Source organism: Streptomyces afghaniensis (assembly GCF_044327915.1).
GTDB lineage: Bacteria > Actinomycetota > Actinomycetes > Streptomycetales > Streptomycetaceae > Streptomyces > Streptomyces afghaniensis.
Genome location: NZ_JBIRGJ010000002.1, coordinates 629,645 through 743,464 on the forward strand (window position 1 = coordinate 629,645; position 113,820 = coordinate 743,464).

Annotated in this window: 95 protein-coding genes, 1 tRNA gene and 2 pseudogenes (2 of these 98 only partly in view); 54 read left to right on the forward strand and 44 right to left on the reverse strand. The window is 71.3% G+C overall.

Translation table 11 applies throughout. The features are described 5' to 3' along the window. Positions 1-241 carry the final stretch of a carboxylate--amine ligase gene (locus ACH4G3_RS09045; protein ID WP_397623846.1) on the forward strand. The gene continues 1,013 nt to the left of window position 1, outside the view, so 241 of the gene's 1,254 nt are visible here — the last part of the coding sequence; its start codon lies beyond the left edge, outside the window; the stop codon is at positions 239-241. After that, positions 241-1,509 (forward strand): NAD(P)-binding domain-containing protein, encoded by a 1,269-nt coding sequence (locus ACH4G3_RS09050; protein ID WP_397623847.1) that lies wholly within the window; start codon positions 241-243, stop codon positions 1,507-1,509. The genes ACH4G3_RS09045 and ACH4G3_RS09050 overlap by 1 nt, the downstream gene beginning before the upstream one ends. 383 nt (positions 1,510-1,892) lie before the next feature. On the opposite strand, the gene ACH4G3_RS09055 is transcribed toward ACH4G3_RS09050, so the two are convergent. The 10 genes and pseudogenes from ACH4G3_RS09055 to iolC all read right to left on the reverse strand — a co-directional run bounded on the left by ACH4G3_RS09055 (position 1,893) and on the right by iolC (position 13,874). Continuing rightward, positions 1,893-2,612: a chaplin gene (locus tag ACH4G3_RS09055; RefSeq protein WP_397623848.1), complete on the reverse strand. Its 720-nt coding sequence runs from the start codon at positions 2,610-2,612 to the stop codon at positions 1,893-1,895. Positions 2,613-2,768: 156 nt separating this feature from the next. Then, complete coding sequence (locus ACH4G3_RS09060; RefSeq protein WP_397623849.1) at positions 2,769-2,894, reverse strand: hypothetical protein; 126 nt, start codon at positions 2,892-2,894, stop codon at positions 2,769-2,771. Between the two features lie 120 nt (positions 2,895-3,014). After that, positions 3,015-4,538, reverse strand: a complete 1,524-nt coding sequence (locus ACH4G3_RS09065) for a vWA domain-containing protein (RefSeq protein WP_397623850.1) — start codon at positions 4,536-4,538, stop codon at positions 3,015-3,017. A 148-nt stretch (positions 4,539-4,686) separates the two neighbouring features. Beyond that, entirely contained in the window at positions 4,687-5,559 is an 873-nt protein-coding gene (locus ACH4G3_RS09070; protein ID WP_397623851.1) for an ABC transporter permease, read from the reverse strand. Beyond that, a complete protein-coding gene (locus ACH4G3_RS09075; RefSeq protein WP_397623852.1) occupies positions 5,556-8,210 on the reverse strand; it encodes a CocE/NonD family hydrolase in 2,655 nt (884 codons plus the stop codon). The genes ACH4G3_RS09070 and ACH4G3_RS09075 overlap by 4 nt, the downstream gene beginning before the upstream one ends. 113 nt (positions 8,211-8,323) lie before the next feature. Next, the gene (mmsA, locus tag ACH4G3_RS09080) at positions 8,324-9,826 is read right to left on the reverse strand and encodes a CoA-acylating methylmalonate-semialdehyde dehydrogenase (protein ID WP_397623853.1); all 1,503 of its coding nucleotides are present in this window, start codon (positions 9,824-9,826) and stop codon (positions 8,324-8,326) included. Positions 9,827-9,840: 14 nt separating this feature from the next. Beyond that, entirely contained in the window at positions 9,841-11,724 is a 1,884-nt protein-coding gene (iolD, locus tag ACH4G3_RS09085; RefSeq protein ID WP_397623854.1) for a 3D-(3,5/4)-trihydroxycyclohexane-1,2-dione acylhydrolase (decyclizing), read from the reverse strand. A 119-nt stretch (positions 11,725-11,843) separates the two neighbouring features. Continuing rightward, a pseudogene (locus ACH4G3_RS09090) lies at positions 11,844-11,951 on the reverse strand (5-deoxy-glucuronate isomerase); the annotation flags it as partial. 85 nt (positions 11,952-12,036) lie between these two features. Beyond that, positions 12,037-12,927, reverse strand: coding sequence for a Cgl0159 family (beta/alpha)8-fold protein (locus ACH4G3_RS09095; protein ID WP_397623855.1), 891 nt, complete (start codon positions 12,925-12,927; stop codon positions 12,037-12,039). Then, on the reverse strand, positions 12,924-13,874 hold the full coding sequence (gene iolC, locus ACH4G3_RS09100) for a 5-dehydro-2-deoxygluconokinase (protein ID WP_397623856.1): 951 nt from the start codon (positions 13,872-13,874) through the stop codon (positions 12,924-12,926). Before iolC ends, ACH4G3_RS09095 begins: the two co-directional genes overlap by 4 nt. A 406-nt stretch (positions 13,875-14,280) precedes the next feature. Between iolC and ACH4G3_RS09105 the strand changes: the two genes are divergently transcribed. Beyond that, positions 14,281-14,481 carry a helix-turn-helix transcriptional regulator gene (locus ACH4G3_RS09105; RefSeq protein WP_397623857.1) on the forward strand — a complete coding sequence of 67 codons (201 nt, stop codon included), beginning with the start codon at positions 14,281-14,283 and terminating at the stop codon, positions 14,479-14,481. Positions 14,482-14,536: 55 nt separating this feature from the next. On the opposite strand, the gene ACH4G3_RS09110 is transcribed toward ACH4G3_RS09105, so the two are convergent. Continuing rightward, positions 14,537-15,580, reverse strand: coding sequence for a zinc-dependent alcohol dehydrogenase family protein (locus ACH4G3_RS09110; RefSeq protein ID WP_397623858.1), 1,044 nt, complete (start codon positions 15,578-15,580; stop codon positions 14,537-14,539). Between the two features lie 268 nt (positions 15,581-15,848). On the opposite strand from ACH4G3_RS09110, the gene ACH4G3_RS09115 reads away from it, so the two are divergent. Together ACH4G3_RS09115 and ACH4G3_RS09120 are read left to right on the forward strand one after the other, a co-directional pair. Further along, positions 15,849-16,088: a heavy-metal-associated domain-containing protein gene (locus ACH4G3_RS09115; RefSeq protein ID WP_397623859.1), complete on the forward strand. Its 240-nt coding sequence runs from the start codon at positions 15,849-15,851 to the stop codon at positions 16,086-16,088. A 478-nt stretch (positions 16,089-16,566) separates the two neighbouring features. After that, entirely contained in the window at positions 16,567-18,822 is a 2,256-nt protein-coding gene (locus ACH4G3_RS09120; RefSeq protein ID WP_397623860.1) for a heavy metal translocating P-type ATPase, read from the forward strand. A gap of 683 nt (positions 18,823-19,505) precedes the next feature. Here ACH4G3_RS09120 and ACH4G3_RS09125 read toward each other — a convergent pair. Together ACH4G3_RS09125 and recD2 are read right to left on the reverse strand one after the other, a co-directional pair. Continuing rightward, the gene (locus ACH4G3_RS09125) at positions 19,506-20,795 is read right to left on the reverse strand and encodes a citrate synthase (RefSeq protein WP_059415773.1); all 1,290 of its coding nucleotides are present in this window, start codon (positions 20,793-20,795) and stop codon (positions 19,506-19,508) included. A 178-nt stretch (positions 20,796-20,973) separates the two neighbouring features. Then, positions 20,974-23,253 carry an SF1B family DNA helicase RecD2 gene (gene recD2 / locus ACH4G3_RS09130; RefSeq protein ID WP_397623861.1) on the reverse strand — a complete coding sequence of 760 codons (2,280 nt, stop codon included), beginning with the start codon at positions 23,251-23,253 and terminating at the stop codon, positions 20,974-20,976. Positions 23,254-23,372: 119 nt separating this feature from the next. Here recD2 and ACH4G3_RS09135 point away from each other — a divergent pair, with 119 nt between their 5' ends. From ACH4G3_RS09135 to uppS, 3 genes are read left to right on the forward strand one after another with little or no spacing between them, the layout of a single operon-like run. Beyond that, on the forward strand, positions 23,373-23,975 hold the full coding sequence (locus ACH4G3_RS09135) for a DUF6230 family protein (RefSeq protein ID WP_397623862.1): 603 nt from the start codon (positions 23,373-23,375) through the stop codon (positions 23,973-23,975). Continuing rightward, on the forward strand, positions 23,972-24,373 hold the full coding sequence (locus ACH4G3_RS09140; protein ID WP_397623863.1) for a DUF6114 domain-containing protein: 402 nt from the start codon (positions 23,972-23,974) through the stop codon (positions 24,371-24,373). Before ACH4G3_RS09135 ends, ACH4G3_RS09140 begins: the two co-directional genes overlap by 4 nt. Position 24,374: 1 nt before the next feature. After that, positions 24,375-26,258: a polyprenyl diphosphate synthase gene (gene uppS / locus ACH4G3_RS09145; RefSeq protein WP_397623864.1), complete on the forward strand. Its 1,884-nt coding sequence runs from the start codon at positions 24,375-24,377 to the stop codon at positions 26,256-26,258. A gap of 60 nt (positions 26,259-26,318) precedes the next feature. On the opposite strand, the gene ACH4G3_RS09150 is transcribed toward uppS, so the two are convergent. Next, on the reverse strand, positions 26,319-26,579 hold the full coding sequence (locus tag ACH4G3_RS09150; RefSeq protein ID WP_397623865.1) for a hypothetical protein: 261 nt from the start codon (positions 26,577-26,579) through the stop codon (positions 26,319-26,321). Between the two features lie 37 nt (positions 26,580-26,616). Next, positions 26,617-27,210: a CGNR zinc finger domain-containing protein gene (locus ACH4G3_RS09155; RefSeq protein WP_397623866.1), complete on the reverse strand. Its 594-nt coding sequence runs from the start codon at positions 27,208-27,210 to the stop codon at positions 26,617-26,619. A gap of 88 nt (positions 27,211-27,298) precedes the next feature. Here ACH4G3_RS09155 and ACH4G3_RS09160 point away from each other — a divergent pair, with 88 nt between their 5' ends. After that, positions 27,299-28,087 (forward strand): MBL fold metallo-hydrolase, encoded by a 789-nt coding sequence (locus ACH4G3_RS09160; RefSeq protein WP_397623867.1) that lies wholly within the window; start codon positions 27,299-27,301, stop codon positions 28,085-28,087. 7 nt (positions 28,088-28,094) lie between these two features. On the opposite strand, the gene ACH4G3_RS09165 is transcribed toward ACH4G3_RS09160, so the two are convergent. Together ACH4G3_RS09165 and ACH4G3_RS09170 are read right to left on the reverse strand one after the other, a co-directional pair. Further along, positions 28,095-28,742, reverse strand: coding sequence for a dihydrofolate reductase family protein (locus tag ACH4G3_RS09165; protein ID WP_397623868.1), 648 nt, complete (start codon positions 28,740-28,742; stop codon positions 28,095-28,097). A 79-nt stretch (positions 28,743-28,821) separates the two neighbouring features. Next, entirely contained in the window at positions 28,822-29,187 is a 366-nt protein-coding gene (locus tag ACH4G3_RS09170; protein WP_397623869.1) for a cupin domain-containing protein, read from the reverse strand. 222 nt (positions 29,188-29,409) lie between these two features. Here ACH4G3_RS09170 and ACH4G3_RS09175 point away from each other — a divergent pair, with 222 nt between their 5' ends. The 5 genes from ACH4G3_RS09175 to rbsD all read left to right on the forward strand — a co-directional run bounded on the left by ACH4G3_RS09175 (position 29,410) and on the right by rbsD (position 35,254). Further along, positions 29,410-30,429, forward strand: a complete 1,020-nt coding sequence (locus ACH4G3_RS09175) for a LacI family DNA-binding transcriptional regulator (RefSeq protein WP_397623870.1) — start codon at positions 29,410-29,412, stop codon at positions 30,427-30,429. After that, a complete protein-coding gene (locus tag ACH4G3_RS09180) occupies positions 30,426-31,952 on the forward strand; it encodes a sugar ABC transporter ATP-binding protein (RefSeq protein WP_397623871.1) in 1,527 nt (508 codons plus the stop codon). The genes ACH4G3_RS09175 and ACH4G3_RS09180 overlap by 4 nt, the downstream gene beginning before the upstream one ends. Continuing rightward, the gene (locus ACH4G3_RS09185) at positions 31,942-33,891 is read left to right on the forward strand and encodes an ABC transporter permease/substrate-binding protein (protein WP_397623872.1); all 1,950 of its coding nucleotides are present in this window, start codon (positions 31,942-31,944) and stop codon (positions 33,889-33,891) included. The genes ACH4G3_RS09180 and ACH4G3_RS09185 overlap by 11 nt, the downstream gene beginning before the upstream one ends. Positions 33,892-33,965: 74 nt before the next feature. Next, complete coding sequence (locus ACH4G3_RS09190) at positions 33,966-34,868, forward strand: ribokinase (RefSeq protein ID WP_397623873.1); 903 nt, start codon at positions 33,966-33,968, stop codon at positions 34,866-34,868. Beyond that, positions 34,865-35,254, forward strand: a complete 390-nt coding sequence (gene rbsD / locus ACH4G3_RS09195) for a D-ribose pyranase (RefSeq protein WP_397623874.1) — start codon at positions 34,865-34,867, stop codon at positions 35,252-35,254. Before ACH4G3_RS09190 ends, rbsD begins: the two co-directional genes overlap by 4 nt. Positions 35,255-35,470: 216 nt before the next feature. Here the strand turns inward: rbsD and ACH4G3_RS09200 are convergent, their stop codons facing one another. Both ACH4G3_RS09200 and ACH4G3_RS09205 read right to left on the reverse strand, forming a co-directional pair. Continuing rightward, positions 35,471-35,974, reverse strand: a complete 504-nt coding sequence (locus tag ACH4G3_RS09200; protein WP_397623875.1) for a GNAT family N-acetyltransferase — start codon at positions 35,972-35,974, stop codon at positions 35,471-35,473. A 57-nt stretch (positions 35,975-36,031) separates the two neighbouring features. Next, on the reverse strand, positions 36,032-36,748 hold the full coding sequence (locus tag ACH4G3_RS09205) for a GNAT family N-acetyltransferase (protein ID WP_397623876.1): 717 nt from the start codon (positions 36,746-36,748) through the stop codon (positions 36,032-36,034). Between the two features lie 85 nt (positions 36,749-36,833). Between ACH4G3_RS09205 and ACH4G3_RS09210 the strand changes: the two genes are divergently transcribed. Both ACH4G3_RS09210 and ACH4G3_RS09215 read left to right on the forward strand, forming a co-directional pair. Then, positions 36,834-38,030, forward strand: a complete 1,197-nt coding sequence (locus ACH4G3_RS09210; RefSeq protein ID WP_397623877.1) for an AAA family ATPase — start codon at positions 36,834-36,836, stop codon at positions 38,028-38,030. 15 nt (positions 38,031-38,045) lie between these two features. Continuing rightward, positions 38,046-39,662 (forward strand): VWA domain-containing protein, encoded by a 1,617-nt coding sequence (locus ACH4G3_RS09215; RefSeq protein WP_397623878.1) that lies wholly within the window; start codon positions 38,046-38,048, stop codon positions 39,660-39,662. A 520-nt stretch (positions 39,663-40,182) separates the two neighbouring features. Here the strand turns inward: ACH4G3_RS09215 and ACH4G3_RS09220 are convergent. Together ACH4G3_RS09220 and ACH4G3_RS09225 are read right to left on the reverse strand one after the other, a co-directional pair. Next, positions 40,183-40,986 carry a sugar phosphate isomerase/epimerase family protein gene (locus tag ACH4G3_RS09220; protein ID WP_397623879.1) on the reverse strand — a complete coding sequence of 268 codons (804 nt, stop codon included), beginning with the start codon at positions 40,984-40,986 and terminating at the stop codon, positions 40,183-40,185. Positions 40,987-41,030: 44 nt separating this feature from the next. Beyond that, positions 41,031-41,963: a bifunctional helix-turn-helix transcriptional regulator/GNAT family N-acetyltransferase gene (locus ACH4G3_RS09225; RefSeq protein ID WP_397624099.1), complete on the reverse strand. Its 933-nt coding sequence runs from the start codon at positions 41,961-41,963 to the stop codon at positions 41,031-41,033. Between the two features lie 212 nt (positions 41,964-42,175). On the opposite strand from ACH4G3_RS09225, the gene ACH4G3_RS09230 reads away from it, so the two are divergent. After that, complete coding sequence (locus ACH4G3_RS09230) at positions 42,176-42,748, forward strand: dihydrofolate reductase family protein (RefSeq protein WP_397623880.1); 573 nt, start codon at positions 42,176-42,178, stop codon at positions 42,746-42,748. Between the two features lie 13 nt (positions 42,749-42,761). Here ACH4G3_RS09230 and ACH4G3_RS09235 read toward each other — a convergent pair. Beyond that, positions 42,762-42,938, reverse strand: a pseudogene (locus ACH4G3_RS09235) (IS5/IS1182 family transposase); the annotation flags it as partial. Positions 42,939-43,032: 94 nt separating this feature from the next. Then, complete coding sequence (locus ACH4G3_RS09240; protein ID WP_397623881.1) at positions 43,033-44,082, reverse strand: LacI family DNA-binding transcriptional regulator; 1,050 nt, start codon at positions 44,080-44,082, stop codon at positions 43,033-43,035. Positions 44,083-44,396: 314 nt separating this feature from the next. Between ACH4G3_RS09240 and ACH4G3_RS09245 the strand changes: the two genes are divergently transcribed. The 3 genes from ACH4G3_RS09245 to ACH4G3_RS09255 are packed head-to-tail and all read left to right on the forward strand — an operon-like array spanning position 44,397 to position 47,547. After that, positions 44,397-45,548 carry a Gfo/Idh/MocA family protein gene (locus ACH4G3_RS09245; RefSeq protein WP_397623882.1) on the forward strand — a complete coding sequence of 384 codons (1,152 nt, stop codon included), beginning with the start codon at positions 44,397-44,399 and terminating at the stop codon, positions 45,546-45,548. Beyond that, entirely contained in the window at positions 45,545-46,714 is a 1,170-nt protein-coding gene (locus ACH4G3_RS09250; protein ID WP_397623883.1) for a dihydrodipicolinate synthase family protein, read from the forward strand. The genes ACH4G3_RS09245 and ACH4G3_RS09250 overlap by 4 nt, the downstream gene beginning before the upstream one ends. 35 nt (positions 46,715-46,749) lie before the next feature. Next, positions 46,750-47,547, forward strand: coding sequence for a sugar phosphate isomerase/epimerase family protein (locus ACH4G3_RS09255; protein ID WP_397624100.1), 798 nt, complete (start codon positions 46,750-46,752; stop codon positions 47,545-47,547). A 50-nt stretch (positions 47,548-47,597) separates the two neighbouring features. Here the strand turns inward: ACH4G3_RS09255 and ACH4G3_RS09260 are convergent, their stop codons facing one another. Beyond that, positions 47,598-48,227 carry a GNAT family N-acetyltransferase gene (locus ACH4G3_RS09260; RefSeq protein WP_397623884.1) on the reverse strand — a complete coding sequence of 210 codons (630 nt, stop codon included), beginning with the start codon at positions 48,225-48,227 and terminating at the stop codon, positions 47,598-47,600. Positions 48,228-48,657: 430 nt separating this feature from the next. Between ACH4G3_RS09260 and ACH4G3_RS09265 the strand changes: the two genes are divergently transcribed. Together ACH4G3_RS09265 and ACH4G3_RS09270 are read left to right on the forward strand one after the other, a co-directional pair. Next, positions 48,658-50,493: a glycoside hydrolase family 3 protein gene (locus ACH4G3_RS09265; protein WP_397623885.1), complete on the forward strand. Its 1,836-nt coding sequence runs from the start codon at positions 48,658-48,660 to the stop codon at positions 50,491-50,493. 112 nt (positions 50,494-50,605) lie between these two features. Beyond that, positions 50,606-51,262: a hypothetical protein gene (locus tag ACH4G3_RS09270; protein WP_397623886.1), complete on the forward strand. Its 657-nt coding sequence runs from the start codon at positions 50,606-50,608 to the stop codon at positions 51,260-51,262. Positions 51,263-51,290: 28 nt separating this feature from the next. On the opposite strand, the gene ACH4G3_RS09275 is transcribed toward ACH4G3_RS09270, so the two are convergent. The 3 genes from ACH4G3_RS09275 to ACH4G3_RS09285 form a co-directional block, all read right to left on the reverse strand. After that, positions 51,291-52,733, reverse strand: coding sequence for a S28 family serine protease (locus ACH4G3_RS09275; RefSeq protein WP_397623887.1), 1,443 nt, complete (start codon positions 52,731-52,733; stop codon positions 51,291-51,293). Positions 52,734-52,829: 96 nt separating this feature from the next. After that, the gene (locus ACH4G3_RS09280) at positions 52,830-53,222 is read right to left on the reverse strand and encodes a hypothetical protein (RefSeq protein WP_397623888.1); all 393 of its coding nucleotides are present in this window, start codon (positions 53,220-53,222) and stop codon (positions 52,830-52,832) included. A gap of 110 nt (positions 53,223-53,332) precedes the next feature. Beyond that, the gene (locus tag ACH4G3_RS09285; protein ID WP_397623889.1) at positions 53,333-57,052 is read right to left on the reverse strand and encodes an ABC transporter ATP-binding protein; all 3,720 of its coding nucleotides are present in this window, start codon (positions 57,050-57,052) and stop codon (positions 53,333-53,335) included. A 175-nt stretch (positions 57,053-57,227) separates the two neighbouring features. On the opposite strand from ACH4G3_RS09285, the gene ACH4G3_RS09290 reads away from it, so the two are divergent. Further along, positions 57,228-58,385, forward strand: coding sequence for an acyl-CoA dehydrogenase family protein (locus ACH4G3_RS09290; protein WP_274816526.1), 1,158 nt, complete (start codon positions 57,228-57,230; stop codon positions 58,383-58,385). 45 nt (positions 58,386-58,430) lie between these two features. Continuing rightward, positions 58,431-59,312, forward strand: a complete 882-nt coding sequence (locus ACH4G3_RS09295; protein WP_397623890.1) for an acyl-CoA thioesterase — start codon at positions 58,431-58,433, stop codon at positions 59,310-59,312. Here the strand turns inward: ACH4G3_RS09295 and ACH4G3_RS09300 are convergent. Together ACH4G3_RS09300 and ACH4G3_RS09305 are read right to left on the reverse strand one after the other, a co-directional pair. Beyond that, entirely contained in the window at positions 59,305-60,093 is a 789-nt protein-coding gene (locus ACH4G3_RS09300; RefSeq protein ID WP_397623891.1) for a phosphatase, read from the reverse strand. The genes ACH4G3_RS09295 and ACH4G3_RS09300 overlap by 8 nt on opposite strands. A gap of 93 nt (positions 60,094-60,186) precedes the next feature. Continuing rightward, positions 60,187-61,692 (reverse strand): PucR family transcriptional regulator, encoded by a 1,506-nt coding sequence (locus ACH4G3_RS09305; protein WP_397623892.1) that lies wholly within the window; start codon positions 61,690-61,692, stop codon positions 60,187-60,189. Positions 61,693-61,819: 127 nt separating this feature from the next. Here ACH4G3_RS09305 and ACH4G3_RS09310 point away from each other — a divergent pair, with 127 nt between their 5' ends. The 3 genes from ACH4G3_RS09310 to ACH4G3_RS09320 all read left to right on the forward strand — a co-directional run bounded on the left by ACH4G3_RS09310 (position 61,820) and on the right by ACH4G3_RS09320 (position 66,034). Further along, positions 61,820-63,292, forward strand: coding sequence for a sodium:solute symporter family protein (locus tag ACH4G3_RS09310; protein WP_397623893.1), 1,473 nt, complete (start codon positions 61,820-61,822; stop codon positions 63,290-63,292). Positions 63,293-63,368: 76 nt separating this feature from the next. Continuing rightward, complete coding sequence (gene speB / locus ACH4G3_RS09315; RefSeq protein WP_020273332.1) at positions 63,369-64,352, forward strand: agmatinase; 984 nt, start codon at positions 63,369-63,371, stop codon at positions 64,350-64,352. After that, complete coding sequence (locus ACH4G3_RS09320; RefSeq protein WP_397623894.1) at positions 64,349-66,034, forward strand: thiamine pyrophosphate-binding protein; 1,686 nt, start codon at positions 64,349-64,351, stop codon at positions 66,032-66,034. The genes speB and ACH4G3_RS09320 overlap by 4 nt, the downstream gene beginning before the upstream one ends. Positions 66,035-66,064: 30 nt before the next feature. On the opposite strand, the gene ACH4G3_RS09325 is transcribed toward ACH4G3_RS09320, so the two are convergent. Further along, positions 66,065-66,673 carry a hypothetical protein gene (locus ACH4G3_RS09325; RefSeq protein ID WP_397623895.1) on the reverse strand — a complete coding sequence of 203 codons (609 nt, stop codon included), beginning with the start codon at positions 66,671-66,673 and terminating at the stop codon, positions 66,065-66,067. 293 nt (positions 66,674-66,966) lie between these two features. Between ACH4G3_RS09325 and ACH4G3_RS09330 the strand changes: the two genes are divergently transcribed. Both ACH4G3_RS09330 and ACH4G3_RS09335 read left to right on the forward strand, forming a co-directional pair. Then, positions 66,967-67,818 (forward strand): serine hydrolase, encoded by an 852-nt coding sequence (locus ACH4G3_RS09330; RefSeq protein WP_397623896.1) that lies wholly within the window; start codon positions 66,967-66,969, stop codon positions 67,816-67,818. A 53-nt stretch (positions 67,819-67,871) separates the two neighbouring features. After that, positions 67,872-68,936: an esterase-like activity of phytase family protein gene (locus ACH4G3_RS09335; RefSeq protein ID WP_397623897.1), complete on the forward strand. Its 1,065-nt coding sequence runs from the start codon at positions 67,872-67,874 to the stop codon at positions 68,934-68,936. A 509-nt stretch (positions 68,937-69,445) separates the two neighbouring features. On the opposite strand, the gene ACH4G3_RS09340 is transcribed toward ACH4G3_RS09335, so the two are convergent. Further along, complete coding sequence (locus tag ACH4G3_RS09340) at positions 69,446-70,042, reverse strand: SACE_7040 family transcriptional regulator (RefSeq protein ID WP_306966836.1); 597 nt, start codon at positions 70,040-70,042, stop codon at positions 69,446-69,448. An 86-nt stretch (positions 70,043-70,128) separates the two neighbouring features. Here ACH4G3_RS09340 and ACH4G3_RS09345 point away from each other — a divergent pair, with 86 nt between their 5' ends. The 11 genes from ACH4G3_RS09345 (at position 70,129) to ACH4G3_RS09395 (ending at position 85,384) form a co-directional block, all read left to right on the forward strand. Next, complete coding sequence (locus ACH4G3_RS09345; RefSeq protein WP_397623898.1) at positions 70,129-71,745, forward strand: carboxyl transferase domain-containing protein; 1,617 nt, start codon at positions 70,129-70,131, stop codon at positions 71,743-71,745. Between the two features lie 14 nt (positions 71,746-71,759). Continuing rightward, complete coding sequence (locus tag ACH4G3_RS09350) at positions 71,760-73,676, forward strand: acetyl/propionyl/methylcrotonyl-CoA carboxylase subunit alpha (protein WP_397623899.1); 1,917 nt, start codon at positions 71,760-71,762, stop codon at positions 73,674-73,676. Next, entirely contained in the window at positions 73,673-74,623 is a 951-nt protein-coding gene (locus ACH4G3_RS09355; RefSeq protein ID WP_397623900.1) for a hydroxymethylglutaryl-CoA lyase, read from the forward strand. Before ACH4G3_RS09350 ends, ACH4G3_RS09355 begins: the two co-directional genes overlap by 4 nt. Positions 74,624-74,628: 5 nt before the next feature. Then, on the forward strand, positions 74,629-75,789 hold the full coding sequence (locus tag ACH4G3_RS09360) for an acyl-CoA dehydrogenase family protein (protein ID WP_397623901.1): 1,161 nt from the start codon (positions 74,629-74,631) through the stop codon (positions 75,787-75,789). 196 nt (positions 75,790-75,985) lie between these two features. After that, positions 75,986-77,983 (forward strand): glycosyltransferase family 2 protein, encoded by a 1,998-nt coding sequence (locus tag ACH4G3_RS09365; RefSeq protein WP_397623902.1) that lies wholly within the window; start codon positions 75,986-75,988, stop codon positions 77,981-77,983. Between the two features lie 214 nt (positions 77,984-78,197). Continuing rightward, positions 78,198-79,241 (forward strand): ABC transporter substrate-binding protein, encoded by a 1,044-nt coding sequence (locus ACH4G3_RS09370; protein WP_397623903.1) that lies wholly within the window; start codon positions 78,198-78,200, stop codon positions 79,239-79,241. 121 nt (positions 79,242-79,362) lie between these two features. Continuing rightward, the gene (locus tag ACH4G3_RS09375) at positions 79,363-80,217 is read left to right on the forward strand and encodes a siderophore-interacting protein (RefSeq protein ID WP_397623904.1); all 855 of its coding nucleotides are present in this window, start codon (positions 79,363-79,365) and stop codon (positions 80,215-80,217) included. 149 nt (positions 80,218-80,366) lie between these two features. Next, the gene (gene desA / locus ACH4G3_RS09380; RefSeq protein WP_397623905.1) at positions 80,367-81,809 is read left to right on the forward strand and encodes a lysine decarboxylase DesA; all 1,443 of its coding nucleotides are present in this window, start codon (positions 80,367-80,369) and stop codon (positions 81,807-81,809) included. After that, complete coding sequence (locus ACH4G3_RS09385; RefSeq protein ID WP_397623906.1) at positions 81,793-83,070, forward strand: lysine N(6)-hydroxylase/L-ornithine N(5)-oxygenase family protein; 1,278 nt, start codon at positions 81,793-81,795, stop codon at positions 83,068-83,070. Before desA ends, ACH4G3_RS09385 begins: the two co-directional genes overlap by 17 nt. Continuing rightward, complete coding sequence (locus ACH4G3_RS09390) at positions 83,067-83,618, forward strand: GNAT family N-acetyltransferase (protein WP_397623907.1); 552 nt, start codon at positions 83,067-83,069, stop codon at positions 83,616-83,618. Before ACH4G3_RS09385 ends, ACH4G3_RS09390 begins: the two co-directional genes overlap by 4 nt. Next, a complete protein-coding gene (locus ACH4G3_RS09395; protein ID WP_397623908.1) occupies positions 83,615-85,384 on the forward strand; it encodes an IucA/IucC family protein in 1,770 nt (589 codons plus the stop codon). The genes ACH4G3_RS09390 and ACH4G3_RS09395 overlap by 4 nt, the downstream gene beginning before the upstream one ends. 143 nt (positions 85,385-85,527) lie before the next feature. Here the strand turns inward: ACH4G3_RS09395 and ACH4G3_RS09400 are convergent, their stop codons facing one another. After that, complete coding sequence (locus ACH4G3_RS09400) at positions 85,528-87,060, reverse strand: beta-N-acetylhexosaminidase (RefSeq protein WP_397624101.1); 1,533 nt, start codon at positions 87,058-87,060, stop codon at positions 85,528-85,530. A 149-nt stretch (positions 87,061-87,209) separates the two neighbouring features. Here ACH4G3_RS09400 and ACH4G3_RS09405 point away from each other — a divergent pair, with 149 nt between their 5' ends. Then, on the forward strand, positions 87,210-88,091 hold the full coding sequence (locus ACH4G3_RS09405; protein WP_397623909.1) for a DUF4429 domain-containing protein: 882 nt from the start codon (positions 87,210-87,212) through the stop codon (positions 88,089-88,091). A 12-nt stretch (positions 88,092-88,103) separates the two neighbouring features. On the opposite strand, the gene ACH4G3_RS09410 is transcribed toward ACH4G3_RS09405, so the two are convergent. Beyond that, entirely contained in the window at positions 88,104-89,663 is a 1,560-nt protein-coding gene (locus ACH4G3_RS09410) for a purple acid phosphatase family protein (RefSeq protein ID WP_397624102.1), read from the reverse strand. Positions 89,664-89,828: 165 nt separating this feature from the next. On the opposite strand from ACH4G3_RS09410, the gene ACH4G3_RS09415 reads away from it, so the two are divergent. Next, positions 89,829-90,086 carry a hypothetical protein gene (locus tag ACH4G3_RS09415; RefSeq protein WP_031114246.1) on the forward strand — a complete coding sequence of 86 codons (258 nt, stop codon included), beginning with the start codon at positions 89,829-89,831 and terminating at the stop codon, positions 90,084-90,086. Between the two features lie 12 nt (positions 90,087-90,098). Continuing rightward, complete coding sequence (gene glmS / locus ACH4G3_RS09420; protein WP_397623910.1) at positions 90,099-91,916, forward strand: glutamine--fructose-6-phosphate transaminase (isomerizing); 1,818 nt, start codon at positions 90,099-90,101, stop codon at positions 91,914-91,916. Between the two features lie 100 nt (positions 91,917-92,016). Here glmS and ACH4G3_RS09425 read toward each other — a convergent pair whose 3' ends face one another. Both ACH4G3_RS09425 and ACH4G3_RS09430 read right to left on the reverse strand, forming a co-directional pair. After that, a complete protein-coding gene (locus tag ACH4G3_RS09425) occupies positions 92,017-92,583 on the reverse strand; it encodes a GPR1/FUN34/YaaH family transporter (RefSeq protein WP_397623911.1) in 567 nt (188 codons plus the stop codon). A gap of 123 nt (positions 92,584-92,706) precedes the next feature. Beyond that, positions 92,707-93,234, reverse strand: a complete 528-nt coding sequence (locus ACH4G3_RS09430) for a universal stress protein (protein WP_020277234.1) — start codon at positions 93,232-93,234, stop codon at positions 92,707-92,709. A gap of 306 nt (positions 93,235-93,540) precedes the next feature. Here ACH4G3_RS09430 and ACH4G3_RS09435 point away from each other — a divergent pair, with 306 nt between their 5' ends. From ACH4G3_RS09435 to ACH4G3_RS09455, 5 genes are all read left to right on the forward strand, one after another. After that, positions 93,541-93,873 (forward strand): hypothetical protein, encoded by a 333-nt coding sequence (locus ACH4G3_RS09435; RefSeq protein WP_243380590.1) that lies wholly within the window; start codon positions 93,541-93,543, stop codon positions 93,871-93,873. A gap of 377 nt (positions 93,874-94,250) precedes the next feature. Next, positions 94,251-95,534 (forward strand): helix-turn-helix domain-containing protein, encoded by a 1,284-nt coding sequence (locus tag ACH4G3_RS09440; protein WP_397623912.1) that lies wholly within the window; start codon positions 94,251-94,253, stop codon positions 95,532-95,534. Positions 95,535-95,695: 161 nt separating this feature from the next. Further along, positions 95,696-96,298, forward strand: coding sequence for an oligoribonuclease (gene orn / locus ACH4G3_RS09445; RefSeq protein WP_397623914.1), 603 nt, complete (start codon positions 95,696-95,698; stop codon positions 96,296-96,298). Between the two features lie 115 nt (positions 96,299-96,413). Then, positions 96,414-96,486 (forward strand) — tRNA-His (locus ACH4G3_RS09450). A gap of 98 nt (positions 96,487-96,584) precedes the next feature. Continuing rightward, on the forward strand, positions 96,585-97,775 hold the full coding sequence (locus ACH4G3_RS09455; RefSeq protein ID WP_397623915.1) for an MFS transporter: 1,191 nt from the start codon (positions 96,585-96,587) through the stop codon (positions 97,773-97,775). 182 nt (positions 97,776-97,957) lie between these two features. On the opposite strand, the gene ACH4G3_RS09460 is transcribed toward ACH4G3_RS09455, so the two are convergent. Next, on the reverse strand, positions 97,958-99,013 hold the full coding sequence (locus tag ACH4G3_RS09460) for a LacI family DNA-binding transcriptional regulator (protein WP_397623916.1): 1,056 nt from the start codon (positions 99,011-99,013) through the stop codon (positions 97,958-97,960). A gap of 397 nt (positions 99,014-99,410) precedes the next feature. Here ACH4G3_RS09460 and ACH4G3_RS09465 point away from each other — a divergent pair, with 397 nt between their 5' ends. From ACH4G3_RS09465 to ACH4G3_RS09480, 4 genes are all read left to right on the forward strand, one after another. Beyond that, positions 99,411-100,739, forward strand: coding sequence for an extracellular solute-binding protein (locus ACH4G3_RS09465; protein ID WP_397623917.1), 1,329 nt, complete (start codon positions 99,411-99,413; stop codon positions 100,737-100,739). Positions 100,740-100,744: 5 nt separating this feature from the next. Further along, a complete protein-coding gene (locus ACH4G3_RS09470) occupies positions 100,745-101,755 on the forward strand; it encodes a carbohydrate ABC transporter permease (protein WP_397623918.1) in 1,011 nt (336 codons plus the stop codon). A 12-nt stretch (positions 101,756-101,767) separates the two neighbouring features. Next, positions 101,768-102,688, forward strand: a complete 921-nt coding sequence (locus ACH4G3_RS09475; RefSeq protein WP_397623919.1) for a carbohydrate ABC transporter permease — start codon at positions 101,768-101,770, stop codon at positions 102,686-102,688. A gap of 104 nt (positions 102,689-102,792) precedes the next feature. Continuing rightward, a complete protein-coding gene (locus ACH4G3_RS09480) occupies positions 102,793-104,229 on the forward strand; it encodes a GH1 family beta-glucosidase (RefSeq protein WP_397623920.1) in 1,437 nt (478 codons plus the stop codon). Positions 104,230-104,290: 61 nt separating this feature from the next. Here the strand turns inward: ACH4G3_RS09480 and ACH4G3_RS09485 are convergent, their stop codons facing one another. The 6 genes from ACH4G3_RS09485 to ACH4G3_RS09510 all read right to left on the reverse strand — a co-directional run bounded on the left by ACH4G3_RS09485 (position 104,291) and on the right by ACH4G3_RS09510 (position 111,122). Beyond that, positions 104,291-105,607: a glycoside hydrolase family 36 protein gene (locus ACH4G3_RS09485; RefSeq protein WP_397623921.1), complete on the reverse strand. Its 1,317-nt coding sequence runs from the start codon at positions 105,605-105,607 to the stop codon at positions 104,291-104,293. A 21-nt stretch (positions 105,608-105,628) separates the two neighbouring features. After that, the gene (locus tag ACH4G3_RS09490; protein ID WP_397623922.1) at positions 105,629-106,516 is read right to left on the reverse strand and encodes a carbohydrate ABC transporter permease; all 888 of its coding nucleotides are present in this window, start codon (positions 106,514-106,516) and stop codon (positions 105,629-105,631) included. Next, positions 106,513-107,487, reverse strand: a complete 975-nt coding sequence (locus ACH4G3_RS09495; protein ID WP_397623923.1) for a carbohydrate ABC transporter permease — start codon at positions 107,485-107,487, stop codon at positions 106,513-106,515. The genes ACH4G3_RS09490 and ACH4G3_RS09495 overlap by 4 nt, the downstream gene beginning before the upstream one ends. After that, entirely contained in the window at positions 107,484-108,797 is a 1,314-nt protein-coding gene (locus ACH4G3_RS09500) for an ABC transporter substrate-binding protein (protein ID WP_397623924.1), read from the reverse strand. Before ACH4G3_RS09500 ends, ACH4G3_RS09495 begins: the two co-directional genes overlap by 4 nt. Before the next feature lie 220 nt (positions 108,798-109,017). Beyond that, positions 109,018-110,421 carry a sensor histidine kinase gene (locus ACH4G3_RS09505; RefSeq protein ID WP_397623925.1) on the reverse strand — a complete coding sequence of 468 codons (1,404 nt, stop codon included), beginning with the start codon at positions 110,419-110,421 and terminating at the stop codon, positions 109,018-109,020. Then, positions 110,418-111,122 carry a response regulator transcription factor gene (locus ACH4G3_RS09510; protein WP_356500986.1) on the reverse strand — a complete coding sequence of 235 codons (705 nt, stop codon included), beginning with the start codon at positions 111,120-111,122 and terminating at the stop codon, positions 110,418-110,420. The genes ACH4G3_RS09505 and ACH4G3_RS09510 overlap by 4 nt, the downstream gene beginning before the upstream one ends. Positions 111,123-111,253: 131 nt before the next feature. Between ACH4G3_RS09510 and ACH4G3_RS09515 the strand changes: the two genes are divergently transcribed. After that, positions 111,254-111,760, forward strand: a complete 507-nt coding sequence (locus ACH4G3_RS09515; protein WP_397623926.1) for a superantigen-like protein SSL4 — start codon at positions 111,254-111,256, stop codon at positions 111,758-111,760. Positions 111,761-111,804: 44 nt separating this feature from the next. On the opposite strand, the gene ACH4G3_RS09520 is transcribed toward ACH4G3_RS09515, so the two are convergent. Together ACH4G3_RS09520 and ACH4G3_RS09525 are read right to left on the reverse strand one after the other, a co-directional pair. After that, positions 111,805-112,674 (reverse strand): spermidine synthase, encoded by an 870-nt coding sequence (locus ACH4G3_RS09520; protein WP_397623927.1) that lies wholly within the window; start codon positions 112,672-112,674, stop codon positions 111,805-111,807. A gap of 75 nt (positions 112,675-112,749) precedes the next feature. After that, the gene (locus tag ACH4G3_RS09525) at positions 112,750-113,145 is read right to left on the reverse strand and encodes a hypothetical protein (RefSeq protein ID WP_397623928.1); all 396 of its coding nucleotides are present in this window, start codon (positions 113,143-113,145) and stop codon (positions 112,750-112,752) included. A 297-nt stretch (positions 113,146-113,442) separates the two neighbouring features. Here ACH4G3_RS09525 and ACH4G3_RS09530 point away from each other — a divergent pair, with 297 nt between their 5' ends. Continuing rightward, a protein-coding gene (locus tag ACH4G3_RS09530; RefSeq protein ID WP_397623929.1) for an NsdA family TPR-like regulatory protein crosses the window boundary here: on the forward strand, positions 113,443-113,820 show its 5' end (the start). 1,074 nt of this gene lie beyond the right edge of the window; 378 of the gene's 1,452 nt are visible here — the first part of the coding sequence; its start codon is at positions 113,443-113,445; the stop codon falls past the right edge of the window.

Here is a 113,820-nt window from a genome sequence, read left to right on the forward strand (position 1 = left end):
GTTCGTGGTGGAGAACTACGCGCCGCTGGCGGCGCTGCGTGCGGCGCCGGGCGGGCGTGAACTGGCCTGGTACGCCGCGGACGACCGCGCGCCCGGACGGGTCATGTGGGCCCAGTGGTGCCGGCACGTGTCCCGCCGGCTGCGTGAGCGGCTGGGCACGACGACGACCGCCCCGGCGCCCCCGCTGATCCCCCGGGCGGCCTCGCCCTCCCTGACCGACAACGAGAAAGCGAGCAGTTGATGGTGTACGACCTTCTGGTGGTGGGCGCAGGCCCGTACGGCCTGTCTATCGCGTCCCACGCCGCGGCCGCCGGGCTGAACCTGCGCGTGTTCGGCCGGCCCATGGCCTCCTGGCGGGACAACATGCCCCGCGGCATGTTCCTGAAGTCGGAACCGTGGGCGTCCAACCTCTCCGACCCGGCCGGGCGGTGGCGGCTGGACGTCTACTGCGCGGAGCACGGCCTGACGGCACGTCACGCGAAGCCGATTCCCGTCGAGGCGTTCGCGGAGTACGGCCTGTGGTTCGCCCGCCACGCCGTGCCGGAGGTGGACGAGCGCATGGTGACCCGTGTGTCGGCCGGGCCCGGCGGCTTCACGGCGGTCACCGAGGACGGGGAGGAGGTGCACGCGCGGACGGTCGCCCTGGCGGTCGGTGTGATGCCCTTCGTCGAGGTACCGCAGGCACTGCGCGGACTGCACCCCGCGCTGGTGACGCACAGCAGCCACCACAGTGACCTCGACCGCTTCCGCGGCAAGGACGTCACGGTGATCGGCGGCGGTCAGGCGGCCCTGGAGACGGCGGCGCTGCTCGCCGAACAGGGCACGCGGGTGCGGGTGCTGGCGCGGGCGGAACAGCTGGCGTGGAACGATGTGCCGCCGCCCTGGGAGCGCCCCTGGTGGCAGTCGGCCCGCTCCCCCCACAGCGGGCTCGGCCCCGGATGGCGGAACTGGTTCTACGCGGAGCGTCCGGGCCTCTTCCGGCGGCTGCCGGAGCCGACCCGGGCTCGCATCGCGACCACGGCGCTGGGGCCGGCGGGCGCGTGGTGGGTGCGGGACCGGGTGGAGGGCGTGGTGGAGCTGCTGCCGGGCCATGAGGTCACCGCGGCCTGTGCGGTGCCGGGCGGGGTACGGCTGGACACGGTGAGCCGCGCGGGTGCCCTGCGCAGCCTGGAGACCGAACACGTCATCGCCGCGACCGGGTTCCGGGCGCGTTGCGACCGGCTCGGACTGCTCTCCCCCGAGTTGCGCGGAACGCTCGCGGCGCTGCCGGACGGCTCCCCGGAGGTCGGGCGCAGCTTCGAGTCCTCCTACCGCGGCCTGTTCCTCGCGGGCCTGGTGACGGCCTCGGGCTTCGGCCCGGCCATGCGCTTCGTGCAGGGCGCGTCCTTCACGGCGTCGACCCTCGTCCGAGGTGTGCGCCGCCGGCTCGGGGCGACACCGGTGGGCGGCACCGTCCCCGCACCGGTGGACGGCAGCCGGAGCGAGTCGCCGTCGCCGGTACGGCGCTGACGGGGAACCGCGCGGGTGACACGGGGGCCGCTGACGGCGACGGAGCCGTCAGCGGCCCGCCCTTGTGCCGGGGGCGGCGGCAGCGGCTGCGGCTGCGGTGTGACGCGACGGCCGACACCCCCCGGATCATGTCGACGGGGGGTGCGGGTGATGCGTGTCCCGGGAGGCCAGGGGCCTCGCACCGGGACCGGGAAAGTGACGGGGCGGCCACGGCACCGGCTCGCCCCGGGGAGTGGCGGGCGGTCGTGGCGGAGATGCGTTGCCAGTCCGGTCCGTGCGGCGTGTGGTCCCCGGACCGGCTGTGGCCTGCCTCTGGTGGTGGCGGGCGCCGGTCCGGGGTGGGTGCGGGTGCCGGGCGGATCGCGTCCGGCACCCGGTGCCGGCTAGCGGGACCAGGTGGTGCGACCGCGGCGGTACAGCATCACCCCGCCGGCCATCAGGGCGGCACTGGCGACCGAGGCGGCCACCAGGGCCTCACTTCCGGTCTCGGCCAGCTGGGGCAGCGGGCCGCTCTCCTTTTCCGGAGTGGACGGCGTCTCGCTGTCCTTCTCGGGCGCCGGCGGGGAGTCCGGCGTCTCCTCGTCGTGCGGGGTGGGACGGTCCTTGGCCGGCGGGACCGTGCGGTCCTCGTCACTCGGCTTCGAGGTGTCGTCCTCGCCGCCGTAGCCGCCGTGGCCGCCGGACGAGTCGTTGTGGCAGGAGTTCTCGGACGCCTCGTTGAACAGCCCGAGTCCGGCGACGTTGTTGCCGCACGCGTTCACCGGCACGTCGACCGGCACCTGCACGACGTTGCCGGATCCCACGCCGGGGGAGCCCTTCGCGACCCCCTTGGCGTCCGCGCCGGAGCCCTTCCCCTTGTGCGAGCCGTTGCGGCAGACGTTGCCGAACGACTCGTTGAGCGCCGCGAGCACCTCGACGGTGTTGCCGCACAGGTTGATCGGCACGTCGACCGGTACCTGGACGTTGTTCCCGGACAACACACCGGGAGAGTCCTTCGCCACTCCCGACGCGTCGGAGTCAGCGAGGGCGGGGCTGCCATACAGGGACAGAATCCCCGTGGCGGCGGCCGCCGCGAACGCTCCCTTGCTCAGGGTCTGTCGCATTGCAGTTGTCCTCCTGCTTGAAGAATTGGGGCAGCCGGCCGCGGAACGGAGATCCACATCCAAGGTCGGCGGTGTGGCGGCGCGGAAAGTCGCAGCGCTGAACAGGAATGAGGCGTAGGGGGTGCTCGCTCGCGCCGAAGGGGCCGCGGAGTCGGTTCAGCGTTCCTCGCCCTGGCCCATCGCGACGGCCGGTCCGCCGGCAAACGCCGGGGTGGCGGCCGTCGTCGGCATGTCGATGGCGGAAGCGGCGGCGGCCGCGACGTTCATAGCCTCCTTGAGCACTGCGCGTTCCTTTCTCGTAGCGCCGCATGCTCTACTGCCTCATCAACCCGGTGCAGGAGAATTGGTTCCGCAGGTTCACCCGGTTGGCCCGCGTCGCATTTCGGAAGACCGCACCCGTGTTCAATCCCGGCGGCGGTCGGCCTGTCCGATGGCCTCGGCGAGTTCGCGCACCGCCCCGTCCTCCGTGGCTCGGGCCAGCGCGCGAGCACGGTCGGCGAGTTCGGCGAAGGGGACCGGGGCTCCGGGGACGCGGCGGTAGCGGTCGTCGCCGGAGCGGAGGGCGTCGGCGAAGTAGGCCGCCACCGCGGTGACCTGGAAGCGGCTGGGAGCGGCACGCAGGGAGTCGTGGAGGGCATCGGTCTCGAGGTCGCCGGACTCCTCGTGGGGGTCGCGGGTGTCCGGGTCGAGCCAGCGGACGGTGGCGGTGGCCAGGTGGCCTTCGGCGCCCGGCGCGGTGCGGACGGCGTAGAGGGCGGTGACGGTGTGGCCGGGTCCGACCTCGCCGCCGTCGACGCGGTCGTCGCGGAAGTCCTCGTCGGCGACCCGGCGGTTGTCGTAGCCGACCAGGCGGAACTCCTCGACGGTCTCGGGGTCGAAGGCGACCTGGGCCTTGGCGTCGCGGGCGGTGAGGTCGATGTTGCGCGGGAGTTGCTCGCAGAAGACCTTGCGGGCCTCCTCGGTGCCGGACACGTACACGGTGTGGCCGTCGCCCTTGTCGGCGAGGCGTTCCATCAGGGCGTCGCCGTAGTCACTGCCGACGCCGACGCCGAAGAGGGTGATGCCGTGCTCGCGGCGTTCGCCGGAGATGCGCTCCAGGATCGTGTCGGCGTCGGTGTCGCCGGTGTTGGCGAGGGCGTCGGAGACCAGGACGACCCGGTTGGTCGCCCCCTCGCGCAGGCCCTCGACGGCCGTCTCGTAACCGGTCTCGACGCCCGCGCCGAGGTTGGTGGAGTCCCGGGTGTCCAGCTCGGAGACGACGTCGTGGATCTCGTCGCGGTTGCCGTCGAGGCGGGTCATGGGCAGGACGGTCTCGGCCTCGTCGCTGAAGGTGACGATCGCGACGGAGTCGTCGTCGCGCAGCCGGTCCGTCATGACCGAGAGGGACTCCTGGGCGAGGTCCAGGCGGCCGGGTTCGGCCATGGAGCCCGAGACGTCGATGACGAAGGTGAGGGCGGCGGGCGGGCGTTCGCCGGTGCGTTCCGTGGTGCGGGTGGCCAGGCCCACGCGGACCAGGGACCAGTCCTCGTCGTCGGTGCGGGCGCCGTCGACGGTGACCGAAAAGCCGTCGCCGCCGGGGCGTTCGTAGTCCTGGCGGAAGCTGTTGACGAACTCCTCGGGGCGGACCGTCGACGGGTCGGGGAGCCGGCCGTCGGCCAGGGTGCGGCGGGCGTAGTCGTAGGAGGCGGTGTCGACGTCGAGGGCGAAGGTGGAGAGGTGGTCGGGGGCGGCCTCGCGGTCCTCCTGCTCGCTCGTGCTGTCCTCGTCCCCGTGGGCGGGCGCGGGCAGACCCGAGGTGTCGCGGTCGGCGGCACTGCTGCCCTCGCTGCTGCCGGCTCCCCCACTGCACGCGGTGAGCAGCAGCCCGCCCGCCGCTGTGAGCGCCAGCAGCAGCCTGCGTGTCCGGTACCGCTCGTACGGCTTCATCGTCCGTGCCCCCTTGGTCCGTTGGCGTCGCCTTCTTGCGACTGTGACGGCGCAGGGGGCCGGAACGTGCGGTACGGAGGGTTGCGGAAGCGTCTCGAAGCGGCCACGGGGACCGGCCTTCGAGACCGGTGGGTGATCCTCCGTTGACCTAGGAGACGACGTCCTTGCGGGCGAAACCGCGGAAGGCCAGGGCGAACAGCACGAGCGCGTACGTTACGGAAATCGACGTGCCCTGGATCATGTCCGTCCACTGCAACTGCGGCTGGACGGCGTCGAGCCAGGCGTACTGCCAGTGCGCGGGCAGGAAGTGCCGCCAGTCGCCGAGGGCCGTCACCTCGTCGAGGACGCTGCCGATGATGGTCAGGAACACCGCGCCGCCGACCGCGCCGAGCGGTGCGTCCGTCCGGGTCGACAGCCAGAACGCGAGGGCGGCGGTGACCAGTTGGGACACCATGATGTACACGACGACGATCAGCAGGCGCTGGGCCGCGGTGCCGGTGGGCAGGGTGCCGCCGGTGGGCAGCTGGAGCGGGCCCCAGCCGTAGGCGGCCGTGCCGACGACGAGGGCGACGATCGGGAGCAGGACCAGCGCGGCCAGGCTCAGGCTGAGTCCGACGGCGATCTTGGACCACAGCAGCCGGGCCCGGGGCACGGGCGCCGCGAGCAGATAGCGCAGGGACGACCAGCTCGCCTCCGAGGCGACCGTGTCGCCGCAGAACAGGGCGACGGGGATGACGAGGAGGAAGCCTGCGCCGGAGAAGAGGTTGACGGCGGCGAAGTTGGCCCCGGACGCCGTCGCCGTGTCCATGAGGTTCACGCGGGTGTTGTTGCCGCCCGGGTCGCCGCCGACCTGGAAGGCGATGAGCAGGACGATCGGCAGGGCGAACAGGACACCGCCCATGACCATCGTGCGGCGCCGCTTCAGCTGCCGGACCAGCTCGACGCGGAAGGGCAGGGTGCGGCCCGCGCGGTAGCCGTCGGCGACCTCGACGGGCGCGGCCCGGTCGGCGAGCTTGCTCATGCTTCGGCTCCGATCAGGGTGAGGAAGGCGTCCTCCAGGCGGCGGTGCGGGCCGACCGACCGCACGGGCACGTCCAGCCGTACGAGTTCGGCGACCAGGCGCTGCGGGGTGCCGTCGGCGTCGAGCTGGACCAGGAGGCCCTCGTCGACGGGCACGGCCGAGGCGACGCCGGGCAGGGCGGCGACCTTCTCGACGACGGGCTCGTCCACGGGCGTGGCCGTGCCCACCAGGAGGGTGTCGCCCGAGCCGACGATGTCCTCGACCGGTCCCGCCTGGACGAGCTGCCCGTGGTCCATCACGACCAGGTGCGTGCAGGTCTGCTCCACCTCCGCGAGGAGATGGCTGGAGACGATGACCGTGCGCCCTGCCGCGGCGTAGCGGATCATCACCTCGCGCATCTCGCGGATCTGGGGCGGGTCGAGGCCGTTGGTCGGTTCGTCGAGGATGAGCAGGTCCGGCATGCCGAGCATGGCCTGGGCGATGGCGAGGCGCTGGCGCATGCCCTGGGAGTAGGTGCGCACCGCGCGGGCGAGCGCGTCGCCCAGGCCCGCGATCTCCAGGGCCTCCTCCAGGTGCGCGTCCTCGGCCGGGCGGCCGGTCGCGCGCCAGTACAGCTCCAGGTTCTCGCGGCCGGACAGGTGCGGCAGGAAGCCCGCGCCCTCGACGAACGCGCCGACCCGGGACAGGACCGGGGCGCCCGCACTGATGGCGTGGCCGAAGACGCGGATCTCGCCGCCGTCCGGCTTGATGAGGCCCATCAGCATGCGCAGGGTCGTGGTCTTACCGGCGCCGTTGGGGCCGAGCAGGCCGAGGACCTGGCCCTTCTCCACGCGGAACGACAGGTCCTTGACGGCGTACCGGTCGGCGGACTTGGCGTACCGCTTGGTCAGGTCCGTGATCTGGAGGGGCACTTCGGCGAGCTCGGGGTCCGGCGGGGCGGGTGCGGCCGTGCGGCGGCGTCCCGTGATGACCAGCGCCAGGGCGATCGCGGCGCCGGCGGCCGGCATCCACCACACCCAGGCGGGCAGCGGGCCCTGTGCGCTGCTCTCGCCGAGCGCCGAGGGGACCTTGAGGTCGCCCTTGAGGGAGACGGTGTACGTGGCCGGGGTCGCCGGGGAGGCGTAGCCGAGGTCCGTCGAGGCGAGGACCAGGCGCAGCCGGTGGCCGTCGTCGACCTCGTGGTCGATCGCCGGGAGGGTGATGGTGACGTCCTTGCCCGCCTTGGCACCCTCGACCCTGATGGGCGTGACCAGCTGGGAGGGCAGCACCGGCTGGGTGCGGCCGGGGCCGACGTCGTAGACCTTGGCGAAGAGCACGGCGTCGTCGCTGGTGGACTTCACGTGGACCGTGGCCGTCGGGGAGCCGGTGATCTGGACGTCGTCGCGGAAGGGGGCCGACTCGAACGCGGCGAACTGGCCGGGGAAGTCGAGGGAGATGCCCACGCCGAGCGAGGACAGCTGGCTGAGGCCGCCCGCGCCGCCGAGGCCGGGCAGGGCGGAGACGCCGGGCGGGCTGGCGCCGGGCGGGTTGGCGAAGCTCTGCTCGCGGCCGGCCAGGGCGATGGAGCGCTGCTTGCTCTCCAGGCCGGGGTAGCGGTCGGAGGTCACGCCGGTCAGACGGGGTTCGCCGTCGCCGGAGCCGAGGCCGAGGGTGCGGGTGACGCGGAAGGCGGGGCCGGTGTCGACGCCCTTGTCGTCCTTCAGGTAGCGGTCGAACCAGCTCTGCACGCGCCCCTGGACGCGGCTCGTCTCCATGTCGCCGCCGTCGTGGCCGCCGGCGATCCAGTCGACGTCGACGGGGGCGCCGCCCGCGCGGATCGCCTTCGCGGCCTGGTCGGCCTGGCCGAGCGGGAAGAGGGAGTCCGACTGTCCCTGTATCAGCAGCGTCGGCACCTTGATGCGGTTCCCGACCGCGGAGGGCGAACGCTCGTCGAGCATCTTGCGGGCCTCGGCATCCGGTTTGCCCGATTCTGCGACTCGCTCGTACATCCGGCACAGCGCGGGCTCGAACCGCTCGCAGCCACCGCCGGAGTTGACGAAGATGCCGGCCCACAGCTTCTTGAACACGCCGTTCGGGAAGAGCGCGTCGGCGAGGTTCCAGTACGTGATGGCCGGGGCGATGGCGTCCACCCGGTCGTCGTGTCCCGCCGTGAGCAGGGCGATCGCACCGCCGTAGGAGCCGCCGGCCATGCCCACGCGGGGGTCGCCGGGCTTGTCGAGTTCGACCTGGGGCTGCTTCGCGAGCCAGTCGATGAGCTTCGAGACGTCGGCTACCTCGCCCTTGGGGTCGTTCAGCCCGATTTTTCCGTTGGACTTGCCGAAACCGCGCGCCGACCAGGTCAGGACCGCGTAACCGTCCCTGGCGAGATCCTCGGCCTGCTGCCGTACGTCGTTCTTGCTGCCGCCGAAGCCGTGCCCGAGCAGGACGGCGGGGCGGCGGCGGTCTCCTCCGGAGGTGAAGAACGAGGTGTCGACGCGCACGCCGTCCTGGGTGTTCAGGAGCCGGTCGGTGCGGTGGACCGGGGGCGCCTCGTCGCCGGCGACGGCCGTCCACGTTCCCGCGCCCGCGAGCACGACGACGGCGGCCCCGGCGGCGAGGAGCCTCCGGGGCCTCCGAAGCAGCCCGTTCAGTCCGGGCAGTCGAAGATCCATGCGTCAACGGTACGGGGTCAACCTGTCGATGGGTTGTCGACCAGAGACCGAAGTGCAAGGCCTTCCAGGGGTGTACACGCAGTTCTCGGCGTACTGCGGGTGGTGTAGAAGCCTCAGTGGTTGCGGGGGAAGCCCAGGTCCACGCCCGCCGGGGCGTCGGCCGGGTCGGGCCAGCGGGTGGTGACGACCTTGCCCCGGGTGTAGAAGTGCGTGCCGTCGTTGCCGTAGATGTGGTGGTCGCCGAAGAGGGAGTCCTTCCAGCCGCCGAAGGAGTGGTAGCCCACGGGGACCGGGATCGGGACGTTCACGCCGACCATGCCGGCCTCGACCTCCAGCTGGAAGCGGCGCGCCGCGCCGCCGTCCCGGGTGAAGATCGCGGTGCCGTTGCCGAACGGCGAGGCGTTGATCAGGTCCAGGGCCTCCTCGTAGGTCTCCGTGCGCAGCACGCACAGGACCGGACCGAAGATCTCGTCCTGGTAGGCCTTCGCGCTCGTCGGCACCTTGTCGAGGAGCGAGATGCCGATCCAGTGGCCGTTCTCGAAGCCCTCCACGGTGTAGCCGGTGCCGTCGAGGACCACCTCGGCACCCTCGGCCGCCGCGCCCTCGACGTAGGAGGCCACCTTGTCGCGGTGGACCTTGGTGATCAGCGGGCCCATCTCGGAGGCGGGGTCGTTGCCGGGGCCGATCTTGATCTTCTCGGCGCGCTCGCGGATCTTCTGCACCAGTTCGTCGCCGGTCGAGCCGACCGCGACGACCGCGGAGATGGCCATGCAGCGCTCGCCCGCCGAGCCGTAGGCGGCGGACACGGCGGCGTCGGCCGCCGCGTCGAGGTCGGCGTCCGGGAGGACCAGCATGTGGTTCTTCGCGCCGCCGAGCGCCTGGACGCGCTTGCCGTTGGCGGACGCGGTGGTGTGGATGTAACGGGCGATCGGGGTCGAGCCGACGAAGGAGACGGCCTTGACGTCCGGGTGCTCCAGCAGGCGGTCCACGGCCACCTTGTCACCGTGGACGACGTTGAAGACGCCGTCGGGCAGGCCCGCCTCGGCGAGCAGCTCGGCGATCCTGATCGACGCCGACGGGTCCTTCTCGGACGGCTTCAGCACGAAGGTGTTGCCGCACGCGATGGCGAGGGGGAACATCCACATCGGCACCATCGCCGGGAAGTTGAACGGCGTGATGCCCGCGACCACGCCGAGCGGCTGGCGGATGGACGACACGTCCACGCGGCTCGCCACCTGCGTGGACAGCTCGCCCTTCAGCTGCACGCTGATGCCGCAGGCCAGGTCGACGATCTCCAGGCCGCGCGCCACCTCGCCGAGGGCGTCGGAGTGCACCTTGCCGTGCTCGGCGGTGATCAGCTCGGCGATCTCGTCGCGGTGCGCGTCGAGCAGCGCCCGGAACTTGAAGAGGATCGAGGTGCGCTGGGCCAGGGAGGACAGGCCCCAGGTCGCGAAGGCCTCCTTGGCGGCGGCGACCGCCGCGTCCACCTCGTCGACCGAGGCGAACGCGACCTTCGTCGTCACCTCGCCGGTCGCCGGATCGGTCACCGGCCCGTGCGTGCCCGAGGCGCCTTCGACGGTCTTGCCGCCGATCCAGTGGTTGACGATCTTCGTCATGGCCGGGAACTCCTTCACAGATGGCGGCGTCGGGTGGAGACGTGCCGTTCGTACAGCTCACGTGCCTTGACCGCGGACGGCCGTGTCGCGGTCTCGGCCACGGGTACATCCCACCAGGCCTGCGCGGGAGGCGCGCCCGACACTGTGTCTGCCGTTTGGGTCTCCACGTAGACACATGTGGGAGTGTCGGCGGCCCGGGCCTCGGCGAGCGCCGCCTCGAGGTCCCGCACGGTCTTCGCGCGCAGCACGCGCATGCCCAGGCTGGCCGCGTTGGCGGCGAGGTCCACCGGCAGCGGCGGCCCCGTGTACGTGCCGTCCTCGGACGGGAAGCGGTAGGCGGTGCCGAACCGCTCGCCGCCCACCGACTCGGACAGTCCGCCGATGGACGCGTAGCCGTGGTTCTGGATGATCAGGACCTTGATCGCGATGCCCTCCTGCACGGCCGTCACGATCTCCGTCGGCATCATCAGATACGTGCCGTCGCCGACCAGTGCCCACACGGGACGGTCGGGGGCGGCCATCTTCACGCCGATGGCGGCCGGGATCTCGTAGCCCATGCAGGAGTAGCCGTACTCCAGGTGGTACTGGTCGTACGAGCGGGTCCGCCACAGTTTGTGCAGGTCGCCGGGGAGGGAACCGGCGGCGTTGATGAGGATGTCCGACTCGTCGACGAGGGCGTCCAGGACGCCGAGGACCTGCGGCTGGGTCGGACGGGTGTCCGGCTCGTCCACCTCGTAGCAGGCGTCGACGCGCTGCTCCCAGCGCTCCTTGTCCTCGGTGTACTCGGTGGCGTACAGCGGCGCGACCCGGTGGCCGTGCATCTCCAGCCGCTCGGTCAGCTCCTCCAGGCCGGTGCGGGCGTCCGCGATCAGGGGCAGCCCGGCGAGCTTGTGGCCGTCGAAGGAGGCGATGTTGAGGTTGAGGAACCGGACGTTCTCGCCGGTGAAGAGGGTGCCGGAGGCGGTGGTGAAGTCGGTGTAGCGGGTGCCGACGCCGATCACCAGGTCGGCGGTGCGGGCGAGTTCGTCCGCGGTGGCCGTGCCGGTGTGGCCGATGCCGCCGACGTCCTGGGGGTGGTCGTGGCGCAGGGAGCCCTTGCCGGCCTGGGTGGAGGCGACCGGGATGCCGGTGGTCTCGGCGAACTCGGCGAGGGCCTCCTCGGCGCGGCTGTGGTGGACGCCGCCGCCCGCGACGACCAGGGGCCTCTTCGCCGCGCGGATGACCCGTACCGCCTCGGCGAGCTCCGCCGGGTCGGCGCCGGGCCGCCGTACGGTCCAGACGCGCTCCGCGAAGAACTCGTCGGGCCAGTCGTACGCCTCGGCCTGCACGTCCTGGGGCAGCGCGAGGGTGACGGCGCCGGTCTCGACGGGGTCGGTGAGCACGCGCATCGCGTTCAGCGCCGACGGGATCAGGGTCTCCGGGCGCGTGATCCGGTCGAAGTACCTCGACACCGGGCGCAGGCAGTCGTTGACCGACACGTCGCCCGCGTACGGCACCTCGAGCTGCTGGAGGACCGGGTCGGCGGGGCGGGTCGCGAACACGTCGCCGGGCAGGAGCAGCACCGGCAGGTGGTTGATGGTCGCCAGGGCGGCGCCGGTGACGAGGTTGGTGGCGCCCGGGCCGATGGAGGTCGTGACCGCGTGCGTGGACAGGCGGCCCGACTGGCGCGCGTAACCGACCGCGGCGTGCACCATGGCCTGTTCGTTGCGGCCCTGGTGGTACGGCATCGCGTCGGTGTGCTCCAGGAGCGCCTGGCCGATGCCGGCGACGTTGCCGTGGCCGAAGATGCCCCAGGTGGCGCCGATGAGCCGCTGCCGTACGCCGTCGCGTTCGGTGTACTGGGCGGACAGGAAGCGTACGAGCGCCTGAGCGACCGTCAGCCTCGTCGTCGAGGTCATCGGTTTTCCCCTCCCTATGGATGGTCACGGGTACGCAGTGGCCGCCGCGGGTGTTCACCACCGGGCATGAACACGCAGGCCTCCGGCACGGCACGACGAGGCCGCGTGCGCCTCGTGTGGGGGACCTCCGGCGCGGGGCCGTAGCGGGCGGGGAGTTGTCGCTCGCACTTCGCTCCTGCCAAAGCAAAGCGGCCTCCCGCGCCGGAGGCGATCTGGGCCCGGGCGTCGGGGACGCCCGGGAGGGGCGGCACGATCCGCACGCGGGTCGTGGTGCCCTGGGGGATGTACGGCTCACTGCTCATGAAGCGGCCCTCACAGCAGTCCTACGGCGGTGTCCACGGCGGCGGCCACGTCGCCGTCCGCCGGGTACAGCAGCGAACGGCCGACCACCAGCCCGCGCACGGTGGGCAGTTGGAGAGCGCCGCGCCACTTCTCGTACGCCCCGGCTTGCTCCTCGGCGGAGCCCCCCACCTCACCGCCCAGCAGTACGGCGGGCAGCGTGGAGGCGGCCATGACCTCGGCCATGTCGTCGGGGTTGTCGGTGACCGGCACCTTCAGCCAGGTGTAGGCGGAGCTGCCGCCCAGTCCCGAGGCGATGGCGATCGACCGGGTGACGGCCTCGGCGGACAGGTCGTTGCGCAGCCGGCCCGTCTCGTCGCGGCGGGAGATGAACGGCTCGACGAAGACGGGGAGCCGGCGGGCCGCCATGTCGTCGATGGCGCGGGCGGTGGACTCCAGGGTGGTGAGGGAGCCCGGGTCGTCGTAGTCGATGCGCAGGAGCAGCTTGCCCGCGTCGAAGCCGAGGCGCTCGATGTCCTCGGGGCGGTGGCCGGTGAAGCGGTCGTCGAGTTCGAAGCGCGCGCCCTGGAGGCCGCCGCGGTTCATCGAGCCCAGGACGACCTTGCCGTCGAGGGCGCCGAGCAGGAGCAGGTCGTCGAGGATGTCGGCGGTGGCGAGGACGCCGTCCACGCCCGGGCGGGACAGGGCGAGGCAGAGGCGTTCGAGGAGGTCGGCGCGGTCGGCCATGGCCATGCTGCGGCCGCCGACGCCGAGGGCGCCGCGGGCCGGGTGGTCGGCGGCGACGATCATCAGCCGGCCGTTGTCGTTCAGCAGGGGCCGGCGGGGGCGGCGGGCGGCGGCCTCGGCGATCGCCTCCGGGCGGTGGCTGCGGAGGCGGACGAGTTCGGAGACGTCGACGGTCACTTGACGGCCCCCGCGGTGACGGCCGCCTCGATCTCGTCCGCAGTGGGCATCGCGGAGGAGCACTCCAGGCGGGAGGCGACGATGGCGCCGGCGGCGTTGGCGTGCCGCATGGTCTTCTCCAGGTCCCAGCCGGCCAGGAGGCCGTGGACGAGACAGCCGCCGAAGGCGTCGCCGGCTCCGAGGCCGTTGAGGACGTTCACGGGCAGCGGCGGGACCTCGGCGGTGACGCCGTCGCGGTGGACGGCGAGGACGCCCTTCGGGCCCTGTTTGACGACGGCCAGTTCGACACCGGCGTCCAGGAGGGCCCGGGCGGCGGCGTGGGGCTCGCGCACGCCGGTGGCGACCTCCACCTCGTCGAGGTTGCCGACGGCGACGGTGGTGTGGCGCAGGGCCTCCTCGTAGAAGGGGCGGGCCGCGTCGGGGTCGGTCCAGAACATCGGGCGCCAGTCGAGGTCGAAGACCGTCGTGCCGGACTTGGCGCGGTGGGCGAGCGCCGCGAGGGTCGCCGTACGGCTCGGTTCCTCGCTCAGGCCCGTGCCCGTGACCCAGAAGACGCGGGCGTCCCGGATGGCGTCCAGGTCGAGCTCGTGGGCGTCGATCTCCAGGTCGGGGGCCTTGGGCTGCCGGTAGAAGTACAGCGGGAAGTCGTCCGGCGGGAAGACCTCGCAGAAGGTGACCGGGGTGGGCAGGCCGGTGACCGGGGTGACCCAGCGGTCGTCCACGCCGAAGCCCCGCAGGGCTTCGTGCAGGTAGGTGCCGAAGGGGTCGTCGCCGGTGCGGGTGATCACCGCGGTGTGCCGTCCCAGGCGGGCCGCGGCGACCGCGACGTTCGTGGCCGAGCCGCCGAGGAACTTGCCGAAGGACGTGACCTGCGGCAGCGGAACACCCGTCTGGAGCGGATACAGATCCACTCCGATGCGCCCCATGGTGATCAGGTCGTACGCCATCGGCTTCCCCTTGGTGTCGGCTCTCCCCGGCTTTGTAGTCCCCTTCCCGAAGCCCTGTCAATGTTTTGTCCGGACATTCGGACCAGATCATGACAGCGCTTTCCGGTCCGTGTGCAGGTGTCCGCTGTGTGTGCCCCGTCGTTCTTCAGTCTTCGCCTGATGCCGCGTCAAGGCACCCCGCCGGAGCTTGGACGGCGCGTTTGCCCCGGCTGTGTCACAAACGCACCCTTCCTGTCACGGGTGTCCCGTGTACGCGGACCTTCCGTCACACCCGTGCACAGGCCCTGCCCTGTGTCACCGAGCGTCGTTGACCGGACACAGGCTCGTTGATCGCCAGCGCAGCGCCCGGCTCCCCCGGACGGCCGTCCCCGGCCGCCGCCGTGGTGCGCGCGGGGAGGTGCACGTCATGACCGACCGAAGGCTCTGGTCCTACAAGGAGATCGCGGCACACATCCGGGTGCAGCCGGACACCGTGCGGTCCTACCGCAAGCACGGTCTGCTGCCCCCGCCCGACCATGTCGAGAACGGCAAGCCCTACTGGTACGCCGACACGGTCCGGGCCTGGGTGGCATCCCGGCCCGCCAACCGCGGCCGAAGAGCCGACTGACCTCCCGGCCCCGTGCCCCACCGTCGCGTGGGGCACAGGTGTCTCCGGGGGAGTGTCAACGCCACGGCTCGATGACCGTCGCGCCCGCCGGTGGCGCCGTCCCCATCGCCGCCAGGGCGGGCGGGGCCTCGTCGAGGGGGATCGTGGAGGTCACCAGCAGGTCGGGGCGCAGGACTCCGCTGCGGACCAGCTCCAGCATCGGCGGGTAGCCGTGCGCGGCCATGCCGTGGCTGCCGAGGAGTTCCAGCTCCAGGGCTATCGCGCGGGCCATCGGCACGGGTGTCGTACCGGCCGGCGAGGGCAGCAGGCCGACCTGGATGTGCCGGCCGCGACGGCGCAGGCCGTTCACTGAGGCGGCGCAGGTGGCGGGGGAACCGAGGGCGTCGAGGGAGAGATGGGCACCGCCGCCGGTGAGGTCACGGACCGCCGCCGCCGCATCCGGCACGGCCGACGCGTCCAGGCAGTGCGCCGCCCCGAACTTCCGGGCCAGGTCCAGCGCCCGGGGCGACACGTCGACGGCCACGACCCGGGCGCCCGACGCCGCCGCGATCATCACCGCGGAGAGGCCGACCCCGCCGCACCCGTGCACCGCGACCCACTCCCCCGCCGCGACCCGGCCCTGCCGCACCACCGCCCGGTACGCCGTGGCGAACCGGCAGCCGAGGGAGGCCGCCGTCGCGAAGGACAGCTCCCCGGGAAGGGCCACGAGGTTGACGTCGGCGTGGTCCAGGGCCACGTACTGGGCGAAGGAGCCCCAGTGTGAGAAGCCGGGCTGGGTCTGCCGCTCGCACACCTGGTGGTCGCCGGCCGCACAGGACGGGCAGGTGCCGCAGGCGCAGATGAAGGGCACGGTGACCCGGTCTCCGGGCCTCCAGCGGGTGACCCGGTCGCCCACCGCCTCGACGACCCCGGCGAGTTCATGCCCGGGCACGTGCGGCAGCGCGATGTCCGGGTCGTGGCCCTGCCAGCCGTGCCAGTCGCTGCGGCACAGCCCCGTGGCCTCGACCCGCACGACGACCCCGTGCTCCGCGGGCTCCGGATCGGCGACGTCCCGCACCTCGGCCGGCTCCCCGTACCGCTCGAACACCACGGCCCGCATGGTCTACCCGCCTTCCTTTCGCGTCCGGGGTCGCCGGGTGTCCCGTCGCCCCCGGGCAGTCAGTGCCTCGGCGAACGCTAGCCCGTGCGGCCGGTGCTTCAGCGCGGGTTCCGACCGCCAGGACGATGCCCAGGCCGAGCATCTTGTGTGTGTTGAGCACGACCGCCTGGACCGGTATGCACAGGTGATACCCCCTAGGGGTACAGTGGAAGATATGCGGACCTCAGAGGTCCCCATCGCCCCACATGCCTCGACGAGGAGTAACGACATGACCGCCCAGACCGACACCACGGGCCCCGTCACCGCCGTCTACAAGGTGAGCGGCATGAGCTGCGGACACTGCGAGGGCGCCGTCTCCGGCGAGATCTCCCAGATCTCCGGCGTCAGTTCGGTGACGGCCGTCGCCTCGACCGGCGAGGTCACCGTCGTCTCCGCCACCCCGCTCGACGACGAGGCCGTACGCGCGGCCGTCGACGAGGCCGGTTTCGAGCTCGCCGGGAAGGCCTGAGCCAGGTCGGTCGGCAAGGCCTGGAGCCGGTCCGGCCGGGAAGGTCTGGAGCCGGTTCGGCCGCGAAGGCCTAAAGCCGGTTCGGCCCTAACGGCCAGAGCCGTCGGCCGGAAAGGCCGGAGCCGGTCGGCCGGAAGGGCCGGAGCCGGTTCAGCCGAAGGCCTAAAGCCGGTTCGGCCGGAAGGGCCGGAGCCGGTTCGGCCCCGAAGGCCTAAAGCCGGTCGGCCGGAAGGACCAGAGCCGGTTCGGCCGCGAAGGCCTAAAGCCCGTCGGCCGGAAGAACCCGAGCCGGTTCAACCGCGAAGACCCGGAGCCGACCGGCCAGAAGGGCCCGAGCCGGTTTCCAGAGACCGAGACGCACAGGCCTGGGACACCCCGGGCCTGGCACTCGTACCGACGTACGGGCCGTACGCCGCCGCCCCCGGCCCGTACGGCCCGTCCCGCTTCCCGGGCGCCCCGCATCTCCTGGAGTACGGACATGACCAGCACCACCGCCAAGGCACCGGCCGACCGCGAACCGGCGCTCGCCGAGGTCGAGCTGCTCATCGGCGGGATGACCTGCGCCTCCTGCGCGGCCCGCGTCGAGAAGAAGCTCAGCCGCATGGACGGCGTCACCGCCACGGTGAACTACGCGACGGAGAAGGCCCGCGTCACCTACCCCGCGGGCACCGAGGTCGCCGACCTGATCGCGACCGTGGTGAAGACCGGGTACACCGCCGAGGAGCCCGCGCCCGCGCGCGAGGAGGAGCCCGGGCCGGAGGGCACGCACGCCGCCGGGGAGGACCCCGAGCTGTCGGCCCTCCGTCGGCGCCTCGTCGTCTCCGCCGCCCTCGCCGTGCCCGTCGTGCTGCCGGCGATGGTCCCGGCGCTCCAGTTCGACAACTGGCAGTGGCTCTCGCTCACCCTCGCCGCACCGGTCGTCGTCTGGTGCGGGCTGCCGTTCCACCGGGCGGCCTGGACGAACGCCCGGCACGGCGCCGCCACCATGGACACGCTGGTCTCCCTCGGCACGCTGGCCGCGTTCGGCTGGTCCCTGTGGGCCCTGTTCCTCGGCGACGCGGGCATGCCCGGCATGCGGCACCCCTTCGAACTCACGGTCTCGCGCGGTGCCGGCGCCTCCTCGATCTACCTGGAGGTCGCCTCCGGCGTCACGGCCTTCATCCTGCTGGGCCGCTACCTGGAGGCCCGGTCCAAGCGCCGTGCGGGCGCGGCCCTGAAGGCGCTGATGGAACTGGGCGCCAAGGAAGTGGCCGTACTGCGGGACGGGCGCGAGGTGCGGATCCCGGCGCAGCGGCTGGCCGTCGGCGACCGGTTCGTCGTACGGCCCGGCGAGAAGATCGCCACCGACGGCACGGTCGTCGAGGGCGCCTCGGCGGTGGACGCCTCGATGCTGACCGGCGAGTCGGTGCCGGTGGACGTGACGGCCGGGGACGCGGTCACCGGCGCGACGGTCAACGTGGGCGGTCGGCTCGTCGTCGAGGCCACCCGGATCGGCGCCGACACCCGGCTCGCGCGGATGGCGAAGCTGGTGGAGGACGCGCAGAACGGCAAGGCAGAGGTACAGCGGCTCGCCGACCGGATCGCCGGGGTCTTCGTGCCGGTGGTCCTGCTGATCGCCGCCGCCACGGCCGGGGCGTGGCTCGGGCTGACCGGCGACGGCGTCGCCGCGTTCACCGCAGCCGTCGCCGTCCTGATCATCGCCTGTCCATGCGCGCTGGGCCTGGCCACGCCGACCGCGCTGATGGTCGGCACGGGCCGTGGCGCCCAGCTCGGCATCCTCATCAAGGGCCCGGAGGTCCTGGAGTCCACGCGCCGGATCGACACGGTCGTCCTGGACAAGACCGGCACGGTCACCACGGGCCGCATGACCCTCCAGGAGGTCCATGTCGCCGAGGGCGCCGACGAGAAGGAGGTGCTGCGGCTCACGGGCGCCGTGGAGCACGCATCCGAGCACCCCGTGGCCCGGGCGATCGCGCTGGGCGCCGCGGAGAGGGCCGGACAGCTCCCGGACGCCGAGAGCTTCGAGAACGTCCCCGGGCGGGGCGTGCGGGGGCGTGTGGAGGGCCGTGAGGTCGCCGTGGGGCGGCTCTTCGACGACGTACCGCCGGAGCTGGCCCGCGCGCGGGACGAGGCCGAGCGGGCCGGCCGTACGGCCGTCCTGGCCGGCTGGGACGGGACGGCGCGGGCCGTGCTGGCCGTGGCGGACGCGGTCAAGGAGACCAGCGCGGAGGCGGTGCGCGAGCTGCGCGCGCTGGGCCTCACGCCGGTGCTGCTGACCGGGGACAACCGGGCGGTGGCCGAAGCGGTGGCCGAGGCCGTCGGGATCGACCGGGTGATCGCGGAGGTCCTGCCCGAGGAGAAGGTCGACGCCGTACGGCGGCTGCAGGCCGAGGGGCGGGTCGTCGCCATGGTGGGCGACGGCGTCAACGACGCGGCCGCGCTCGCCACCGCCGATCTGGGCCTGGCCATGGGCACCGGCACGGACGCGGCGATCGAGGCGGGCGATCTGACGCTGGTGCGGGGCGATCTGCGGGTGGCCGCGGACGCGATCCGGCTGTCCCGCCGGACGCTGGCCACGATCAAGGGGAACCTCGTCTGGGCCTTCGGCTACAACGTGGCCGCGCTGCCGCTGGCCGCCGCGGGACTGCTGAACCCGATGATCGCCGGGGCCGCGATGGCCTTCTCGTCGGTCTTCGTCGTCACGAACAGCCTTCGGCTCCGGACATTCCGGTGAAGTCACCCGAATTCGCCCTAAGTTCGCGGCGAACGTGATATGAGCCCCTCTGGAGTCCCAGGCCCGGCTCACATAAGCTCTTCACAAGGCTCGCGCATCATCCTTACGCTTGAGCCCCGGGCGGCATATCCGGGCTCTTGCGTATCTACCGGACATATGCAAGAGACGCAGATCACAGTGATGTGAACGTAACCATCGAAGGGGTTCGAAGGTCTAAGTTGACGATGTCAGGGAGCGTCTTGGGGGGCGTCACCTGGCATCTGGAGATGTCTTGGGGGACTTCTCCAGAGATGCGTTGCCGGGGCACGTACACCGGGAAGCTTTGAGCGGCCCTCCCGGTCGTGCGTTGTCCCGGCAGACCGCACACAGCAGTACGGCGAGTTTTGCTCGTTCTGCTCAACAGCGATTCAGGCGCTGTCCTCACAGACGCCCGGCCGGATCCCGTGGGGGGAATCCGTACCGGGACTGGGAAGGCGCCCTGGTCGTCGGCCCGTGGGGGGACCGGCGACAGGGCGCCTTCTTTTCTGCTTCTCGGACCCTTTTTCTGCTTCTCGGACCCTTTTCTGCTTCCCGGCCCCTTTTTTCTGCTTCTCTGCCCCTGGGGCCTGCTCACCCCGCACCTACGCAAGAGCCCCCGCAGCCGCACGAGTGCGGATACGGGGGCCGAGCGGTGGTACTGCGCCTCAGCGCTCCTCGACGGGCACGAAGTCGCGCTCGACGACGCCCGTGTAGATCTGGCGCGGGCGGCCGATGCGGGAGCCCGGCTCCTTGATCATCTCGTGCCACTGGGCGATCCAGCCCGGCAGCCGGCCGAGGGCGAACAGAACCGTGAACATCTCGGTCGGGAAGCCCATGGCCCGGTAGATCAGGCCGGTGTAGAAGTCCACGTTCGGGTAGAGGCTGCGCGAGACGAAGTAGTCGTCGGAGAGCGCGTGCTCCTCCAGCTTCAGCGCGATGTCCAGCAGCTCGTCGGACTTGCCGAGGGCGGACAGCACGTCGTGCGCGGCGGCCTTGATGATCTTGGCGCGGGGGTCGAAGTTCTTGTAGACCCGGTGGCCGAAGCCCATCAGGCGGACGCCGTCCTCCTTGTTCTTCACCTTGCGGATGAAGGAGTCGACGTCGCCGCCGGAGTCGCGGATGCCCTCCAGCATCTCCAGCACGGACTGGTTGGCGCCACCGTGCAGCGGGCCCCACAGGGCGTTGATGCCGGCGGAGATCGAGGCGAACATGTTCGCCTGCGAGGAACCGACCAGCCGGACCGTGGAGGTCGAACAGTTCTGCTCGTGGTCCGCGTGCAGGATCAGCAGCTTGTCGAGCGCGGAGACCACGGTCGGGTCCAGCTCGTACTCCTGCGCCGGGACCGAGAAGGTCATGCGGAGGAAGTTCTCGACGTAGCCCAGGTCGTTGCGCGGGTAGACGAACGGGTGGCCGATCGACTTCTTGTACGCGTACGCCGCGATCGTCGGGAGCTTGGCGAGCAGGCGGATCGTGGAGAGGTTGCGCTGACGCTCGTCGAACGGGTTGTGGCTGTCCTGGTAGAACGTGGACAGCGCCGAGACGACCGAGGACAGCATGGCCATCGGATGGGCATCGCGCGGGAAGCCCTTGTAGAAGTTCTTGACGTCCTCGTGCAGCAGGGTGTGCTGCGTGATGTCGTTCTTGAACGTCGAGAGCTCGTCGACGGTCGGCAGCTCGCCGTTGATCAGCAGGTAGGCGACCTCCAGGAAGGTGGAGCGCTCGGCCAGCTGCTCGATCGGGTAGCCGCGGTACCGCAGGATGCCCGCTTCGCCGTCCAGGTAGGTAATGGCGGATTTGTAGGCGGCGGTATTGCCGTAACCGCTGTCCAGCGTCACCAGACCGGTCTGGGCGCGGAGCTTGCCGATGTCGAAGCCCTTGTCACCGACGGTGCTGTCGATCACCGGGTAGGTGTACTCGCCGTCGCCGTACCGCAATACTACAGAGTTGTCGCTCACGTCATCCCTCACCGACGTTGTGCCTCTTCTTCGAGGTGCCCTGACTGTCTCTACCATCCCCCACTCGGCTCAGGAGAGTGCACTCGGGGTCGACCATCGGGCCTATAGGCGGCACTGAGTGCCGCCAACTTCCTCATCCTGCCCCCTGTGTTCCCCTTCTGGAAGTGCTCTGTGACCTTCACGACTCATTTGATCGATCATTTTTCTGCGAACCGAGCCGGAAGTCGAGTGCCGTGCACCGGCGGCCCGCGGAAACGGAGCGCACCGCCTGGCCGATCGCCCTGCGCGAACCGACGAGGACGACCAGCTGTTTGGCCCGGGTGACCGCCGTGTACAGCAGGTTCCGCTGGAGCATCATCCAGGCGCCCATGGTGACCGGGATGACGACCGCCGGGTACTCGCTGCCCTGGGAGCGGTGGATGGTCACGGCATAGGCGTGAGCCAGCTCGTCGAGCTCGTCGAACTCGTACGGAACCTCCTCGTCCTCGTCCGTCAGCACCGTCAGGCGCTGGTCGACCGGGTCGAGCGAGGTGACCACACCGACGGTGCCGTTGAAGACGCCGTTCTTGCCCTTCTCGTAATTGTTGCGAATCTGGGTGACCTTGTCGCCGACACGGAACACCCGTCCGCCGAATCTCTTCTCGGACAGGTCGGGACGGCCGGGGGTGATGGCCTGCTGGAGCAGGCCGTTGAGGGTGCCCGCGCCGGCCGGGCCCCGGTGCATGGGGGCGAGGACCTGCACGTCCCGGCGGGGGTCCAGCCCGAACTTGGCCGGGATCCGCCGCGCCGCCACGTCCACCGTGAGCCGCCCCGCCTCCTCCGTGTCGTCCTCGACGAAGAGGAAGAAGTCCTTCATGCCGTCGGTGAGCGGGTGTTGGCCGGCGTTGATCCGGTGCGCGTTCGTCACCACGCCCGACTGCTGGGCCTGCCGGAACACCCGGGTGAGGCGGACGGCGGGGATCGGGCTCCCGTCGGCCAGGAGGTCGCGCAGCACCTCGCCCGCGCCGACGCTGGGCAGCTGGTCCACGTCCCCGACGAACAGCAGATGGGCTCCCGGCGGGACCGCCTTCACCAGCTTGTTGGCGAGAAGCAGGTCCAGCATGGACGCCTCGTCGACCACCACCAGGTCGGCGTCCAGCGGGCGGTCCCGGTCGTAGGCCGCGTCGCCGCCGGGCTTCAGCTCCAGCAGGCGGTGGACCGTGGAGGCCTCGGCGCCGGTGAGCTCGGACAGGCGCTTGGCGGCCCGGCCGGTCGGGGCGGCGAGCACGACCTTCGCCTTCTTGGCGCGGGCCAGCTCCACGATGGAGCGGACCGTGAAGGACTTGCCGCAGCCGGGGCCGCCGGTGAGGACGGCGACCTTCTCGGTCAGCGCGAGTTTGACGGCGGCCTCCTGCTCGGGGGCGAGGTCGGCGCCGGTGCGCGTTCTCAGCCAGCCGAGGGCCTTGTCCCAGGTCACCGCCCGGAAGCCCGGCATCCGGTCCTGCTCGGTGCGCAGGAGGCGCAGCAGCTGGGCGGAGAGGGAGAGTTCGGCGCGGTGGAACGGGACGAGGTAGACGGCGGTGACCGGCTCCGAGCCGCCGTCGGGACCGGGAACCTTCTCCCGTACGACCCCGGGGTCGCCGCCGTCCTCGGGGACCTCGGCCAGCTCCGCGAGGCACTCGATGACGAGCCCGGTGTCGACCTGGAGCAGCTTCACCGCGTCCGCGATCAGCCGCTCCTCCGGGAGGTAGCAGTTGCCCTGGTCGGTGGCCTGCGACAGCGCGTACTGCAGGCCCGCCTTGACGCGCTCCGGACTGTCGTGCGGGATGCCGACGGACTGGGCGATCTTGTCGGCGGTGAGGAAGCCGATGCCCCAGACGTCGGCGGCGAGGCGGTAGGGCTGGTTCTTCACGACGGAGATGGAGGCGTCGCCGTACTTCTTGTAGATCCGCACGGCGATGGACGTGGACACCTCGACGGTCTGGAGGAAGAGCATGACCTCCTTGATGGCTTTCTGTTCCTCCCAGGCGTCGGCGATCTTCTTCGTCCGCTTGGGCCCGAGGCCCGGGACCTCGATGAGCCGCTTGGGCTCCTCCTCGATGATCTGGAGGGTGTCCAGGCCGAAGTGCTGCGTGATGCGGTCGGCGAAGACCGGGCCGATGCCCTTGACCAGGCCGGAGCCGAGGTAGCGGCGGATGCCCTGGACGGTGGCCGGCAGGACGGTCGTGTAGTTCTCCACGTGGAACTGCTTGCCGTACTGGGGATGCGAGCCCCAGCGGCCCTCCATGCGCAGGGACTCCCCGACCTGGGCACCGAGCAGCGCGCCCACGACCGTGAGCAGGTCGCCGCCGCCTCTGCCGGTGTCGACCCGGGCGACCGTGTAGCCGTTCTCCTCGTTGGCGTACGTGATCCGCTCGAGAACGCCTTCGAGCACGGCGAGCCGCCGTTCTCCGGCGGGGGTTCCCGTCTGGTTGGGCATGATCCGACCGTACCGCCGGGGGGTGACAGCCGGAGTGGGCGGTGGGGGCGTGGGTCCAGTCGTATCGGCCGATAGTGAGTTCGGCAGTACTTCGGTCCGGAACGGTCGTTGGGCCAGGCGTGATCAAGAACAACAGCCCCGTGACGGCGCGGGCCGGGCGCACGAGCCGCCTGCGGTTCGCCCTGGCCCTGGCACCCCTGCTCTTGGGTGCCTCCGCCCTGCTGGCCGGAAGCGCCGCGGGGGCGGTCTCCGTGGCGTTCGCGGGGGAGGTGCCGGTCACGGTCCATGCCGCGCGGGTGGCCGGGTCGGGTGTCTCGGCCTCTCCGGGCGCCTCCGGGCGTGGCGGTCTGCTGCCGGCGCTGGCCACGCGAGTGGAGCGGGCCACCGTGCACGACGCCTGCGTGACCTCCACTGCCCGCTTGCCGGTCGTCGGCGCGGTGACGGCCGTCGTGCGGATCGAGCGTGCGTCGGCCACCGGCTTGACCGTGGAGACGGGCAAGACCACTGCCGGGTCGGTGAAGCTGTCCGGCGCGAGGTTCGGCACACCGCAGACCTCCCCGGACCGGCCCACGGGCCTGTTCACCGTCGGCGCGGAGCAGGTCAGCGGCAGCAGGGTGACCACGCGGCCGCACGCCTTCACGGCCGGGACGATCACCTCCCGGGGTGTGGCCATCGAGGTGCGCCGGGCCGAGGGCGGCTGCGAGCCGGGAGCGGCCCGATGAGCGCGGCGATCCGGTCCTCCGGGTGGTCCGCGTGGCCTGCCGGGTGGTCCGCGTGGCGTCAGGGCCGCCCGTTCGCGGCGGGGTTGCTGCTCGCCCTCGGCGGGCTGGAGTTGATCGGCGTCTCCTGGGTGGGGCTGGGATTCCTGCGGTTCACCGGCACCGCGGGCGCGGCCTCGTGGACCCTGGGCGCCCTGTTCGTCGTCGCCGGTGTGACGACGTGGCGCAATCCGGCCCTGCGCTGCTTCTCCGGCGTCCTGGCCGGCGTACTGTCCCTGGTCAGCCTGGTGGCCGCCAACCTCGGCGGTCTGCTCCTCGGCTTCCTGCTCACCGCCGTCGGCAGCGCCCTGGCCCTGGCCTGGGTCCCCCAGCAGGCGCCTTCGGCCCGAGAGGAGGCGTGAGGTGAGGCCTTTGCCCGTGCACCTCTCCCGGGTCTACCGGAGCAGCGGCATCCACGACCCGGTCCTGCGCCGCGGCTACGAGGCATGCCGCCGCGCCACCCGCGCCCGGGGCGAGATCGAGTACGCCGTCTCGCTGCTGCTCCCGCCGCCCCTGCGGATCGCGACCTGGGCGTTGTACGGCGCCGGGTCGGCGGTGGACTGCCTGGTCGACACGGCGCAGCCGTCGGACACGAAGGACGCCGGGCGCGCCGAACGGCTGGAGGCGTGGATCTCGGCGTTCGACGCCGACCTGCGCGACGGCCGCAGCACCGACCCGGTACGGCAGGCGCTGATCCACACCATGCTCACCTGGAACCTGCCGCCGGGATTCATGCACACCCTGTTCGAGCAGCTGCGCCTGGACGTCCACGGGCGCCGGTTCGCCACGTGGGAGGAGTGGCGACGCTACAACGGCCTCGTCACCACCCCGTTCGTGCTGCGCGCGGCCTCCCTGATGATGCGGGTAGGGGGCCTGTCCGCCGAACCCGAGTCGATCGCCTCGGTGGTACCGGAGGCGGCGGTGGCGTGGCAGACGGCAGCGGACGCCATCATCCTCACCGACGCCCTCGTCGACCTCTCCGAAGACCTGGCCGACGGCCATGTGCCGCTGCCGCAAGAGGCCCTGGACGGGGCCGGCGTACGCCGCGCCGACCTCCTGGACCGGCGCAGCACCCCCGCCTTCGAAGAACTGGTGCGCAGCCTGGCCGACCGTGCCCGTGGCTGGCTGGACCGGACACCGGTGCCGCCCGTGCTGCACCCGGCGGTCGGCATCGCGCTCGGCGCGTACACAGACCTGTACCGGCTGCGCCTGAGGGCCGCCGCCGACACTCCGGCCGCGCTGCTGCTCCGCCGCCCGGCCTTGCCGGGAGGTGCCCGGCTGCGCGTGCTGCTGCCCGCCCGGACGCGGGTCGCGCTGGCCTGGTCCCTGTTCCCGTTCCCCGTACGGCCCTGCCCGCCGCCGGAACCGGCCGGCCCGCCCGCAGGACTGGCCGGTGCCGGCGCGGCGCGCTCGCTCACGACCGAAGCACGCCCTGTCGCCACCGAGCGGCGACCGGTCGTCCCTCCGGCGCCGCACCCGTCCGGTGCCCGCCCGCCGCGGCTGCCCGCCGGGGCCGTGCCGCGCCACGTCGCGATCGTGATGGACGGCAACGGCCGCTGGGCCACCGCCCGGGGCCTGCCGCGCACCGAGGGCCATCGAGCGGGCGCCGACGCACTGGTCGACGTCGTCCACGGCGCCCTGGAGATCGGACTGAAGTACCTGACCGTGTACGCGTTCTCCACCGAGAACTGGAAACGCCCGGCTGACGAACTGCACGCGCTGATGGACGAGATCCCCCGGCAGCTGCGGCGGATCACGGACGACGCCAAGCCGCTGGACGTCCGCGTGCGCTGGGCCGGGCTGCGCTCCCGCCTGCCGGCCGACGTCATCGAAACACTCGTCGACGCGGAGCAGGGCACCCGCGACCGCACCGGGCTCACCCTGACCGTGTGCCTCAACTACGGCGGCCGGGCCGAGATCACGGCAGCCGCGGCGCACCTCGCGCAAGAGGCGGTCGCCGGGCGGATCGATCCCGCCTCGGTCTCCGAGCACGCCTTCGCCCGCCACCTGCACGTACCCGAACTGCCGGACGTCGACCTGCTGCTGCGCACCGGCGGCGACCAGCGCACCTCCAACTTCCTGCCCTGGCAGGCCACTTACGCCGAGCTGCTGTTCCTCGGCACCCCGTGGCCGGAGGTGGACCGCCGCGACCTCTGGGACGCGATCGAGCAGTACGCCCGCCGCGCCCGCCGCTACGGCTCCGTCCCCCGCATTCCCGCCCAGGCCCGGCCTGGGCACGGGGCGTGAGCCGCCGGTACCGGCCGGGGTCCGGCGGTCAGGCCCTTGTGTGACCTTCCTTGACGGCCGTCACTCTCCGGACTGCCGCTCGTGCCGGTGGGTGCCGCGGGCCAGTTCCTGGAGCAGCTCGTGCTCGGTCTTCCCGACATCCCGGGCCATCTTGCGCAGCAGCAGGGCGCAGAGGGCTGCCGCCCCGTCCATGAGGGCCTCGGTCGCCATGGGGTCCTCGCGCCGTCGCTCTGTCACGTAGGCCGTCAGCAGGTCGTTGCCCGAGACGTAGGCGGTCATGAACTCGATGCCGTTACGGAGACGGTCGTAGTCGCTGGTCATGGTCGAACCGTCCCACACGGGTGAAGAAGTGACCGGGTCATCGCGTGTTGCTGCGGCGGGCATAGGCGCGAGCCGCGCGGGCGCGGTCGCCGCAGCGGGTGGAGCACCACTGGCGGCGGCCGTGGCGGAGCAGGTAGCGGGTGCAGGGCGGGGAGCCGCAGGCGGTGAGGCGTTCGGCGTCGGGGGACGTGAGCAGGTCGGCGGCGTCGGCGGCGAGCGTGGCCAGGGCCAGGTCGACGATCGCGGTGGTGGGGTGGGGGGCCGTGCGGTAGGGGCCGGTCTTGTCGTCCCACCGCAGCAGCGGGGCCGTGGGGACCCGGGTCATCGCGTCGTTGACGGCCGCCACGGCCGCGGGGAGGGCGGGCAGGCCTTCGGCACGGGCGGCGAACAGCGACCTGATCTGTTCGCGCAGTGAGCGCAGTTGGGTCGCGCACATCTCCCGCATGCCGGCGTCGACCGGGGCGAGGCCGCGCTGGGTCAGCCAGTGGTTCGTCTGCGCCGGGGTGCCCAGGAGGTCGACCGTGTGCCCGCCGGGCAGCGCGATCGCGCTGTTGGCGAGGGCGAGGGAGGGGTGTTCCTCCTCGCCCTGCGCGGGTGGCGGGGCGGGCTGGTCGATCACGGGCTCCTGCATATCTCTCATGGTACGGCTTGCATGTATCCGTGAGAAGCCACTACGGTCGTCTCACGGTTCGAACGCATCTATCCGTGAGGATTCCTTCATGTCCGCGCTTACCACGACGACCGCCCCCTTCCCCGTCCGCGTGTTCGGCGGCCCGACCGCCCTCTTCGAGTACGGCGGCCTGCGCTTCCTGACCGACCCGACCTTCGACGGCCCCGGCGACTTCCCGGCGCCCGCCGTGGTCCTGACGAAGACCGCCCCGTCCGCCGGCACACCCGCCGAACTCGGCCCCGTCGACGTGGTGCTCCTCTCGCACGACGAGCACGCCGACAACCTCGACACCTCCGGCCGGGCCCTGCTCGCCGACGTCCCGCTCACCCTCACCACCCCCGGGGGCGGACAGCGCCTCGGCGCGAAGGCCACGGGCCTGGCCGACTGGCAGTCCGTCGAGCTCGACCGCCCCGACGGCGGCACGGTCACCGTCACGGGCGTGCCCGCGATCCACGGCCCCGGCCCCCGTGAGGAGGTCGAGCCGATCACCGGCCAGGTCGTCGGGTTCGTCCTGACCGGCGAGGGCCTGCCCACCGTCTACGTCAGCGGCGACAACGCCTCGCTCGACGCGGTGAAGGAGACCGCCGAGCGCTTCGCCCCCGTGGACACCGCCATCCTGTTCGCCGGCGCGCCGCGCTTCGCCGACGTCTTCGACGGAAAGGTCCTCGTCCTGGACAGCGCCATGGCCGCCGAGGCCACGCGGATCCTCGGCGCCCGCCGGGTCGTCCCCGTCCACTACGACAGCTGGGCCCACTTCACCGAGGGCCGTGACGAGTTGGAGGCCGCTTTCACCGCCGCCGGGCTCGCCGACCGGCTGGACTGGGGCAAGGACGCCTGACCTGCCGTCACTTCCTCCAGAACAGGTGATGGACCACCCCGCTGGGGCTCGGCACCACATCGCAGTGGAAGCGGTCGAACAGCTCCTCGGGGGACTCCCAGAGCCGTGAGCCGGACCCGATGACCACGCCGGGCGAGACCGCCACGTGCAGCGCGTCCACCAGGTCGGCGTCGAGGAACTCCCGGATGGTGGCCGCCCCGCCGCCGAGCCGGACATCCTTGCCGCCGGCCGCCTCGCGCGCCTGCTCCAGGACGTCGGCCGGGTCGCCGCCGACGAAGTGGAACGTGGTGTCGGACAGCGTGAACGAGGGACGCTCATGGTGGGTCATGACGAACACCGGCGTGTGGAACGGCGGCTCGTCACCCCACCAGCCCTTCCACTCGTGGTCCTGCCAGGGCCCGCGCTGGGGGCTGAACTTGTTGCGGCCCATGATCTCGGCGCCGATGTTGTTGGTGAAGTCCCGCGTGAGGTAGTCGTCGAGACCGCGGCTCCCGCCAGGGTCTGTGCGGTTGGGCCAGCTCGCCGTGGCGCCCGCCCAAGCGAACATCTCCCCCGGGTCGGCGTGGCCGAACGGCCGCTCCAGGCTCTGGTTCTCACCGGCACCGAAGCCGTCACTCGAGACGTTGAAGTTCTGTACGCGCAGTAGCTGGGGCACGGCACTCCTTCTGTGGTCGTTGGGGGTTGGACCGCCCGGGCCGGCGAAACTCATCGGCGGCCCGGCGATTCCCCCCGGTTCACCCGGCCTGCGCGACCACGTGGTCGATCACCTGCTGGAAGTCCTCGCTCGGGGAGAACTCCACGAACTCGCTGTCCTCCAGGGCGACCGGGACATGGCCGGGGCCCCAGTAGTACGCCTGACCCGCCTCGTACTCCTCCTCGCCGGACGCCGTGCGCATCCTGATCCGGCCCTTCAGCAGATAGCCCCAGTGGGGGCACTGGCACGCGTCGTCGGGCATGCCCTTGAGGGCCGGGCCCATGTCCGTGCCCTGGGGCAGGCTGATGTAGCCCACCGACATGCCGCCCCCGATCGGCATGAGGCGCAGTTCCACGCCGTCGCCCTCCAGGGCGACGGGTACGTCGTTCCGGGCCGCCGCCGTCATGACTCCTCCGCTCCGGCCCCGCCGGGCCTCGCGACAACGGATCTCCTCCCTCCACCCTGAACCGCCGGGGAGCGGCCCGCGACATCACGATCCGGTCAAGAGGTGCCTTCGGGGTCTTGATTTACCGGCGTGTAATCGATTCCATCCCTCCGTCGATGTAATCGATTCCACGAGCACTCAGCACGTGCTCCCACGACTGATCCACAAGGAGGTGGAGCGGCGGTGGCCAGCATCAAGGACGTCGCTGCCGAGGCAGGCGTATCGGTCGCCACGGTCTCGCGCGTCCTGAACGACCACCCGTCGGTCAGCGCCGACGCACGCACGCGCGTGCTGGCCGCCGTCGAGTCCCTGGGCTACCGCCCGAACGCCGTCGCCCGCTCCCTGCGCACCGACCAGACCCACACCCTCGGTCTGGTCATCAGCGACGTACTGAACCCGTACTTCACCGAACTGGCCCGCTCCGTCGAGGAGGAGGCCCGCGCGCTCGGCTACAGCGTCATCATCGGCAACGCCGACGAGCGGCCCGACCTCCAGGACCACCACGTTCGCAACCTGCTGGACCGGCGGATCGACGGGCTGCTCGTCTCCCCCACGGACGGCGGCTCGCCGCTGATGCTGGACGCCGCGCGGGCGGGGACGCCCATGGTGTTCGTGGACCGGTGGATCCCGGGCGTGGACGTGCCGGTGGTCCGTGCGGACGGCCGGGCCGCCGTGCGGGATCTCGTGGCGCATCTGTACGGGCTCGGGCACCGGCGGGTCGCGATCATCGCGGGTCCGGCGGCGACCACGACCGGACGCGAGCGCGTGGAGGTCTTCAGGGAGGCTCTCCAGGAGCACGGGCTCGACCTCCCCGAGGCCTACACGGGCCAGGGCGACTTCCAGGCCGAGAGCGGGCGGCGGGTCACCGAGGGCTTCCTCGACCTGGCCGAACCGCCCGAGGCCGTGTTCGCCGCGGACAACCTGATGGCGCTCGGCGCGCTGGACGCCGTACGCGCGCGTGGACTGCGGGTTCCCGACGACATCGCGCTGGCCGCGTTCGACGACATCCGCTGGTTCGTGCACACCGACCCGCCGGTCACCGCGATCGCCCAGCCCACGGGCGAGCTGGGCCGGGCCGCCGTACGGGCCCTGGTCGACCGCATCGAGGGACGGCCCGGCGAGTCCGTCACCCTCGCCGCCCGTCTCGTCGTACGCCGCTCGTGCGGCGAGTCCCCCTCCCCAGTGCAAAGGAGCACGACGTGAGCAACCCGGACGAGTTGCTGCGCATCGAGGGCATACGCAAGACCTTCCCGGGTGTGGTCGCGCTGGACGGCGTGGACTTCGACCTGCGCCGGGGCGAGGTGCATGTGCTGCTCGGTGAGAACGGCGCGGGCAAGAGCACCCTCATCAAGATGCTCTCCGGCGCCTACACGCCCGACGCCGGGCGGATCCTGGTCGGCGGCGAGGAGGTGCGCATCCAGGGTGCGCAGGACTCCGAGCGGCTCGGGATCGCGACCATCTACCAGGAGTTCAACCTGGTTCCGGATCTGACGGTCGCCGAGAACATCTTCCTGGGGCGGCAGCCGCGCCGGTTCGGGGTGATCGACCGGAAGCGGATGGAGGCCGACGCCGAGGTCCTCCTCGCGCGCGTGGGTGTGAATGTGTCGCCCCGCGCGCGGGTGCGCGAACTCGGTATCGCGCGCCTGCAGATGGTCGAGATCGCCAAGGCGCTCAGCCTCGACGCGCGCGTGCTCATCATGGACGAGCCGACCGCCGTGCTCACCTCCGAGGAGGTCGAGAAGCTCTTCGCGATCGCGCGCACGCTGCGCGAGGACGGCGTCGGGATCGTGTTCATCACACATCACCTGGAGGAGATCGCCGCCCTGGGCGACCGGGTGACGGTCATCCGGGACGGCAGGAGCGTCGGGCAGGTCCCGGCCTCCACCCCGGAGGACGAGCTCGTACGGCTCATGGTGGGGCGGTCGATCGAGCAGCAGTATCCGCGCGAGCGGGCCGACCGCGGTGCCGCCCTGCTGTCCGTCGAGGGACTCACCCGGGACGGTGTCTTCCACGACGTCAGCTTCGAGGTGCACGCCGGTGAGGTGGTCGGCATCGCGGGGCTGGTCGGCGCCGGCCGTACGGAGGTCGTACGGGCCGTGTTCGGGGCGGACCCGTACGACAAGGGGGCCGTGAAGGTCGCCGGTTCCACCGTCCCCAAGTACGACGTCAACGCGGCGATGACCGCGGGCATCGGGCTCATCCCCGAGGACCGCAAGGGTCAGGGCCTGGTGCTGGACGCGTCGGTCGAGGAGAACCTCGGCCTTGTGACCCTGCGGTCGGCCACGCGCGCGGGGCTCGTCGACCTCAAGGCCCAGCGCGAGGCCGCCGAGCGGATCGCGGGGCAGCTCGGTGTGCGGATGGCGGGCCTCGGCCAGCACGTGCGCACGCTCTCCGGCGGCAACCAGCAGAAGGTCGTCATCGGCAAGTGGCTGCTCGCCGACACGAAGGTGCTGATCCTCGACGAGCCGACACGCGGTATCGACGTCGGCGCCAAGGTCGAGATCTACCAGCTCGTCAACGAACTCACCGCCGCCGGCGCGGCCGTCCTGATGATCTCCAGCGATCTGCCCGAGGTGCTCGGCATGAGCGACCGGGTCCTGGTGATGGCGCAGGGCCGGATCGCCGGCGAACTCTCCGCCGACGAGGCGACCCAGGACGCCGTGATGGCACTCGCCGTCAGCACTCCGACGACCACGACCGGAACGGAGGCCTCCCGTGGCCACTGACACGCTCAAGAGCACGGCGGGCGCGGGTGGCGCCTCGGGCGGCCTGCGCCGTCTCCTGCTCGACAACGGCGCGCTCACCGCGCTCATCGTCCTCGTCGTCGCGATGTCGGCGCTGTCCGGCGACTTCCTGACGACCGACAACCTCCTGAACGTCGGCGTCCAGGCGGCCGTCACCGCCATCCTCGCCTTCGGCGTCACCTTCGTGATCGTCTCGGCGGGCATCGACCTGTCGGTCGGCTCGGTCGCCGCGCTGTCGGCCACGGTCCTCGCGTGGAGCGCCACCTCGGCGGGCGTCCCCGTGTTCCTCGCGGTCCTGCTCGCCATCGCGACCGGCATCGCGTGCGGCCTGGTCAACGGCATCCTGATCTCCTACGGCAAGCTGCCGCCGTTCATCGCGACGCTGGCCATGCTGTCGGTGGCCCGCGGTCTGCTGCTGGTCATCTCCGAGGGCTCGCCGATCGCCTTCCCCGACTCGGTCTCCCGCCTGGGCGACACGCTCGGCGGCTGGCTGCCGGTGCCGGTGCTCGTCATGGTCGTGATGGGCCTGATCGCCGCGTTCGTGCTCGGCCGGACGTACATCGGCCGCTCCATGTACGCGATCGGCGGCAACGAGGAGGCCGCGCGGCTGTCCGGCCTGCGCGTGAAGAGGCAGAAGCTCGCGATCTACGCCTTCTCGGGCGTCTTCGCCGCCGTCGCCGGTGTCGTCCTCGCCGCCCGGCTGTCCTCCGCACAGCCCCAGGCCGCCGACGGCTACGAACTGGACGCGATCGCCGCGGTCGTCATCGGCGGCGCCTCCCTCGCGGGCGGTACGGGCAAGGCCTCCGGCACGCTCATCGGCGCGTTGATCCTCGCCGTGCTGCGCAACGGGCTGAACCTGCTGAACGTGTCGGCGTTCTGGCAGCAGGTCGTCATCGGCGTCGTCATCGCGCTGGCGGTGCTGCTCGACACGGCCCGCCGCAAGGCCGGGGTGACCCCGGTCGCGGGCGGCGCGGGCGGCGGCAAGGGCAAGCAGGCGACGACCTACGCGCTCGCGGCCGTGGTCACCGTCGCGATCGTCGGCGCCACGTCCTTCCTGCACAACGGCTCCTCCTCGGCGAGCACCCCGAAGATGGGCCTGTCGCTGTCCACCCTCAACAACCCCTTCTTCGTGCAGATCCGGGCGGGCGCCCAGGCCGAGGCCAAGAAGCTGGGCGTGGACCTGACCGTCACGGACGCCCAGAACGACGCCTCCCAGCAGGCCAACCAGCTCCAGAACTTCACCAGTTCCGGGCTCGGCGCGATCATCGTCAACCCGGTCGACTCGGACGCGGCGGGCAACTCCGTGAAGGCCGCCGACCAGGCGAAGATCCCGGTCATCGCCGTCGACCGCGGCGTCAACAACGCCAGGACCGACACCCTGGTCGCCTCCGACAACGTCACGGGCGGCGAACTCGCCGCGAAGACCATCGCCGACAAGCTGGGCGGCAAGGGCAAGATCGTGATTCTCCAGGGGCAGGCCGGCACCTCCGCCGCCCGCGAACGCGCCCAGGGCTTCGCGAACGGCCTCAAGGCCTACCCGGGCATCCAGGTCGTCGCCCAGCAACCGGCCGACTTCGACCGCACCAAGGGCCTCGACGTGATGTCGAACCTGCTGCAGGCCCACCCGGACGTCCAGGGCGTCATCGCCGCCAACGACGAGATGGCGCTCGGCGCGATCAAGGCCCTGGGCTCCAAGGCCGGCAAGTCGGTCTCCGTGGTCGGCTTCGACGGCACGCCTGACGGGCTGAAGGCGGTCGAGGGCGGCACGCTGTACGCGTCCGTGGCACAGCAGCCGTCCCAGCTCGGGAAGATCGCCGTGGACAACGCCCTGAAGGCACTCCAGGGCAAGAAGGTCGAGGAGACGGTGAAGGTGCCGGTGAAGGTGGTCACGAAGGAGAACGTGGCCGGGTTCAGCGGCTGACATCGGGGAACGGCGGGCGGTCATCCACTCCTGGTGGGGCCGCCCGCCCATGTCACTCATGTGGGGAGAAACTCATGTACGACTACGACCTCCTGGTCGTGGGGTCGGCCAACGCCGACCTGGTGATCGGTGTCGAGCGCCGGCCCGGTGCCGGCGAGACCGTGCTCGGCTCCGACCTGGCCGTCCACCCGGGCGGCAAGGGGGCGAACCAGGCGGTCGCGGCCGCCCGGCTCGGAGCCCGTACGGCTCTGCTGGCCCGGGTCGGCGACGACGCGTACGGACGGCTGCTGCTGGACTCGCAGCGCTCGGCCGGCGTGGACACGGTGGGTGTCCTGGTGGGCGGCGCGCCGACCGGGGTCGCGCTGATCACGGTCGACCCGTCCGGGGACAACAGCATCGTGGTCTCGCCGGGCGCGAACGGCCGGCTGGCCCCGGACGACGTCAGGGCCGCCGGGAGCCTCTTCCACGCCTCCCGGGTGGTCTCGGCGCAGCTGGAAATCCCGCTGGAGACGGTGGTGGAGGTCGTACGGAACCTGGCGCCTGAGAGCCGTTTCGTGCTGAACCCCTCGCCGCCGCGCCCCCTTCCGCAGGAGGTGCTGGCGGCGTGCGATCCGCTGATCGTCAACGAGCACGAGGCGAAGGTGATCCTGGGCTCGGCCGCCGTGGGCGACAGCCCGGAGGACTGGGCGCGGATCCTGCTCGCGAAGGGACCGCGGTCGGTGGTGGTGACGCTGGGCGCGGAGGGCGCGCTGGTCGCCTCCGCGCAGGGCGTCACCCGGGTGCCGTCCGTGAAGGTGGGCGCCGTGGACACGACCGGCGCGGGTGACGCGTTCACCGCCGCGCTGGCCTTCCGGCTGGGGGCCGGTGAGTCCCTCGCGGAGGCGGCCGCGTACGCGGCGCGGGTCGGGGCGGTGACCGTGACGAGGGAGGGCGCGCAGGCGTCGTTCCCCACGGCGGCGGAGGTCGCTGCGCAGTGAAGAAAGCCGGAATACTGAACCGTCACCTCGCCGGTGCGCTGGCCGAGCTGGGCCACGGCGACGGGGTGCTGGTGTGCGACGCGGGCATGCCCATCCCCGACGGCCCGCGGGTGGTGGACCTGGCCTTCCGGGCCGGGGTGCCGGCCTTCGCGGAGGTGCTGGAAGGGCTGCTGGCGGAGCTGGTCGTCGAGGGGGCGACGGCGGCGACGGAGGTACGGGGAGCGAACCGGGAGGCTTCGGAGCTCCTGGACGGGCACTTCCCGTCGCTGGAGCTGGTGTCGCACGAGCGGCTCAAGGAACTGTCGGCCCGGGCCCGGCTGATCGTCCGCACGGGCGAGGCACGGCCGTACGCGAACGTACTGCTGCGCTGCGGCGTCTTCTTCTGAGACCCCGGATGAGACCCGGCAAGGCCGGAAAGGCCCGAAGAGGTTTCGAGGGGGCCCGGTCCGTCGACCGGGCCCCCTCGGCTTTTCCCCTCCCGTCAGGAACCCCCGCGATCCCCCCAGATCCCCCTCCAGAAGTCCTGACACCAAGTACGACCCGCAAGGGGCGGGAAGGGTTGCACGGCAAAGTAAGAAATTCTTGCCGGATTCTCGGAAAGATCACCGCGCTGGCCGGGTCAGCACGCGGGTGAGGCCGCCGTCGTCCTCCTCGACGTCCCTGACGTGCGCGAATCCGATCCGGCCGAGCAGGCGCAGGGAGGCCTCGTTCTGCGCGGCGACGGTGGCGTGCACCTCGGTCAGCCCGAGCGTGTCGAAGCCGTACCCGACGAGCGCCTCCGCCAGCTCCGTCCCGAGCCCGCTGCCCCAGGCCTCCGGGGCCAGGGCGTAGACGATCTCGTGACCGCCGACCGCGTCCGTCCGCTTGATCTCCGCATGCCCGACCAGTCGCCCATCGCGCCGGACCGCCCACACGTCGAACAGGTCCCGGGCGTAGACCTTGCTGAAGATCCGCCCGAACAGGGCCCGGTCGTCCGCCTCGGCGGCGGGCCCGTCACCCATCCACCGGGAGACCCTGGTGTCCTGGAAGAGGGCGACGAAGTCCTCTTCGTCCTCCGGGGTGTAGGCGTCGAGGAGCAGGCGGGCGGTGCGCAGGGTCGGGGGCATGGGGAGTGACGCTAGCCATGCGGACAGCGGGGGTGCAACGCACTTTCCGCGGGGGCGTCACGGGGTGCGGAAGCCGCGGAACGTCACGTGCTTCCGGCTGGTGAAGCCGAGTCGTTCGTAGAGGGCGATCGCTTCGGTGTTCGTGTCGGCCACGTGCAGGAAGGGGCGTTGTCCCTGGTCCAGGATGCGGGTGACGAGGGCGGTGACCAGGCGGGCGGCGTGGCCTCGCCCGCGTGCCTCGGGGTCCGTGCAGACGGCGCTGATCTCGGTCCATCCCGGAGGCCGGAGCCGCTCGCCCGCCATGGCCACCAGCCTGCCGCCGTCGCGGACGCCGAGGTAGGTGCCGAGGTCGCGGGTGCGCGGCCAGAACGGCCCGGGTTTGGTTCGTGCGGCCAGGTCGAGCATCTCGGGCACATCGGCTCGGCCCAGTTCGACCAGGTCGGTGTCGCCGGTCGCGGGGTGGGCCTGAGCGGGCCGGCTGCCGGCGGGCCAGATCATCTGGCGGCCTTCGAGGACGAAGACCGGCTCCCAGTCCGGCGGTGGGGTCGCCGGGCAGCTGAACATGTCGGCGAACGCGTCCCGGCCGAGGAGCCGTGCGAGATCGGCCCAGTCCGCCGCGTCGGCTTCGGCGGGCACCGCCGAGAAGGTCGCGACCCCCGGCAGGTAGGTGGCGGCCCGGCCGGCCCGGCGGCCGAGCTCCGCGTGGCGGCCTCGCAGCGACTCGCCCACCGGGTCGTCGAGTGCCGTGCTGTCACCGCTGTCGCCGTTCGTCATCGTGGACCAGGCTACCTTTCATCTCATCGTAGGTTCGGGTCACAGGCCCGTCTCGTCGGACCAACACGGCTTCGCAGGCAAGGAGTTGAACGTGGACGCGCAGGACACCGCCAGGCGGCTGCGGAGGATCGGCGACGAGATGTCGGAGCGGTTCTACGAGCGGGCCGATGTCGTGCGGACGCTGGTGGTGACGCTGCTGGCAGGGCAGCACTCGCTGGTGCTCGGTCCGCCCGGGACCGCGAAGTCCGAGATGGCGCGGGAGCTGACGGGCCGGATCGAGGGCGCGGCCTACTGGGAGATCCTGCTGTCGAAGTTCACCGCGCCGACGCGGATGTTCGGCCCCATCGACGTCGCCGCGCTGGCCCGGGGCGAGTACCGCCAGGTCTACGACGGCCGCGCCACCACCGCGCACGTCGCGTTCATCGACGAGATCTTCAAGTGCTCCACCGCTGCGCTGAACGAGACGCTGGGCTATCTCAACGAGCGGCTCTACCACCCGGAGAACGGCGGCGTGCCGATCCGCTGCCCCCTCATCGGGGCCATCACGGCGAGCAACGAACTGCCGAGTGAGGGCGACGCGGCGGCGATCTACGACCGGCTGCTGGTGCGGATCGAGGTGGGATACCTGGAGAACCCCTCCAACTTCGCCGCGCTCGTACGGTCCGCCGTCCGGCAGCCGGCGGCACCGGCCAGGACCACCGTCGAACTGGCGGCGTTGCAGCACGCCGTGCGCGAAGCCGTCCCGGCCGTGGACGTCCCGGACGCGATCGTGGACGCGGTGTGCACACTGCGCGCCGCCCTGCGCCGCAGGGAACTCGTCGCCTCCGACCGCCGCTGGCGGCAGGCGGTGGGGCTGCTCCAGGCCTCCGCGTACCTCGACGGCCGTCCGGCGGTCGACGAGACCGACCTGTCGATGCTGACGCACGTGCTGTGGGACTCCCCCGCCGACCGGCCCACCGTCGAGCGCGAGGTGCTGCACCTGGTCAACCCCGACGCCAAGGAGGCGCTCGACCTGGCCGACGCCATCGACGAACTGGAGGCGCAGCTCGACGCCATGGCCGGGCAGTCCCGCGAGGCACTGAGCGACTGGGTCATCAAGAAGGCCCACAACAAGATCGCCACGGCGGGCAAGCGGCTGGAGAAGCTGCGCGAGGAGGCCGTGGCGGCCGGTCGCTCCACCGCCGCCATCGACCGGGTCACCGGCCGCCAGCGCGCCGTCCGCGCCCGGGTTCTCACCGAGGCCCTCGGCATGGACGCGAGCATGGTGCAGGCGCAGCTCTGAATCCGGGGGGTGACCGTGGAGGGGGCTTCGAGCGGGCTGGACGAGCTGGCGAGCCTGGCCGGGAAGTGGCTGAGGTTGTCCTCCGCCGTGCCCGGGCGGCACACCGCGGCCGTGGTCGCTGACCGGTTCGACCGGATGACCTGGCTCGACACCTACGAGCAGTCGGCGGCACTGCGCGAGCTGGCCCGGGAGCTGGACGCGCGCCACGACCACGCCACGGACCTCCTGACCGACGTGTTCCTGGCGGCCTACAAGGCTGGCCCGCGGTTGCGCGAGCCTTCCGAGATGGATCCCTCCCGGCTGGTCGACCACCAGGTCGTCACCGCACTCGTGGAGTCACGGGGGTTCACCGAGCTGCGCCGGGAGACGGCGGGCGACCCCTACGCCGCCGCCATGGCCGTACTCGCCCAGGCCGCCGCACTGCGGGGGCTGCTGGAGCGCACCCGCGAGGCCCGGGAACAGGCCGGGCGGGCGGGGCAGGGGCAGCAGGACGCCGAAGAGGCGGCGTCCGCCGTGGCCGAGGCGCTGCGGCAGGCCGCCGAGGAGGCCGGCGAGGCCGGCACCGTGCCGGCTCCGGCCGCCGCCGTACGACAGGCGGTCGAGACCGCCGAAGCCGCCGAGGCCACCGCGCGGCAGGCCGCCCAGGACGCCGCGCAGGCCCTCGGGGCGACGGCCTCCGCTGTCCGGGCCGGTGCGCGGAACGCGACGGCGGAGGCGGCTCAGGCCGTGCGGCAGGAGTCCGCGCTGCTACGGGCGTGGGGCGTCGGTCCCGGGGAGCTGGAACGGATGCCGTTCGACCAGCGCGCCCGGCTCGCCGAGCGGCTGCGCACCGGCCGGCTCGCGCAGTGGGCCGAGCTGATCGGCCGCTTCCGGCAGATGGCCAGCGGCGAGCGCGCCCGCAAGGTGGAGAACGCCACCGGGGAACTGGTCGGTGTCACGCTCGGCGACGACCTCTCCCGGGTCATCCCCTCCGAGCTGGCGGGCCTCGGTGTGCCGGAACTGCGCGCGGTGTTCGCCGTCCGCTACGCAGCCGGTGAGCTGATGCTCTACGACAGCCAGGGGGAGCAGGCCACCGGCCGGGGCGCGATCATCGCGTGCGTGGACACCTCGCACTCGATGTACGAGGCCGGTCCCGGCGGGATCACCCGGGAGGCGTGGGCCAAGGGGTGCGCCCTGGCGCTGCTGGACCAGGCCCGCGAGGCGGGGCGTGACTTCGTCGGCATCCTGTTCTCCGCCCCCGGCAGGATCAAGGTCTTCCGATTCCCGGCCGGCCGGTCCGCCGGGACGGACCGGGTCCTCGACTTCGCGGAGACGTTCCTCGGCGGCGGCACCAGCTACCAGACGCCGCTGTCGGCGGCCGGAGAGCTGCTGGAGGAGGAGTTCGACGACACCGCCCGCAGGCGCGGCGACATCGTGATGATCACCGACGACGACTGCGGCGTCACCGAGGAGTGGATGCGCGACTGGAACGACGCCAAGCGCCGGCTCGGCTTCCGGGTGTTCGGCCTGGTCGTCGGCGCCCCGCGCGTCGGCGAGGCCGGCTCGGTGCTGGAGGCGCTGTGCGACAACCTCCGCTCCGTGGAGGACCTCACCGACGTCCACGCCGCCGCCGACCTGTTCCGCGTGATCTGACCGCACCGGGAGGGGGACGGCAGAGGGCCGAGCCGGGTCGCCGCCGGTTCCTCGGGGCCCGGGAGGCGGCGGAGCCGCGGGGCCCGACCCCGGTCACGGCTGCCGCGATACGGCCAAGCCGCGGGGGCCGGAGCCCGGCCGGGGCCGGCACGACATGCCCGAGCCCGGTAGGCGCTCCCGGCCGCGGGTGTCTGAACTGATCAGGGCTGCCGCCATGCGGCCGAGCCGCCGGTGCCCGAGGTGGCCAGCGCCACCGCGACGTCGCCGAGCCTCCGTGGTCCAACCCGGTCAGGCGCTCCCGGGCGTCGACGCCCGAACCCGAACGAGACTGCCGCCGCACAGCCCAGCCGCCCATGCCCCAGCCCCGGTCAACTGCTCCTGGCCGCAGGCGCACCAGCCCCCTCAGGGCCAAGCCGCGACACCGTCAAGCTCCGGCCCGTCAGGGCCAAGCCGCGACGTCGCCGAGCCTCCGTGGTCCAGCCCGGTCAGGCGCTCCCGGGCGTCTGCGTGCCGCGCGCCGTCACGCCGAGTCGTTCAGGAGTCGGCTCAGGTGCTCGCGGCCCGGGCCCAGCAGGTCGGGCAGTTCGGCGGCCGATTCGTACCAGCGCTTCTCGTACTCCCAGCAGAGCCAGCCGTCCCAGCCGTGCCGGGAGAGGACCTCCACGCACTCGGCCAGCGGCAGGACGCCGGCGCCGAGCGGGAGCGGGGTCGTGTCCTCGGCGGAGGCGATGTCCTTGACCTGGACGTAGCCGAGGTGCGGGGAGAGGGCCGCGTAGGTCTCCGAGGGCTGTTCACCGCCCAGCCAGGTGTGCATCACGTCCCACAGCGCGCCCACCTGGCGGTGGCCGACCAGCCCGAGGACGCGCATGGCGTCGGCGGCGGTGCGGTGCGAGTCGTGGGTCTCCAGGAGGATGCGGACGCCCAGGTCGTTCGCGTACTCGGCGGCCGTGCCCAGCCGCCGGGCGGCCGTCGCGTCGGCCTCCTCGGGGGTCTGGACGTCCAGGTCGCCGCCGGGGAAGACCCGGATGTACGGGGCGCCGAGGTCACGGGCCAGGTCGAGGAGGGAGCGGATCTCGGCCAGGACGGGCTCGTCGTCGCCCGGGGCGGCGACCCGCGCGTAGCCCGCCAGGCCCAGGATCTCTACGCCCGACCCCTTGAACTCGGCCGCGACGTCGGCCCGTTCGGCGGGGCCGAGGCCGGGGTGGACCGGTTCCTCGGAGTGGGCGCGCAGCTCCACGCCGTGGTAGCCGTGCGCGGTCGCGAGCCGCAGGACGTCGGGCAGGGGCAGGCCGGGGACACCGAGGGTGGAGAACGCCAGCTTCATGTGGACGGACCCTACCCGGCGGCCCCGCCTACGACTCCCCTTGGTCACTCGGGTGTTGCGAGAAGATCCAGTCGCCAGTCCTGGCCGACCAGGTCCTGGCCGAAGGAGCGGTGCGCCTTCTCCGCGACCAGCACGAAGCCGTGGCGCTGGTAGATGCGGCGGGCGGCGGCGAGGATGTCGTTGGTCCACAGGACGACCTCGCGGTAGCCGGCCTCACGCGCGAACGCGACGACGGCCCCGACCAGCCGGTCCCCGATGCCCAGGCCGCGCGCGTCCGGCTCGACGAGCAGCAGCCGGAGCCGGGCGGCCCCCGGCGCGTCGTCCCGTACGACCATGACGCACCCCACCGGCCGGCCGTCCAGCTCGGCGATCCACGTCCGCTCCAGATGCGGGTCGTGGTCCTCGGCGTACTCGGCGACGATCCGGGCGACCAGGCCCTCGTAGTCGAGGTTGAAGCCGTACTCGGCGGCGTACAGGGCGGCGTTGCGCTGCACGATCCAGCCGAGGTCGCCGGGGGCGGGGTCGCGCAGGACGACGTCCTCGGGGCGTGGCGTCCGGCCCTCGCCCAGAATCGTCCGGACGGTACGCAACGCCTCGGCCAGTCGCGGCCGGTCCTCGGCGCGCACGGTGTCCAGCATCGCCCCGACCGTCTCGCGCGCCCGCTCGTCGAGGAGCGCGGCGGCCTCCCGGCCGCGCTCGGTGAGGGTGATACGGCGGCGGCGCGGATCCGTCTCGGACGGCCCGCGCTCGACCAGGCCGTCCTCCTCGAACCTGTTCAGGATGCGGCTCAGGTACCCGGCGTCCAGGTGCAGCTGGGTCCGCAGATCGGCGGCGTCCGTGCGCGGCGCGTGCGCGAGTTCATAGAGCACGCGGGACTCGGTGAGGGTGTAGGGCGCGTAGAGGTGACGGCCGTAGTCGAGCGCGCCGATGACGTTCGTGTAGAAGCGGTTGAAGGAGCGGATGTCCTGGACGGTCATGGCCACGACCCCCGATGTTTGACTCAGTCAGAGATTCCGGTGGGATCGAGCCTAGACGTCCAGGACAGCCGGCGCCAGGCTGGGTGACGGCCGATGAGTTTCCCGGTGATCCGCAGTCAGAGATCCTGGTTGGTGTGCCGCAGCCGCGAGTGCGGCGGAAGCGCACCGGCTGACTCTGTCGCGAACCGGACACGAGAACCGAGGAACCTGAGATGCGTACCCTGATCAGCACCGCTTTCGTCTCGCTCGACGGCGTCGTGGAGGCCCCGGGCGGCGAGCCCGGTTACCGGAACTCCGGGTGGACCTTCAAGGACGTCGAGTTCCTCCCTGAGGCCTATGAGATCAAGGACCGGGAACAGAAGGAAGCCACCGCCATGCTGCTGGGCCGGACCAGCTACGAGGCGTTCAGCCCGGTGTGGCCCGGCATGGAGGAATTCGCCGACTACAACCAGATGCCGAAGTACGTCGTCTCCACCACCCTCACCGAGGGCGACCTGGTGTCGGACTGGGGCGAGACGACGATCCTGCGCTCGCTCGACGACGTCGCCGCGCTGAAGGAGACCGAGGGCGGCCCGATCATCATCCACGGCAGCGCCTCCCTGAACCAGGGCCTTTCGGACGCCGGCCTGATCGACCGTTACCACCTGCTGGTCTTCCCGCTCCTGCTCGGCGCGGGCAAGCGGCTCTTCAGCACCACCGACAAGGACACCCAGAAGCTCAAGCTCGTCGAGCACGAGGTCTACGCCAACGGCCTGCAGAAGAACGTCTTCGACGTCGTCCGCTGACGAGGCTCCCGCAACCGGCCTGTCCGGCGGTGAGAAAGATTCAGGGGGCGGCAGCGGGCATCGGCTGCGAGGTGGATCATGGCGGTCGGCCCACCGCGGGACCGGCCGATGGCATGATCGGCCCCTTCGCCGGCCGAGCCCCGGCCGCGTGCCGGTGAGCGCGCACGATCGTGGCGTCCACCGACACGACCCAGGCCGGTTTCGACTCCTGGAACGCCACCGGCGTCCGCGCCCGCCCAGCCCGGGGGCGGCAGCCTCCGGCAGGCCGGGGCGGAACGCCGAGGTCAGGAAACCCGCGGCACCCCCGAAGACCCCCGCACCATCAACTCCCCCCGCACCGACGCGATCCCCCCGTGCGGCGCCTCCTCACGCCCCATCGCGATCCGCCCGGCCCGCGCCCCGGCCTCCGCCAACGGCAGCCGCACGGTCGTCAGCGCAGGCACCGCGTCGATACTGAACGGCAGATCGTCGAACCCGGCCACCGACACGTCCTCCGGAATCCGCAGCCCGGAGTCCCGCAGCGCCGCACACGCCCCGAGCGCGACGGAGTCGTTCGCGGCGACGACCGCCGTCAGCGACGGGTCGCGCCGCAGCAGTTCCAGCGTCGCCTCGTAGCCGGACCGCCGGTCGTACCGCCCGTGCACCGTCCACCGAGGGTCCTCCTCGATGCCGTGCGCGGCGAGCGCGGCCCGGTGCCCCTCCAGCCGGTGCCGGGTCGTCGTCCGTTCCTCCGGGCCCGCGATGTAGCCGAGCCGCCGGTGTCCGAGCCCGATCAGGTGCTCGGTGAGTTCCTGCCCGCCCCCGCGGTTGTCGAAGGTCAGCGCGATCGCCCCGGTCTCCGGCGCCGGCGGCCGCCCGCACAGCACCACCCGCGTCCCGGCGTCCGCGAGCTTGCGCACCTTCGCGTCCATCGCCGCCTGGTGCGCCGCGTTCTCGATCGCCCCGCCGGTCAGCACCACGGCCGCCGCCCGCTGCCGCTGCAACAGCGTGAGATACGTCAGCTCCCGCTCGGGAGAGCCCCCCGTGTTGCAGACCACCGCGAGCCGCTCCCCGCCCGCGCGACCGCCCGGCCCGCCGATCTCGGCCTGGATCGCGCTCGCCATGATCCCGAAGAACGGGTCGGCGATGTCGTTCACCAGGATCCCGACCAGGTCGGAGGTGGCGGCGGCCAGGGCGCTCGCGGGCCCGTTGAGCACATAGTCCAGCTCGTCCACGGCCTTCAGCACCCGCTCCCGGGTGGATGCGGCCACGGGGTAGTTCCCGTTCAGCACGCGCGACACCGTCGCGGGCGAGACCTGCGCGCGGGCCGCCACGTCCGCCAGGGTCACCGTCATCTCGTCGTCCTCCGGTCGCGCATCTAGTCGTCCGCCCTCGTACACATACAGAGTCGCCCTCGTACACATACAGACCTGTGGCCTTGGTTCCGATGGAACCGACGCCCTGGCTCCCATGAACCCATGGCCATGGTTCCGAGCAGACCTTAAGCCCCCGACCCCGGGTTGTTCGCCCCCTCGAACAACTCGTCCTGGTCACGGTCTTGTCCGGACCGCGGTTCAGAGGCTAGCTTCTTCATGTATAGAAAGCGCTTGCTGTACCGCTCACCAGTTCGGGCGTACGCGGCGCGACGACCGCGTACGAAGGGAACGACGTGACACGCAAGACGGTGCGGATCGCCATGAACGGCGTGACCGGGCGCATGGGCTACCGCCAGCACCTGGTCCGCTCCATCCTCGCCCTCCGTGAGCAGGGCGGCCTCGACCTCGGCGACGGCACCGTGCTGTGGCCCGAGCCGATCCTGGTCGGCCGCCGTGAGAACGCGCTGAAGGCGCTGGCCGAGCGGCACGGGCTGGAGCACGTCTCGACCGACCTGGACGCGGTCCTCGCCGACGAGACCGTGGACATCTACTTCGACTCCCAGGTCACCTCCGCCCGCGAGGAGGCCCTCAAGAAGGCCATCGCGGCCGGCAAGCACATCTACACCGAGAAGCCCACGGCCACCGGCCTCGACGGCGCTCTCGACCTCGCCCGCCTGGCGAACGAGGCCGGCATCAAGCACGGCGTCGTCCAGGACAAGCTCTTCCTCCCCGGCCTGCTCAAGCTGAAGCGCCTCATCGACGGCGGCTTCTTCGGCCGGATCCTGTCCGTGCGCGGCGAGTTCGGCTACTGGGTCTTCGAGGGCGACTGGCAGGCCGCGCAGCGCCCGTCCTGGAACTACCGGGCCGAGGACGGCGGCGGCATCGTCGTCGACATGTTCCCGCACTGGGAGTACGTCCTGCACGAGCTGTTCGGCCGCGTGAAGTCCGTCCAGGCCATCGCCACCACGCACATCCCGCAGCGCTGGGACGAGAACGGCAAGCCCTACGACGCCACCGCCGACGACGCCGCGTACGGCATCTTCGAGCTGGAGGGCGGCGCGATCGCCCAGATCAACTCCAGCTGGGCCGTGCGCGTCAACCGTGACGAGCTCGTCGAGTTCCAGGTGGACGGCACCGAGGGCTCGGCGGTGGCCGGCCTGCGCAACTGCCGCGTCCAGCACCGCTCGGCCACGCCCAAGCCGGTCTGGAACCCGGACATCCCCGCCACCGAGGTCTTCCGCGACCAGTGGCAGGAGATCCCGGACAACGCCGAGTTCGACAACGGCTTCAAGGCGCAGTGGGAGCTGTTCCTCAAGCACGTCTACGCCGACGCCCCCTACCACTGGGACCTGCTGGCCGGCGCCCGCGGTGTCCAGCTCGCCGAGCTGGGCCTGCAGTCCTCGGCCGAGGGCCGCCGTATCGACGTTCCGGAGATCCAGCCGTGACCATCCGACTCCCGGACAGCAACGGGGCGTCGCGGACGTACGAGCCGCGCACCGAACCGCTCCTGGTGACGCCCGGCACGCCCTTCACCTCCCGCACGGTCTACTCGGCGGCGCACGTCGTCGCCGACCCGTACGCGGACACCTCGCCCGACTCGCCCGCCGCCGTCGACTGGGACGCCACCCTGGCCTTCCGCCGTCACCTGTGGTCGCACGGGCTGGGCGTCGCCGAGGCGATGGACACCGCCCAGCGCGGCATGGGTCTGGACTGGGCGGGCGCGGCGGAGCTGATCCGCCGGTCGGCGGCGGAGGCGAAGTCGGTCGGCGGCCTGATCGCCTGCGGCGTGGGCACGGACCAGCTCTCGGCCACCGAGATCGGCTACCCGTACAGCCTGGCGGAGATCCGCGCCGCGTACGAGGAGCAGCTCGCGGTCGTCGAGGAGTCGGGCGCGCGGGCGATCCTGATGGCCTCCCGGGCCCTGGCGGCGGTCGCCAAGGGGCCGGAGGACTATCTGGAGGTCTACGGCCACCTGCTGCGCCAGGCGTCCGAGCCGGTGATCCTGCACTGGCTCGGCCCGATGTTCGACCCGGCGCTGGAGGGCTACTGGGGCGCGACGGACCTGGACGCCGCCACCCGCACCTTCCTGGACGTCATCGCCGACCACCCGGACAAGGTCGACGGCATCAAGGTCTCGCTGCTGGACGCGCAGCGCGAGATCGACATCCGCCGCCGCCTGCCGCAGGGCGTGCGCTGCTACACGGGCGACGACTTCAACTACCCCGAGCTGATCGCCGGCGACGGCCAGGGCTTCAGCCACGCCCTGCTGGGCATCTTCGACCCGCTGGGCCCGTTGGCGGCGGAGGCGGTCCGGGTCCTCGACACGGGGAACACGCAGGGCTTCCGCGACCTGCTGGACCCCACGGTCGAACTCTCCCGGCACCTCTTCCAGACCCCGACCCGCTTCTACAAGACGGGTGTGGTGTTCCTGGCCTGGCTGGCCGGCCACCAGTCCCACTTCACGATGGTCGGCGGCCTCCAGTCGGCCCGTTCGCTGCCGCACTTCGCGAAGGCGTACGAACTCGCCGACGGTCTGGGCCTGTTCCCCGACCCCAAGCTGGCGGAGGAGCGGATGAAGAACCTGCTGAGCGTGTACGGGGTGGACCAGTGAGCACCGCCGACCTGGAGCGCTTCTCCATCAACCAGATGACGGTGAAGCAGTTGTCGATGCCGGAACTGGTCGAGTCCTGCGGCCGGTTGGGCATCACGAACGTGGGCCTGTGGCGCGAGCCGGTCCAGACGTACGGGCTGGAGGCCACGGCCAAGCTGGTCCGGGACGCGGGCCTGACGGTGACAACGTTGTGCCGGGGCGGCTTCTTCACGGCGATCGACCCCCAGGAGCGCGCTGAGGCCCTGGCCGACAACCGCCGGGCGATCGACGAGGCGGCGACGCTGGGCACCGACACGCTGGTCCTGGTCTCGGGCGGACTCCCGGCGGGCTCGAAGGACCTGCACGGGGCCCGCGAACGCATCGCGGACGCCCTGTCGGAACTGGGCCCCTACGCGGAGCGGCACGGCGTCCGCCTGGCCATCGAGCCGCTGCACCCGATGTACGCCTCCGACCGCTGTGTGGTGTCGACGCTGGCCCAGGCCCTGGACCTGGCCGAACGCTTCCCGGCGCACCAGGTGGGGGTCACGGTCGACACGTACCACATCTGGTGGGACGACACGGCTCCCGCGCAGATCGCCCGGGCGGGTGCGGGCGGCCGGATCCACACCTTCCAGCTCGCCGACTGGACGACTCCGCTCCCCCAGGGCGTGCTGACCGGCCGGGGCCAGATCGGCGACGGCTCGATCGACATGCGGGAGTGGCAGCGGTACGTGGAGGCCGCCGGTTACACGGGTGCCATCGAGGTCGAGCTGTTCAACGACGGGCTGTGGGCGCGGGACGGACGGGAGGTGCTGGCCGAGACGGCGGCGAGGTTCGTCGAGCACACCTTGTGAGCCGAGCACACCTGTGATCCGTCACGGTCGTAGGCCACGGCCCCGCCGGCCTACGACCGTGCGAGGAACCCGTTCACCCGCTCCTCCAGCCGCGCCCGGCACCGCGGCCATTCCGGCGCCGTCACCGAGAAGATCGCGGAGTCGCGCAGTCGCCCTTCCTCGCCGGGGGCCCACGACCGGGACCAGTTCCGCAGCACGCCCTCGAAGCGGGCGCCCACGCTCTCGATGGCCGCGCGGGAACGGCTGTTGCGGGCGTCGGTCTTCAGGTCCACGCGGGAGACGCCCCACTCCTCGAAGGCGTGCCGGAAGAGGAGGAGCTTCGCCTCGGCGTTCACACCCGTGCCCTGGGCGGAACGGGCGAGCCAGGTGAAGCCGACCTCGACCGCGTCGAGTCGGTCGTCCGATAGCCAGAAGCGTGGTTCCCAGTACGCCGTGGCGCCGACCGCCCGTCCCGTGGCCGTGGAGATCTGCGCGTAGGGCGCGAGCCGTCCCGTCGCCGCGCGGGCGAGCTGCGCGTCGATGTAGGCGCCCACCTCGTCGGCACCCGGTACCCAGGTGAAGGCGTAGGTCTCCCGGTCCTCCGTCGCCGCCGTCGCCAGCTCGGCGGCGTGCCGGTGGTCCAAGGGCTCCAGGCGGACCATGGCACCCTCCAGGACGGGGCCTTCCAGTGCGAAGCTCACGCGGGAGAGTCTTCCCCGGGCAGCCCGGGTCGTCGAATGAAATACCCGGTACCGCGAGCAGCGGATGGCCGGAAGTGGCGGCTCAACCGCCCCGTTGGACCCTTGGCCCACCCCGCGTACCGACTTCCGGAAATCCGGCCCGCACCGGGAACCCGGCCCGGACTCCCGTCGTCCAATCGCAGGCCGCCGGAGAGTCACCACGGTGCGGTGTCGGCCCTCGCTGCTGGCTGCGATCGCTGACCACCCTCTCCGCCGTACCGCGGCCGGCGGCACCCGCCGCCATCGGCGCGTCCCCCTCCAACCGCGCCGGTGGCGGCCCCTGGGCGGTTACTGTGCACTCCCTTGACTGGCAGAAACTTCCCGGTTATTGGTGACCCTTTGGAAGTTTCCTTCAGCGGATCCCAGCGGATCACCTCCGGAAGGAGCGCACGTGCACGACACCGGCACGGGAAGCACGGGAAACACCGCACAGCCCTCCAGACGCACCGTCCTCGCCGCCACGGCCGGCGCCGCCGGCGCCCTCGCGGCCGCCGGGCCTTCGCACGCGGCCGACGCCCCCGACGACAAGCAACTCCGCGCCCGCGTCTCGCGCATGACGCTGGAGGAGAAGGTCGGCCAGCTCTTCGTGATGCGGGTGTACGGCCACTCCGCCACCGCCCCCGACCAGGCCGACGTCGACGCCAACCTGAAGGAGATCGGGGTCCGTACGGCCGCCGAACTCGTCGCGAAGTACCGGGTCGGCGGCATCATCTACTTCGCCTGGGCGCACAACACCCGCGAGCCGCACCAGATCGCGGATCTGTCCAACGGCATCCAGCGGGCCTCCCTGGACCTGCCGCGCGGACTGCCCGTGCTCATCTCCACCGACCAGGAGCACGGGATCGTCGCCCGGGTGGGCAGGCCCGCGACGCTCTTCCCGGGGGCCATGGCCGTCGGCGCGGGCGGGTCGCGGCCCGATGCCCGGACGCTGGGCCGGATCGCGGGGCGTGAGCTGCGGGCGATGGGCATCCGGCAGGACTACTCCCCCGTGGCCGACGTGAACGTCAACCCGGCCAACCCCGTCATCGGCGTACGGTCCTTCGGTGCCGACCCGCGGGCGGTGGCCGCGCTGGTGGCCGCCGAGGTCGCGGGATACCAGGGGTCCGGGGTGGCAGCGACCGCCAAGCACTTCCCCGGGCACGGGGACACCAACGTCGACAGCCACACCGGCTTCCCGACCATCACGCACAGCCGGGAGCTGTGGGAGAAGCTGGACGCACCGCCGTTCCGGGCGGCGATCGCCGCGGGCATCGACTCCATCATGACCGCGCACCTGATGGTCCCGGCCCTCGACGACTCCGGCGACCCGGCCACCCTCTCCCGCCCGATCCTCACCGGCATCCTGCGCGAACGGCTCGGCTACGACGGGGTCGTGGTGACGGACTCCCTCGGCATGGAGGGCGTGCGGACCAAGTACGGCGACGACCGGGTGCCGGTGCTCGCGCTGAAGGCGGGCGTGGACCAGCTCCTCAACCCGCCGGATCTGGACCTCGCCTGGCACGCGGTCCTGGAGGCCGTGCGCAGCGGCGAGCTGACCGAGGCGCGGCTCGACGAGTCGGTCCTGCGGATCCTGCGGCTGAAGGCGAAGCTGGGCCTGTTCCGTGCGCCGTACGTCAGTCAGGGCGGTGTCGACCGCGCCGTCGGCACCCGGGCGCACCTGGCGGCGGCCGACCGGATCGCCGAGCGGACCACCACCCTGCTCGTCAACGAGGGACGGCTGCTGCCGCTGTCCCGGCGGCGGCACCCCAAGGTGCTGGTGGTCGGAGCCGATCCGGCCTCGCCGTCGGGGACGACCGGACCGCCGACCGGGGTGCTGGCCGCCGCGCTGACCGGGCTCGGGTTCACCGCCACCGCCCTGTCGACCGGGACGGCCCCGTCCGCGGCGACCATCGCCCGGGCGGTCGCGGCGGCGCGGGACGCGGACGCGGTGGTGGCGGCGACGTACAACGTCACGGCGGGCAGCGGCCAGAGGGCGCTGGTCGAGCAGCTCGTGGCGACGGGGAGGCCGGTCGTGGCGGTGGCGATCCGCAATCCGTACGACGTGGCCCAGCTGCCCTTTGTCCCGGCGTGCCTCGCGGCGTACTCCTGGACCGACGTCGAACTGCGGGCCGCCGCACGGGTGATCGCGGGGCGGGTGGAGCCACGCGGCACGCTCCCGGTGCCGGTGCAGCGGGCGGATGATCCGGAGCAGGTGCTGTACCCGATCGGGTACGGGCTGACGTACTAGACGTACGCCATGGACCGGGCGCACCACCCCCAACGTGCGCAAACCGCCCCATGTGCCTGGCGTGCGCCCCTGCGCCGGGCCACGCTGGGCCAAGGCACTCGGGGGGACGGCAATGCGCGCAACAAGTTCGGCGGGGGTGGTGTGGGGGCTGCTGGTGCTGGTCGGTGCGCTGCTGACCGGGTGCCAGAGTCCCCCGTCGGGTGTCGCGGAGGACGGCCGGCTGGGCGGGCCCGCCTCGGGGACGGCCGCCGGCGGATCGCCGCCGGTGACCCGGCCGTCCGGGTACGGGGCGGTTTTCCTCGCGGTCGACGAGTGCAGTTCGTTCGGCACGACGAGCTTCACCGAGGTGCCGTGCGCCGGTGAGCGGGCGGCGGCCCGGGTCGTGGCGCGGCACGACGGCACGGTCCGGGACGGGCCGCGCTGCCCGGCGACCACGGACTTCGTGCTGCACATCAGCGAGCAGCGGCCCTCGTCCGACGAGGACGGCGACGGGGCGGTGCCGCAGGGGTACGCCTGCATGCGCAACCTCCAGCCGCCGCACCCGGGCGATCCGGGTGGCGGTGGCGGGCCGCGCACCATCGTCGGGGACTGCGTCTACAGCTCCGGCGACGGGCAGGTCCGCGAGACCGCGTGTGACGGGAAGGGCAGGCAGGAGCCGGAGTACAAGGTGACCGAGGCCGTCGCCAGGCGCGCCGACTGCCCCGTCTCGACCGCCCTGTACGTCCGGCTGGGCGGCGACCGGCCCGTGGGGTGCGCCCGGCCGCTGTGAACGGCGGCCGGGCGCGGCGGCTACGGGATCACGGACGCAGCGTCATCTCGCGCTGCACGTCCCGCTTGTCCAGCTTGGCGTCGAACTTCGCCAGCGGCTTGGCCGTCTGCGGGTCGGCCTGCACCGCGCTGGGGGCGACACCGGCCCAGTCGAGGATGCGGGCGGTGGCGAGCGCCTTCTGCTCGGGCACGAGGCTCGCGACGTTGGCGCCGTGGTTCATGCCGGGGGCGGTGAAGACGTAGGAGTCCTTCGCGCCCTTGCCGAGGCGGAACGGCTCCGCGCTCCACGGGTCGTTCTGGCCGTTCACGAAGAGCATGTGGCGGGCGTTGTGCCGGACCCAGGTGTCCACGTCCCGCATCGCCCACGGCTGGAACTTCATCGGGATGTCACGCGGGACGAAGTTCCGCGGCGGCTGGTAGCCGTAGCGGATGTACTGCTTCTCGATGTGCGGGAAGCCGATGGTCGGCGCGCCGAGCTGCGTGCCGGCCTGGTAGTAGTACGGCGTGTAGGTCGTCAGGCCCTGGTCGGCGTAGGCGGAGAAACCGGCGATCGTGTCGACGGAGTCCCAGATCTCGTCGTCGGTGGCGTTCTTCGCGTCGGCCGGGATCTGGTCGCAGTCCTTCAGCAGGCTGTACTGCCAGAAGCCCCACACGTAGTCGAGGACGGTCGCCTCGAAGGCCTTGTCCAGGCTGCCGATGGTGGTGAAGGTGAGGCCGTTGTCCTGCGCGTAGGCCGCGTACTTCTTCTCCAGCGGCTCGCGGCGCACCAGCGCCTCGCGCTGCACGCCGTTCAGCCGGTCGCGGCACTCCTTGGTCCCGACGCCCGCGAAGAAGCGGTCGTAGGCCGAGTCCTCCTTGTTGACGACGTCGTTGGGGGCGACGTAGGCGACGACGCCGTCCATGTCGCGCGGGTAGAAGCGCTCGTAGTAGGTGGCGGTCATGCCGCCCTTCGAGCCGCCCGTGGAGATCCACTTCTTGCCGTAGACGCCCTTCAGCGCCTTGAAGACCCGGTGCTGGTCGCTGGCGGCCTGCCAGATGTCCAGCTTGGACCAGTCGGCCGGGTCGGGGCGGGACGGGGTGAAGAAGCGGTACTCCAGGGAGACCTGGTTGCCGTCGACGATCTGGGTCGGCTCGCTGCGGCGGGGCGTCGTGGAGACGTTGTAGCCGCTGGTGAAGAAGACCGTCGGGCGGGAGACGTCCTTGTGCAGCACGGTGATGCGCTGCTGGAACGTGCCCTTCGACGGCCTGCGGTGGTCGACCGGCTGCGTGTAGTTCAGGACGAAGAAGCGGTAGCCGGTGTACGGCTTCTCCTCGACCAGGCTCATGCCCGGTATGGAGAGCAGCCTTTCCTTGATGTCAGTGGTGCTGTCGGTGCCGGTGGCCTCCGGCTCGGCGGCGGTGGCCGCTCCGGCCGTGCTCAACGTGCCTATGAGCACCGTGAGCGCCAGCAGCCATCTGAGCGCCTTGCGCATGCGCACTCCCCTGTGAGACAGATGTGCGCCGGAAGCTATAGGAACAACTCCCCCCAGCACCAGGGGACATGGGGATAACCCTCTATGCGCCGGGCGTCAGCACAGGATCCAGCCGGAGCTGACCGAGCCCTGCCCCACCCTGCCCTTCAGCCATACGCAGCGGCGTCCGGCGTGCACCATCACCGGGCCGGCGTGGTAGGCGAACCGGCCCTCGTCGACGACCGGGCGGCTGCCGCGCGCCTGCACGCTCACCGACATCTTCCGTTTCACGCCTGGCTTCTTGGTGACGGTCACGGCGCAGACGTAGCCGCCGCGCTTGTAGACGAGCACGGTTCCGGTGGAGAAGGGCAGGGTGCGGACCTTGCGGCCGGGACAGGAGGCGGAAGCGGCGGCCTGCGCCTCGCCCGGCGCCGCGACGGCCAGCAGGCCGGATGCGGTCAGCACGGCCAGGCCCAGCGCGAACCGCCGGCGTATCGCTCCACTGCCCACTGTCGTCCTCCCGTACCGCGTCGTCCGCGACCATCGGCGTACAGGTGTACGGACGCATGACGTATGTCGGACGGTTGCGCGAGCGTCACGAAAGCGCCGGTCGGCGGGGCTCACCGGGACGCGCCGACCGGCTCCTCCGGCTCCGCCGCGCCGATGAACGTCCGCCACAGCTCGGCGTACCGCCCGCCGCGCGCGAGCAGCTCCTCGTGCGTGCCGTCCTCGGCGACCCGGCCGTGGTCCATGACGACGACCCGGTCGGCGCGGGCGGCGGTGGTGAGGCGGTGGGCCACGACGAGGGTGGTGCGGCGGCCCGCCAGGCGGTCGGTGGCCTGGTTGACCTGCGCTTCCGTGGCGAGGTCCAGGGCGGCGGTCGCCTCGTCGAGGAGCAGGACGTCCGGGTCGACCAGTTCGGCACGGGCCAGCGCGATCAGCTGGCGTTGTCCGGCGGAGAGGTTGCGGCCGCGCTCGGCGACCTCGTGGAGGTAGCCGCCCTCCAGCGTGGCGATCATCTCGTGCGCCCCGACCGCGCGGGCCGCCGCCTCGACCTCGGCGTCGGTGGCGTCGGGGCGGCCGTAGGCGATGGCGTCGCGGACGGTGCCCTGGAAGAGGTACGCCTCCTGCGGGACGACCCCGAGACGGTGCCGGTACGAGGTGAGGTCCAGGGCGCGCAGGTCGGTGCCGTCGACGGTGACCCGGCCGCCGGTGGGGTCGTAGAAGCGGGCCACGAGCTTGACGAGGGTCGACTTGCCCGCGCCGGTCTCGCCGACGAACGCGACGGTCTGCCCGGCGGGGATGCGCAGGTCGACCCCGCCGAGGGCCTCTTCGTCGTCACCGTAGGCGAAGTGCACGTCCTCGAAGGCGATCTCACCGCGCAGGGACAGCACTTCGCGGGGTTCGTCGGCGGACTTCGTCGACGTCGGCTCCCGGAGCAGCTCCTGGATGCGGCCCAGCGAGACGGACGCCTGCTGGTAGCCGTCGAAGACCTGGGACAGCTGCTGCACGGGCGCGAAGAACAGGTCGATGTAGAGCAGGTACGCCACCAGCGAGCCGATCGCCAGTGTCCCGTCGTCGACCCGGGCCCCGCCGACGATCAGCACGGCCGCCGCCGCCACCGACGACAGGAACTGCACGAAGGGGAAGTACACGGAGATCAGCCACTGGCCCCGGATACGCGCCTGGCGGTAGCTGTCGCTGTGCCCGGCGAAGCGCCGCCCGCCGTCCCGCTCGCGACGGAAGGCCTGCACGATCCGCAGCCCGGACACCGACTCCTGGAGGTCGGCGTTGACCACCGACACGCGCTCGCGGGCCAGTTCGTACGCCTTCACGCTCGCCCGGCGGAAGAAGACCGTGGCGATGATCAGCGGCGGCAGTGTCGCGAAGACGACCAGCGCCAGCTCCACGTCGAGCACCAGCAGGGCGACCATGATGCCGAAGAAGGTGACGACCGAGACGAAGGCGGTGACCAGGCCCGTCTGGAGGAACGTCGACAGCGCGTCGACGTCGGTCGTCATCCGGGTCATGATCCGGCCGGTCAGCTCCCGCTCGTAGTAGTCGAGCCCGAGGCGCTGGAGCTGGGAGAAGATCTTCAGCCGCAGCGAGTACAGCACCCGCTCGCCGGTACGTCCCGTCATGCGGGTCTCGCCGACCTGGGCCGCCCACTGCACGGCCACCGTCAGCAGGGCGAGCAGCGACGCCGCCCACACGGCGCCGATCGCGACCTGGGTGACGCCCGAGTCGATGCCGTGCCGGATCATGATCGGCAGCAGCAGGCCCATGCCCGCGTCGACGGCGACCAGACCGAGGCTGACCAGCAGCGGCAGTCCGAAGCCGCGCAGCAGCCGGCGCAGGCCGTAGGACTCCTCCGGCCGCACGGCCCGGGACTCGTCGACGTCGGGGACGTCGGTGGCCGGCGGCAGCGCCTCCACCTGGGCGAGCAGCTCGGGCGTGGCCGGGCTCTCGGCGAGCGCGAGGTCCTTGCGCTCGCGGTCGCCGCTCCACAGTCGTGGGGTGACCCCGCGCTCGGCGTCGAACTCGGCGTCCAGCTCGTCCCGGACGGAGGTGTCCTCCTCGGGGCAGGCCGGCTGGGTGTGGCCCGGGGAGACCGCGCCCAGCTCGTCGGGGTCGGTGAGCAGGCGGCGGTAGAGGGCGGAGCGCTCCTGGAGTTCGTCGTGGGTGCCGATGTCGGCGAGGCGGCCGCCGTCCAGGACGGCGATGCGGTCGGCGAGGTTCAGGGTGGAGCGGCGGTGGGCGATCAGCAGGGTGGTGCGGCCCCGCATGACCTCCTTCAGGGCCTCGTGGATCTCGTGCTCGACCCGGGCGTCCACGGCGGAGGTGGCGTCGTCCAGGACCAGCAGGCGCGGGTCGGAGAGGATGGCGCGGGCGAGGGCGACGCGCTGGCGCTGGCCGCCGGAGAGGGTGAGGCCGTGCTCGCCGACGGTGGTGTCGTAGCCGTCGGGCAGCTCGCTGATGAACCGGTCGGCCTGGGCGGCGCGGGCGGCCTGTTCGATCTCCTCCTGGGTGGCGTCCGGGCGGCCGTAGGCGATGTTGTTGCGGACCGTGTCGGAGAAGAGGAAGGAGTCCTCCGGGACCAGTCCGATCGCGGCCCGCAGGGACTCCAGGGTCAGTTCGCGCACGTCGTGGCCGCCGACGAGGACGGCGCCGCGGGTGACGTCGTAGAAGCGCGGCAGCAGCAGGGAGACCGTGGACTTGCCGGAGCCGGAGGAGCCGACGACGGCGAGGGTCTCGCCGGGGCGGATCTCGAAGGAGAGCCCGTCGAGCACGGAGCGGTCGTCGCCGTAGCCGAAGGAGACGTCGTCGAACTCGACGGTCGCGGGGGCGTCGGCGGGCAGGTTCTTCGTGCCGTCGCTCAGGGACGGCTCGGTGTCGATCAGCTCCAGGACGCGTTCGGTGCCCGCGCGGGCCTGCTGGCCGACGGTGAGCACCATGGCGAGCATGCGGACCGGGCCGACGAGCTGGGCGAGGTAGGTGGAGAAGGCGACGAACGTGCCGAGGGTGATGTGCCCGCCCACCGCGAGCCAGCCGCCGAGCGCCAGCATCGCGACCTGGCCGAGGGCGGGGACGGCCTGGAGGGCCGGGGTGTAGACGGAGTTCAGGCGGATGGTGCGCAGCCGCCCGGCGAAGAGCCTGCGGCTGACGTCCCTGAGCTTGCCGGTCTCCTGCTCCTCCTGCCCGAAGCCCTTCACCACGCGGACACCGCTGACGGCGCCGTCGACCACGCCGGCGACGGCGGCGGCCTGGGCCTGGGCGTACCAGGTGGAGGGGTGCAGCCGGGTGCGGCTGCGCTTGGCGATCCACCACAGGGCGGGGGCGACGGCCAGGGCGACGAGGGTGAGCGGCAGCGACAGCGACGCCATGATCCCCAGGGAGATCAGGAACAGCAGGACGTTCCCGATGGTCATCGGGAGCATGAACAGCAGGCCCTGGATCAGCTGGAGGTCGCTGGTGGCCCGGCCGACGACCTGGCCGGTGGACAGCTCGTCCTGGCGGCGGCCGTCGAGCCGGGTGATCGTGCCGTACATCTCCGTCCGCAGGTCGTGCTGGACGTCGAGGGCGAGGCGGCCGCCGTAGTAGCGGCGGATGTAGGTGAGGACGTAGACGACCAGGGCGGCGGCTATCAGGAGGCCGGCCCAGGTGGTCATGGAGCGGGTGTGGTCGCTGATGACGTCGTCGATGATCACCTTGGTGATCAGCGGGACGAGGGCCATGACCGCCATGCCGGCCAGCGAGGAGCCGAGGGCGAGTACGACGTCCTTCGGGTGGCGCCATGCATAGGCCCACAGTCGTCGTGCCCATCCCCGTTGCGGTGTCACGCGGGTGCCCTCCGATCGTCCTGGTCTGCCGGAAGGCACCAACGCCGTGGGAGGCTGTTTTCATCCCGCGGCGTGACGAGCGTTACCCCGCCCCCACCCTGGACGATGGTTGATACTCGCCGGTATCTTAGTCTGAGCAAGCGCTTAGACAGCTGAGGTCCCTGGAGGTGGCGGCGTGCGCCGTACGGTGTTCAACGAGGATCACGAGGCGTTCCGGGAGACCCTGCGCGCCTTCATCGAGGCCGAGGTCGTACCGGTGTACGACGAGTGGTTCGCGGCGGGCCAGGCGCCCCGCGACTTCTACTACAAGCTCGGTGAGCTGGGCATCTTCGGGATCAACGTCCCCGAGGAGTTCGGCGGCGCCGGCCTTGAGAGCCACAAGTTCGAAGCCGTGCTCTACGAGGAGACCGCCCGCGCGGGCGTCCAGTTCGGCGGCTCCGGCGTGCACGTGCTGCTCGCCCTGCCCTACATCAAGATGCTCGCCACCGACGAGCAGAAGAAGCGCTACCTGCCGAAGTTCGTCACCGGCGAGGAGATGTGGGCCATCGCGATGACGGAGCCGGGCACCGGTTCCGACCTCGCGGGCATGAAGAGCACCGCCAAGCTGAGCGAGGACGGCACGCACTACGTCCTCAACGGCGCCAAGACCTTCATCACCGGCGGTGTGCACGCCGACCGCGTGATCGTCTGCGCCCGGACCGCCGCCCCGACCGCCGAGGACCGCCGTCACGGCATCTCCCTCTTCGCCGTCGACACCAAGTCCGAGGGCTACTCGGTCGGCCGCAAGCTCGACAAGCTCGGCCTGAAGACGTCCGACACCGCCGAGCTGGCGTTCGTCGACGTCAAGGTGCCCGTCGAGGACCTCCTCGGCGAGGAGAACAAGGGCTTCTACTACCTCGGCCACAACCTGGCCTCCGAGCGCTGGGGCATCGCCTTCGGCGCCTACGCGCAGGCCAAGGCCGCCGTGCGGTTCGCCAAGCAGTACGTGCAGGAGCGCACGGTCTTCGGCAAGCCGGTCGCCCACTTCCAGAACACCAAGTTCGAGCTGGCCGCCTGCCAGGCCGAGGTGGACGCGGCCGAGGCCGTCGCCGACCGCGCGACCGAAGCCCTGGACGCCGGTGAGCTCACGCCCGCCGAGGCCGCCTCCGCGAAGCTGTTCTGCACCGAGGTCGCCCACCGCGTCATCGACCGCTGCCTCCAGCTGCACGGCGGCTACGGCTACATGAACGAGTACCCGATCGCCCGCCTGTACGCGGACAACCGCGTCAACCGCATCTACGGCGGCACCAGCGAGATCATGAAGTCGATCATCGCGAAGGACATGGGGCTGTAAGGCCCCCGACACCGGCACGCGATCACTGGCCGGTACAACTACCACATGAGTCAGGCACTACAGGACCTCCTCGATCTGCTCGACCTGGAGCAGATCGAGGAGGACATCTTCCGTGGCCGGTCCCGGTCCGCCGTCGTCCCGCGGGTCTTCGGCGGGCAGGTCGCGGCCCAGGCGCTCGTCGCCGCCGGGCGCACGGTCCCCGAGGACCGTCCCGCGCACTCCCTCCACGCGTACTTCCTGCGCCCCGGCGACCCCGGCGCGCCCATCGTCTACACCGTGGACCGGATCCGCGACGGCCGTTCCTTCACCACCCGCCGGGTGGTCGCCGTCCAGCACGGCAAGCCGATCTTCCACCTCTCGGCGTCGTTCCAGCTGTACGAGGACGGGCTGGACCACCAGGAGCGCATGCCGGACGCGCCCGATCCCGCCACGCTGCCCACCGGTGAGGAGCGGCTGCGCGGATACGGCCATCTCGACCCGACGGTCGTGGAGAGGTTCCTCGAGGCCCGGGCCGCCGTCGATCTGCGCTACGTCGACGAGCCGCCGTACGGGAAGTTCGGCGAGCCGCGCGAGCCGCACTCCCAGGTGTGGTTCCGCACCAACGGCAAGCTAGCCGACGACCCGCTGCTGCACGTCGTCCTCGCCACCTACGTCTCCGACATGACGCTCCTCGACTCCGTGCTGCTCGCCCACGGGCGGGGCGGCTGGGCCGTCGGGGACGTCGTCGGGGCCTCCCTCGACCACGCGATGTGGTTCCACCGGCCGTTCCGCGCCGACGAGTGGCTGCTCTACGACCAGGAGTCCCCGTCCGCGTACGGCGGCCGGGGACTGGGGCAGGCTCGTATCTACACGCAGGACGGGCGGCTGGCCATCACGGTGATCCAGGAGGGCGTGGTCCGCGTCCCGCGCGAGCAGGGCACTAGCTGAGGCCGGCCTCCGCCAGCAGGTACGCCGTCATCGGGTCGTAGTGGCGCGGGCTGACCACGTGGTCGTCCAGGGGCACCGTCACCTGTACGGTGCCCTCGGCCTCGGCGAGGAAGAGGGCCGGGTCGTTGGAGTCGGCGTAGCCGACGGAGTCCACGCCGTGCTGTCCCGCGTAGCCCGCCCAGCCGTGGTCGGCGACGACCAGGTCGGGCAGCGGGCGGCCCTCGCGCTCCATGGCGGTCAGGATGGCCTTCATCGGCTCGCCCGAGTGGGTGTGCCACAGGGTGGCGCCGTGCTCCAGCACCGCGACGTCCGCGAACTGCATGACGTAGCCCTCCTCCGTCGTCAGCCCGTCCGGGATGACGACGATCTCGCAGCCCGCCGCGCGCAGGGCGGACGCGGTCGCGCGGTGCACGTCGAGCAGGCCGCCGGGGTGGCCGGTGGCGAAGAGGACCCGCTGCTGCCCGTCCGCGGCCTTGCGCAGCCGCCCGGCGAGCCGGTCCAGGGCCGCGACGGTCAGCTCCGGGTCAATGGTGTCCTGGCCGTACCGGTGCTCGGGGTCGTCGTTCACGCCGACCCGTTCCGCCATCACCGCGAGGACGTCCTGCTCGTCGCTCCAGCGGTCGCCGAGTTCCAGGCCGAGCCAGTAGTGGCGGTCGGCGTTCGCCAGCTTGCGGTAGTGGGAGAGGTTGTTCTCGCGGGGGGTGGCGACGTCGCCCGCGATGCGCGTCCTGACGAGGTGGTCGACGAGTTCGGCGCGGCTGGGTGTCCCGGGTATCGGCATGGCTCCCATTGTGAGGCAGCCGACTGTGGGCGGCCCTGGCGTATCGCACGCTGGGATGTGCGTCACGTACTCAGCGGGACCCCGGTCACCTACTCAGATCTGCCGCAGCGCGAACCAGAGTTCCATGCGGACGTCCGGGTCGTCGAGGTCGGTCTCCAGCAGGGCCGCGCACCGGGCGATGCGCTGCCGCACGGTGTTGCGGTGCACGGACAGGGCGACGGCCGTGCGGTCCCAGCTGCCGTGCAGGGACAGCCAGGTGCGCAGGGTCTCGGGGAGCGCGGGACGGTCCGTGACGGGCGCGAGCAGGGTGCGGGCGTGGGCCGCCGCCTCGCCGGGCGGGACCAGGTCGGCGAGGGCGGGGCGCGGGCCGTGCCGCAGCAGCGGGGCGCGGGTGGCGCGGGCCCGGGCCAGGGCACGGGCCGCCTGGGTGTCGGCGGCGGGCCAGTCCTCCGGGGCGACGGCGGCACTGACCCCCAGCGTCCAGCCGGGCAGCGGGTCCGGTGCCCGGTCGGCCGGGACCAGGACCCGTACGACGTCGCCCACCGGGTCGACCAGGGCGGACCCGAGCGCGGCACCCAGCGCGGCGGCCGCGACGGCGTCGGGCACACCCTCCCCGTCCGGACGGGCGTGCACCACGACCCACCGCCGCCCGTCGCCGAGCAGCGGCGCGACATCCTCGGGCGCGGCCCCCAGCAGCAGCCGCACCAGCGCCGAGGAGCGGGCGGCACCGGTGCCGCTCTGCTGCTCCCCGGTGAGGAGGGACAGCAGCACGGCGGCGACGGACACGATGGTGTGATCCCCCGGCGCACGCCCCGGGGCAGCCACCCCGAGCACGAAGCCGCGCCCGGCACCGAGGGCGTAGGCGGCGAGGTGTGTGCCGGAGACGGTGTCGGTGGCGGAGGTGGGGTGGGGGCGGTTGGAGGGAGAGGGCGGCGGGGACGCGGCCTCCCCGTGCGCCGGCCGCACCACCCCCGCCAGCTCCGCCAGCGCGGAGGCGACCTCCTGCCCGGGCTCCCGGCCCGCCCTCGCGATCTCCGCCCCCTCCGGGCCGTACAGCACCGCCCGTCCCCCCAGCCGCTGTGCGAGCTGCCGGAGGACCGACGCGACCGGGTCGGGGCGGGAGGCTGCCGAGGCCAGGCTCTGCTGGGCCTCCGTCACGCGGCGGAGTTCGGCCAGGCGGGCCTGGGCCATCAGCTGCCAGACCGCGCGGGCCACGCCGGAGAAGGTGGTCTGCTCCGGCACCTCCAGCAGCGGCAGGCCGTACCTCTCGCACGCCTCGACCAGCGCCCTCGGCACCGTGTCGTGCACCGGCGCCACCCCGAAGCCGAGGGCCGCGCCGCCCGCCGCGACGATCCGGGCCACGTAGTCGTCGAAGTAGGTGCCGGATCCCGCCGCCTCGGGGATGTGCACACCGGCCGTGAGCAGCAGTTCCCCGCCCAGCAGATACGGATAGGGGTCCGCCATCTCCGAGGTGTGCACCCAGTGGACGACGGTGCCGGGGTCGTCCGGGCCGGCGATCCGGCGCAGGGCCAGGTCCTCGCGGGCCAGGAGAGCGGACAGCGGAACGGGGGGCGTAGGGGGAACCGTCGCATTCGGCATGTGTGCGTTCCCTCCGGCCAGCGCCGCTCCAGTGGATGAAACGTACACTTCGCAGTCGCTTTCCGGCCACCTAGGGTCAGTCCTCGTCAACCTCGTCCCCACCGAGCGAGTGTGCGAAGGAGGCCCCATGGCCGTCGACTACCTCGTGATCGTCGTCTACCTGGCCGGCATGCTCGCCATGGGCTGGTGGGGCATGCGCCGCGCCCGCTCCAAGAGCGAGTTCCTGGTGGCCGGCCGCCGCCTCGGCCCGGCCATGTACTCCGGCACCATGGCGGCGATCGTCCTCGGCGGCGCCTCCACCATCGGCGGTGTGGGGCTCGGCTACCAGTACGGCCTGTCCGGCGCCTGGATGGTCTTCACCATCGGCCTCGGCCTGCTCGCCCTCTCCGTCTTCTTCTCCGCCCGCATCGCCCGGCTGAAGGTCTACACCGTCTCCGAGATGCTCGACCTGCGCTACGGAGGCGGCCGGGCCGGCATCATCTCCGGCGTCGTCATGTGGGCCTACACCCTCATGCTCGCGGTGACCTCGACCATCGCCTACGCCACGATCTTCGACGTCCTGTTCGACATCAACCGCACCCTCGCGATCGTCCTCGGCGGCTCGATCGTCGTGGCGTACTCGACCCTCGGCGGGATGTGGTCGATCACCCTGACGGACATGGTGCAGTTCGTCGTGAAGACCATCGGCGTGCTCCTCCTGCTGCTGCCGATCGCCGTCGTGAAGGCGGGCGGATTCGGCGAGATGAAGGCCCAGCTGCCCACCGGATACTTCGACCCGCTCGGCATCGGCGGCGAGACGATCTTCACCTACGTGCTGATCTACACCTTCGGCATGCTCATCGGGCAGGACATCTGGCAGCGCGTGTTCACCGCCCGCAGCGACCGGACCGCCAAGTGGGGCGGGACCGTCGCCGGCACCTACTGCCTCGCGTACGCCCTCGCCGGTGCCGTCATCGGCACGGCGGCCAAGGTGCTGTACCCGAAGCTCGGCAGCGCGGACGACGCCTTCGCGACCATCGTGAAGGAGGAACTGCCCGTCGGAGTCCGGGGGCTGGTGCTGGCCGCCGCCCTGGCCGCCGTGATGTCGACCTCGTCCGGCGCGCTGATCGCCTGTGCCACCGTCGCCAACAACGACATCTGGTCCCGGCTGCGGGGCGTCGTCAAGGCGCCCTCCACCGGACAGGATGAGCACGACGAGGTGCGGGACAACCGCGCCTTCATCCTGGTCATGGGCCTCGCGGTGATCGGCACGGCCATCGCGATCGACAACGTCGTGGAGGCGCTGACCGTCGCCTACAACCTCCTCGTCGGCGGGCTGCTCGTGCCGATCCTCGGCGGGCTGGTGTGGAAGCGGGGCACGGTGTACGGCGCCCTGGCCTCCGTCGTGGTCGGCGGACTCGCGGTCATCGTGCTGATGGCGACGCACGGCATCCTCGCCAACGAGCCCGTCTACTACGGCCTGCTCGCCTCGCTCGCCGCCTATCTGGCCGTCTCCCTGGCCACCCCCGCCACCGACGCCGCCGTCCTCGCCGAGTGGCGCGAGCGGCTCGCCGGACGGTCCCCCGAACTCCCGTCCGAACCGGCCCCGGCTCCCCAGTAGAGTCGTAGGGCAGGCAGTACATAGCAGCACACAGCAGTACATACGCGATGAAGCGTAGGAGAGAAGGCATTTCCTCATGAGCAGCAACGAGACCCCCCGCGGACCCGTCGATTCCTCCCGCGTTCCGCGGTACGCGGGCCCCGCGACCTTCGCCCGGCTGCCCCGGCTCGACGAGGTCGGCGGACGGGCCGATGTCGCCGTGGTGGGCGTGCCGTTCGACTCGGGGGTCTCGTACCGGCCGGGCGCCCGCTTCGGCGGCAACGCGATCCGCGAGGCGTCCCGGCTGCTGCGCCCGTACAACCCGGCGCAGGACGCCTCCCCGTTCGCCCTCGCCCAGGTCGCGGACGGCGGCGACATCGCCGTCAACCCGTTCAACATCAACGAGGCCGTCGAGACCGTCGAGGCCGCCGCGGACGACCTGCTCGGGACGGGCGCCCGGCTGATGACCCTCGGCGGCGACCACACCATCGCGCTGCCCCTGCTGCGGTCGGTGGCGAAGAAGCACGGCCCGGTCGCCCTGCTGCACTTCGACGCCCACCTCGACACCTGGGACACGTACTTCGGCGCGGAGTACACGCACGGCACCCCGTTCCGCCGTGCGGTCGAGGAGGGCATCCTCGACACCTCCGCCCTGTCCCACGTGGGCACCCGCGGCCCGCTCTACGGCAAGCAGGACCTGACCGACGACGAGAAGATGGGCTTCGGCATCGTCACCTCGGCGGACGTCTACCGGCGCGGCGCCGACGAGGTCGCCGACCAGCTCCGCCAGCGCATCGGCGACCGGCCGCTGTACATCTCCATCGACATCGACTGCCTCGACCCGGCCCACGCGCCCGGCACGGGCACGCCGGAGGCCGGCGGCATGACCTCGCGGGAGCTGCTGGAGATCCTGCGCGGGCTGGCGTCCTGCAACCTGGTCTCCGCGGACGTCGTCGAGGTGGCCCCCGCGTACGATCACGCGGAGATCACGTCGGTGGCCGCGTCCCACACGGCGTACGAACTGACCACGATCATGTCGCGCCAGATCGCCGCGGCCCGGAAGGACTCGGAAGCGCAGTGACTCACGACCACGACCTGGTGCTCCGCCCGACGCCCGCCCAGACGGAGGCCGCCCTGAACCCTCCCCCCGGCCGCACCGGCGGAGACCTGGTCGTGGAGACCCTGGCCGGGCTGGGCGCGACGACCGTCTTCGGACTGCCCGGCCAGCACGCGCTCGGCATGTTCGACGCGCTGCGCCGCTCCGACCTCAGGTACATCGGCCTGCGGGTGGAGAACAACGCCGGGTTCGCGGCGGACGCCTACGGACGGATCACGGGTGAGGCGGCGCCCCTGCTGTTGTCGACGGGGCCGGGAGCGCTGACCTCGCTGGCGGCGCTCCAGGAGGCGGCCGCGGCCAGCGCCCCGGTCCTGGCGATCAGCAGCCAGGTCCCGACGGCGGGGCTCGGCGGCGGCCGGCACGGCTATCTGCACGAACTGCCCGACCAGGCGGCCTCGTTCCGGGGCGTGGTGAAGTCGGTCCACACCGTCCGCACCCAGTCGCAGATCCCGTCCGCCATCGAGGCGGCCTGGAAGTCCGCGCTGAGCGCCCCGCACGGGCCGGTGTGGGTGGAGATCCCGCAGGACGTGCTGCTCGCGCGCACGGCGATCCCGGTGGTGACCGGCGGCGACGCCTTCCCGGAGGAGCTGCCGCCGCGCCCCGAACTGACCGCCGTGGCCGCCGACCTGCTGTCGAAGGCGGACCGCCCGGCGATCATCGCGGGCGGCGGGGTGATCCGGGCGGACGCGTCGAAGAAGCTGCGTCAGCTGGCCGAGACGCTTCAGGCGCCGGTCGTCACGACACCGGGCGGCAAGGGCGCGTTCCCCTGGACGCACCCCCTGTCGCTCCAGTCCTGGATCGAGGACCGCCACACCACCGACTTCCTTCAGGACGCGGACGTACTCCTCGTCGTCGGCTCGGGACTGGGCGAACTCTCCTCGAACTACCACACGTTCAAGCCGCGCGGCCGGGTCATCCAGATCGAGGCCGACCTCGGCAAGCTGGAGTCCAACCACCCGGCCCTGGGCATCCACGCCGACGCCCGCCTCGCGTTGCAGGCGCTGCTGGAGACGGTCTCCGAGCGGCAGGACCCGACGGCGCCGGAGCGCGTCCGCGCGACTCTCTCGAAGGTCGCCGAACGCATCAGCGCCCAGGAACTCACCCTGGAACAGGAGGTGTTGGCGTCGGTGCGGAAGGCCCTTCCCGCCGACTCCCCGTCCTTCTGGGACATGACGATCCTCGCGTACTGGGCCTGGTCGGCCTTCGACGCCAAGGGCCCCAACCACATGCACTCCGCCCAGGGCGCGGGCGGCCTCGGCTACGCCTTCCCCGCGGCACTCGGCGCGGCGGTGGCCGACCCGACCCGGCCGGTCCTCGCCGTCTCCGGCGACGGCGGCGCCCTGTACTCGATCGCCGAGCTGGCGACGGCCCGCCAGTACGGCCTGAACGTCACCTGGCTGATCATCGACGACGGCGGCTACGGCATCCTCCGCGAGTACATGACCGACGCGTTCGGCGAGGCGAGCGCGACGGAACTGACCCGGCCGGACTACGTGGCACTGGCGGAGTCCTTCGGCGTCCCCGGGGTCCGTACGACCCCGGAGAACCTGGAGCAGGACCTCGCGAAGCAACTCGCGTCGCCGGGGCCCTCGGTGGTCCTGCTCCCGGCCGTGCTGCGGATGTTCGCGCCGACGCACCTGGACTGAGCGCCGGCCGTCCGCTGCGGGGGCCGTTTCCTACAGGCCGTCGCGGACCATCGCGGCGACGATGTGGACGTGGCGGTCGGCGGCCGTGTTCGACCACTCGTTGTCGTAGTTCAGGCCGTAGGGCCAGAAGTGGCCGCCGCCGGTGGAGATCTTCGCGCCGGAGCCGTCGTACTGCTTGACCAGCGCGGTCGCCTGCCCGCCGGTCCAGGTGCCGCTGCCGCCGAGGCGGGACCAGCCCGAGCTGGTGCCCACGCCGATGGTGTGGGCGATCTCGTGCAGGGCCGTCCGCTCGTTCATGTAGCTGCGGTTGCTGCCGAAGCGGATGGTCCCGTTGATGTTGCCGTCGGCGGTGGGGACGCCCGGCTCGTAGCGGACGGTGATGGTCTTCCCCAGGTCGCTGAGGTTGTTGTAGCGGGCCACCGCCGCGTTCATGGCCCGGGTGATGGCGTCGTAGGCGGTGCGCTGGTCCTCGGTGGGGTTGCTCGCCCGTACGAGGGACCAGGTGATGGTGGCCGCGGCGGCGCGTTCGCGGGCGGGGGCGGATTGCGGCGCGGTCTGGGGGGTGGCGGCCTGGGCGATGCCCGGGCCGGTCAGGAGTGCGGCCGTCAGGGCGGCTATGAGGGCCTTGCGTGGGCTCATTGAGGATCCTCCAGTGGGGGGCCGTCGAAAGCTCGCGAAACTTCGTACGACGTTCGGGATCTCGGACAGCGGAGACCAAATCTCGTCACTGGTACGGGAGTTGACGCGCTGTCGACCGCAAGTATCCCGGCGGGAAGGGCGGCGTCAAGAGTTTCAGCAGGGGCCAGTGGAACGGCCCTGGTTTGTGGCCGCTGTGACGAAGATGTGAAGCCGCCCGAGCGCCGGGTAACAACTCGCACAAGTCTTCGCCAATCGCTACAACCTTTGCCCCCTCCTGTTGAGTCATGGGGTGCATGACTTCTGGGATATCCCGCCGCGCGAGAGTGCTGGCGGCGGCCGTGGGTACGGGTGTGCTCGTGCCGCTCGTCGCCGCCGCCACGCCCGCAGCCGCCGCCACTGCGGCCGTGACCTGTACGTCCGCCAAGGCCGGGCTGGCCGCCAAACTGCAGAAGGACATCACCGCCGCGCTCGCCACCCGCAAGGGCACCGTCGCCGTCGGCCTCTACGACCGCAGCACCAACACGAACTGCACTCTGCGCGCGAGTTCCGCCTACGACTCGGCCAGCGTCGTCAAGGTCACCGTCCTCGCCACGCTGCTGTGGGACGCCAAGAAGCACAACCGGTATCTCACCGACCGCGAGGCCACCTTCGCCAAGGCCATGATCACCAAGTCCGACAACGCCGCCACCTCCACCCTGTGGAAGCAGCTCGGCATGACGAAGATCAAGGGCTTCCTCGCCGCGGCCGGCATGACCCAGACCAAGCCCGGCGCGAACGGCTACTGGGGCCTGACGCAGATCACCGTCACCGACGAACAGAAACTGCTGAAGCTCGTCACCGCCAAGAACGCGGTCCTGAGCGACAACTCCCGTGCCTACATCCTCAAGTTGATGGGGCAGGTCGTCTCGTCACAGCGCTGGGGCACACCGTACGGAGTGCCGTCCGGCGTCACCGTGGCCGTGAAGAACGGCTGGCTGCAACGCTCCACGTACGGCTGGCGGGTGCACAGCGTCGGCGCGTTCAAGGGCGGCGGCCACGACTACATGATGACCGTGCTCACCCACGGCAACAGCACCATGAACTACGGCATCGCGACCATCCAGGCGGTGGCCAAGGTCATCCACAGGGACCTGGCCGCGAGCTGACCGTTCATCACGCGTCCTACCCGGCGCCACCGCCCCGCCCTACGGTGACGCCCATGTCCCTCAGAACCCCTCTCGCCCTCCTCACCGCGGCCCTGACGGCGGCCACCTGCCTGACCGCCGCCGGTCCCGCCCAGGCGCACGACACCCGGCACGCCTGCTCGCCGGCCGTCTCCATCGACGGCTTCTCCGACGCGCTCGACAAGACGACGTACCAGAACACCTACGTCGGCAACTTCTCCGCGCTGGCGGTCGACGGCGACGGCTCACTGGCCGCCCTCTCCGACCGCTCGTCGCTCTTCCGCCTGGACGCGAGGACGCTGAAGCCCCGGTCCGTGATCCCGCTCGCCGACGAGAACGGGACCGCGCTCGACTCCGAGGGCCTGGTCGTCGACCTCCCCCACTCTCGGCTCCGCTCGAGCGGGGGCACCCCCATCGGCACGTATCTCGTCTCCTCCGAGACGGAGCCGTCCGTACGGCGCTACTCCAGCACCGGCAGGCTCCTCGACCGCCTCCCGGTCCCGGACACCCTGCGCGTGAGCCCCGCAGGACGCGCCCGGCCCAACGGCACCTTCGAGGGCCTGACCCTGCTCCCCGGCGGCCGCACCCTGCTCGCCTCCATGGAGTACGCGCTCTCCGGCGACGACTCGACGATCGTCCGCTTCCAGACCTGGCGCAGGACGGCCCACGGCCACTTCGCCCTCGGCGCCCAGTACGCCTACCGCACGGACCCCGGCCTGGGCGTCCCCGAGGTCCAGGCGACTCCCGACGGCCGCCTCCTGGTCCTGGAGCGCGGCTTCACCTCCGGCGTGGGCAACACGGTCCGCCTCTACCTGGCCGACCCCCGCGGGGCGACGGACACGAGCACCATCGACACCCTCCCGGCCCACCCCGAGGCCCGCCTGATCAGGAAGACCCTCCTCACCGACCTCGCGACCTGCCCCTCCCTGGGAGCAACGGCCAAGCAGCCCCAGCCGAACCCGCTCCTCGACAACATCGAGGCCATGACGATCACGGGCCGCACGAAAAACACCCTGAAGGTTCTCCTGGCCAGCGACGACAACGAGAACAAGACCCAGACGACCCGCTTCTACGCCCTGCGAGTGAAAACGACCGCCTAGACGCTCCTGGCCGCCGCCCATGCCCGAACCTCGTCGGGCCCGATCGGGAGCGCGGCGGGGGCCGGCTCGGCCGGGGGCTTGCGCCTCCGGCACGACGAGAACGGCCCCACCGACCGAATCGCCGAGGTGCCCCGACCGGCGGGATCGGCGACGCCGGTCGCTGATCCATTCCATGAGGGCGGGCGGCGGCTCCGGGATCCGCCGGGGCGGAGGAGGGCGGAATCCCCGTCGGGCTGCGGGGCGGAGCCCCGAGGCGAGGGCAGCCTCCTGCCCAACCGCTTCGGACGGACGGGTGGGCGAACACCGGAGCGCAGGGGGCAAAGCCCCCGCCGGGGTCCGAGGCGGAGCCCCGAGACAAGCTCAGCCTCTTGTCCAACAGGTTCGGGCGGACGGATGGGCGAACACCGGAGCGCAGAGGGCGAAACCGCGCCCGGGGTCCGGGGCGGAGCCCCGAGACAAGCTCAGCCTCTTGTCCGACAGGTTCGGGCGGGTGGGTGGGCAAACCCCCGCTAAACCCCCGCCGCCGCAAACGCCCCCCGAGCCATCCGGTGCAACAGCTCCGCCGTAGCCCCCCGGCCGGGCAAAGACCCCGCCCTCCCCAGATGCGGCGTCGAGTTCAGCAGCCCGAACACCGAGTGCACCGCCGACCGCGCCGCGGGCTCCCCCAGCCCGGGATACACCTCCCGCACCACCCCGACCCACAGCTCCACGTACTGCCGCTGAAGCTGCCGCACCATCTTCCGGTCGCTGTCCCGGAGGCGGTCCAGCTCGCGATCGTGCAGGGTGATCAGAGGCCGGTCGTCGAGCGCGAAGTCGATGTGCCCCTCGATCAGCGAGTCGAGGACCGCCTCCGCCCCCGCACCCCCGTCCGCCTCCGCCACCCGCCGCTTCGCCCCGGTCAGCAGCTGCCCGCTGATCCCCACCAGCAGCTCCGCGAGCATCGCGTCCTTGCCCGCGAAGTGCCGGTACAACCCGGGTCCGCTGATCCCGACAGCGGCACCTATCTCGTCGACTCCGACCCCGTGGAAGCCCCGCTCGGCGAACAGCCGCGCGGCCTCCTTGAGGATCTGCTCGCGTCGGGTGGGGGCGTCGGTTCTGGTGGCCATGAAATCAATTCTAGACAGGGAGGTTAGCGCTCGTTAACCTGAAGGAAATGCGTTAACGCTCATTAACAACGTGAGGGGACCGCAGGATGCACGAGGCACCGGAGCTCACGAGCGCGGCAGACCCCGCGTCGGAGGCCTTTCGGGCCAACGAGGAGTCGCACCGCGCCCTCGTGGAGGAGCTGCGCGCCAAGCTGGCCGCGGCCGCGCAGGGCGGCGGCGAGAAGGCCCGCGCCCGCCACACCGCGCGCGGCAAGCTGCTCCCCCGCGACCGCGTCGACACCCTCCTCGACCCGGGCTCGCCCTTCCTGGAGCTGGCCCCGCTCGCGGCCGACGGGATGTACGAGGGCCAGGCCCCGGCCGCCGGTGTCATCGCCGGCATCGGCCGGGTCAGCGGCCGCGAGACCGTGGTCATCGCCAACGACGCCACGGTCAAGGGCGGCACGTATTACCCGATGACGGTCAAGAAGCACCTCCGCGCCCAGGAGGTCGCCCTCGACAACCGCCTCCCCTGCGTCTACCTCGTGGACTCCGGCGGCGCCTTCCTCCCCATGCAGGACGAGGTCTTCCCGGACCGGGACCACTTCGGCCGGATCTTCTACAACCAGGCCCGTATGTCCGGCGCCGGCATCCCCCAGATCGCCGCCGTCCTCGGCTCCTGCACGGCCGGCGGGGCGTACGTCCCGGCGATGAGCGACGAGGCGGTGATCGTCCGCAACCAGGGCACGATCTTCCTCGGCGGACCGCCCCTGGTGAAGGCGGCCACGGGCGAGGTCGTCACGGCGGAGGAGCTCGGCGGCGGCGAGGTCCACTCCCGCGTCTCGGGCGTCACCGACCACCTCGCGGAGGACGACGCGCACGCCCTGCGCATCGTCCGCACCATCGTCTCCACCCTCCCCGCCCGCGGAAAGCTCCCCTGGGAGGTCACGGAACCCACGGAACCCAAGGTCGACCCCCACGGCCTCTACGGCGCGGTCCCGGTCGACTCCCGCACCCCCTACGACGTACGGGAGATCATCGCGCGCGTGGTCGACGGCTCCCGTTTCGCCGAGTTCAAGTCCGAGTTCGGCCAGACCCTGGTCACGGGCTTCGCCCGGATCCACGGCCACCCGGTGGGCATCGTCGCCAACAACGGCATCCTGTTCTCCGAGTCCGCCCAGAAGGGCGCCCACTTCATCGAGCTGTGCGACCAGCGCGGGATCCCGCTGGTGTTCCTGCAGAACATCTCCGGGTTCATGGTCGGCAGGGACTACGAGGCGGGCGGCATCGCCAAGCACGGCGCCAAGATGGTCACGGCCGTCGCCTGCACGCGCGTACCGAAGCTGACGGTCGTGGTGGGCGGCTCGTACGGCGCCGGCAACTACTCGATGTGCGGCAGGGCGTACTCCCCCCGCTTCCTGTGGATGTGGCCCAACGCCAAGATCTCGGTCATGGGCGGCGAGCAGGCCGCCTCGGTCCTCGCGACCGTCAAGCGGGACCAGCTGGAGGCCCGCGGCGAGTCCTGGCCGGCCGAGGACGAGGACGCCTTCAAGGCCCCGATCCGCGCCCAGTACGAGCGCCAGGGGAACGCCTACTACGCGACGGCCCGCCTCTGGGACGACGGTGTGATCGACCCGCTGGACACCCGGCAGGTCCTGGGCCTGGCCCTGACCGCGTGCGCCAACGCGCCTCTGGGTGACCCCCAGTTCGGCGTCTTCCGGATGTGAGGGGACGGACGACGATGTTCGAGACAGTGCTTGTGGCAAACCGGGGCGAGATCGCCGTACGCGTCATCCGGACGCTGCGGTCGATGGGCGTGCGCTCGGTGGCCGTCTTCTCCGACGCGGACGCCGACGCCCGGCATGTCCGCGAGGCGGACACGGCGGTCCGGATCGGCCCGGCTCCCGCGTCCGAGAGCTACTTGTCGGTGGAGCGCCTGCTGGAGGCCGCGGCGCGCACCGGCGCCCAGGCCGTCCACCCCGGCTACGGCTTCCTCGCCGAGAACGCCGCCTTCGCGCGCGCCTGCGCCGAGGCCGGCCTGGTCTTCATCGGCCCTCCGGCGGACGCGATCTCCCTCATGGGCGACAAGATCCGCGCCAAGGAGACGGTCCGGGACGCCGGCGTGCCGGTCGTCCCCGGCGGCCGCGATCCCGATCTGGCCGATGCGGCCCGCGAGCTGGGCGCGCCCGTGCTGCTGAAGCCGAGCGCGGGCGGCGGCGGCAAGGGCATGCGTCTGGTGCGGGACCTGACCCGCCTGGAGGAGGAGATCGCCGCGGCCCGCCGCGAGGCCCGCGCGTCCTTCGGCGACGACACGCTCCTCGTGGAGCGCTGGATCGACCGCCCCCGCCACATCGAGATCCAGGTCCTGGCCGACGGCCACGGCAACGTGGTCCACCTGGGCGAGCGCGAGTGCTCCCTGCAGCGCCGCCACCAGAAGATCATCGAGGAGGCGCCGAGCGTGCTCCTCGACGAGGAGACGCGTGCCGCGATGGGCGAGGCCGCGGTCCAGGCGGCCCGCTCCTGCGGCTACCGCGGCGCCGGCACGGTGGAGTTCATCGTCCCCGGCAGCGACCCGTCGTCGTACTACTTCATGGAGATGAACACCCGCCTCCAGGTGGAGCACCCGGTCACGGAGCTGATCACGGGCCTGGATCTGGTCGAGTGGCAGCTGCGCGTGGCGGCCGGGGAGCCCCTTGCCTTCGCGCAGAAGGACGTACGGCTCACGGGTCATGCGGTGGAGGCCCGTATCTGCGCCGAGGACCCGGCCCGCGGCTTCCTCCCCTCCGGCGGCACGGTCCTGAAGCTCCGCGAACCGCAGGACGACGGCATCCGCACCGACTCGGGCCTCACGGAGGGCACGGAGGTCGGCAGCCTGTACGACCCGATGCTCTCGAAGGTCATCGCGTACGGCCCCGACCGCGCGACCGCCCTGCGCAAGCTCCGCGCGGCCCTGTCGGAGACCGTCACGCTCGGGGTGCAGACCAACGCCGGCTTCCTGCGCCGGCTGCTGGCCCACCCGGCGGTGGTCGCCGGCGACCTGGACACCGGCCTGGTCGAGCGGGAGGTGGCGGACCTGGTCGCCACGGACGTACCCGAGGAGGTCTACGAGGCGGCCGCGGCCGTACGCCTGGAGGCCCTCAAGCCCGAGCCGGGCGGCTGGACGGACCCCTTCTCGGTCCCGAGCGGCTGGCGCCTGGGCGGCGCCCGGAAGCCGCCCGCCTTCCACCTGCGGGTGCAGGAGCCGCTGGAGTACACCCCGCGCGGCACGGCGACGGTCACCGACGACCGGGTCGCGGTGACCCTGGACGGCGTCCGGCACACCTTCCACCGCGCCGCCGACTGGCTCGGCCGCGACGGCGACGCCTGGCACGTCCGCGACCACGACCCGGTGGCCGCGTCCCTGACCCGGGCGGCGCACGCGGGCGCCGACTCCCTCACCGCCCCGATGCCCGGCACGGTGACCGTCGTCAAGGTCGCCGTCGGCGACGAGGTGAGCGCGGGCCAGAGCCTGCTGGTGGTGGAGGCGATGAAGATGGAGCACGTCATCTCCGCCCCGCACGCCGGCAAGGTCACCGAGCTGGACGTGGCGCCCGGCACCACGGTCGCCATGGACCAGGTCCTGGCGGTCATCGCACCGAACGAGGAGGCGGCGGAATGACAGTCCCAGGACTCCCGATGGCCGTCCCGGCCGGGGACCTGCCCACCCGCGTCCGCATCCACGAGGTGGGCGCACGCGACGGCCTGCAGAACGAGAAGACGACGGTCCCCACGCAGGTCAAGGCGGAGTTCATCCGCCGCCTGGCCGACGCGGGCCTGACGACGATCGAGGCGACGAGCTTCGTCCACCCCAAGTGGGTCCCCCAACTGGCGGACGCGGAGCATCTCTACCCCCTGGTCGCCGACCTCCCCGTGGCCCTCCCGGTCCTCGTCCCGAACGAACGGGGCCTGGACCGCGCCCTGGCCCTCGGCGCCCGCCGGGTCGCGGTCTTCGCCAGCGCCACGGAGTCCTTCGCCAAGGCCAACCTCAACCGCACGGTCGACGAGGCACTGGCGATGTTCGACCCGGTGGTGGCCCGGGCGAAGGCGGACGACGTCCACGTCCGCGGCTACCTGTCCATGTGCTTCGGCGACCCGTGGGAGGGCGCGGTCCCCATCCCCCAGGTGGTGAAGGTCTGCCGCGCCCTGATGGACATGGGCTGCGACGAACTGAGCCTGGGCGACACGATCGGCGTCGCGACCCCCGGCCACGTGGTCGCCCTCCTCGCGGCCCTGGACGAAGCAGGGATCCCCTTCTCCGCCCTCGGTGTCCACTTCCACGACACCTACGGCCAGGCCCTGGCCAACACCCTCGCCGCCCTCCAGCAGGGCGTCACGACGGTCGACGCCTCCGCGGGCGGCCTGGGCGGCTGCCCGTACGCCAAGTCGGCGACCGGCAACCTCGCCACCGAAGACCTCGTGTGGATGCTGCGGGGCCTCGGCATCGACACCGGAATCGACCTCGGCCGCCTCGTCGCCACGAGCACGTGGATGGCCGCCCAACTGGGCCGACCCAGCCCCTCCCGCACCGTCCGAGCCCTGTCCCACGAGGACACCGAGGAGCACTGATCACCATGGACTACCGTCTCTCCCCCGAGCTGGAGGAACTCCGCCGCACGGTCGAGGAGTTCGCGCACGAGGTGGTGGCGCCGAAGATCGGCGACTTCTACGAGCGGCACGAGTTCCCGTACGAGATCGTCCGGGAGATGGGCCGCATGGGCCTGTTCGGCCTGCCGTTCCCGGAGGAGTACGGCGGCATGGGCGGCGACTACCTGGCCCTCGGCGTGGCCCTGGAGGAACTGGCGCGGGTCGACTCCTCGGTCGCCATCACCCTCGAAGCCGGCGTCTCCCTGGGCGCGATGCCCGTCTACCGCTACGGCACGGAGGCCCAGAAGCGGGAGTGGCTCCCGCGCCTCTGCTCCGGCGAGGTCCTGGGCGCGTTCGGCCTGACGGAACCGGACGGCGGCAGCGACGCGGGCGCGACCCGCACGACGGCCCGCCTGGACGAGTCGACGAACGAGTGGGTGATCAACGGCACGAAGTGCTTCATCACCAACTCGGGCACGGACATCACGGGTTTGGTCACGGTCACGGCGGTCACGGGCCGCAGCCCGGACGGCAAGCCGCTCATCTCCTCGATCATCGTCCCGTCCGGCACCCCGGGCTTCACGATCGCGGCGCCGTACTCGAAGGTCGGCTGGAACGCCTCGGACACCCGCGAGCTGTCCTTCTCCGACGTCCGCGTCCCGGCGGCCAACCTCCTGGGCGAGGAGGGCCGCGGCTACGCCCAGTTCCTGCGCATCCTCGACGAGGGCCGCATCGCCATCGCGGCGCTGGCCACCGGCCTGGCACAGGGCTGCGTGGACGAATCCGTCAAGTACGCCAAGGAACGCCACGCCTTCGGCAAGCCGATCGCCGCCAACCAGGCCATCCAGTTCAAGATCGCCGACATGGAGATGAAGGCCCACACGGCCCGCCTCGCCTGGCGCGACGCGGCAGCCCGCCTGGTGTCCGGCGCCCCCTTCAAGAAGGAAGCGGCCCTGGCCAAGCTCTACTCCTCCACCATCGCCGTGGACAACGCCCGCGAGGCCACCCAGATCCACGGCGGCTACGGCTTCATGAACGAGTACCCGGTCGCCCGCATGTGGCGCGACTCCAAGATCCTGGAAATCGGCGAGGGCACGAGCGAGGTCCAGCGGATGCTCATCGCACGGGAGTTGGGGCTGGTCAGCTGAGGACCCGGGCCGGCGGCCCGCGCCGACCAGGGCGTGCGTTGCCGGCCTCCCCTAGGAGAAAGTCACTCAGTGGACACATATACTCCATGATGTCTTCACAGACCACATGGCACCTTTCCCCGTGTCCGAAATAGAGCACCGGCGCTGACCACGCCGGAGAGCGGGGTGTGCCTCGTTTCTCCGGGGGAGCATCACGATGGCCGGCCCTGCCGTTTCGGTGATTATTGCTGCGTACAATGCGATGCCTTATCTCACACGCTGCATCACCTCCGTCGCCGAGCAGAGCATCGGCCGGGGCGCGGTGGAGGTCATCGCGGTTGACGACGGTTCGACCGACGGCACGGGTGAGGAACTCGACCGGCTGGCCGAGGAATACCCGAAGCTGTTGCGCGTCTTTCACCAGGAGAATTCCGGCGGGCCGTCAGCACCGCGCAACAAAGGCCTCGACCATGCCCGGGGGACGTTCGTCTTCTTCCTGGACGCCGACGACTACCTGGGCCCCGAGGCCCTGGAGCGCATGGTGGCCATGGCCGAGGAGAACCGAACCGACATCGTGCTCGGCAAGATGGTCGGGGTCGGCGGGCGCGGGGCGCCCACCTCGATGTTCCGGCGCAACCAGCCGCGGACGGACGTCTTCTCGTCCCGCGTGTACTGGACCCTCAATCCCATGAAGCTGTTCCGCCGCGAGCTGCTCGAGCGGCTGGAGCTGCGGTTCCCGACGGATCTGAAGATCGGCGAGGACCAGCTCTTCGTCGGCCCCGCCTATCTGCACGCGGACGGAATCTCCGTACTCGCCGACTACGACTGCCTGTTCTGGGTCGAGCGCGAGGACAGCGGCAACATCACCCTGCGCACGGGCGGCTCCGAGCCCCGGCTGCGTTTCCTGCCCCGCATGGTCGACATGCTCCTGGAACAGGTGCCCCCAGGCCCGGGCCGTGACCACCTGGCCCACCGCCACCTGACCGTGGAGGTGCAGCAACTCCTCGACCATCTGGTGCACGAGCCCCGCCCCGAGCAGGAGAAGGCCCTGGCCCGGCTCGCCGAGGTCATCGCCCCACTGTGGCACGAGGGGCTGAACGACCGGCTGTCGGCGATGGCCCGCCTGCGTCTGCACCTCGTACGGCACACCATGCTCGACGAACTGCTCGAACTGGTCCGGTTCGAGGGCGAGCTGGCCAGGAGCGGCGTCGCAACGCCCGTCCTCGCCGACGGCGGCCGCGCCTACGCCCGCTACCCCTACCTCCGCGACCCGTCCCGCGGCATCCCCGACGCCTGCTATGACGTGACCCGCCAACTCGGGGTGCGCCACCACGTCACCCGCGCCGACATACGCGGCAGCGTCCTCCACATGGCCGGACACGGCTACCTGCATCGCGTCGCCACCGAGGACGTGACCACCGAACTCGTCCTGCGCGAGCGGGCCAGCGGCACGGAGTACCGGCTTCCGGTCGCCCACAGGGCGACTCCGGGACTCGGCAAAGAGGAGGACGAAGGGCGGTACCTCTACGAACAGGCCGGTTTCGAGGCCTCCGTCGACATCACCACCGCCGGTGACGGTGGCCCACTCCCCGACGGGCTCTGGGACATCTCCCTCGCGACCGGCGCTCAGGGCATCTCCCGCGAGGTCCGGATCGGCAGCAAGCGGGACGGCGAGATCTCGGGCGCGCCGGCGACGCACATCGTGGACGGCGGCGGCGAGGCCCGAGCCGTGACGCTCTACACCACCACACCCCACGGCAACTTCACGCTCGACATCGGTGAACGCAAGCACGAGGTGCTGCCGCGACTGAGCCTGCGCGGCGTGCGATGGGCCCCGGACTCGTCGACGGAACTGGAGTTGGCCGGCCGGTGCACGCTGGCCGCCTTCCCGGACGGCGCTCTCGCCGTCCACCTGAAGGACGGCCGCGGCGGAACCGCCGTCTTCCCCGCCCGCACCGTCTCGCAGCCCGGCGGCGACTTCGTCGTACGGGTGCCGGTCACCGAGCTGCCGGCCGGGTTATGGACGGGACAACTGCGGCTGGGTGCCTGGTCGTTGGACCTGCCGCCGATTCCCGGGAACCTCGCGCCCACCAAGTGGCGTCGCCGCGGCCTCCCCTGGTTCGCGAAGCCCGCCCCGGAACGCGGACAGGAGTTCGCCCTTCAGGTCGCCCGTGTCGACCTGGTCCGGGCCGTGACGCGCCGTCTCAAGCCGTAGGCGGAGTCCCTGCCGGAGCTTCGGCCCGCCCTCGGCACGTCCCTTCGTGATCCGGATCACTGACCCCGAGGGCATCCCCGTCCCTTCCCCCGGGCACTGGTACCAGGGCCCCCCTGGACACGGCATGAGGTTAGGCTAACCTAAGCTTAAATCCAGCCAACTGGCTGTCAGCCGTGCCCGCAGTGGCTCCGTACGTACGAAAGCAGACCCAGCGATGTCGAACGCCAGAACCGCCCGCTTCTCCCGCCGCGGCATCCTCGCCGCCGGCGGTGCCCTCGGACTCGGTGCGCTCGTGACCGCGTGTGGCAGCGAGGACTCGACGGACGGCGGCTCGGACTCGAAGGCGTCCGCCAAGTCCGGCCCGTGGTCCTTCAAGGACGACCGCGGCAAGAACGTGCAGCTCGACAAGGTCCCCGCGAACATCGTCGCCTTCACCGGCGTCGCCGCCGCCCTGTTCGACTACGGCGTCTCCGTCAAGGGCGTCTTCGGTCCCACCAAGACGCAGGACGGCAAGCCCGACGTCCAGGCCGGCGACATGGACATCAGCAAGGTGACCATCCTCGGCAACTCCTGGGACCAGTTCAACGTCGAGAAGTACGCCGCCCTCGCCCCCGACGTGCTGATCAGCACCATGTTCGACTCCGTCGGCACCCTCTGGTACGTCCCCGAGGCCTCCAAGGACAAGATCGCCAAGCTCGCCCCGAGCGTCGGTATCTCCGTCTACGACCGTCAGCTCACCGCCCCGCTCCAGCGCATGTGGGAGCTGGCCGAGTCCCTCGGCGGCGACATGAAGGCGGCGAAGGTCACCGACGCCAAGAAGCGGTTCGAGGAGGCCTCCGAGCGGCTGCGCAAGGCCGCCAAGGCACACCCCGACATCAAGGTGATGGCCGGATCCGCGAGCCAGGAGCTCTTCTACGTCTCCGGCACCAACCTCTCCGTCGACCTGGAGTACTTCAAGGCCCTCGGCGTGAACTTCGTCGAGCCGCCGGAGAAGGCCAAGGCGAAGGGCGGCGGCTGGTTCGAGAGCCTGAGCTGGGAGAACGTCGACAAGTACGCGGCCGACATCATCATGATGGACGACCGGTCCTCGGCGATCCAGCCGGCGAACATCACCGAGGCGACATGGAAGAAGCTCCCCGCGGTGAAGGCGGGGCAGGTCATCTCGCGGTCGGCCGAGCCGATTCTGTCGTACGACAAGTGCGTGCCGTTGGTGGAGAACCTCGCCAAGGCCATCGAGACCGCCAAGAAGGTCAGTTAAGCGCTCAGCGCCGTGGGGGCTGCTCACATACGCGACTGCGAGCCGCATGTGGCTGGTCGCGCAGTTCCCCGCGCCCTGAGGTACGCCCCACCACTGCCTGACGCCAACTCAGGAGCCATAGATGACCACCGCCGTGGCCGCCCCGTTCCGTTTCTTCTCGCTTCAGGTCGTACGGACGAGGCGGCTCGGCCCGTCCCTGGTCCGTGTCACCTTCGGCGGGCCCGATCTGCACGCCTTCCGTTCCGACGGGCGTGACCAGTCGCTGTCGCTGTTCCTGCCCCACCCCGGACAGCCCGAGCCGGTCGTCCCGCTGGAGCTCGGGGACGGGTGGTGGCAGGGCTGGCGTGAACTGCCGGACGACGTACGGGCCGTGATGCGGTCGTACACCCTGCGGGAGCTGCGCCGCGACCCGGACGAGATCGACATCGACTTCGCCCTGCACGGCATCGAGCCGGGCGCCTCGGTCCAGGCCGGCCCCGCCTCCCGCTGGGCCGCCGGTGCCACCTCCGGAGACCGGGTGCTGCTGCTCGGGCCGGCCGTCGCCGACAACCGGGCGATCCGCTTCCGGCCGCCCGAGGACACCGACCTCGTGGTCGTCTGGGGTGACGAGACCGCCGTACCGGCAGCCTCGGCCATCGTCGAGTCACTGCCGGCCGGCACCCGCGCCCGGGTCTGGCTGGAGGTGCCGCACGCCGCGGACATCCAGGACCTGGTGACCGAGGCGGACGCCGAGATCACCTGGCTGGTGAGGGAGGAGGAGGGCCGCGAGGACTCCTCCAGGGCCCTCGACGTCCTCCGCGAGGCCCAACTGCCCCCGGCCGAGCGGCCGTACGTCTGGATCGCCGGCGAGTCCGGCTGTGTGAAGGAACTGCGCCGGCACTTCGTGCGCGAGCGCGGGATCGACCGCCGCCGGGTCACGTTCGTCGGGTACTGGCGTCGCGGCGTGAGCGAGGAGCAGTTGCGGGCCGAGGGATAACCCGCACCCCACACCCGACCCAAGTGACCACAGTCACGGCAGGGCACGGTTCCGCGATAAACAACTTAGGTTAGGCTTACCTAAGTTGAACCAGCGGTTCCAGCCCGCCCCTGTCCCGCACCGGACTGTCCCCACCGGAGGACCCCTACATGCGCTCGCACCTGCTCAACGACACCACCGCGGAGCAGTACCGCCGCTCCGTGACCGACGGAGTCGAGCGGGTGGCCGCCAGAATCGCCACCACCGAACGGCCCTTCACCGGCGTCACCGTCGACGCCCTCGCTCCCGCCATCGACGCGATCGACCTCGACAAGCCGCTGCACGACACCGCCGCGGTGCTCGACGAACTGGAGGACGTCTACCTCCGGGACGCGGTCTACTTCCACCACCCCCGCTACCTCGCCCACCTCAACTGCCCGGTCGTCATCCCGGCCGTGCTCGGCGAAGCCGTCCTGTCGGCCGTGAACTCCTCCCTGGACACCTGGGACCAGTCGGCCGGCGGCACCCTCATCGAGCGCAAGCTGATCGACTGGACGACCGAGCGCATCGGTCTCGGCCCCGCCGCCGACGGGGTGTTCACCTCCGGCGGCACCCAGTCCAACCTCCAGGCGCTGCTGCTCGCGCGTGAGGAAGCCAAGACGGACACACTCGCCAAACTGCGCATCTTCGCCTCCGAGGTCAGCCACTTCAGCGTGAAGAAGTCCGCGAAACTGCTGGGCCTGGGCCAGGACTCCGTGGTCTCCATACCCGTCGACCACGACAAGCGCATGCAGACCGTCGCCCTCGCCCGCGAGCTGGAGCGCTGCAAGCAGGACGGCCTCGTGCCCATGGCTGTCGTCGCCACCGCAGGCACCACCGACTTCGGCTCGATCGACCCGCTGCCCGAGATCGCCGAGCTGTGCGAGCAGTTCGCCGCCTGGATGCACGTCGACGCCGCCTACGGCTGCGGCCTGCTCGCCTCCCTGAAGCACCGGGACCGGCTGAACGGCATAGAGCGCGCCGACTCCGTCACCGTGGACTACCACAAGTCCTTCTTCCAGCCGGTGAGTTCGTCCGCCGTGCTGGTCCGCGACGCGGCCACGCTCCGGCACGCCACCTACCACGCCGAGTACCTGAACCCGCGCCGCATGGTGGAGGAACGTATCCCCAACCAGGTGGACAAGTCCCTGCAGACCACCCGCCGCTTCGACGCCCTCAAGCTGTGGATGACCCTCAGGACCATGGGCGCCGACGGCATCGGGCAGCTCTTCGACGAGGTGTGCGAGCTGGCCCGGGAGGGCTGGAAGCTGCTCGCCGCCGACCCGCGCTTCGACGTCGTCGTGGAGCCGAGCCTGTCCACCCTGGTCTTCCGCTACATCCCGGCGTCGGTCACCGACCCCGCCGAGATCGACCGCGCCAACCTCTACGCCCGCAAGGCCCTGTTCGCCTCCGGCGACGCCATCGTCGCGGGCACCAAGGTCGGCGCCCGTCACTACCTGAAGTTCACCCTGCTCAACCCCGAGACGCAGGCGTCCGACATCGCCGCCGTCCTCGATCTGATCGCCGGCCACGCCGAGCAGTACCTGGGAGAGTCCCTTGACCGCGCGTCCTGAAAACCCGAACAGAATCCACGACTTCGTGGGCATCGGGCTCGGCCCCTTCAACCTCGGCCTGGCCTGCCTCACCGAGCCGATCGACGAACTCGAGGGCGTCTTCCTGGAGTCGAAGCCCGACTTCGAGTGGCACGCGGGGATGTTCCTCGACGGCGCCCACCTCCAGACCCCGTTCATGTCGGACCTGGTCACCCTCGCCGACCCGACGTCCCCGTACTCCTTCCTGAACTACCTGAAGGAGAAGGGCCGGCTGTACTCGTTCTACATCCGCGAGAACTTCTACCCGCTGCGCGTCGAGTACGACGACTACTGCCGCTGGGCCGCCAACCAGCTGCGCAGCGTCCGCTTCGGCACGACGGTGACGGAGGTCCGGTACGAGGACGACGTCTACGTCGTGCACACCGAGGCCGGAGACGTCTTCCGCGCCCGTCACCTCGTCCTCGGCACGGGCACCCCGCCCCACATCCCCGAGGCCTGCCAGAACCTGGGCGGCGACTTCCTCCACAACTCCCGCTACCTGAGCCACAAGGCGGAGCTCCAGAAGAAGGACTCGATCACGATCGTCGGCTCCGGCCAGTCGGCCGCCGAGATCTACTACGACCTGCTCAGCGAGATCGACGTCCACGGCTACCGGCTGAACTGGGTCACCCGCTCCCCGCGCTTCTTCCCGCTGGAGTACACCAAGCTCACGCTGGAGATGACGTCGCCGGAGTACGCCGACTACTTCCGCGAGCTGCCCGAGGCCACCCGCTACCGCCTCACGGCCGAGCAGAAGGGCCTGTTCAAGGGCATCGACGGCGACCTGATCAACGAGATCTTCGACCTGCTCTACCAGAAGAACCTCGGCGGTCCCGTGCCCACGCGTCTGCTCACCAACTCCTCGCTGACCAGCGCGGCGTACGAGAACGGCACGTACACGCTCGGCTTCCGCCAGGAGGAGCAGGGCAAGGACTTCGAGCTGACCTCCGAGGGCCTGATCCTGGCCACGGGCTACCGGTACGCCGAGCCGGAGTTCCTGGGGCCCGTGCGTGACCGCCTGGTCTACGACTCCCGGGGCAACTTCGACGTCGCGCGCAACTACGCCATCGACGTCACGGGCCGGGGGATCTTCCTCCAGAACGCCGGCGTCCACACCCACAGCATCACCAGCCCCGACCTGGGGATGGGCCCGTACCGGAACGCGTACATCATCCGCGAGCTGCTCGGCACCGAGTACTACCCGGTGGAGAAGACGATCGCCTTCCAGGAGTTCTCGGTATGAGCGCCACCACCGGCATCGGCACGTTCACCATCCGCCCGCTCGACCCCCTGAAGGACGCCGAGCTGCTGCACTCCTGGGTCACCCACCCCAAGGCGGCCTACTGGATGATGCAGGACGCGAAACTCCAGGACGTCGAGCGCGAGTACATGCGCATCGCGGCGCACGAGCATCACCACGCCTACCTCGGTCTGCACGAGGGCCGGCCGGCCTTCCTGATGGAGAAGTACGACCCCCGGTACGTCGAGCTGACCGGGCTGTACGAGCCGGAGCCCGGCGACGTCGGCATGCACTTCCTGGTCGCGCCGACCGACCGGCCGATCCACGGCTTCACCCGGGCCGTCATCACCGCCGTGATGGACGAGCTGTTCGCCGACCCGCGCACCCGGCGGGTCGTCGTGGAGCCCGACGTGAGCAACGAGGCCGTGCACGCGCTGAACGAGGCCGTGGGCTTCGTGCCCGAGCGCGAGATCGACAAGCCGGAGAAGCGCGCGCTGCTGAGTTTCTGCACGCGAGAACAGTTCCTGGCCGCCCGAGGAGTAGCCGTATGACCCTGTCCGACGCCGTAGCGCATCTGTCCCCCCACCGCTGGGCGCGGGCCAACCGCCTCCTGATCCGCAAAGCGCTCGCCGAGTTCGCGCACGAGCGCCTGATCACCCCTGAGCAGGACGGGGACGGTTACGTCGTCCGCAGCGACGACGGCCAGACCCGGTACACCTTCACGGCCACGCTCCGCGCCCTCGACCACTGGCAGGTCGACGCCGAGTCGATCACCCGGCACCGGGACGGCGCCGAACTCCCGCTCGCCGCCCTGGACTTCTTCATCGAGATGCAGAAGTCCCTGGGCCTGAGCGACGACATCCTGCCCGTCTACCTGGAGGAGATCTCCTCCACCCTCTCGGGCACCTGCTACAAGCTCACCAAGCCGCGGACCACGGCCGCCGAGCTCGCGCGCGGCGACTTCCAGACCATCGAGACCGGCATGACCGAGGGCCACCCCTGCTTCGTGGCCAACAACGGCCGGCTCGGCTTCGGCATCCACGAGTACCTGTCGTACGCGCCGGAGACGGCGAGCCCCGTCCGGCTCGTCTGGCTCGCGGCACACCGCTCGCGGGCCGCGTTCACGGCCGGTGTCGGCATCGAGTACGAGTCCTTCCTGCGCGAGGAACTGGGCGCGGAGACCGTCGAGCGCTTCCACGGCGTCCTGCGCGAGAAGGACCTGGACCCGGCCGACTACCTCCTCATCCCCGTCCACCCCTGGCAGTGGTGGAACAAACTCACCGTCACCTTCGCCGCCGAGGTCGCCCGGGGGTACCTGGTGTGCCTGGGCGAGGGCGACGACGAGTACCTGGCCCAGCAGTCCATCCGGACCTTCTTCAACCGGACGAGCCCCGAGAAGCACTACGTGAAGACGGCCCTGTCCGTCATCAACATGGGGTTCATGCGGGGGCTGTCGGCCGCCTACATGGAGGCCACGCCCGCGATCAACGACTGGCTGGCCCAGCTCATCGACAACGACGAGGTCCTGAGGTCGACCGGCCTGTCGATCATCCGGGAGCGCGCCGCCGTCGGCTACCGGCACCTGGAGTACGAGCAGGCGACGGACCGCTACTCGCCGTACCGCAAGATGCTCGCCGCGCTGTGGCGGGAGAGCCCGGTGCCGTCCCTGAAGGACGGCGAGTCCCTGGCCACCATGGCGTCCCTGGTCCACGTCGACCACGAGGGTGCGTCGGTCGCGGGCGCCCTGATCGAGCGGTCGGGCCTCGCCCCGACCGAATGGCTGCGCCGCTACCTCCAGGCCTACTTCACGCCCCTCCTGCACAGCTTCTACGCCTACGACCTGGTCTTCATGCCGCACGGCGAGAACGTCATCCTCGTGCTGAAGGACGGGGTCGTGCAGCGCGCGATCTACAAGGACATCGCCGAGGAGATCGCCGTCATGGACCCGGACGCGGTACTGCCGCCGACGGTGGAGCGGCTGCGCGTGGAGGTCCCGGAGGACAAGAAACTCCTGTCGGTCTTCACGGACGTCTTCGACTGCTTCTTCCGCTTCCTCGCGGCGAACCTCGCCTCCGAGGCCATCCTGGAGGAGGACGACTTCTGGCGCACGGTCGCGGAGGTCACCCGCGCCTACCAGGACTCGAGGCCCGAACTCGCCGACAAGTTCCAGCAGTACGACATGTTCGCCCCGGAGTTCGCCCTGTCCTGCCTCAACCGCCTCCAGCTCCGCAACAACGAGCAGATGGTCGACCTCTCGGACCCGTCCGGCGCCCTCCAACTGGCCGGCACCCTGAAGAACCCGATCGCGCAGTTCTGACCCCACAGACAGACGGGCACCCCGGAGTACGGTCCTCCGGGGTGCCCGTCCTTGTCGGCATGCCTTCAGCGGCGCGGGGAACCGCGCGTGCTTTCAGGGGCGCGGGGAACTGCGCGACAAGCCCCCACCGGCCCGCAGTCGCATCACCGCCCAGCCGCCCCCCACGGCACCTGCGGCGACCGGTACCACTCAACCCCCAGGGCGTTCCACCGCTCAGCCTGCGCAGCAAGCCGCACCTTGTACCGCTCCCAGTCATGCGTACCAGCCGTCGACCACCCCACCTCGGCAACCCCGGGCAACCGCGGAAACGTCATGTACTCGATGTGCCCGGAGTTCTCGATCGTCTCCGTCCACAACGGCGCCTCGACCCCCCGCACGGCCCCCTCCGGCACCCCGGGCAAATAAGCTCCCGGATCCCAGTCGTAGGCCCGCCGCACCTCGACATACCCCGCCCAGGACAGCCCGAGCGGCGTGTCCTTCGTGTACTTCATGTCGAGATAGGCCCGGTCGGCCGGAGACAGAATCAGCCCCGTCCCGCTCTGCGCGGCCTTGACCACCCGCGCCTTCTCCTCGGCGCTGGTGCTGTCGAGCCCCCAGTACTGGACGAGCGCCCCCTTCACCGGGGTCGCACCGGTCAACTGGTGCCAGCCGACGACCGTCTTGCCGTACTTCGCGACGACCGGCTGCACCCGGTCCATGAACTTCACGTAGTCCTCATGGCTGGTGGAGTGCGCCTCGTCGCCCCCGATGTGGAGGTACTTGCCCGGCGTGAGCGCGGCCAGCTCCCGGACCACGTCGTCCACGAAGTCGTACGTGATCTCCTTGCCGACGCACAGCGAGCTGAAGCCGACCTCGGTGCCGGTGTAGAGCGGGGGCGCGACGCCGTCGCAGTTCAGGTCGGCGTAGGAGGCGAGGGCCGCGTTGGTGTGGCCCGGCATGTCCACCTCGGGGACGACCTCCAGATAGCGGGAGGCGGCGTACCGCACGATCTCCTTGTACTGGGCCTTGGTGTAGTGGCCGCCGGGGCCGCCGCCGACCTCCGTGGAGCCGCCGTAGGTCGCCAGGCGCGGCCAGGAGTCGATGGCGATGCGCCAGCCCTGGTCGTCGCTGAGGTGCAGATGCAGCTTGTTGATCTTGTAGAGGGCGAGCTGGTCGATGTAGCGCTTGACCTGGTCGACGGTGAAGAAGTGCCGGGAGACGTCGAGCATGGCGCCACGCCAGCCGTAGCGCGGGCTGTCCTGGATGGTGCCGCCGGCGACCAGCCAGGGGCCGGGCTGGACGGTGTCCTTCTCGACTGCCGCGGGGAGGAGCTGGCGCAGGGTCTGGACGCCGTGGAAGAGACCGGCGGGCTGGGCCGCGGTGATGGTGACGCCGCCCCGGCCGCTGTCGAGGCGGTAGCCCTCGGCACCGAAGGGGCCCTGGGCGAGGCGCAGCCGGATGCCCCCCGTGCCGTGTTCGGTGACGGGGAGACGGTAGCCGGTCGAGGGCCGCAGGACGGCCGCGAGGTACTCGGCGACGCGCCGCGCCTCCGGCGAGTCGACGTGGATGTGCGTGCCGCGGGTGATCCGGTAGGGAGACCCGCCCGGGGCGACCGAGGCGGGCGCGGGGATCACCCGGTCGAGCGGGGTGGGCGCTGCCGCCTGTGCGGGGGCGGCCCCTGCCATGGAGAGGCCCATCCCGACCAGCAGCAGGGAACCGAGCAGGCGAAGCGTTCTGTGGCGCGGTCTCGCACGGCCGTCTCTCACAAGCGTGTCCCTTCCCTGGGCCGTTGAGCTCCAAAAGGTCTGGACCACTCTCTCGTGAGACCGGTGGAACAATCCACCCCATGGCGGAAATCATCCAGAAGGACGGCACATGGGCCTTCGACGGCGACGCCCTGCGGCTGACCCCCGGGCGGGACAGGAACGTCAGTCTGCTGCGCAGGGAACTGGGTGAACTGGTCGTCCCGCTGGGGGCGTTGGCCGGGATCTCCTTCGAGCAGGGCAGGAAGGCCGGGCGGCTCAGGCTCCGTCTGCGCGACGGCGCCGACCCGCTGCTGCACGCCACCGGCGGCCGGCTCACCGAGCCCCACGACCCGTACCAGCTGATCGTCGAGTCCGACCGCTACGGCGTCGCCGAGTACTTCACCGACGAGGTCCGTAACGCCCTGCTCCTGGACCAGGTGCCGAGCGAACCGGTGGACGAGTACCTGCTGCCGGGCCCTTCCGTGCCCCTGTCGGTCTCCGCCGGAGACGGCACCGCCGGCTTCGACGGCGAGCGCATACGCCTGGAGTGGAACTGGAAGACGGAGGACGCCAAGGCCGCCGCCGGTGCCCGCACGCTCGCGCTCACCGACATCACGGGCGTGGAGTGGCAGCCGGCCGCCGGCCTGGAGAACGGCTACCTCCGTTTCACCGTGCGGAACGCGCCCACCAAGGCCCCGCCCAAGTACGACCCCAACGCCGTGGAACTGTGGGGCTTCAAGAAGGACCCGCTGATGGCGCTGGTCGCGGCGGCGGTCCAGGCCAGGCTTCCGCACCCGGCCCGGGCCGCCGCCGAGGTGCGGGACGCACGACCGGAACTGCCTTCTCCCCCGGTCGCGTCCGCCGAGGACGATCACGACGCCCTGCTGCGCCGCCTGCGCGAGCTCGGCGAGCTGCACCGCACGGGCGTGCTGACGGACGACGAGTTCGCGCTGGCCAAGCAGGCGATCCTCAAGCGGATGTGACAGCCTCGGGCGCTACTTCGCCCGGCGCGCCACCGTGAAGTGGTCCACCTGGTCACCGGTCTCGGCGATGCCGCGCACCGTCAGCGTGGCCAGGTGCCCCTTCGGCGCGGGGGTGACGTCCACGCGCAGGAAGGAGTAGTCGAGGTAGCGCACCCGCGACCAGGCGACGGTCTCGTTCTGCTTGCCGCCCTTGACGTTGACGAACGAGGACACGGAGTCCACGTCGTGCTCGTTGCCCTCGTACGACAGCGGGGCGCTGAACGCGTAGAGGCTGCGGCCCGCCGCACCGGCCGTCACGTACACCACGCCGTCGGTCTCGGGGTAGGCCGTGCCGCCGATCGGGAGCTTCCTGGTGACCTTGTCGCCCTTGATGACGTCGGTGCGCTCGTACTGGTGGTTGTGGCCGTTGATGACCAGGTCCACGGTGTACTTCTCGAACAGCGGCACCCACTCCTGCCGGACCCCGCCCTCGGAGGCGTGCGAGGTGGAGGTGCAGTAGGCGCAGTGGTGGAAGAACACGACGATGAAGTCGATGTCGTGCGCGGCCCGGTACTGCTTCAGCTGGGCTTCCAGCCACTTGGTCTGGGTGCCGCCGGAGATGCCCAGGTTGGCCGGGATCTCGAAGGAGATGTCGTTGGCGTCGAGCGAGATGACGGCCGTGTTGCCGTAGGTGAAGGAGTAGACGCCGGGGAGGTTCTCCTTGTCGGGGCCGTTGTCCGGGAGGGTCCAGCGGGCCTCCTCGCCGCCGTAGCCGTTGGGCGAGTACCAGGCCTCCATGTCGTGGTTGCCGTAGGCGGGCATCCACGGGACGGACTTGGCGACGGACTCGGTCTGGGCGAGGAACTGGTCCCACACGCGCGAGTCGAAGCCGGTGTCGTCGGTCCTGCCCTGGCCGGTGGGGTCGCCGTACGCGATGTCGCCTGCGTGCAGGTGGAAGGCCGGGTTCTGGCCGAGGAGGAGGCTGTTGTTGGCGAGGGCGTGGTAGCTGACGCCCTCGTCGCCGAAGGCCGTGAAGGTGAACGGCGTCTTGTGCGCGGGGGCGGTGGTGAAGGTGCCGAGGGTGCCCAGCAGGTGCGGCTCGGCCGGGTCGAAGCCCTGGTGGCCGACGCCGTAGTAGTACGTCCGGCCCGGGCGCAGGTGGGTCAGCTTGGCGTGGACGTAGTACTGGGTGTGGTTGCCGCTCGCGCCGACACCGGCGGGCGTGAAGAGGGTGCGGACCTCGGCGTCGATCTTCCGGGAGAGGTCCGTGGGGTGGGCGCCGATCCGGATGAACGGCTTCTTGACGGCGACCGGGACCTGCCAGGAGACGGTCATCTCCGTGCGCGGGTCGGTGCCGTAGGCGAGGTGGCGGCCGAAGGGGGCCACGTGGGTCCCGTCGACGGTCTCGGTGCTCGGCCGCCCGCTCGGTACGGCGGCCTGGGCGGTGGCGCCCGGCACGAACGCGCCACCGGTGACGGCACCGAGCGTGACGGCACCGCCTCTGATCATCGTGCGCCGGGAGAACCTGGCGCGCAGGTACTCGTGCTGCTCGGCCATGCTCATGCGCTCGGCGAGCCGCTCGGGTACGCCCATACGAGGAATGTCCATGGCGTCACAAGCTGCTCGGCTTACACATCCGCCCGGGGAACAACCGCCCATCAGACTCCCATGGGCGTCCCATAAGTGCTCCAACACTCATCTGCCCGAAACCGGGCAGAATTCTTGCGAAAGCGCCGCCGGTACCCCAGGATCTAGCGAGTGCACGACGAACTGGTTGATCATCTGACGCGGTCCACGCCCCTCAGCCGGGGCGAGGCGCTGCGCGTGATCCAGGACGTGCTCGCCTACTTCGACGAGACGACCGAGGAGTACGTCCGTCGCCGCCACCGCGAGCTCCAGGCCCAGGGCCTGGTGAACGCGGCGATCTTCGAGCGGATCGAGGCGGATCTCAAATATCGCGCGGTGGCACCGCCGGAGCTCTCGCTCCGGCAGCTGCGGCGCATCGTCTACGGCTAGGAATGCGTATATATGTGCGGCATTGTCGGTTACATCGGGAAGCGTGACGTCGCTCCCCTCCTCCTGGAGGGCCTCCAGCGCCTGGAGTACCGCGGGTACGACTCCGCGGGCGTCGTCATCACGTCCCCGAAGGCCTCCGGCCTGAAGATGGTCAAGGCCAAGGGCCGCGTCCGCGATCTGGAGGCCAAGGTCCCGGCCCGCTTCAAGGGCACGACCGGCATCGCCCACACCCGCTGGGCCACCCACGGCGCCCCCTCCGACGTCAACGCCCACCCGCACCTCGACGCCGAGGGCAAGGTCGCCGTCGTCCACAACGGCATCATCGACAACGCCGCCGACCTGCGCCGCAAGCTGGAGGCGGACGGCGTCGAGTTCCTCTCCGAGACCGACACCGAGGTCCTCACCCACCTCATCGCCCGCTCGCAGGCGACGAAGCTGGAGGACAAGGTCCGCGAGACCCTCCGGCTCATCGAGGGCACCTACGGCATCGCCGTGCTGCACGCCGACTTCCCCGACCGGATCGTCGTCGCCCGCAACGGCTCCCCGGTCGTCCTCGGCATCGGCGAGAAGGAGATGTTCGTCGCCTCGGACATCGCCGCGCTGGTCGCCCACACCCGCCAGATCGTCACGCTGGACGACGGCGAGATGGCCACCCTGAAGGCCGACGACTTCCGCACGTACACGACGGAGGGCACCCGCACCACCGCGGAGCCCACCACCGTGGAGTGGGAGGCGGCCTCCTACGACATGGGCGGCCACGACACCTACATGCACAAGGAGATCCACGAGCAGGCCGAGGCCGTGGACCGCGTGCTGCGCGGCCGCATCGACGACCGCTTCTCCACCGTGCACCTGGGCGGCCTCAACCTCGACGCCCGCGAGGCCCGCCGCATCCGCCGCGTGAAGATCCTCGGCTGCGGCACCTCGTACCACGCGGGCATGATCGGCGCCCAGATGATCGAGGAGCTGGCGCGAATCCCCGCCGACGCCGAGCCGGCCTCGGAGTTCCGCTACCGCAACGCGGTGGTCGACCCCGACACCCTCTACATCGCCGTCTCCCAGTCCGGCGAGACCTACGACGTCCTCGCCGCCGTGCAGGAGCTCAAGCGCAAGGGCGCGCGGGTCCTGGGCGTGGTGAACGTGGTCGGCTCCGCGATCGCCCGCGAGGCCGACGGCGGCATCTACGTCCACGCGGGCCCGGAGGTCTGCGTCGTCTCCACGAAGTGCTTCACGAACACCACGGTCGCCTTCGCGCTCCTCGCCCTCCACCTCGGCCGCACCCGCGATCTCTCGGTCCGCGACGGCAAGCGGATCATCGCGGGCCTGCGCAAGCTGCCCGCCCAGATCGCCGAGATCATGGAGCACGAGGAGGACGTCAAGAAGCTGGCCCTGCAGTTCGCCGAGGCCCGCTCGATGCTCTTCATCGGCCGGGTGCGGGGCTACCCGGTGGCCCGCGAGGCCTCCCTGAAGCTCAAGGAGGTCTCCTACATCCACGCCGAGGCCTACCCGGCCTCCGAGCTCAAGCACGGCCCCCTGGCCCTGATCGAGCCGGCTCTCCCGACGGTCGCGATCGTCCCCGACGACGACCTCCTGGAGAAGAACCGCGCCGCGATGGAGGAGATCAAGGCCCGCAGCGGCAGGATCCTCGCGGTGGCGCACCAGGACCAGGAGAAGGCCGACGAAACCATCATCGTCCCGAAGAACGAGGACGAACTCGACCCCATCCTGATGGGCATCCCCCTCCAACTCCTCGCGTACCACACGGCCCTGGCCCTGGGCAGGGACATCGACAAGCCGAGGAACCTGGCCAAGTCGGTGACGGTGGAGTAGAGGAGGCCAAACAAAGAGGACGGACCCCCACGCGCTGCCACCCAGCGCAGGGGGTCCGTTTTCATCGCCGGGAAGCCGCCCAACTCCCCGGCCTGCGCAGCTAACCGGTGGCCGTCACTCCCCGGCCGGCAGCGCGTCGCGGAACCGCCGTCGGCCAGTGCGCGAGCACCGCCGTGGCCGCGTACCAGGCAACGGCCCCCGCGGCCACGGCGAACCACCCACCGACCTTCGCGAGCCCGTCGTTCCCGGCGAACACGGCGATCGCGAGCAGCAGCAGCGAGACGAAGAGCAGCCCGTACACGCCCTGCCCGAGCTGGTCCCCACCGGCAAGCGCCAGAGACAACGCCACCAGCGCGAACAACAGCAGGAACAGCCCTGCCGCGTTGCCGGACACCTGCGCGTCGGCCGACACGGCCCAGGTGAACCACAGCGCCCCGAGCACCGAGAACGCCGTCCCACCGGAGGAGTCCCCGCCCCGCAGGGCCAGCAATCCGGCGGCGAAGAGGGCGATGCCGCCCACATACCGGGCGACGGACACGGCGTCAGCGGCTGACACCCCGTCGAGCACAGCGGTATGCCCCAGCCCGAAGGCCAACAGGGTGATTCCGAGGGCGAGTCGACCGGCCACGGTCGTGATTCCGCTTCCCGCGGAGACGTCTTTGTCCACGGCGGGCTCCCTTCGTGCATGTGCAGTTGTGCGGTGTCCCGTATATGCCCTTCACAAGGGCACAAACACCTCTACGCACGAGTAGATTTACGCACTGCACAGGGAGAGCAAGGGAGTTGGCCCTCAGGGAATGACGACGACGGGCCGCTTCGCCCGCTTGGCGAGCCGTCCGGCGACGGAGCCGAAGATCCGCCCGACGATGCCGTGGGTCGACCCGACGACGATCGCGTCCGCCTCGTACTCCCGGCCGACCTCTTCGAGTTCGTGGCAGATGTCGCCGCCGCGCTCGACCAGGATCCAGGGCACCTCGGCGAGGTAGTCCGCACAGGCCAGCTCAAGACCGAGCACCTCGGTCCGGTGGTCCGGCACGTCCACGAACACGGGCGGCTCGCAGCCGGCCCACACCGTGGTCGGCAGCCGGTTGGCGACGTGGACGATGATCAGGCCCGACCCGGAGCGATGGGCCATGCCGATCGCGTACGCCAGGGCGCGCTCACTGGACGTGGAGCCGTCGAAGCCGACGACGACCCCGTGCTTGAAGGCGGGATCGCAGGAGTGGCGAGGCTCTTCCGCCGCCAGGGGCTCGGCCGCCGTGGGATCGGCGACGGGCCGCTTGCGGTCCGCGGGTTCGAAGAATTCGTGACCGGCCATGGCTGTCTCGGCGTTGTGATCCTTTATGGGAGGGACAACAGTGTGCGGCGGAGCTGTGTCCGGGAATGGTCTTCCCAACCCCATACCCCCAAGGGTACGGCGGCACGCCTCCTTAGCCCAGATCCCGCCCGCCGTGCGTGCGGGTTCCAGGGAGCATGCACGAGGCGACGCCCGTAACGCAATGGTTGCTGCGCTGTACAGGCGGTTTGCACAGGATTCACTTGCCCGTGGAGGTGGTCCGGTCAGACAGTGACCTGCTCACCGGCCACGCGTTGAACCCCGTGAGTCACGCCACAGGGAGCACGCATGCCCGGACCCCGCCCCGCCTCCGAGGCGGACCGCGCGGCCCCGCCGCCGCGGGACACCGCGACGGACGTGGTCCGCTGGGCGGCCTTCAGCTGCCTGCTCGTCCCGGCCGTGCTCCTCGGGTACGGCGCCTCCTTGTCCGGTGCCGCCGGCACGGCCCTCGGGCTGGCGGCCGTCACGGGCGCGTGCCGGGTCCTGCTGCGGCAGTCCGAGCGCGGCGCGGCCCGGCTGGCGGCCGAGGACCGGGCACCCCACCGGGGCCGGCACCACCGCACGGGAACGGGGTCACACCGTGGCGGACGGCACACTGGCGGGGATACACCGGTCGGCTGACCGGTTTCCGCGCACGGGCACGCTGCTTTTCAGCCAACTTCTCACACCTGTGCATCACCCTCCCTGACCACCCCCCAACCCCCGTTCGACCTGCACGGAAAGGGCCTCAGGGGTGCTGCGCACCCTACGCGGATTGGCCACTGCCACAAGGCGCACTTCCCTGCACGCCCCACGAGTGCAACGCTTCGTGATCGAATGCTTCACGCCAAGTTGCCAAGTCGACAATGTGCCGAGTGCCGAACCGGCCACTGCGGCGCGACGGGACACAGTAGATTCGATCTTGACTGTCTACGGCGGGGGACTCGTGCAGGACCGAGGGGAAACGTGCAGGAGCGACACAACCGAGGAGCCGCGACCACCGAGGGGGGCTTAGCAGTATGAGCCACGACTCCACTGCCGCGCCGGAAGCCGCGGCCCGGAAGCTTTCCGGGCGACGTCGCAAGGAGATCGTCGCGGTGCTGCTGTTCAGCGGCGGCCCCATCTTCGAGAGTTCCATACCTTTGTCGGTGTTCGGGATCGACCGCCAGGACGCCGGCGTGCCGCGCTACCGACTGCTGGTGTGCGGCGGCGAGGACGGCCCACTGCGGACCACAGGGGGCCTGGAACTCACCGCACCGCATGGCCTGGAAGCGATCTCACGCGCGGGCACGGTCGTCGTACCGGCCTGGCGTTCGATCACTTCTCCGCCACCGGACGAGGCGCTCGACGCGCTGCGCCGGGCACACGAGGAGGGCGCCCGCATCGTCGGGCTGTGCACCGGTGCCTTCGTCCTCGCGGCGGCGGGCCTGCTGGACGGCCGGCCCGCGACGACACACTGGATGTACGCGCCTACGCTGGCGAAACGCTATCCGTCGGTGCACGTCGATCCGCGGGAGTTGTTCGTCGACGACGGCGACGTGCTGACGTCGGCAGGCACCGCCGCGGGCATCGACCTGTGCCTGCACATCGTGCGCACGGACCACGGCAACGAGGCCGCAGGGGCCCTGGCCCGGCGCCTCGTCGTGCCCCCGCGCCGAAGCGGCGGCCAGGAGCGCTATCTCGACAGGTCTTTACCAGAGGAGATCGGCGCCGACCCGCTCGCCGAGGTCGTCGCCTGGGCGCTGGAGCACCTCCACGAACAGTTCGACGTGGAGACGCTGGCGGCACGCGCGTACATGAGCCGTCGTACGTTCGACCGCCGCTTCCGCTCGCTGACCGGGAGCGCGCCGCTGCAGTGGCTGATCACGCAGCGGGTGCTCCAGGCGCAGCGCCTGCTGGAGACGTCGGACTACTCGGTGGACGAGGTGGCGGGGCGCTGCGGCTTCCGGTCGCCGGTCGCCCTGCGCGGGCACTTCCGCCGCCAGCTGGGCTCGTCGCCGGCCGCGTACCGGGCGGCCTACCGCGCCCGGCGCCCGCAGGGCGAGCGGCCGCAGGACACCGAGGCCGCACCGGGCGGTCCGGGGTCCGGCATGTCCGGGCACCCCGGCCAGCCGGGCCAGCAGCAGCCCGCCTCGCTGCATCCGGAGCACCCCGTCCCGCTCCAGTCCCGCCGTACGGCGGCGGCGAGCGCGGTCGGATCGTCCCCGGCCCTGTCCGCGTCGGCGTCGGCCGCGCCGGACAACGGGCGGGACGCGTACGTGCCGAGCCGGGCGAGTCTGCCGGGGCAGCGCAGCGCGACGTGATGTGAGCCGGTGACCGGGCCCGCGTGGAGGAAATCTCCGCGCGGGCCCGGCGCCGTTTTCGGGGTCGGCGCGCCCTCGGCCGCGAGGCCGGCGCACCTGGCGGCCACAAGGTCACCGCACGGCCGGTCCGGCCCGCGGCGGCTCACCGTAAGGTTAGACACATGAACGATCGCATGGTGTGGATCGACTGCGAGATGACCGGCCTCTCGCTGTCGGACGACGCGCTCATCGAGGTGGCCGCCCTCGTCACCGACTCCGAGCTGAACGTGCTCGGCGATGGCGTGGACATCGTCATCCGGCCGCCGGACCGGGCGCTGGAGACGATGCCGGAGGTGGTGCGTCAGATGCACACCTCGTCCGGGCTGCTCGCCGAGCTGCCGGACGGCACGACGCTGAAGGACGCCGAGGAGCAGGTCCTGACGTACGTCAGGGAGCACGTCAAGGAGCCGGGCAAGGCCCCGCTGTGCGGCAACTCCGTCGGCACGGACCGCGGCTTCCTGCTGCGCGACATGCCGACGCTGGAGGACTACCTGCACTACCGGATCGTCGACGTGTCGTCGATCAAGGAGCTGGCCCGCCGCTGGTACCCGCGGGCGTACTTCAACAGCCCGCAGAAGAACGGCAACCACCGGGCGCTCGCCGACATCCGCGAGTCCATCGCGGAGCTGCGCTACTACCGCGAGGCCGTCTTCGTCCCGCAGCCCGGGCCCGACTCGGACACCGCGAAGAAGATCGCCGCGAAGCACGTGCTGCCTGCGCAGTAGCCGTGCCGGGGGCCCGTGGAGGGGCGCCGCGAAAGCCGGGCGCGAGCACCCCTTCGGACCCTGTACACTTTTTCTCGGCCGGTCGGGGAAATCACTGACCTCCAAGCCGGTCATGGTGGGTGTAGCTCAGCTGGTAGAGCACCTGGTTGTGGTCCAGGATGCCGCGGGTTCGAGTCCCGTCACTCACCCTGAGTAATCAGCCGGTGGCTTCGTGTAGAAGCCACCGGCTGAAGCTTTTTGCGCGCCGGTCCGGGGCTGGGGAGCGACCGGCATTACGGTCGGCGGCATGGACGGTGCGCGCCGAGGGTGGCGAGCGTGTGTGCTCGGCGGGGCGGTGTTCGCCGTATGCATGGCCGGGACCACACTGCCGACTCCCCTCTATCCCCTCTACCAGGGCAAGTTCGGATTCTCCGAGCTGACGGTGACCGTGGTGTACGCCCTGTACGCCTTCGGGGTCATCGGGGTTCTGCTGCTGGTCGGCAACGCCTCGGACGCCGTGGGCAGGCGCCCGGTGCTGCTGTGCGGCCTGGGCTTCGCGGCGTCGAGCGCCGTCTGTTTCCTGTGCGCCACCGGGCTGGGCTGGCTGTACGCGGGGCGGCTGCTGTCGGGACTCTCGGCCGGTCTGTTCACCGGTGCCGCCACGGCGTACGTGATGGAGCTGGCGCCGGAAGGCGGCGCCTCCCGGGCCACGTTCGTGGCGACGGCCGCCAACATGGGCGGCCTGGGCTGCGGTCCGCTGCTCTCCGGCGTGCTCGCGCAGTACGCCGACCGGCCGCTGTACCTGCCGTTCGTCACGCACCTCGTGCTGGTGGCCGGCTCGGCCGCCGTCCTGCTGCGGCTCGCGGAGACCGTACGGGAGCGCAAGCCGCTGCGCACCGTACGGCCGCAGCGCCCCGCGCTGCCCCCTCAGGTGCGGGCGGCGTTCACCCCCGCGGCGATCGCCTCGTTCGCGGGGTTCGCCCTCTTCGGGGTGTTCACCTCGGTCAGCCCCGAATTCCTCGCCGAGTCCCTGCACGTGGACAACCACGCCGTGAGCGGGCTGATCGTCGCGCTGGCCTTCTTCGCCTCGACCGCCGGGCAACTGGCGGTCGGCCCGGTCGGGGTGCGGCGCTCCCTCCCGCTGGGCTGCGCCGGACTCCTCGCCGGGCTGGCCCTGCTCGCGGGCGCGCTGCGGTGGGACCTGATGTCTCTGGTGGTGCTGAGCGCACTCGTCGGCGGCGTCGGGCAGGGCCTGGCCTTCCGCGGCGCGCTGTCCGAGGTCGCCGGGGCGTCTCCCGAACACCGGCGGGCGGCGGTGATCTCGACGCTGTTCGTGGTCGCCTACGCGGGCATCTCGGTCCCGGTGATCGGCGTCGGCCTGCTGACGGGCCCGATCGGCCTGGAGGGCGCGGGCCTGGTGTTCATCGCGTGCATGGCGGTGCTGGTGTCGACGGCGACCGTGTACCTGGTCCGGCGGCCGGCGGTGGCGAGGCTCTGACGGTCCCTCTGTGCGATCGCGACGCCCTGGGTGAGCTGGTGGACCGGGTCGACGAGCGGGCGGTGGACGTTCGTGCCGGACGGCGTGGATGTCATGCGGCGTTGCCCGGGGCTCCGTGCGCCGGGCTCCGCCCCGCCGCCGTCAACTCCGCGACGCTCGTGAAGCGTTCAGGGGACGCGGCGTCACGACGACAACCGGGGCACCAGCTCCGTCGCCAGGACCACCTGCCGTCGGTCCAGCCCCCGGGACGCGAGGGGGCGGCGGTCGGCGACCTCCGTGAGGAGGAGGTCGATCATCCGGCGGCCCATCTCCTCGATGGGCTGGCGGACGCTGGTGAGGGGCGGGTCCATGTGGCGGGCGATGGCGGAGTCGTCGTAGCCGACGAGCGCCACGTCGTCGGGGATGCGGCGCCCCGCGTCGCGCAGCGCCTGGCGGGCGCCGGCCGCGGTGACGTCGGAGGCGGCGAAGACCGCGTCCAGGTCGGGGCGGCGCTCCAGCAGTGCCGTCATGGCACGGCTGCCGCCCTCCTCCGAGAAGTCGCCCGGCTCGATCAGCGCCTCGTCGGCCTCGTGGCCCGCGTCGCTCAGCGCGTCGCGGTAGCCGTCGATGCGGCGCTGGGCGCCGTAGACGTCGAGGCGGCCGGTGATGTGGGCCACCCGGCGGCGGCCGCGGGACAGCAGGTGCTCGACGGCCTGCCGGGCGCCGCCGTAGTTGTCCGAGTCGACCGACGGCAGGGTCTCCCCCGCTGATCGCGGGCCGCTGATCACCGCCGGGATGTCCAGCTGGGACAGCAGGTCGGGCAGCGGATCGTCCGCGTGGACCGAGACCAGCAGGACGCCGTCCACCCGGTGGGCGGCCAGGTACTGGGCGAGACGGCGGCGTTCCTTGTCGCTGCCCGCGAAGATCAGCAGGAGCTGCATCTCCGTGTCGGACAGCTCAGCCCCGACGCCCTTCAGCATGTCCGAGAAGTACGGCTCCGCGAAGAACCGGGTCTCCGGCTCGGGCACGACCAGCGCGATCGCGTCCGTGCGGTTGGCGGCCAGGGCGCGGGCCGCGGTGTTCGGGACGTAGCCGAGCTCGGCGACCGCCGCCTCGACGGCCGCTCGCGTCGCGTCGCTGACCCGGGGTGAGCCGTTGATCACCCGGGACACCGTGCCGCGGCCGACACCGGCGCGCGCCGCCACCTCTTCGAGGGTGGGCCGGCCACCGCTTCGGCCCCGCGCTCCGTGGCTTGCCATGGGCTCCGCCTTCCCGTCCACACCCGCACTCTGCGGCTGGCCTGGAATTTAACAGGCTCGTCAGCGGGAGTGACCGCTGCCGAGGCCGCCCGCCCCCGGCCTTCCGCTTCGGCCGGCGGGCCGGTCCGACTGGCTTGATACCGCCGTCCCGGGCCGCCAGGGACTGCGGCCCGGGTCCAGTTAACAGCCCGATAACTGAACGCATCTCTCCCTGTCCGGTCCCTTGACACCCCCGCCCCGACCGGAGAACCTTCAACACATCACTGGTGGGAGCGCTCCCACAGTACCTGACACATACACAACCCGCACGTTCCCCGCCCGAGCCGCAGCGAGTAAAAACGGGTCCAACAATGCAGTTGGCCGGGGGGTCGGCACGTCAGGGCAACAGGAGGACGACATGCGAGCACGCATCCGAACCGCCCGCAAGGCGATGGTCCTCGCGGCCGCCGCGTCGCTGGGCGCCGGGCTGCTGGCCGGCTGTGCCGACGACGGCAAGAGCGACGGTTCCGGCTCCTCGTCGGGCGGCGACAGCGGTGGCAAGACGACGATCTCCGTGGGGCTCTTCGGCACCATGGGCTTCAAGGAAGCCGGCCTGTACGCCGAGTACGAGAAGCTCAACCCGAAGATCAAGATCGCCGAGAACGTCGTCCAGCGGAACGAGAACTACTACCCGGCGCTGCTGAACCACCTCACCACCAACAGCGGTCTGCTGGACGTCCAGGCCGTCGAAGTCGCCAACATCGCCGAGGTCACGGCCACCCAGGCCGACAAGCTCGAGGACATGTCCAAGGCGCCGGGCGTGGACAAGAGCAAGTGGCTGGACTGGAAGTGGCAGCAGGCCACGACCAAGGACGGCAAGACCATCGGCCTCGGCACCGACGTCGGCCCGATGGCGATCTGCTACCGCACGGACCTCTTCAAGCAGGCCGGTCTGCCCACCGACCCCGCCGAGGTCGGCAAGCTGTGGGCCGGTGACTGGGCCAAGCTCGTCGAGGTCGGCGAGCGCTACAAGTCGAAGGCACCCAAGGGCACCTTCTTCATGGACTCCCCCGGCGGTCTGATCCAGGCGGTCCTGGGCAGCGAGAAGGAGAAGTTCTACGACGCCTCCGGAAAGGTCATCTACAAGACCAACCCGGCCGTCAAGGCCGCCTTCGACCTGACCGCGGACGCCGCCAAGAAGGGCCTCGTCCAGTCGGAGACGCAGTTCCAGCCGGGCTGGAACTCCTCGATCGCCAACAACAAGTTCGCCGCCATCGCCTGCCCGCCGTGGATGCTCGGCACGATCAAGGGCTACTCGAAGCCGGACGCGGCCGGCAAGTGGGCCGTGGCCACCGCGCCCAAGGGTGGCAACTGGGGCGGCACCTTCCTCACCGTGCCGAAGAGCGGCAAGAACGTGAAGGAGGCGCAGAAGTTCGTGACCTGGCTGACCGCGCCGGAGCAGCAGGCGAAGCTGTTCAAGGTGCAGGGCAGCTTCCCGAGCGCCCCGTCCGCGTACACCATGCCCGAAGTGACGGGCGCCAAGAACGAGATGACGGGTGACCAGGCGATCGGCGAGATCTTCGCCGAGGCCGCCAAGACCGCCCCGGTCCAGGTGATCGGCCCGAAGGACCAGATCATCATGCAGGGCCTGACGGACAACGGCGTCATCCTCGCCACGAAGGGCAAGTCCGCCAAGGAGGCCTGGGACTCCGCGGTCAAGACCATCGACAACAAGCTGGACCAGTGACCCGTATGGCCACCCGTCACGACACCGCCGCGCCCCCCGTGGAGGGGGGCGCGGCCCCGGGCCGCCCGCCCGGGGACGCCGCCGCGGACAAGGAGCGGCGGCGCCGGGACCGGCTGTCGCGCCGCTGGCAGCGGGACATCCGCTGGAGCCCGTACGCCTTCGTCTCGCCGTTCTTCCTGCTGTTCATCGCGTTCGGCCTGTTCCCGCTGATCTACACGGGCTGGGCCTCGCTGCACCAGGTGGAGCTGACCGCGCCGACCGACATGAACTGGGTCGGACTGCGCAACTACACCCGGATCTTCGACGACGAGTTCTTCTGGAACGCGGCGAAGAACACCCTGACCATCGGCATCATCTCCACCGTCCCGCAGCTGCTGATGGCGATGGGCATCGCCCACATCCTCAACTACAAGCTGCGGGCCTCGACCTTCTTCCGGGTCGCGATGCTCGCGCCGTACGCGACATCGATCGCCGCCGCCTCGCTGGTGTTCGTGCTGCTCTTCGGCCGCGACTACGGAATGATCAACTGGGCGCTCGACATGGTCGGCATCAACCCGGTCGACTGGCAGAACGACAAGTGGTTCTCGCAGATCGCCGTCTCGTCGATCATCATCTGGCGCTGGACCGGCTACAACGCGCTGATCTACCTGGCCGCGATGCAGGCGATCCCGCAGGACCTGTACGAGTCGGCGGCGCTGGACGGGGCCAACCGCTGGCAGCAGTTCATCCATGTGACGCTGCCGGCGCTGCGCCCGACGATCCTGTTCACGTGTGTCGTGTCGACGATCGGCGCGAGCCAGGTCTTCGGCGAGCCGCTGCTGTTCGACGCCAACAAGGGCACGTCGGGCGGCGCGGAGCACCAGTTCCAGACGCTCGGTCTGTATCTGTACGAGCAGGGCTGGGTCGCCCAGCACCTGGGCCGTGCCTCGGCGATCGCCTGGACGATGTTCCTCATGCTGATCGTCATCGGCATCGTCAACTACGTCATCTCGCGCCGGCTGCGCGCCAGTAGTTAAGGAGTTCCGGCCGTGACGACGACTGTGACGCCAAAGGACGCCCCGCCGCCCGGCGCGGCGCCCGCGAAGGAGTCCAAACGCCCCCGCCTGCCGAAGTCCGCGCGGGCGGGCGGGACGTTGCACGGCGGTCCGATCGCGTACGCGATCCTCATCGTGTTCACGATCGTCTCGCTGTTCCCGCTGGTGTGGACGGCGATCGCCGCCTCGCGTGACAACCAGCGGCTCGCGCAGACCCCGCCGCCGTTCTGGTTCGGCTCGGGTCTGTTCGACAAGCTGGAGATCGCCTGGAAGGACGCCAATCTGGGCGAGGCGTTCCTCAACACCACGATCGTGGCGGGGGTTTCGGCGGCGACCATCGTCTTCCTGTCGACGATCGCCGGTTTCGCCTTCGCCAAGCTGCGGTTCAGGGGCCGTGGCGCGCTGATGCTGATCGTGATCGGCACGATGATGGTGCCGCCGCAGCTGAGCGTGATCCCGCTGTACATGATGGTCGCCAAGCTCGACTGGACGGACCAGTTGCAGGCGGTGATCCTGCCGTCGCTGGTGAGCGCGTTCGGTGTGTTCTTCATGCGGCAGTACCTGATCCAGGCGCTGCCGGACGAGATCATCGAGGCCGCCCGGGTCGACGGGGCGAGCAGCTGGCGTGTGGTGTGGCACGTGGTGTTCCCGGCGGCGCGGCCGGCGATGGCCGTGCTCGGGATGCTGACGTTCGTGCAGACGTGGAACGACTTCATGTGGCCGTTCCTGGTGCTGACCCAGATGGGCAACCCGACCGTGCAGGTCGCGGTCGCGGGCCTGGGCCGCGGCTACACCCCCGACCAGTCCCTGATCATGGCGGGCGCGCTGCTCGGCACGCTGCCGCTGCTGCTGGTCTTCGCGATCTTCGGCAAGCAGATCGTGGGCGGCATCATGCAGGGCGCCGTCAAGGGCTGATCTTCCTCGGGGGCCGGACCGGCGCTGCTCCGGCCCCTGTTCTCTTCTCCCTCTCCCCTCCCCCTCCATCATCGGTCTCCATGACCCCCTTTGGGAGCGCTTCCATGCCTGACTCCGAGAACCCGGCCACGGCCGTGACCTTCCCTCCCGCCTTCCTCTGGGGCGCGGCGACCTCCGCGTACCAGATCGAGGGCGCGGTGCGGGAGGACGGCCGTACGCCGTCGATCTGGGACACCTTCAGCCATACGCCGGGCAAGACGGCCGGTGGCGACACCGGTGACATCGCTGTCGACCACTACCACCGCTACCGCGAGGACGTGGCGCTGATGGCGGAGCTGGGCCTGGGCGCCTACCGCTTCTCCGTCTCGTGGTCGCGGGTGCAGCCGACCGGCCGGGGCCCGGCCGTCCAGAAGGGCCTGGACTTCTACCGCCGGCTGGTCGACGAGCTGCTGTCCAAGGGCATCAAGCCGGCCGTCACCCTCTACCACTGGGATCTGCCGCAGGAGCTGGAGGACGCGGGCGGCTGGCCGGAGCGGGACACGGCGTACCGTTTCGCGGAGTACGCGCAGATCGTCGGCGAGGCGCTGGGCGACCGGGTCGAGCAGTGGATGACGCTCAACGAGCCGTGGTGCAGCGCGTTCCTGGGCTATGCCTCCGGGGTGCACGCCCCGGGCCGGACGGATCCCGCGGCGTCGCTGCGTGCCGCGCACCACCTGAACCTGGCGCACGGGCTGGGCGCCGCCGCCCTGCGGTCGGTGATGCCGGCCCGCAACACGGTCGCGATCAGCCTCAACTCCACGGTGGCCAGGCCGCTTTCGCAGAGCCCGGCGGACCTGGCGGCGGCCCGGAAGATCGACGACCTGGCCAACGGCGTCTTCCACGGCCCGATCCTGCACGGCGCGTACCCGGAGTCGCTGTACGTGGCGACGGCGGGGCTCACGGACTGGAACCACGTCCTCGACGGCGACCTGGCGCTGATCAACCAGCCGCTGGACGCGCTGGGCCTCAACTACTACACGCCCGCGCTGGTCTCGGCGGCCGACCCGGCGGCGAAGGGCCCCCGCGCCGACGGCCACGGGTCGAGCAGCCACTCGCCGTGGCCGGCCGCGGACGACGTCGCCTTCCACCAGACGCCCGGTGACCGCACCGAGATGGGCTGGACGATCGACCCCACCGGCCTGCACGAGCTGATCATGCGCTACACCCGGGAGGCGCCGGGGCTGCCGCTGTACATCACCGAGAACGGCGCGGCCTACGACGACAAGATCGACTCCGACGGCCGGGTGCACGACCCGGAGCGCGTCGCCTACCTGCACGGCCATCTGTCGGCGGTCCGCCGCGCGATCGCCGACGGCGCGGACGTCCGCGGCTACTTCCTGTGGTCCCTGATGGACAACTTCGAGTGGTCCTACGGCTACGGCAAGCGCTTCGGCGCGGTGTACGTGGACTACGCGACACTCGAACGCACCCCGAAGTCCAGCGCCCACTGGTACGCCCGGGCGGCCCGGACGGGCACGCTGCCGGAGGTGGAGACCGTCTAGCCACTGCGGAGGCGGGGGGACGGGGCGCGGCACCATTAGGGGAGTGCCGCGCCCCGGCTTTTCAGGAAACGACGCGTGGCGTCAGGAGCCGGCGGGTCGTCGTCACGCCCCACTCGTCCAGCGACAGCAGGCGGTCGCTGGAGGCCATCAGGCCTCCCGTGGATTCCACGTGCGCTGCCCACTGTTCGCGGGTCTCGACGGCCGGGCGGGCCATCAGGCAGTCGGGGTCGTTGGTCCAGAGGCGGTCGTGCTGCCACTGGCGGGCCGCGCCGGTGAACTCGGCCGGGTCCTGGCCCGGCTGGGAGTAGTCGTCCGCCTCGGGGCGGCGGTGCGGGGCCGTGTCGGGGCTGACGCGCATGGCGTCGAACAGGCCGATGGAGGCGAGCATCGGGGCGCCGCAGCCCAGGAGGTAGGAGTCCGGGCCGATCGCGTCGCGGATCAGGCGGATGCCGGAGCGGTACGCCGTGAGGGGGTCGACGTCCGCGTGGCGGATGCCGGTCAGGGCGCCCGCGTAGAGGAAGTCGGTCTTGAAGTAGTCGTAGCCCTCGGCGCGCAGGGTGGTGAAGACCTCGGTCAGGTACGCCGCCGCGTCCGGGTGGGTGGTGTCCAGGACCCGCAGGTCGTGGCCCCAGTTGCGGCCGGCGTGGGCGAAGCCGCCGGCGGTGTCCCGGACCAGCCAGTCGGGGTGTTCGGCGGCCAGGTCGCTCGCCGGGTCGACGAGGAAGGGGGCCGTCCAGATGCCGGCGCGGCGGCCGCGGGAGCGGATCTTCTCGGCGATTCCGGCGCGGGAGCGGAAGCGGCCGGAGAGGGTGAGCCAGTCGCCGAGGGCCCGCTGGTAGCCGTCGTCGATCTGGACGACGTCGACGGGCAGGTCGAGGGTGTCCATCGCGCGGAGGTTCTCGTGGATGTCGTCCTCGGTGACCTCCGTGAAGTACTCGTACCAGGAGCACCAGACAGTGGGCGCAGGGCGCGGGGCGTCCAGTCCGAGGCCGGAGGCCCAGTCGCCCAGCACCGCCTGGATGTCCTCGCCCGTCCACTCCTTCACCGGGCCGTCGGCGCCGATCTCAGCGACGCCGCCCCGTACGGCGAGCCGGATCGACGGCACCTCGCGCGTCGGCTCGGCCGCCGCCCACAGCCGGACCGGTGAGCCGTCGCCGGGGTCGAGCGCGAGCAGGCCCTCGCCCTGGAAGACGCCGGCGGGGACGGTGACGCCGGGCCGGTAGCAGACCGTGGCCCAGTTGGCGTTGGCCGGCCGGTGGGGCGCCGCGCTCAGGGCGTAGGCGCCGCTGGGGCTCCAGGACTGCCAGCCCTCCTCGTGGACTCGGGCGTGGCGGAGGTCGACGGGCACGGCGGCCAGCGGCGTGAAGGGGTGCTGCACGGTGATCTCTTTCGGGAGGGGTCAGCCCTTGTTGGCGCCCAGGGTCAGGCCGCTGACGAACTGGCGCTGGAGCACGAAGTAGACGATCAGGGTGGGGATGGCCGTGAGCAGGGCTCCGGCCGCCACCAGGTTGGGGTCGGTGAAGTACTGGCCGGAGAGGTTGTTCAGCGCCGAGGTGATCGGCATGTTCTCGCCGGTGGAGATCAGGACGATGGCCCAGAAGAAGTCGTTGTAGATCCAGATGGACAGCAGGGTGGCGAGGGCGGCCATCGCGGGCTTGCACAGCGGCAGCACGATCTGCCAGTACAGGCGCCAGACGGAGGCGCCGTCGACCAGGGCGGCCTCGGTCAGTTCATGGGGCAGCGAGCGCATGTAGTTGCTCAGCACGAACGCGCAGAAGCCGGACTGGAACGCCACGTGGATCAGGACCAGGCCGAGCGCGGAGTCGTAGAGCTTGCCGCTCATCGTGATGCCGGGCAGGTCGATCAGCAGGTACAGCCGGTACAGCGGGGTGATGATGACCTGCTGGGGCAGCAGGTTGCCGGCGGTGAAGACCAGCAGCAGCGCCAGGTTGAGGCGGAAGTCGAAGCGGCTGACGTAGAAGGCGACCATCGACGACAGCAGCAGCGTCAGCAGCACGGCCGGCACGGCGACGATCAGCGTGTTGCCGAAGTAGTGCAGCATGTCCGACTGCTGGAAGGCGTTCGTGAAGTTGTCGAAGCTCAGCTTGTCGGGCCAGGACACATAGCCCTTGGTGCTGGTCTCCGAGTAGGGCCGCATCGCCGCGAGCAGCGCCCACAGCAGGGGCGCCAGCCAGGCCAGCGCCGTGACGACGAGGAAGGTGTGCAGCAGGATCCGGGCGGGGCGGACGGGGGTGCGCTGCTTGTGAGCGCCGGCGACGGTGCTCATGCGCGCCGCTCCTTCCGGAAGGTGGCGATCAGGTACGGGATGATCACCGCGAGCGAGATGACCAGCAGCACGACGGCGATGGCGGAGCCGTATCCGATGCGGCTGGACTCGCCGATGATGTTGTTGGTCACCAGGATGGAGAGCAGTTCGGTGCCCTGGGCGCCCTTGTTGAAGACGAAGACCAGGTCGAAGGCGCGCAGGGCCTCGATGATCGTGACGACCAGGACGACGGTGTTGGTGGGCCGCAGGGTCGGGAAGACGACGTTCTTGAACGTCTGCCACTCATTGGCGCCGTCCAGCGCGGACGCCTCCCGCAGGGCGGGGTCGACGCCCTTCAGGCCGGCCAGGTAGAGGATCATCATGTAGCCGGTGTGCCGCCATGAGGCGGCGACGAGGACGGCCCAGAGGTTGAGGTCCGGGTCGCCGATCCAGTCGATGTAGTGGCCGGGCTTGTTGGCGCCGATCAGGCTGTTGATCAGGCCGGTGTCGGGGTTGTAGACGAGCTGCCAGACGAACCCGGTGACCGCCAGCGACACCACCACCGGCAGGAAGAACGCGGTCTGGTAGACGCGGCTGAAGCGGATGTTCTTGTCCAGCTGCACGGCCAGGAACAGGCCGAAGGGGGTGGGCAGCAGGATGAGCACGACGAACCAGATGACGTTGTGCTCGACGGCGGGCCAGAACTGCGGGTTGCTGGTGAACAGCTGCCTGAAGTTCTCCAGGCCGACCCAGTGGATGGAGTCGAAGCCGATGCCGTCCCAGCTGGTGAAGGCCAGCGCGATGGAGGCGAGGGCCGTCAGCCACACCAGGGCGACGTGCAGGATCGTCGGCACCCCGGCCATCACGCCGAGCGTGATGCGGTCGCGGCGGGTCAGCAGCCGGCGGTGGCCCGTCGGGCCCTTCGCGGGAGCGGCGCCCGGAGACGGCGCGGGGGCCGTCTCCGGGTTCTCGGTGGAGGTGTCGGTGCTCATGAGGACGCGAAGATCGTCTTCTTCTGACGCTCGATCGACGAGAGGATGCTGTCGACGTTCTTCGGGTTGCGGATGAAGTTCTGAAGCGCGGGCTGCATCACCGTGGAGGTGAAGTCCGGGCGGGAGTCGCGGTCCATGAACTGCGTCAGGCTCTTCGCGCCGGAGATCATCTCGAAGGACTTCTTCTGGAGCGGGGTGTAGGAGGCGGTGTCGGCCTTGGTGGAGGCGGCCACCACGCTCGAGTCGGCCTTGAGGTAGATCTGCTCGGCCTCGGGGGTGCCCAGGTACTCCAGCAGCTTGGTGGCGCCGTCGCGGTTCTTCGGGGCCTTGGAGAGCATGAAGCCGTCGGTGGGCGCCTCGACGGTGTCCTGGCCGAACTGCGGGTCGATCTCCGGGAAGGCGAAGAAGTCGAGGTCGTCCAGGTCTGCCTTGTCGGTGAACTGCTGGCCGACGAAGGTGCCCAGCAGATACATGCCGGCCTTCTTCGCCACCAGGGTCTGGGCCGCGTCCTGCCAGGTGCGGCCCACCGCGCCGTCCTGGTGGTAGGGGAGGATCTCCGTCCAGTGGTCGAAGACCTTGCGCACCTTGGGGTCGGTCCAGGAGGCCTTGCCGGCCATCAGCTCGACGTGGAAGTCGTAGCCGTTGGTGCGGAAGTTGATCTGGTCGAACGTGCCCATCGCGGGCCAGGCGTCCTTGTCGCCGAAGGCGATCGGGACGAGCCCGTCCTTCTGCATCCGCTTGCACAGGGCGACGAAGTCGTCCCAGGTGGTGGGGACCTCGTAGCCGTGCTGGGCGAAGACGCTCTTGCGGTAGAAGACCGCCCACGGGTACGTGTACAGCGGCACGAAGTAGTACTTGCCGTCCTCGCCCTTGCTGAGCTTCTTCATCGCGTCGGGGAAGTTCCCGCCGATCTTCTGCCACACGTCGTCGATCGGGGTGGCCAGCTTCTTCGACGCGAAGAACTGCATGCGGTACCCGGCGAACCAGGTGAACACGTCGTCGGGCGTGCCCTGGAGGTAGGAGTTGATCTGCTCCTGGAACGTGTTGTGGTCCTTGGTGTTCACGTCGACCTTGATGCCGGACTTCTTGGTGAAGGCGGCGTAGATCTCGGCGAACGCCTTCTTCGGCACCGCGTCCGAGGAGTTCGAGCCGAGGCTGACCGTCTTCGGGTCGGCGGCCGCACCGCTGCCGCCACAGGCGCTGAGCAGGGGTATGCCGGCACCGAGCAGGGCCGCGCCGCCTATGCCGCGCAGGACGGAGCGGCGGCTGGCGGCGGGGAGGGAGAGTCCGGAGGGAGAGAGGTCGTGCATGAACGGCTCCTGAGGCAGGGTTCGGCCACGAGGGTGTGGCGTGAAATCCAGTCTTAATCGACCAGAAATCAACTTGACCGAACACGGTGGCGCAATGACAGCCGTATGTCCGGTCATGCGTCAAGGGCAGTCGACTTCATTTGTCGAAATGTGACCGACCCGTGAGCACGGACGCAGGCCGCCGGCCGCAGGTAAGGGACGCCGTGAGCCGCCGGAGAGGTCAGAGCGAGCGGGAGCGGTTGTATACACCGGCCGGTCTGCCCCGCCGTCGGCGCCGCACCGGCCCGCGATGCCCCCTGCCGCTCACCGGCGCCCGCCCGTCCAACTGGAGCCGGATGCGCACCTCGGTCCCGCCGAGCACCGAGGAGCCGATCCGTACGTCCCCGCCGGTCGACTCCGCGAGCCGGCGCACGATGTCCAGGCCGAGCCCGGTCGAGCCGTCGCTCCCGGAGCCGCGGCCCCGCGCCATCGCGGCCTGCGGGTCGGGTATGCCGGGGCCCGCGTCGGAGACGAGGACGATCACCGCGTCCTCGCCGTTGTGCACGTCGACCGCGAAGGCGGTGCCCTCCGGGGTGTGCCGGAAGACGTTGCCGAGCAGCGCGTCGAGCGCGGCGGCCAGGTCGGCGCGGGCCACGGGGATGCGCACCGGCCGGTCGGCCCCGGCCACCCGCCACTTGCGGCCCTCGTCCTCCGCGAGCGCCGACCAGAACGCCATCCGCTCCCGCACCACCTCGGCCGCGTCGCACCCGGCGCCCGGACCGGCCGCGGCCGTCTGCGGCTTGGCCTCCCGGGCCGTACGGATGATGGTGTCGACCTCGCGCTCCAGCTGCTCGACCGCGGTCCGGGTCTGGTCGGCGGCCGGTCCCTCGCCGAGCGAGGCGGCGTTGAGCCGCAGCACGGTCAGGGGCGTGCGCAGCCGGTGGGACAGGTCGGCCGCCAGCTCCCGTTCGTTCGCCAGCAGTTGGACGACCTGGTCGGCCATCGAGTTGAACGCGACCGCGGCGAGCCGCAGTTCGGTCGGGCCCTGTTCGGGCACACGGGCGCCGAGCCGGCCCTCCCCCAGGTCGCGGGCCCCCTCGACCAGGCGCTTGGCCGGCCGGACCATCCGCACGCCCAGCCGGTCGGCGACCGCGACCGAGCCGAGGACCAGCGCGACACCGACCCCGGCGAGCACCGCCCAGGCCGTGCCCACGCCGTTGGTGACCTCGGCCTCCGGCACGTACACCTCGACGACCGCGATCTCGCCGGTGCTGAGCGCGACCGGCTGGAGCAGAGTCGAGCCGCCGGCGACGCCGGTGGTGGACGCCCGGCCCAGTTTCCGCACGGCCGCGATGTCCTCGCCGGCGGCGCGCTGCCGCCCGAGCTCCAGGGCCTCCTGGCCGTCCCCCGCCGGTATGTGCACGGCCATCCCGGCGTCGGAGCCGGCGGAGGCCACGACCCGTTCGAGCTGGTCGCGGTCGGTGGTGATGGACAGTGCCGGGGCGACGGCCGCGGCCTCCCGCTCGGCATTGGAGAAGGCCCGGTCCCGGGCCATCTCTCGGATGACCAGTCCGAGCGGCACCGCGAAGGCGAGCACGACCATGGTGGTCACCGCCAGCGACACCTTGACCAGGGCCCACCTCATCGCGGCGCCTCCGCCCCCGGCGGTTCGAGCTTCACACCGACGCCCCGGAGGGTGTGCAGATAGCGGGGGTTCGCAGCCGTTTCGCCCAGTTTCCGGCGCAGCCAGGACAGATGGACGTCGATGGTCTGGTCGTCGCCGTACGACTGCTGCCACACCTCGGCGAGCAGCTCCTTGCGGGGGACGACGACACCTGGCCGGCGGGCCAGGAAGGCGAGCAGGTCGAACTCGCGGCGGGTGAGGTCGAGCCGCGCGCCGTCCAGCTCGGCCTGGCGGCGCAGCGGGTCGACGGTCAGGCCGCCGACCCGGATCACCGGGGACGGCTCCCCTTCTCCCGCGCCGGAGCGGGCGCGGCGCAGCACGGCCGCCATGCGGGCCGACAGGTGCTCGACCGAGAAGGGCTTGGTCAGGTAGTCGTCCGCACCGGCGTTCAGCAGCCGGACGATCTCCGTCTCGTCGTCCCGGGCCGTGGCGACGATCACCGGCACGTCCGTGATGCCGCGCAGCATCTTCAGGGCCTCGGACCCGTCGAGATCGGGCAGTCCGAGGTCCAGGATCACCACGTCGAAACGGACATGGGCGACCTCGCGCAGCGCCTCCAATGCCGTCCCGACGCTGCGTACGGTGTGCGAGGCGTCGGTCAGGTGCCGGATGAGCGCCGAGCGTACGAACTGGTCGTCCTCGACCACGAGCACACTTGCCATGCGCCGCACCGTACGCCATCTCGAACAGCCGGGTGCGGGCCTGTGGACAACTCCTCGCCCGGGGACAACCGGCCCCGCGTGACTCCCGTTTGTGGACAACGCGTGGGACGCGTGAGGCAGTATGACCGGCGATGCGCAGAGGACTCGTACACGTACTGGCCTGGCTGCTCGCCACGGGCGCGGCGGTCACGCTGTCGTGGTGGGGTGTCCACACGGTGATGGCGGGCACGGCCTACGACCCGCCGCGCGCCCTGCCCATCAAGGCGGCCGATGCGACCGGGCAGGAGTCGAAGGCGCCGCCCACGCAGTCGGAACGGACGAGTCCGCGACCGCGCCGCACGGCGAGCCCACCGCCCACCGTGACGAAGCCGAGCCCGACCCCCACACAACCGCCCCGTCCCTCCCCCGCCGCCACCGGCGAGGTCAAGAGCTACGACACCGACGGCGGCCGGGCGGTCTTCGACCTGGGCAGGGACTCCGCGTCCCTCGTGTCGGCCACTCCCGGCGCGGGCTGGTCGATGCAAGTGTGGAAGACCCAGTCGTGGATCCGCGTGGAGTTCTCCTCGGGCGCCGACCGGGTGTCGGTGTTCTGCACCTGGCACGACGGACCACCACGCGTGGAGATCGGGACCTACTGAGTGCCGTACGGGAGAGTGCCGTACGGGAGAGTGCCGTAGGGCAGTCACCGGAACACCGATGCGGGCGGCGCGGGCGACGCCACCGCCGCGAGGTCCGTGACGGGGGCGGCCCCGCCGGTGAAGTCGGTGAGTGTCCTGCCGTGCTCGACCCGGCCGGGATGCGGGTCGGAGGCGGCTCGGCGGGTCAGTTCGGCGACGGGCAGCGGCTGGTCGGAGGCGACCAGGACGGCGTTCCCGAAGCGTTTGCCGCGCAGCACCGTCGGGTCGGCGACCAGCGCGAGCTGTTCGAAACGGGCGGCGGCGGTGGCGATCTGGCCGCGCAGGTGGGCGAGCGGCGGCCCGTCGGCGAGGTTGGCGGCGTAGACACCGCCGGGCTTGAGGGCCCTGCGTACGTCGTCGAGGAACTCGGTCGAGGTCAGATGGGCCGGGGTCCGGGCCCCGCTGAACACATCGGTGATGACCAGGTCGGCCCAGCCGTCCGGCACCTTGGCGAGCCCGTCGCGGGCGTCGACGGACCGCACCCTGATGCGCGCGTTCGCGTCCAACGGCAGCTCGCGGCGGACCAGTTGCACGAGGGCGGCGTCCCGTTCGACGACCTGCTGGGTGGAGCGGGGCCGGGTGGCGGCGACGTACCGGGCGAGGGTGAACGCGCCACCGCCGAGGTGCACGGCGTGCACGGGCCTGCCCGGCGGGGCGACGAGGTCGATCACATGCCCGAGCCGGCGCTGGTACTCGAAGGACAGGTACGCCGGGTCGTCCAGGTCGACGTGCGACTGCGGGGCCCCGTCGATCACCAGGGTCCAGGCCCGGGTCCGGTCGCGGTCGGGGATGAGCTCGGCGAGCCCGCCGTCGACGCTCTCGACGACGGCTTCCCCGCCGGCCTGCCTGCGCCGGCCGCTCCTGGACTTACCCATGGGGTCATTATCAGGGCGGGCCGTCAGGCGGGACGTACGCTCCCCCGGGCGCCGGTCCCTCGGCACCTCGTCGCGTCAGCGGCAGCCGTCCGCCGCCCTGATCGTCCGGGCCGCCTCCCCGAGGGCCTTGCGCAGCACCGCCGGGTCCGTCGCGAGGTCTGCCTCGCCGGGCGGCAGCAGCCAGTCCGAGCCCTCCACCGGAGGTTCGGGGGCCAGGGTCAGTCCGCGTCCGTCAGTTTCCGTGCACGTGCTCCCCGGCACGTCCCACGCCGCGGCCGTCCCCGGCGGCACCAGGAAGCCCAGCGTGTCACCGCCGTCGTCGTGCAGTACGGGTCCGACCGCTTCCCCGGCCCCGCGCCGCAGGATGTCGACCGCCTCCAGTCCCTGCCGCGCCGGCACCGTCACGACATCGCAGCCGGCCGACTGCGTGCTCGGCGGTGTTCGAGGATCGTTGATCTGGCTGGTCTCCATCCCGGCCTCCACCACGGAACCCCTGCTTGGACGAGCGGTCGGGAGTCGGGGGCCTCCCGGTCCGCAGGGTTCAACGCGGCAGACCGTCAACGGCTACGGCGGAAGTCAGCCGCAAAGGATGGCACTTCATGGCAGATCACGGATGAGATATCCGGTTTGTAGCCAAACCCAGCGTGAGGACTCCGGCACAGCAGGTACGTTCTTGCCCGCCGGACACGGGGCAGAACATGCGGGACATTACGCACAACTCGCCCCTACCCCGGCATGGTTCGACGGTTCGCACGAGAGGACCCGGCCATGGCGTCGTCAACGGTGACCTCGTCTCAACCCGACCGGCCACCGCGGCCCAACCTCGCCTTCCGGCAGCTGCGCGGACAGCGCTCGCCGGCCGAGTTCGCCGCGGTGATCCGCCGGGCCGCTCTGGAGATCGGCGAGCAGGTCAGCTGTGACGCGCGGTACATCGGCCGGGTCGAGGCGGGCGAGATCCGCTGCCCCAACTACGCGTACGAACGGGTGTTCCTGCACATGTTCCCTGGCCGCACGCTCACCGATCTCGGGTTCGCGCCCCGCTCGTCGGTACGCGGACGCCGGGCGCGCGACACAGAGAACGCGCCCCTGACGTGCACCGCGAGCCCGGCGAACGCCACGAGTGAGACCAGCGGGGCGTGCGAGCCG

Excerpts from the sequence above, each read along its gene's own strand:
- ACH4G3_RS09050 (WP_397623847.1), top strand. The coding sequence starts at position 241 with ATGGTGTACGACCTTCTGGTGGTGGGCGCAGGCCCGTACGGCCTGTCT.
- ACH4G3_RS09055 (WP_397623848.1), bottom strand. The coding sequence starts at position 2,612 with ATGCGACAGACCCTGAGCAAGGGAGCGTTCGCGGCGGCCGCCGCCACG.
- ACH4G3_RS09065 (WP_397623850.1), bottom strand. The coding sequence starts at position 4,538 with ATGAAGCCGTACGAGCGGTACCGGACACGCAGGCTGCTGCTGGCGCTC.
- ACH4G3_RS09070 (WP_397623851.1), bottom strand. The coding sequence starts at position 5,559 with ATGAGCAAGCTCGCCGACCGGGCCGCGCCCGTCGAGGTCGCCGACGGC.
- ACH4G3_RS09075 (WP_397623852.1), bottom strand. The coding sequence starts at position 8,210 with ATGGATCTTCGACTGCCCGGACTGAACGGGCTGCTTCGGAGGCCCCGG.
- mmsA (WP_397623853.1), bottom strand. The coding sequence starts at position 9,826 with ATGACGAAGATCGTCAACCACTGGATCGGCGGCAAGACCGTCGAAGGC.
- iolD (WP_397623854.1), bottom strand. The coding sequence starts at position 11,724 with ATGACCTCGACGACGAGGCTGACGGTCGCTCAGGCGCTCGTACGCTTC.
- iolC (WP_397623856.1), bottom strand. The coding sequence starts at position 13,874 with ATGGCGTACGACCTGATCACCATGGGGCGCATCGGAGTGGATCTGTAT.
- ACH4G3_RS09105 (WP_397623857.1), top strand. The coding sequence starts at position 14,281 with ATGACCGACCGAAGGCTCTGGTCCTACAAGGAGATCGCGGCACACATC.
- ACH4G3_RS09110 (WP_397623858.1), bottom strand. The coding sequence starts at position 15,580 with ATGCGGGCCGTGGTGTTCGAGCGGTACGGGGAGCCGGCCGAGGTGCGG.
- ACH4G3_RS09115 (WP_397623859.1), top strand. The coding sequence starts at position 15,849 with ATGACCGCCCAGACCGACACCACGGGCCCCGTCACCGCCGTCTACAAG.
- ACH4G3_RS09120 (WP_397623860.1), top strand. The coding sequence starts at position 16,567 with ATGACCAGCACCACCGCCAAGGCACCGGCCGACCGCGAACCGGCGCTC.
- recD2 (WP_397623861.1), bottom strand. The coding sequence starts at position 23,253 with ATGCCCAACCAGACGGGAACCCCCGCCGGAGAACGGCGGCTCGCCGTG.
- ACH4G3_RS09140 (WP_397623863.1), top strand. The coding sequence starts at position 23,972 with ATGAGCGCGGCGATCCGGTCCTCCGGGTGGTCCGCGTGGCCTGCCGGG.
- ACH4G3_RS09150 (WP_397623865.1), bottom strand. The coding sequence starts at position 26,579 with ATGACCAGCGACTACGACCGTCTCCGTAACGGCATCGAGTTCATGACC.
- ACH4G3_RS09155 (WP_397623866.1), bottom strand. The coding sequence starts at position 27,210 with ATGCAGGAGCCCGTGATCGACCAGCCCGCCCCGCCACCCGCGCAGGGC.
- ACH4G3_RS09160 (WP_397623867.1), top strand. The coding sequence starts at position 27,299 with ATGTCCGCGCTTACCACGACGACCGCCCCCTTCCCCGTCCGCGTGTTC.
- ACH4G3_RS09170 (WP_397623869.1), bottom strand. The coding sequence starts at position 29,187 with ATGACGGCGGCGGCCCGGAACGACGTACCCGTCGCCCTGGAGGGCGAC.
- ACH4G3_RS09190 (WP_397623873.1), top strand. The coding sequence starts at position 33,966 with ATGTACGACTACGACCTCCTGGTCGTGGGGTCGGCCAACGCCGACCTG.
- ACH4G3_RS09200 (WP_397623875.1), bottom strand. The coding sequence starts at position 35,974 with ATGCCCCCGACCCTGCGCACCGCCCGCCTGCTCCTCGACGCCTACACC.
- ACH4G3_RS09205 (WP_397623876.1), bottom strand. The coding sequence starts at position 36,748 with ATGACGAACGGCGACAGCGGTGACAGCACGGCACTCGACGACCCGGTG.
- ACH4G3_RS09220 (WP_397623879.1), bottom strand. The coding sequence starts at position 40,986 with ATGAAGCTGGCGTTCTCCACCCTCGGTGTCCCCGGCCTGCCCCTGCCC.
- ACH4G3_RS09225 (WP_397624099.1), bottom strand. The coding sequence starts at position 41,963 with ATGACCGTCCAGGACATCCGCTCCTTCAACCGCTTCTACACGAACGTC.
- ACH4G3_RS09230 (WP_397623880.1), top strand. The coding sequence starts at position 42,176 with ATGCGTACCCTGATCAGCACCGCTTTCGTCTCGCTCGACGGCGTCGTG.
- ACH4G3_RS09240 (WP_397623881.1), bottom strand. The coding sequence starts at position 44,082 with ATGACGGTGACCCTGGCGGACGTGGCGGCCCGCGCGCAGGTCTCGCCC.
- ACH4G3_RS09255 (WP_397624100.1), top strand. The coding sequence starts at position 46,750 with ATGACGGTGAAGCAGTTGTCGATGCCGGAACTGGTCGAGTCCTGCGGC.
- ACH4G3_RS09270 (WP_397623886.1), top strand. The coding sequence starts at position 50,606 with ATGCGCGCAACAAGTTCGGCGGGGGTGGTGTGGGGGCTGCTGGTGCTG.
- ACH4G3_RS09275 (WP_397623887.1), bottom strand. The coding sequence starts at position 52,733 with ATGCGCAAGGCGCTCAGATGGCTGCTGGCGCTCACGGTGCTCATAGGC.
- ACH4G3_RS09295 (WP_397623890.1), top strand. The coding sequence starts at position 58,431 with ATGAGTCAGGCACTACAGGACCTCCTCGATCTGCTCGACCTGGAGCAG.
- ACH4G3_RS09300 (WP_397623891.1), bottom strand. The coding sequence starts at position 60,093 with ATGCCGATACCCGGGACACCCAGCCGCGCCGAACTCGTCGACCACCTC.
- ACH4G3_RS09305 (WP_397623892.1), bottom strand. The coding sequence starts at position 61,692 with ATGCCGAATGCGACGGTTCCCCCTACGCCCCCCGTTCCGCTGTCCGCT.
- ACH4G3_RS09310 (WP_397623893.1), top strand. The coding sequence starts at position 61,820 with ATGGCCGTCGACTACCTCGTGATCGTCGTCTACCTGGCCGGCATGCTC.
- speB (WP_020273332.1), top strand. The coding sequence starts at position 63,369 with ATGAGCAGCAACGAGACCCCCCGCGGACCCGTCGATTCCTCCCGCGTT.
- ACH4G3_RS09325 (WP_397623895.1), bottom strand. The coding sequence starts at position 66,673 with ATGAGCCCACGCAAGGCCCTCATAGCCGCCCTGACGGCCGCACTCCTG.
- ACH4G3_RS09330 (WP_397623896.1), top strand. The coding sequence starts at position 66,967 with ATGACTTCTGGGATATCCCGCCGCGCGAGAGTGCTGGCGGCGGCCGTG.
- ACH4G3_RS09335 (WP_397623897.1), top strand. The coding sequence starts at position 67,872 with ATGTCCCTCAGAACCCCTCTCGCCCTCCTCACCGCGGCCCTGACGGCG.
- ACH4G3_RS09340 (WP_306966836.1), bottom strand. The coding sequence starts at position 70,042 with ATGGCCACCAGAACCGACGCCCCCACCCGACGCGAGCAGATCCTCAAG.
- ACH4G3_RS09345 (WP_397623898.1), top strand. The coding sequence starts at position 70,129 with ATGCACGAGGCACCGGAGCTCACGAGCGCGGCAGACCCCGCGTCGGAG.
- ACH4G3_RS09350 (WP_397623899.1), top strand. The coding sequence starts at position 71,760 with ATGTTCGAGACAGTGCTTGTGGCAAACCGGGGCGAGATCGCCGTACGC.
- ACH4G3_RS09355 (WP_397623900.1), top strand. The coding sequence starts at position 73,673 with ATGACAGTCCCAGGACTCCCGATGGCCGTCCCGGCCGGGGACCTGCCC.
- ACH4G3_RS09360 (WP_397623901.1), top strand. The coding sequence starts at position 74,629 with ATGGACTACCGTCTCTCCCCCGAGCTGGAGGAACTCCGCCGCACGGTC.
- ACH4G3_RS09365 (WP_397623902.1), top strand. The coding sequence starts at position 75,986 with ATGGCCGGCCCTGCCGTTTCGGTGATTATTGCTGCGTACAATGCGATG.
- ACH4G3_RS09370 (WP_397623903.1), top strand. The coding sequence starts at position 78,198 with ATGTCGAACGCCAGAACCGCCCGCTTCTCCCGCCGCGGCATCCTCGCC.
- ACH4G3_RS09375 (WP_397623904.1), top strand. The coding sequence starts at position 79,363 with ATGACCACCGCCGTGGCCGCCCCGTTCCGTTTCTTCTCGCTTCAGGTC.
- desA (WP_397623905.1), top strand. The coding sequence starts at position 80,367 with ATGCGCTCGCACCTGCTCAACGACACCACCGCGGAGCAGTACCGCCGC.
- ACH4G3_RS09390 (WP_397623907.1), top strand. The coding sequence starts at position 83,067 with ATGAGCGCCACCACCGGCATCGGCACGTTCACCATCCGCCCGCTCGAC.
- ACH4G3_RS09395 (WP_397623908.1), top strand. The coding sequence starts at position 83,615 with ATGACCCTGTCCGACGCCGTAGCGCATCTGTCCCCCCACCGCTGGGCG.
- ACH4G3_RS09400 (WP_397624101.1), bottom strand. The coding sequence starts at position 87,060 with ATGGGCCTCTCCATGGCAGGGGCCGCCCCCGCACAGGCGGCAGCGCCC.
- ACH4G3_RS09405 (WP_397623909.1), top strand. The coding sequence starts at position 87,210 with ATGGCGGAAATCATCCAGAAGGACGGCACATGGGCCTTCGACGGCGAC.
- ACH4G3_RS09410 (WP_397624102.1), bottom strand. The coding sequence starts at position 89,663 with ATGGGCGTACCCGAGCGGCTCGCCGAGCGCATGAGCATGGCCGAGCAG.
- glmS (WP_397623910.1), top strand. The coding sequence starts at position 90,099 with ATGTGCGGCATTGTCGGTTACATCGGGAAGCGTGACGTCGCTCCCCTC.
- ACH4G3_RS09430 (WP_020277234.1), bottom strand. The coding sequence starts at position 93,234 with ATGGCCGGTCACGAATTCTTCGAACCCGCGGACCGCAAGCGGCCCGTC.
- ACH4G3_RS09435 (WP_243380590.1), top strand. The coding sequence starts at position 93,541 with ATGCCCGGACCCCGCCCCGCCTCCGAGGCGGACCGCGCGGCCCCGCCG.
- ACH4G3_RS09440 (WP_397623912.1), top strand. The coding sequence starts at position 94,251 with ATGAGCCACGACTCCACTGCCGCGCCGGAAGCCGCGGCCCGGAAGCTT.
- orn (WP_397623914.1), top strand. The coding sequence starts at position 95,696 with ATGAACGATCGCATGGTGTGGATCGACTGCGAGATGACCGGCCTCTCG.
- ACH4G3_RS09455 (WP_397623915.1), top strand. The coding sequence starts at position 96,585 with ATGGACGGTGCGCGCCGAGGGTGGCGAGCGTGTGTGCTCGGCGGGGCG.
- ACH4G3_RS09460 (WP_397623916.1), bottom strand. The coding sequence starts at position 99,013 with ATGGCAAGCCACGGAGCGCGGGGCCGAAGCGGTGGCCGGCCCACCCTC.
- ACH4G3_RS09465 (WP_397623917.1), top strand. The coding sequence starts at position 99,411 with ATGCGAGCACGCATCCGAACCGCCCGCAAGGCGATGGTCCTCGCGGCC.
- ACH4G3_RS09470 (WP_397623918.1), top strand. The coding sequence starts at position 100,745 with ATGGCCACCCGTCACGACACCGCCGCGCCCCCCGTGGAGGGGGGCGCG.
- ACH4G3_RS09480 (WP_397623920.1), top strand. The coding sequence starts at position 102,793 with ATGCCTGACTCCGAGAACCCGGCCACGGCCGTGACCTTCCCTCCCGCC.
- ACH4G3_RS09490 (WP_397623922.1), bottom strand. The coding sequence starts at position 106,516 with ATGAGCACCGTCGCCGGCGCTCACAAGCAGCGCACCCCCGTCCGCCCC.
- ACH4G3_RS09495 (WP_397623923.1), bottom strand. The coding sequence starts at position 107,487 with ATGAGCACCGACACCTCCACCGAGAACCCGGAGACGGCCCCCGCGCCG.
- ACH4G3_RS09500 (WP_397623924.1), bottom strand. The coding sequence starts at position 108,797 with ATGCACGACCTCTCTCCCTCCGGACTCTCCCTCCCCGCCGCCAGCCGC.
- ACH4G3_RS09505 (WP_397623925.1), bottom strand. The coding sequence starts at position 110,421 with ATGAGGTGGGCCCTGGTCAAGGTGTCGCTGGCGGTGACCACCATGGTC.
- ACH4G3_RS09510 (WP_356500986.1), bottom strand. The coding sequence starts at position 111,122 with ATGGCAAGTGTGCTCGTGGTCGAGGACGACCAGTTCGTACGCTCGGCG.
- ACH4G3_RS09515 (WP_397623926.1), top strand. The coding sequence starts at position 111,254 with ATGCGCAGAGGACTCGTACACGTACTGGCCTGGCTGCTCGCCACGGGC.
- ACH4G3_RS09520 (WP_397623927.1), bottom strand. The coding sequence starts at position 112,674 with ATGGGTAAGTCCAGGAGCGGCCGGCGCAGGCAGGCCGGCGGGGAAGCC.
- ACH4G3_RS09525 (WP_397623928.1), bottom strand. The coding sequence starts at position 113,145 with ATGGAGACCAGCCAGATCAACGATCCTCGAACACCGCCGAGCACGCAG.